This window comes from Bacillus sp. SD088 (assembly GCF_017355205.1).
In the GTDB taxonomy this organism is placed as follows: Bacteria; Bacillota; Bacilli; order Bacillales; family Bacillaceae_C; genus Lederbergia.
In genome coordinates, this window is the sequence record NZ_JADIJK010000005.1 from 1 (window position 1) to 115,343 (window position 115,343).

Consider the following 115,343-nt stretch of genomic DNA (forward strand, 5'->3'; position numbering starts at 1 on the left):
GCAGCGCCCAGCGACTAGCAAACTTTCAGCTTCTGCTTGCGTAAGTCAACATCGGCTCATGCTCCGCCGTGTATCCTTTATCTCGTCAAAAGCTTAAAAAGTTTGTACGTCGCTAAACGGGCGCTTGCGCTTTTGTTCTACTTATAGAATTTCAAGGGTAGATCCGCCGAATTACCAAGAGCTTACTGGAAATCTAGGCTTTATTGAAATTTCGGTATTCGTCTTCAAAAAAGGCACAAATGTCAAATATAAGAGGATATTAAGGGATTACTTCCGTAAAATCGGTAAACAATGTACTTATGACAGAAAGCATGCGAATAGATTGAAAAGCCCTAAAAAAGGCAAATAAAGCAGGGGTAACCACTTTGTTACAACTGTTTTACCATTCTATTACAATTCATGAAAATGTGCGATTGAGGGATAGTTCCTAACGTCTTAAAAGGGTATAGTGTGTTAGAATGACATTAAAAGGATGTTCAAAAAGTCCGGTAAAAATGACACTTCGAATTTCTTCGTTGGCTTGTTTCTCTGCTGTTTGAAACTGCGCCGCCTCGAACTTTCGACGTACAGGATGTACTAGTGTCGGCGTTGCTGACAGGACGTCAGCAACGCCGAATTAGTCCTTTTTATCCTCCTTTTGAACACGCATTTTTAAGAAAGACGATTTGGATGGGAGGATTAGGATGTTAGAACAGAGATTTAGATGGAAAAATAAGCAAATTCGCGAACAAATATCTGTTTTAGATGGTAAAGTATCTCCTTCAATTTTGCTAAAAAATGCCCGTTTTTTACATTCAACTTTACATGAATGGGTAGTTGCCAGTATATGGATTTTACATGATCGCATTGTTTATGTTGGAAAAGAAATACCAAAGCAGCTAAAGGATTGCGAAGTAGTGGATTGTTCTGAATGGACGTTGGTCCCCGGCTATATAGAGCCCCATGTTCATCCGTCCCAATTATATAACCCGCACACTTTATCTCGCTTTGCTGCGCAAACAGGTACAACGACACTAATTAATGATAATCTTCTTTTTTTCTTGCACTTAAGTAAAAAGAAAGCGTTTTCCTTAATAGAGCAATTGAATGAATCCCCTATTACGATGTACTGGTGGGGGCGCTATGATGCGCAAACAGCAATGGGAGAAGAGGAGCGAGTTTTCACAAATAGGGAGGTGAAAGCCTGGCTTGAACATAAGGCTGTTGTTCAAGGGGGCGAATTAACAGGCTGGCCTAAACTGCTTGATGGTGATGATCTAATGCTTTATTGGATTCAGGAGACGAAACGACTTGGAAAAAAGGTGGAAGGTCATTTCCCAGGTGCCTCAGAGAAAACATTGGCGAAAATGAAGCTGTTTGGGGTAGATGGTGATCATGAAGCAATGACAGGTGAAGAGATATATGAACGCTTGCTCCACGGCTATGCGGTATCACTTCGTCATTCGTCGATCCGTCCTGATTTGCCTGTACTATTGCAAGATATGCAACGTCTTGGGCTCACTCAATATAATTCTCTTATGATGACGACAGATGGAGCAACCCCTGCCTTTTACAAGCAAGGGATGGCGGATTATCTTATTCGGCTGGCAATAGAGAATGGTGTCCCTATTATAGACGCGTATCATATGGTTTCCTATAATATTGCTCGCTATTTTAATCTTGCCTCTGAGCATGGGCAAATTGCAACAGGGAGAGTAGCGAATATTAATTTCCTTACTAATGAACACGACCCAACGCCTCACTCTGTTTTAGCAAAAGGACAATGGGTGCGAAAAGAGGGGAAAGAGATCCCTTTTGATGATCATATCCATTGGTCGCTATATGATTTAGACCCGCTTCAGTTAGATTGGGATCTTAAGCGAGACGATTTGCAGTTTTCCATGCCTTTTGGTATAGAGATGGTGAACGATGTGATTACGAAACCATACACCACTCGTATTGATTTAGCGATTGACCCATTACCCAAGAACCAAGATGAAAGTTATTTGATGCTGGTAGATCGCAAGGGAAAATGGCGTATTAATACAATGATCAAAGGCTTTGCCAAATCGCTTTCTGGTTTTGTCTCTTCTTTTTCTTCTACAGGTGATATCATTGTAATAGGAAAAAGAAAAGAAGATATGTTATTGGCATTTAAAAGAATGAAAGAGATTGGTGGAGGCATTGTATTAACAGAAGAAGGAAAGGTTATTTTTGAAATGAAACTTTCTCTTGCTGGATTAATGTCAGATTTACAATTGGAGGATCTAGCACAAGAAACGGAAACATTAAAGGATCTCTTAGTGAAGAGAGGGTATCCATTTACAGATCCGGTTTATTCTTTGTTATTCTTTTCGGCCACTCACTTGCCGTATATCCGTGTTACTCAAAGTGGATTATACGATGTGATGAACAAAAAGGTACTCTTTCCGACATTAATGCGTTAAAATAGTAGATGTAAAAATCGTTATAGATATAGGAGTTGGAATTTTTGTTTTCAAAGAAGAAAAGAACTTGTATACTTTTGCTCGTGATAACTCTTGTCTTGGCGGCATGTGGGAATGCTGAAAAGGATGAGCAGCAGACGGCTCCAGAAACAGAAGATCCAACTCCTGAAGCAGAAAAGGATCAATCACCATTTCTTTCTCCGCTTACCGGTCTGCCGGTAGAAGAAGCGACAGATCAAAGAGCGATTGCTGTTACGATGAACAATCAGCCAGAAGCACGACCACAAAGTGGGCTATCTCAAGTAGATATTGTATATGAATTATTAGCAGAAGGATCGATCACACGATTGTTAGCGATTTTCCAAAGTGAATTACCGGAGCGAATAGGACCTGTTCGGAGTTCTCGTGATTATTTTATTGATATTGCTGAAGGATTCCAGAGCCTTTATATCGCACATGGTTATAGTCCAAGTGCTAAAAAAAGGTTGTTATCTGGTGAAATTGATCAGTTGAATGGTATTCAATACGATGGTACGTTATTTGAGCGGTCTACTGATCGCCAAGCTCCTCATAATTCATATATTTCGCAAGAAAGCATCGCAAAAGGGGCTGAAGATGAAGGGTACGATTTGGATACTCCACCAGCACCATTAGATTTTTTTACGGATAAAGAAGTTGGGAGCCTTCAAGGAGAACAAGTGGGACCTATACAGGTTGCTTATAGTCAAGATGATCTATTTATCTCCAACTATGAATATGATCAAGAAAATGAAAAATATTTACGGACCTCTAACGGGGAACAAACGATTGATGCGGAAACAAACAATCCGATTGTATTAGATAATGTGGTTGTGATGGAAACCGAACATCAAGCAATGGATTCAGAAGGAAGACGGGCAATTGATTTGACATCTGGAGGGAAAGCTTTATTGTTTCAAAAAGGGTTGGTTAGAGAAATAGAATGGAAAGATCTTGATGGCCGCCCTGTACCATATGAGGATGGACTTCCTGCTAAGCTAGTACCAGGCAGAACTTGGATCAATATTGTACCAAGCCTCGAGATTGTTTCTTACTCATAAAGTGAAGCTTCAATCAGTGGACCCTTCATTCCCCAGTGATTGAAGAAGATGAAGGGTAAAATTCGCGGCGGCCTGTTGGCGGGCTCAAGGCACGACATCCTGTCGTTTCGCCTGCACTAGTACATCCTGTACCGTCGCAACGCCTTTGTAACCAACTTCCTGTTGGTATGAACGAATCGGGCTTTTACTGACTGTTGATCCCCCACTTTTAATTCCAGTTTTCCCACGAATTCTTAAAAGTGGAGACCATACAGCTAATTAATGCATGGATAACTAGATCGATGAAAAAAGCGTGTGTTTAAAAGGAGAATACAAACGTATGCAAATTGAAAAATTAAGAGGAAAAGAATTAGATCAACTATTTGATGCGATCCTCACTCTGAAAGATCGGGAGGAATGTTATCGATTCTTTGATGATTTATGTACGATTAATGAAATACAATCCTTATCGCAACGACTTGAAGTAGCAAGAATGCTAAGGGAAGGCAAAACCTATCATAAAATTGAGTCAGAGACAGGAGCAAGCACAGCTACTATTTCAAGGGTAAAACGCTGTTTGAACTTTGGGAATGATACGTATGAAATGGTGCTTGATCGAGTAGAAGAAGAAAAATAAAGCGAGATTGTCCTCAGTGGGAACTCTTTCCCCCGCTAGGATATTTTCATATTCTTGTTAGACTTGGGTACAGCGAGATGATGCCGTACCCTTTTTATATTTTCATTTATAAAATTTCCCCCATCTACTTTAGTCTCCCTATCCCTAAATGCTATAATGATAGATGTTGAATAGAAATGGAGGACCTAATCAATATGTGCGATGTGAAAGAATGGCGTCATGCCTTTAAACTTGATCCTGCTAAGTCGATTTCAGATAAAGACTTGGAAAAAATTTGTGAATCAGGAACGGACGCCATTATCGTTGGTGGTACGGATCATGTAACATTGGAAAATGTGTTACAACTGATGTCTAGGATCAGAAGATATACGGTGCCATGTGTATTAGAAGTAAGTAATCTTGAATCACTTACACCAGGATTTGATTTATATTTTATTCCATCCGTTTTAAATACAGCAGAAATCCAGTGGTTTTCAGGCCTTCATCATAAAGCGGTTAAAGAATATGGAGAGATAATGGACTGGGATGAAGTCCTAGTGGAAGGCTATTGTATTTTAAATTCCGATTGCAAGGTGGCCGAACTAACAAAGGCGGCTACCTCATTAGATGATGATGATGTCATTGCATATGCGAGAATGGCTGAGAAAATGTTTCAAATGCCGATCTTTTATATGGAATATAGTGGGGATTATGGTGACCCGGCATTGGTGGAAAAAGTAAGTGACCAATTGTCAAATACCATTCTATTTTATGGTGGCGGTATTCAAACAGTCCAACAAGCAAAAGAAATGAAGCAATTTGCTGATTGTATCATCGTTGGTAATATTGTATATGAAAATGTAAAAGAAGCGTTGAAAACAGTTCATGTGCTTCCGTGACTTTTGTCTAATATCAAGGTATAATAGAACAAATGTTTTCTGGTTAGGGAGGTAGTAGAGTTGCAAATTTCGGGTATACGTCTCTTGGAAGGATTGAACCCTGAACAAAAAGAAGCGGTCAAAACGACAGAAGGCCCTTTGCTCATTATGGCAGGAGCAGGAAGTGGAAAAACAAGGGTTCTTACACATCGGGTAGCCTATTTAATGGTTGAAAAACAGGTGAATCCTTATAATATTCTTGCGATTACATTCACCAATAAGGCCGCGCGGGAAATGAAGGAACGGATTGGAAACATTATGGGAGGCTCTGCAGAAGCTGTTTGGATCTCTACATTTCACTCCATGTGTGTGCGCATTTTACGTCGTGATATTGATCGTCTAGGCTATAATCGTAATTTCACTATTCTAGATTCAACAGATCAACTCTCTGTGGTAAAAAATGTTATCAAAGATTTAAACATTGATCCAAAGAAATTTGATCCAAGAGCTATACTTGGTGCGATTAGCAGTGCGAAAAATGAGTTAGTAACAACGAAAGAATATGAAAAAACAGCAGCTGGTTTTTATGCTCAAACCGTCAGCAAGATATACACAGAGTATCAAAGGAGATTACGTCGCAATAATGCATTAGATTTTGATGATTTAATTATGGTCACAATTCAATTGTTTGAACGCGTGCCCGAAATATTGGAATTTTATCAAAGGAAATTCCAATATATTCATGTGGATGAATATCAAGATACGAACCGTGCCCAATATATCCTTGTCAAAAGTCTTGCCGCACGCTTGAAAAATATTTGTGTCGTGGGTGACTCGGATCAGTCGATATATAGATGGCGTGGAGCGGATATCGCCAATATTCTATCCTTCGAAAAAGATTATCCCAATGCAAAAGTTATCCTTCTTGAACAAAATTATCGTTCTACAAAGTTTATTCTTAATGCAGCGAACGATGTCATTCAAAATAACCCTAGTCGCAAACCCAAAAATCTATGGACCGAAAACAAAGAAGGGCAAAAGATTCACTATTATCGGGCAGACAGTGAACAAACAGAAGCTCAATATGTTGCGGGGAAAATTAAGGAATTAAGTGCAAAAGGGCAAAGGAAACTTTCTGATTTTGTGATTCTTTATCGGACAAATGCACAATCACGTGCAATGGAGGAAGTATTTTTAAAATCTAATATTGAATATAAGATTGTCGGCGGTACAAAATTCTATGATCGTAAGGAAATTAAAGACTTACTTGCCTATCTAAGATTAATCGCAAATCCAGATGATGATATTAGCTTGCAACGCATTATCAATGTCCCAAAACGTGGAATTGGGGCAACCTCTTTAGATAGAATCGCCGCATATGCAAGAGAACGGGACCTTTCTATGTATCAAGCATTAGCAGAGGTTGATTTTATTGGTTTAACCGGGAAAGCCGCGAATGCAGCCGCTGAATTTTATCTATTAATTCGCAATTACGTCGGAATGCAAGAGTATCTGCCTGTAACAGAGCTAGTAGAAGAAGTAATTGAGAATACAGGATACAGAGATATGCTAAAGGCGGAAAAGTCTATAGAAGCAGAAAGTAGACTAGAAAATATTGAGGAGTTCCTCTCTGTTACGAAAAACTTCGAAGCTGGGAGTGAAGATAAAAGTTTAGTGGCCTTTCTTACGGATTTAGCACTTGTTGCTGACATTGATCGTCTTGATGAGGACGGAGTACCAGAAGAAGGGGTTACACTGATGACCTTGCATTCAGCCAAAGGTCTTGAGTTTCCAGTTGTCTTTTTAATTGGGATGGAAGAGGGCGTTTTTCCACATAATCGTTCCTTGATGGAAGAAGCTGAGATGGAGGAAGAAAGAAGAATCGCTTATGTAGGGATTACACGTGCAGAAGAAGAATTATACTTAACAAATGCGCAAATGAGAACTCTATATGGTCGAACGAATATGAATCCTGTTTCTCGATTTATTGCGGAAATCCCTGCCGACCTTCTGGAAAATGTCAATGAACAGGAAAAAGAGAAAAGAGCGAACTTGGATCGTCAGGTATTCAATCGGGAACAAAGAAAGCCTGTAACAAGACCAATGGCGGCAACTGCAAATTCCAATGATTCCGGATGGAAGGTTGGGGACAAGGCAGAGCATAAAAAATGGGGAATCGGAACCGTTGTGAGTGTCAAAGGGGATGCGGATAATGCGGAACTGGATATTGCCTTTCCAAGTCCAGTGGGGATTAAACGACTGCTTGCTCAGTTTGCCCCCATCCAAAAAGTCTAGGTCAACAGGAAGTTGATCAAACGACGAAGACATGCGAATGGAGGCCCGCGCGATGTGGGGCAGAACGGTGTTGTGACGTATAGGATGTGCGAGTGCAGGCAAAGCGATAGGACGTCGTCACTTGAGCTTGGCGCCAGGACGGCGCGTCCTTAATCGTTCAACCTTAAACAGCCGTTCCTTCCTTGTTCATCCTTTAATCTGTTAAATTGACGTTTGCTCTTTTGTTGTTGAGGCATAATATGAAGACGATAGCTCAGCTTCTATCTTTAAAATATGGAGCAAGACAATGAAAAGTATTGGTTATGGTGGAAAGGTTGATGTGAGGATGAATCAAGAAATTATAGAACAAGTGAAAGAACTTCACCAATTACTAAATAAATATGGATACGAGTACCACGTACTAGATAATCCCTCTGTTCCTGATGCTGAATATGACAGGCTTCTATTACAGCTACAGGAATTAGAAGAAAAATATCCCGAAATAATTACACCGGATTCACCTACACAACGGGTTGGGGGGGCTGCATTATCCCAATTTGAAAAGGTTCGTCATCAAACCCCAATGTTAAGTTTGGCGAATGCTTTTTCTGAAGAAGCTCTTCGCGATTTTGACCGTAGAGTCCGACAAGGCATCGGGGATGACTTTTCATATGTATGTGAATTGAAAATTGATGGATTAGCAGTCTCTTTGCGTTATGAAGATGGTCTTCTTGTTCAAGGATCGACAAGAGGAGATGGGACAGTTGGAGAGGATATAACAGCTAATTTAAAAACCATTCGCTCTATCCCCTTAAGATTAAACGAGCCTTATTCGCTTGAAGTGCGTGGTGAAGCTTATATGCCGAAAAATTCCTTCCTAAAGTTAAATAAGCGAAGAGAAGAGGAAGGACAAATGGTCTTTGCGAATCCTCGTAATGCAGCCGCCGGTTCCCTAAGACAGCTAGATCCGCGAATTGCTGCTTCCCGTAATCTTGATATTTTTCTTTATGGAATTGGCGATTTTGGGACAACAGGTGTCACTTCTCATAACGCTGGTTTAAACTTGCTTGAAACACTAGGCTTAAAAGTAAATAGGGAAAGAAAACAATGTGATTCCATCGAGGAAGTGCTCACATATATTGAAAAATGGACAAATGATCGTTCTCAATTGGACTATGACATAGACGGCATCGTCGTTAAGGTTGATTTACTCGAACAACAAGAACAACTAGGGCAAACAGCTAAAACGCCTCGTTGGGCGATTGCTTTCAAGTTCCCAGCTGAAGAAGTTGTGACAAAATTAACGGAGATTGAACTTAGTGTTGGTAGAACCGGTGTCATTACACCAACGGCCATTCTAGAGGCTGTTCAAGTTGCAGGAACAACGGTACAAAGAGCCTCTCTCCATAATGAAGACTTAATTAAAGAAAAAGACATTCGAATTGGTGACTGGGTTGTGATTAGAAAAGCTGGCGATATTATTCCAGAAGTCGTACATGCTTTGACAGAGAGAAGAAGTGGGTCAGAGTTGCCATTTCAAATGCCTGAACATTGTCCGGAATGTAATAGTGAACTAGTCCGATTAGAAAGTGAGGTCGCACTACGCTGTCTAAACCCGAAATGTCCTGCGCAAAGAAGGGAAGGTCTAATTCATTTTGTCTCTCGGAATGCGATGAATATCGATGGTTTAGGCGAAAAAGTCATTAGCCAGCTTTTTGCTCTTGACCTAGTGAAGGATCCCGCAGACCTTTATTCCTTAACAAAGGAGCAGTTCCTTGCAATGGAACGTATGGGGGAGAAATCAAGCACCAACTTAATTCAGTCGATTGAGAACTCCAAATCCAACTCATTAGAAAAATTATTATTTGGCTTAGGCATTCGACACGTTGGCGCAAAGGCAGCAGCCACACTTGCGGAACATTTTGAAACAATGGACCAATTGGCAATTGCCACAGAAGAAGAATTATTACAAGTGGATGAAGTTGGAGGAAAAATGGCTGATGCGATTATCAACTTCTTTCAAAATCAAGAAGTGGAACAATTAATCGCAAAATTGAAACAAGCTCATGTTAATATGACATACCTTGGTCAAAAAAGAAGTGAAACTGCCGATAAAGATTCTTATTTTTATGATAAAATAATAGTCTTAACAGGTAAAATGGAGCAGTTAACTAGAAATGAGGCCAAAGAAAAAGTTGAATCATTAGGTGGAAAAGTAACTGGAAGTGTCAGCAAAAAAACCGATTTAGTGATTGCTGGTGAAGAAGCTGGCTCTAAATTAATGAAAGCAAAAGAACTTGGCATCGAAACATGGGATGAGCAAAGGTTTCTGGAGGAACTACAGATACAGTGATTTAATGATCAAACAGGCGCTTGCGCATTTTTTATTAAAAGGTGGAAAATCCTATGAAAAAGTGGTTTATTAGCAGTATTGTTATCCTTTTGTTGAGTGGCTGTGCCCCGCAAATAACGAAAGAAAATGAAGTCGTTCAAGAAAAGGATGAGAAAAAAGAGACATCGATTATCCCTAATTATCAAATATCTGATTCACTCTATCGTACGATGATTCCTTTTAAACCGAGTAAGACAAGAGGGATGGTTGTCGATCGATTAAACTCGACATATGACATTCATGAGTTTGAAACAGGGTTAATGCGTGTAGCCAATGAAAACTTTTCGACCGATACTTACTTTTTTCAAGAGGGGCAGAAATTAGATCAAGAAACGGTTCGGGGTTGGTTGAATCGAAAATATACAAAGGGACAATTAAAAGAATTAAAACTAGATGCCGAGGAGAACATCGGACTTAATCCGGTCAATGATGAGAAAGGCTCCGTCGAAGAGCAAAATGAAAAAAATCCAATTTATTTAGCCCATATCCTTGAACATGATTATTTGGTGAAAGATGGAGATACCGTAAAACTAGGCGGTATGGTCATTGGTCTTGCCATGAATTCTGTCCATTATTATCAAAAAGAAGAATATGGCGCGACTTTTGAACAGCCTATCGAACACTCTAAGCTTGAAGCAGAAGGCAAAAAAATAGCAGACGAAGTTCTTAATCGTCTCCGTTCCATGGAAGGGTTGGGAAATATCCCGATTACGATTGCTTTGTTTGAACAAAGCAGCAAAAATGCCGTAGTTCCAGGAAGCTTTTTTACCTATTCTCATGCAGAAAAAGGTAGTGCATCTTTAGGAGATTGGAAAGCGATTGATGAGAAACACTATCTATTTCCGTCATCGGAAGCTGAGGAGGATCATCGGGAAGACGTTGCTTACTTTATGAGATTTAAAGACGATATTGAGGAATTTTTCCCGAATTATAACGGGCTAATCGGACGGGCTTTTTATAAAGATGATCAATTTGTTAATTTAGAAATTGATATTCCTATTCAATTGTATGGTGAAGCAGAGATCATTGGCTTTACTCAATGGGCGACTTCCTTAGTAATGGATCATTTTCCCGATTATTTTAATGTCGATGTCAATATTTCCTCAGTGAACGGAGCAGAAGCATTAATCTCTAAAAAATCAGGTGATAAAGAGCCATTTGTCCATATTTATAAATAGTTGATCCAAACTAATGGAAGAATTTACAATACGTCAGTGAAAAGATCTCGCTTAGCTTGCTTGTTAGGAAGATTATTTGATATTATCAATAGTATTGTAGGTCACGTTTATGAGCTTCGCATGACAACTTAGATCAGTGGGGGGAGCTCCCCTGATTGAAGTTTCACTTTATTTTATTATTCGGAGGTGTAAAAGGATGTCGGAAATTTCTAAAGAACAAGTTCTTCATGTTGCTCATTTAGCTCGACTGGAAATGAGTGAAAAAGAAGCGGAAAATTTTTCAGATCAGCTTGCTGATATTATTGCAATGGCAGATACATTAAATGAACTGAACACAGACAATATTGAGCCAACTTCCCATGTTTTTGCTCAGAAAAATGTGATGCGTGATGATAAGAAAGTCGAAGGGCTGCCACTGGATCAAGTGATGAAAAACGTACCAGATCAAGAGGATGGACAAATAAAGGTACCATCTATTATCGATTAAGGAAGGGGGAAACAATATGTCATTATTCGATCATTCTATTAAAGAATTACATGAACGATTACATAAAAAAGAAATAACTGCTTCTGATCTTGTGGATCAATCTATTAAGAGAATCCATGAGGTTGACGGTCAAGTTAAAGCATTCTTAACAGTAGATGAGGAGAATGCGCGAAAGCAAGCGAAAGCGCTTGATGGTCAAGTAGGTGATTCCATCCTTGCTGGGATACCTGCTGGAATTAAAGATAATATTGTCACAAAAGACCTTAGAACAACTTGTGCTAGTAAAATACTTGAAAATTTTGACCCGATCTATGATGCGACAGTTATGGAGAAATTGAATGAGGCGCAGACGATTACGATTGGAAAAGTGAACATGGATGAATTTGCCATGGGAGCGACAACTGAAACATCCGCTTTTCAAATAACAAAAAATCCATGGAATCTTGATTTTGTGCCGGGGGGATCTTCCGGTGGTTCGGCCGCTGCAGTAGCAGCTGGACAAGTGCCGTTTGCACTAGGTTCTGATACAGGTGGATCGATTCGTCAACCAGCTTCTTTCTGTGGAGTTGTTGGGATGAAACCTACATATGGCCGTGTTTCGCGTTATGGATTGGTTGCTTTTGCCTCTTCCCTTGATCAAATCGGACCGATTACAAGAAATGTTGAAGATAACGCGTATGTACTTCAAGCGATTGCTGGTGTGGATGCACATGATTCCACAACAGTTGATAAAACTGTAGCTAATTATACAGAAGGACTCACTCAGGATATAAAGGGTTTAAAAATTGCCGTTCCAAAAGAATATCTAGGCGAAGGAATTGGCGAAGCATCTCGTGAAGCGGTTCTTTCCGCATTAAAAGTATTGGAAGGTCTAGGGGCTAAGTGGGAAGAAGTATCACTTCCTCATTCTAAATATGGGGTTTCTTCCTATTTCTTACTTGCCTCCTCTGAAGCATCTGCCAATCTTGCGCGCTTTGATGGGGTCCGCTATGGGTATCGGACGCCAAATGCAGATAACCTAATGGAATTATATAAGAAAAGTCGTTCTGAAGGATTTGGTGATGAGGTAAAACGACGGATTATGCTTGGAACATATGCTCTTAGCTCCGGTTTTTACGATGCTTATTATAAAAAGGCGCAACAAGCAAGAACACTAATTAAGCAAGACTTTGATAATATTTTTGAAAAATATGATGTAGTGATTGGCCCGACGACGCCTACTCCAGCTTATAAAATTGGTGAAATGTTGGATGATTTGGTGACCATGTATGCGCGAGATCTTTTAACAATCCCTGTTAACCTTGCTGGTCTACCCGGCATCTCAGTGCCGTGTGGCTTTACAGAAGGGTTACCACTTGGATTGCAAATTATCGGAAAACACTTTGATGAACAAACGATTTATCGTGTGGCTCATGCATTTGAACAATCAACAGATTTCCATAAACACAAACCACAATTGTAAGGGGGGAAAATCATGAATTTTGAAACAGTAATCGGACTTGAAGTCCACGTAGAATTAAAAACAGAATCAAAAATCTTTTCACCTAGTCCTAATCAATTTGGGTCAAAGCCTAATACAAATACGTCTGTCATCGATTTAGGTTATCCAGGTGTGTTACCAGTACTGAATAAACGTGCGGTTGATTATGGAATGAGAGCAGCGATGGCTCTAAACTGTGAAATTGCAACAGAGACTAAATTTGACCGGAAAAATTACTTCTATCCTGATAACCCGAAGGCGTATCAAATCTCGCAATTTGATAAACCAATTGGGGAGCATGGTTGGATTGAGATCGAAGTAGACGGCTATAAAAAGAAAATCGGGATTACACGTGTCCATCTTGAGGAAGACGCTGGTAAACTAACCCATGCGAAAGATGGATCACTTGTCGACTTGAATCGTGCGGGTACGCCTTTGATCGAAATTGTATCTGAACCCGATATCCGTACTCCTGCGGAAGCCTATGCGTATTTAGAAAAATTAAGATCGATTGTTCAATTTACAGGCGTTTCCGATTGTCGTATGGAAGAAGGATCGCTTCGCTGTGATGCCAATATCTCGTTGCGACCGATTGGTCAAGAGAAATTTGGAACAAAGACAGAATTGAAAAATTTGAACTCTTTTAACTTTGTGCGCAAAGGTCTAGAGTTTGAAGAAAAGCGTCAAGAAAAGGTTCTCCTTTCAGGTGGAGAAATTTTACAAGAAACTCGTCGCTTCGATGAAAGCACGGGTGAAACCATCCTTATGCGTGTAAAAGAAGGCGCAGATGATTACCGTTATTTCCCTGAACCTGACCTTGTACAATTATATATCGATGAGGAATGGAAAGAGCGTGTCCGCACGGAAATCCCTGAATTACCTGATGCCCGTAAAAAGCGTTATGTAGAGCAACTAGGCTTACCTGCTTACGACGCAATGGTTTTAACATTGACGAAAGAAATGTCTGATTTTTTTGAGGAAGTTTTAAAAGCGGGGGCAGATGCAAAATTAGCTTCAAACTGGTTAATGGGTGAAGTCTCTGCTTATCTCAATGCAGAACAAAAAGAATTGCATGATACTGCGTTAACTCCAGAAGGGTTAGCGGGTATGATTACACTGATTCAAGATGGAACGATATCCTCGAAGATCGCGAAAAAAGTGTTCCGTGAGCTGATTGAAAATGGTGGAGATCCTGAAAAGATCGTTAAAGAGAAAGGGTTAGTCCAAATTTCGGATGAAAGTGCACTCCTACCGATCATCACAGGAATTTTAGATGCCAATCCTCAATCGATTGAAGACTTTAAAAACGGTAAAGGCCGTGCCCTTGGTTTCCTCGTTGGTCAAGTCATGAAAGAAACAAAAGGACAAGCCAACCCACCAATGGTCAATAAATTGCTAAAGCAAGAAATTGAGAAAAGATAAGCATCTACAGGTGTAAGCTGATTCGAACCAGCTTACACCTTTATTTTCCATGACTTACCTTCAGACGGCCCGATAAGGAGCAAAGTTGGCCCGATTTTAAGAGCTTACCGCCCGTTTTCGGCTACTGTTGTAAAACTTCAAAATACGTTTGTATAATGAAAAGATTTAAATCGAAAAGATTGGCTTGTTTTACCGAAGCAGATATAATGAAAACAAGTTAAAACGGAAGGGGAAGAGGAATGAATCTTTCACAATGGTTTCAAAAAGGAATAACCTCTGAGGAATACATTCAATCAATGCAAAATCATCAAGAAAACTCAAAGTATATTTTGCAACACTTTGAGACTCCTACTCAGGATTCTGAATTTTTTTCCGAGCTGAAGAAAAAGGAATTACGCGTAATTGTCATCACAGAAGACTGGTGTGGGGATGCTATGGTCAATGTGCCAATTCTCCTACGTCTTGCTGAAAAGGCAGATATGGACGTAAGAATGATTTTGCGTGATCAAAACTTGGAGCTGATAGATCAATATTTAACAAACGGGACATCTCGCTCAATTCCTATTTTTATTTTTATAGATCAAGCTGGAGAAGAATATGCGGTATGGGGTCCAAGAGCAGATTCTATTCAATACTTTGTAGAAGAGCAACGTTCCAAACTCCCGCCAAAGGATGAACCACAATTTGCAGAACGGCAAAAGGAAATGTATGAGCAGATGATGAAGAAATATTTAGAAGATCGCTCTGTATGGAAGGATATTTATGAAAGCATTAAATTAGCATTGCAATAATTCATTGAATGGAAGAGGTGTTGAATAGTGAACCAAGCAGTAGATCAATATATACGTTTTTTACGATTGGAACAAGAAATTCCGACGATAAACTATTTACAGCGCCTCATTCAACATCATTTAACATTAGTACCCTATGAATCTTTTAGTAAGTTTCATTATTTTACGCTTGCACCAGATTTCATCCCGCCACTACCTTTGTTTGTTCATAACTTAGTAGAAAAAGGCTGGGGAGGGACTTGTTTTACACTTAATATGAACTTTGCAAGACTTTTAACAGAGTTGGGATTTGCCTGTTCATTTGTGCGAGTAGAACCAGGTCATTTGGCCATTATGGTCGAAATCCGCGAAAAAAAGGTGTATGTGGATGTTGGCTATGGTTCTCCTATAATGAAGCCAGTCGATTTAGAAGCAAGGCCGCAACATAAGATGCACGGCTTTGGCGAAGAAATTACGATCACGCAAACGAAGGATCATTTATATGAGATTGATCGAAAATCAAATGGAAAAACATTTGTAACAAAACAAATCATTTGGGAACCTCTTACAGAGGAAGAAATTTTAGAAGATATAAGGCAATCTTACTTAGATGTCGATGAAAATATCACAATGAGAAGAATAACAGCAGTTCGCTTTAATGGACATCAATGTTTTTATTTACGTAATAATATCATGAAAGTCATGACCTTCCGGAACATACAGGAAATTAAGTTGAATTCGTTGGAAAAGTGGTTAAAACAAATTCAGGATGTCTATCAAATAGAGGAAGAATCTTTGCTAGAATCGATTGATTTTCTGAATAAAAGAAAGATCGTCTTATTCGGAGCATAAAAGATCGTGTTAAACGAGCTTGATAAAGTGAAATTTCAATCATTTGGTTAATGGGATAAAAGTATTTCGGCGACCTAGTCGTCTTAAAAAGAAAATAAAGCGATTTCAATTAGGGAGATGAGAAATTTGAAGCATAAAGAAACTTTAATCGTCATGTCATATAACCTACGAAATAATAGTGATGTACCACCGAATTCATGGGAGGAAAGAAGAGGATTGATTCAGGCGTTAATTCAGCGAGAGAAACCTGATATTATCGGAACACAAGAAGGCCTTTATCCACAAGTGAAAGATATGGAGGCATTGCTTCCTGAATATAATTGGGTTGGTCTTGGAAGAGATGGCGGAAGTCATGGAGAATTTATGACCGTTTATTATCGAAAAGATCGATTCGACATAATGGAATTTGACCATTTTTGGCTTTCTGATACACCTGAACAAATTGGTTCAACTGCTTGGGGGAGTGCTTGTACAAGGATGGCTACATGGGTACGTTTATTTGATAACGAGACAAAGCAAACCTTTTACCATGTGAACACGCATTTAGATCATCGATCTGAAGAAGCGAGAGTGAATGGTGCTAAGCTGATTATTAACAAAACAGAAGCATTTAAATCCAATTTACCAATCATCCTAACAGGAGATTTTAATACATTTGCAGAGTCAGAGACTCATCAAACCTTTCTCGAAGAAGGGCAATATAGCGATACATGGTTCGATGCAAAAGAACGTATCAATGACCATTTAGGGACCTTTAATAATTTTAAAGATTCCTCTGGTGGAAAAGGAAGAATTGATTGGATTTTACATAAAGGAGACATAACTACATCAAGCGTGCAAATTGTGGATGACCAAATCGATGGCCGCTTTCCAAGTGACCATTTTCCTCTTATAGCCAATCTTCAATTTGACAAAAGTGAATAACAAAAAAAGCCTTGCACTTGCATCTTAATGGATGTAACCGCAAGGCTTTTTTGTGGCTTGGAAAATTATAAAATTGTAGCTTGTGGATAATTGTTTATGCTGCAATTATGTCTAGCTCCAGGCGCCATCGGCTCGAGGCTCGCAGGAGCGAGCCCATCGGCGTTGCGACAGGACGGCGCGTTTTTAGCAGTTCATCCTTACTATGAAAGTTTGTACGTCGCTAAACGGGCGCTTACACTTTTCTTGTTAAAATTAGTTTTTTAAGGTGTAGTTTTCTTGTTTTCCTTGGCGTCTATAAACTAGAGGATGTAAAATGGGAGGGGTGCTTTACAATGATAAAGAAAGGCTTTGTTCTCTCGCTCTTGATCACCATAGTCGTTTATTTTGCTTATCATGATAAATATGATATTCAAAGTGCCTATTCAATGAATCCCCTCTGGATAGAGGGAGAGGCAGCAATCGTCCTTGATGAAAAAACAGGGGAGACTCTCTTTGCCAAAAATGAAAATAAGAAACTCTACCCAGCCAGCCTAACGAAGTTATTAACAGCGTTAGTCGTTTTAGAAAAGGCTGATTTAGATGAGCGAGTGACGGTTGGTGATGAAGTTTATTTACAGTCAGATGACGAAGTGCGGGTTGGTTTATTTGAAGGACAAGTCCTTACCGTAGAAGATTTGTTGGGGGCGATGCTCATGCAATCTGGTAATGATGCGGCAAGGACTTTAGCTATTTATACCGCACATAAGGAGAAAGGAACAGATTATTCAGCACTAAAATCGATTCAATACTTCGCTCAGTTAATGAATGTAAAGGCGATTGAATTAGGAGCCGCCCACTCTCATTTTGTGAATCCACATGGGTTGCATGATCCCAATCATTATAGTACAGCTAAAGATTTAGCGGAAATTGCTCTAGCTGTCAAAAAGGAGAAGTCTTTAACTGAATTACTTGCTCAAACAGCCTATTCAAGCAACACACATACCTATCAAAATCGCAATCAATTGTTACATATGAACAGTCCATATTATTATAAATCAGCAACAGGCTTAAAAACAGGATTCACAGATCAAGCTGGCTATTGTCTTGTCTCTTCAGCAGAGGAAAAGGATCAATCTCTTATCACGGTTGTGCTTCAATCTGGGAAAGAACGAGTATGGGAAGATGCGATTGCTTTACTAGATTTTGGATTTGAAAATTTAACCCCCTAACGTGTAGGGGTACGCATATAACAATCGTTTATATACATAGTGGCCACTGGGAAGGGGGGAAAGAGAAGTTGGATGATGTACTCATCGAAAAAATAAAGAATGGAAATGATCACGCTTTTCGAATACTTGTAGAGAAATATCGAAATCTGATCTTCCATACGGTCTATGGCGTACTTCGCAATGAGAAAGATGCGGAAGATGCGAGTCAAGAAGTGTTTTTAAAGATCTATACTTCTCTTCCCCAGTATAAGAATCAAGGGTTTAAAACATGGATGACAAGAATTGCGGTTCATCACGCGATCGATATCAAACGAAAAAAAGTAAGAAGAAAAGAAGATCAGCAAGTTGAATATGAAGAAAGCTATCATACTCCTCCCACAGAAAATGTTGAACTTCTTGTGATCCAAAAGGAACGAAGGCATATATTGAGGGAGCGTTTGAAGGAATTACCAGTGAATTATCGCGATGTTGTAGAAGATTTTTATATAAAAGAAAAGACTTATCAAGAAATTGCTGAAAAGACAGATCTAAAGGTAAAAACAGTTGAGGTTAAATTGTATCGTGCAAGACAATGGATGAAGAAGCACTGGAAGGAGGATGATTTTTCATGAATCACTATAGTGTTGAAAATTGGCTGCAATATGTACGGGATGAACTTGAAGAAGAAACACGTACACAATATGAAAACCATCTTTATCATTGTGATCACTGTCTAGAATTATATTTGCAAGCTGTGGAAACCAATGATGCCCAGGAGCTAGATTTATCTGAAACGGAAAATTTTACAGATTCAATTATGGAGCAAATTGCTGAAATAAAAAATCCAGTACAGTGTGGGCAGAAAAAGAAGCGAATGCTTCATTTGCGAAAACAAACCTTTATTCATTATACCGTTGCGGTGGCAATGACGATGATCTTAATGTCAACAGGTGTCTTTTCTCAACTAATGAGAATGGCGAGTACTGTTGAAAGCAATGAATCTCGCCATACAGAATCCTTTATTCAAAGCTTTCTTGATCAGCAAGGTTCGATTATCAATAAATTTGAAATGGATATCCACATTAAGGAGGGAAAACAAAAATGAATAAAAATCCATTTATTGCCTTTTTACTTGCCTTTTTTCCAGGTGGAGGCTTAATGTATCTTGGAAAAGTACTAAGGGGACTCTTTTATACAGCAACGGTCATCATCATTCCCGTTTTTACCATCACACTTGCCATAATGTTTGGGAATGATGTATTTGTTGTCTTTTCACTTGGGGCCTTATTGTTATATATCATTAATTTTGTGGATACCGTTATCACCGCTTCAAAGCTTCTTAATAATGAGAATCAAATTTCGGAAAATGATTCAGCGAAAAAATCATATGAGTCTGAACGGTTTTTCACGATCATCCTCTCTTTTGTCCCTGGATTAGGGCATTTCCAGTTAGGCTTGGTGTATCGGGGGATGACATTACTAGTTGCTTTCTTTGGAGCGGCGATGATGATCCTTTTTGTCACTTTGATGACAGAAAGAAGTGAGTTTCTCATCTTTCTAGCTTCGCTTCCGATCATTTGGTTCTTCGGTTTTTTTGATGCATTGAAGCAATTGGACAAAAAGCAGAAGGGGGAAGAGCTTGAGGATAAATCTATTTTGGAAGAACTGGAAAATCGCAATTCGGATGGAAAGAAAAGCAAAGCAATCGCAACCTTACTAGCGATTATTCCTGGGGCTGGGCATCTCTATCTAGGCTTACAAAAACGCGGAATCCAATTGATGGCAGCCTTTCTATTTTCTATCTATATTTTAGATGTATTACGACTAGGGATTTTTCTCTTCATCGTCCCAATCATCTGGTTCTTTAGCTTTTTTGATGGTTTGCAAAAAGCGGCAAAATCAGATCAAGAATTAGAGAATGAAGATGTGCCACTGATTTCTTTCTTTTTAAATCATCAAAAATGGGTAGGGATTGGATTAATTATCTTAGGCATCTATTATATTGGGATGAATGTTGTCCTTCCAATTGTGGAACCTTTTATCCATAAATGGTTTTCGCTCGATCTTTATTATCTGTTGCATGAATATATCCAAACCGGGTTTATTTGTCTGTTGCTGATCGGTGGGGGCATCAAATTATTAACTGGTAAAAAAAACAAATCAAAGCAAGAAGAGGGTGAAGCAAAATGAGGACATGGCGTGTAGGTTCCTTTTCAATGGGAGGCGCATTAGTTTTTCTTGGCGTATTTCTACTGTTACAACAATTTTTAGGGTGGGACCCGGCTCTTGTTTTAATGTCTTGGTGGCCAGTACTATTCATTGTTTTAGGCATTGAGATTCTGTTATACCTTTTCTTTGCAAAAGCTGAGGATAGTCGGGTAAAATACGACTTTATTAGTATTATTTTTATTGCGATTATCGGAACAACGGGAATTGGTATGGCGATCTTGCATACTTCTGGGTTGTTTGAATTTGCTCAAAAAGTAGTCTCAGCGGAAGTGCGTGAAATGGATTTACCGAAATATGAGGAAAGTGATATAAAAGGAATCGAGCGTGTGCAGGTTGATACAGGTCCATTTGCTCTTTCGGTTGAAGCCACCGATCAACAGGAAATATCGATGTTTGGCACTTATCAGGACGATGTATTTGCTGGTGAGACGAGAATCAAAGAGCTCTCTGATTACGTGTTGATTGAGAAAAAAGGCGATACAATTTATATTAAAATGAAGGAAATCCCCTATAATCATTTCTACCGGTCGATGGATGGAGTGAAAGCCACTCTCTTGATTCCGCAAGATATTGCCTTAGCGTTGAAAGGCAATTGGCAACCTATCACTGTTGCACCTAGAAATCTTCTTAGTGATTGGGATATTAAAGGAGCAGAATCTGTCCATGTGGACATAGAAAAAACAATGAATTTAACATTAGACCTAGATAATGTGGATTATGTAGATGATCAGGATTGGGATCAAATAAAATTGACAGAAGAAGATTTTGTTGAAACGGCATCACGGAAGTTTGGAAAAGGAGAACATAAGCTCACGATACAGGGGGCGAATGCGGTTCATTTAAATGAACAATGACTTGAGAGGGATGTGCTGCCATTCCTCTTTTTTTCCGTAGACAATCTTGGTCCCTCATTCGTGAATGGATTTTATTCTTTAAAAAAGGTATGATAGATTTGTTAGACTTGATAATACTATAAGTGTTTATTGAAATGAATTGCATTGAAGAACAATGCCTATTTTGTATGAATGGGTGATGAGATTGAAAAGGGCACGAATTATTTATAATCCGACTTCTGGAAGAGAAATTTTTAAACGGAGTCTTGCAGATGTGCTACTGAGATTAGAAAAAGCAGGTTATGAAGCTTCCTGTCATGCGACGACAGAGGAAGGCGATGCCATCGCGGCGGCAAAGATTGCAGTGGATAGAGAATACGATGTCGTGATTGCTGCTGGTGGAGATGGGACTATTAATGAAGTTGTGAATGGATTAGCGGAACAGAAATTCCGTCCAAAGCTAGGTGTTATCCCGACTGGTACAACGAATGATTTTGCCAGAGCTCTACATATCCCACGAGATATTGATGCAGCTGTGGATGTGATCATTCAAAATGAAACCATTCCCGTTGATATTGGTCGAATGAATGACCATTATTTTATTAATATTGCTGGAGGAGGACGGCTGACAGAGCTTACGTATGAAGTTCCTAGTCGCTTGAAGACTGTACTTGGACAATTGGCCTACTATTTGAAGGGAATTGAAATGCTCCCATCTATCCGAGCTGCAGAGGCAACCATTGAATATGATGGAAAATTATTTGAAGGAGAAATCATGCTATTTCTAGTCGGTTTAACCAATTCGATTGGCGGCTTTGAAAAATTAGCACCAGACTCTTCTATAAATGATGGGTTGTTTACATTAATGATTTTGAAAAAGACGAATTTAGCAGAGTTTATAAAAGTGGCGAGTTTGGCTTTACGAGGAGAACATATTCATGATCCTAACTTGATTTATACGAAAGCCAATTATATAAAGGTTAAGTCTCCTGTTAAAATGCAACTAAATATTGATGGAGAATTCGGCGGCTTGTTACCAGCAGAATTTTCTAATTTATATCGCCATTTGGATGTGTTTGCTCCACTTGATCAAATTAGAGAACAAGATAAAGTAACAGGCTAAATTTCATCGCATAAGTAGACTTTGCTCATAGCGCCAATTAAAATGGAAATAGGTTCGAAATAAGAAAAAAAGGAGAGGAAAGCATGAACATTACGATTTGGAATGAAAATAAGCATGAAAAAACCAATCCAAAAGTAGCTGAAGTTTATCCCGAAGGTATTCATGGAGCCTTAGCAAAGTTGTTTGAGGGTACAGAGCATCAAGTGAAAACGGCGACATTAGAGCAACCTGAACATGGATTGACAGAAGAAGTGCTCAATAATACGGATGTGCTTTTTTGGTGGGGGCATATGGCCCATGGTGAAGTATCCGATGATATCGTGAATCGTGTACATAAACGGGTACTAGAAGGAATGGGCTTGATTGTCTTACATTCAGGACATTTCTCAAAAATATTTAAAAAGCTAATGGGTACTTCATGTGATTTAAAATGGCGTGAAGCAGATGATCGGGAACGCCTTTGGGTGGTAGATCCTACTCATCCGATTGCAGAAGGAATTGGAGAATACTTTGAATTAGAAAAAGAAGAAATGTATGGAGAACATTTTGATATCCCAGCTCCTGATGAACTTGTATTTGTTAGCTGGTTTGAAGGAGGAGAAGTTTTCCGCTCAGGTTGCGCGTATAAACGTGGAAACGGCAAAATCTTCTATTTCCGTCCTGGACATGAAACATATCCTACTTACTATAATAAAGATGTCCAACGAGTTTTACTCAATGCAGCCAATTGGGTAAAACCAGTTGATCGCGCTTATCCAAAGTACGGGAATGCAAAACCAATCGAAGAGATCTCTCCTAAAAATTGAGTTTAATTTCTATGCAAGAGAAAATCCATGGAAATACTCCATGAATTTTTTCTTGTTGCCAGGAAACTATATAACTTTCTGATTAAGGCGCTTGCGCTTTTCTTATAAGGTAAGAAAGTATAAATTTTGGCTAATGCTTGATCCAGCTCCAGCGCCCAGCGACTAGCAAACTTTCAGCTTCTGTTTGCGTAAGTCAACATCGGCTCATGCTTTACCGTGTATCCTTTATCTCAGGGCTACAGGATGTAGGTCAGAACAGCGTTGCGACGTACAGGATGTACTAGTGCAGACGAAGCGACAGGACGTCGCGTTTGAGTCTGCCGCTAGGACGGCGCGTTTTTAGCTGTTCATCCTTACTATGAAAGTTTGTACGTCGCTAAACGGGCGCTTGCGCTTTTGTTCAAAGATAAGAAAGTATAAAATTTTGGCTAGTGTTTTGATCTAGCTCCAGCGCCTAGCCCCTCGAGGTCAAATAACCTGAGCCAATAAAAGTCAAAACCGGACTTTTCTTGTCTCAGAACATTTGCTTGTCGGGGCTGAGCAAGGCGCTTGCGCTTTTCTTATTGGATCTAAGATTCATCGGTATTTTGTTGTTGGGACAGAAGGCCAGTGGCAAAAATTCCAGCAGAAGAGATCAGAAAACCAGACGAAAGAAGCATCCAGGAAATCGTAAGATCGATATTATCAAACCTCTTTGCCACTAATACATAGCCCACTGAAAGAATAAAACCAATTGTAAACAAAAAGGCGGCGACACGGTATTTTTTCCATTTCTCCTGATCGCGGTTTTTTCGAATATCAATGAAGCCCCAAATAAAAGACAGTATAACAAATAAAAAAGAACCAATAATAGCCAGAATACCAAGCAAATTCATTTCTTCCCTTCATCCTTTTCTTTATCCCGGTGCAACCGTCCGTAAGACCCCCACTTCAAGACTAGGAAATTTCAAAGAAGTCTAAGTGGGGGATAACGGACGCTAAAACCCCGATAAGTCTCGCTAATCATCAGTGGGGATGAAGAAAACCCCTACTGATGGCAGTCTCCCTTTATTGTAACAATCTTTTTGTAAGAAAGAAAAGCTTTGGGAGAAAAGCACTAATTGAAAAAGAAACTAAAAAATATATTGTAAAAAATGATAGATATGGTATATTACTAATTGAGAATGAATATCATTATCTAAAAGTCATAGAAAGTGGTGAAAGATTTAAATTTTTTGTGTTATAATGATAATGGTTATCAGTTGAACTATATACATAATCTAATAGAAGAGGTGTAGAGATGAGAAAGTTTGGTTTTATTTTTGCTATTCTGTTTGTAACAGCCGTATTGGCTGCTTGTGGTTCTGACACAAATAAAGATGATGAAAAAGAAGCAAATGAAGGAAATGCGAATGAGCAACAAGAAGAGACGACATTGACAATCAAACATGAATTAGGAGAAACACCTGTTGAGAAAAATCCCAAAAAGGTTGTAGTATTCGATTTTGGTGCACTTGATACATTAGATGCCCTAGGCGTTGAAGGAATTGTTGGTGTTCCACAAATGACTATTCCTGACTATTTGTCCAAATATGGGGAAGACGAATATGAGAATGTTGGGAGCCTAAAGGAACCTGATTTTGAAAAAATCCATTCTTTGGAACCTGATTTGATCTTAATCTCAGGCAGACAATCAGATCTTTACGATGATTTTACAGAAATCGCTCCAACAATTTATGTTGGTCTAGATACATCTAGATATATGGAATCTTTTAAAGAAAATGTAAACACACTAGCTGAGATATTTGAAAAGGAAGATCTAGCGAAAACAGAATTAGACAAAATTGATGAGAAAATTGCCACTCTACATGAAAAGGCAAGCAATGACGATGGAAAATCTCTTGTAGTCTTGGCTAATGAAGGTAAGATGAGTGCATACGGACCAAGTTCTCGTTTCGGTATTATTCATGATGTGTTTGGCTTTGCTCCAGTAGATGAAAATATTGAAGTTTCTACTCATGGACAAAATGTATCGTTCGAATACGTTCTTGAACAAAACCCCGACTATTTCTTTGTTATTGACAGAGGAACAGCCATTGGCGGCGAATCAAGTTCTAAACAATTAGTTGAGAATGAGCTAATTCAAAAAACAGATGCTTATAAAAATGATAAAATTGTTTATTTAGATCCTGCAAATTGGTATCTATCTGGCGGAGGATTAGAATCTGTATCTGCCATGGCAGATGAAGTGGAAGTTGTGTTAGAATAGAGGTAAACAAAGACTGCAACTAAAAGCTATTACTAGCTTTAGTTGCAGTCTTTTAAATGATTATATAGAATGACCTTAGGTGCAGTAGACTGATTTGGAAATAAGTTGAGAAAGGAAACGAATTGCTTTGTTATCTCAATGGTTGAAGGAATCTAATTACACTGTTATTTTAACGGGGGCAGGGATGTCTACAGAAAGTGGGCTTCCTGATTTTCGTTCATCTAGTAAAGGATTATGGACCAAAAAAGATCCTAGCCAAATTGCTAGCACGGAAGCATTGAATCATAATGTCGAGGAGTTTTTTCGATTTTATCGTCAGCATGTTTTGGGGTTGAATGAAGCAAAGCATCATCAAGGTCATTCAATTCTAGCTAGTTGGGAAAAAGAAGGACGAATTCAAAGTATTATTACGCAAAATATTGATGGCTTTCATACAGATGCGGGAAGTCAACATGTGATCGAATTGCACGGAACGATGAAAAAGGTGCATTGTCAATCTTGTGGTCGTGAATATGGAAATGAAACATATGCCAATGAGCAATTTATCTGTGAATGTGGAGGCAAACTGCGTCCTTCTGTTGTTTTATTTGGTGAAATGTTGCCAGAGGAAGCCCTTATGCAAGCAATAGAAGAAAGTGAAAAGGCTGATTTATTCATTGTTCTTGGTTCGTCATTAAGTGTGAGACCAGCCAATCAATTTCCCTTGATCGCCAAACAAAATGGGGCCAAGCTTGTGATCATTAATCTTGAGCCAACAGAATTTGATGTTTATGCTGATCTAGTGATTCATGAGCGAAAAATTGGTGAGATTTTGAACGAGGTAGATTTGTGATTTGGTCATGAAGTCTGTATAGTTTAAAAGAGGCCGGGACAAAAATATTTAGTGTTGTCACAGCCTCTTTTTCCTAATAAGTGAGGGTTATTTTACACCCTTTGTCCATTCTTCAATGAGTTCTGGATGATTGTCGATAAATTCTCGTACCACAGTATCTGGATCCTGATCATCATTAAAGATAGGTGCCATTAGTTCATCTTCCACCATTTCTCCGTCTTCCGTATATTGTTCTAATACCTTATAAGCAGCAGGTGCATCTTCTTCTAATCCTTCTCGAGCTACCGTGAAGATTTGATCTCCGTCGCCACCATAAACCTCCTCGGGATCATCTAACATTTTCATATCCATTACACCAAATACCCAGTGTGGTTTCCATAATGTAACGACAATTGGTTCTTCTTTGTCATATGCGGATTTTAGTTCCGCCAACATTGCGGCTTCAGAACTGGAAAGAAGCTCCCAGTCATCTAGACCATAAGTTTCCATCGCTTTCTCGGTATTTTGCATAATACCAGAACCACCATCAATACCAGTAATTTTCCAATCAACTGATTTTCCGAGCTCTTCGTTGTCTTTTAAGTCTTCTATGGAATTGACACCTTCCATATAACTTGGAACGGTAAGTGAATTTGGTGATTGATCAACATTCTTTTTCACTTTTACTACATCATCACCATAAGTTTTCTCATATTCACTGTGAATGACTGGTAATGAAGCACCTGTAAAGAAATCAGCTGAACCGTCCGCTACACTTGACCACATTGGACCAGCCTCTACCTGTTTTAATTCCACATTGTATCCAATGTCTTCAAGCACAGCGGCATATAAATGGCTTACTGCAGTTTCCCTCGCCCATGCGACATAAGGAAGAGTTAAATCTTTCTGGCCTAATTCAATTCTATCATTCTCTTCCGAACCTGTATTAGAATTATCTTCCTCTGCATCGCTTCCACAAGCGGCAAGCAACATGGAAAGAGCAAGAATAAATACTAAACTAATAAATGACCATTTCCTACCCATATAATCAATCCTCCTATTATTTTTAAAACCATCTTTTCATTGCTTATATCATCAACATAGTATGTTGAATAGCAAAATGTATAAAACAAAAATCCCTCTACTAATACATCGGCAGAGGGATTTTTTTATTCTTGTATAAAATTGAGTTTATTTTACGCCTTCAGTCCATTGTTCAACAAGATCTGGATGGTCTTCCATAAATTGTTGTGCAACATCTGCAGGGTCTTTATCTTCAGCGAAGACTGGTGGCATTAGTTCCTCTACCATTTCATAGTCTTCTGTATATTGTTCTAGCACTTTATAAGCTGCAGGAGCGTCTTCCTTTAATCCTTTACGGGCTACGATGTAGATTTGATCTCCATCTCCGCCGTAAATTTCCTCAGGATCTTCCAGCATTTTCATGTCCATCACACCGAATACCCAGTGTGGCTTCCAAAGTGGAACAACAATTGGTTCTTCTTTATCATACGCAGACTGCAATTCGGCGATCATCGCTGCCTCGGAACTTGATACTAGATTCCAATTGTCCAAACCATATTCTTCCATAGCAGTTTCAGTATTTTGCATAATTCCAGCACCAGCATCAATACCAGTAATCGTCCAATCAACTGAATCCCCAAATTCCTCATTGTCTTTCAAGTCTTCAATGGAGTTTATATCTTCCACATAGCTTGGCACGGCAAGGGCTAATGGTGCCTTATCAAGTACCTCATTTACTTTTACAACATCATCTTCATACTGTTCCCAATAACTAGCGTGTGTAGCTGGTAACCAAGCGGATGCCATGAAATCAGCGGATCCATCGGCAACACTAGACCACATTGGCCCTGCTTCAACTTGCTTCACATCTACGCTATAACCAACATCTTCAAGGACAGCGGCTAGCAAATAGCTTGCGGGAGTTTCCCGTGCCCATGCTACGTAAGGAAGGGTTAAATCCTCCTGTCCTAACTCAACTCCGCTTCCTCCGTCCGTGTCAGAACCTGCCGAATCGTTCCCGTTCGATTCATCATCAGCACTGTTCCCACATGCTGCCAAGAGCATGGAAAGTGCAAGTGTAAATGCAAAACCTACAAGATAAAACTTCTTTCTTGTCATGTAAAAAGTCCCCCTAAATATAATGTATATTTGCAACTCCATAAATGGAGATATTGCTTACTTTTTGTTTACTCCTTGAGTAATACGGTCAAGCACCATGGCAATAATTACAAGAGCCAAACCACCTTCAAATCCTAACCCAATTTTAATTTGAGTGACCGAGCGATAGACAATTTCTCCAAGCCCAGGTGCTCCAACAAGTGAGGCGGTGACAACCATTGATAGTGATAACATGATCGTCTGGTTCACTCCTGCCATCATAGTAGGCATGGCAAGTGGAATTTGTACTTTTCCAAGTCTTTGCGCTGTTGTTGAACCAAATGCATTCGCGGCTTCTATTAACTCTCCGTCTACCTGACGAATACCCAGATTGGTCATTCTAACTGTTGGTGGCATGGAAAAGATAATCGTTGCAATGACTCCTGGAACCATACCAATACCAAAGAAGACAACAGATGGAATCAAATAAACGAATGCAGGCATAGTCTGCATAAAGTCTAGAATCGGTGTAATTGTGGACTGTACTGAAGCTTTTTGAGACATCCAAATACCAATCGGTATCCCAATGATCATGGAAAAGATAACCGAGATAATGATAAGCGATAATGTATCAAGCGTCTCAGACCAATAACCGAGATTATCGATTAAAGCAAGCCCAATAAGTGAGAAGAGCCCTGTTTTCCAACCTGCAACTCGCCAAGCAATTAATGAGATAATCACGATAAGGATGTAAGCTGAACCAGGAATATTACCAATCGATAATAGCCATACAAGCCCATCCGTTACACTTTTAATCCCGCTAGAGATCCCATCAAAGATGACTCCGAGATTATCCGTTAAAAATTTTACGAATGTTTCAATCCACTCTTTTAATGGAAGTTTAGGGAAAAGTTGATCTGTCATTATGAGATCACCCCATTTCCATTAATGACTTCATCGTTCCCAGCCATTGCGCCCATGATCGCACCTTTAACAACAATACCTAGCAAGCGTTGTTGATCATCGACAACAGCTAAGGGTACATCTGCTGAAGCCATTGATTCAAACAAATCGGTTAGGAATGTATCTTTACTTACGGTGGGGACATCTTTAGTCATAACATTTTCAATCGACTGCTTTGCTTTAATCGCATCAGATGCTTGACTGGCTGTCACATAACCTAACAGCTTTCTTTTTTTGTCCATCACATATATTGTGGAAATACCTTGATCACGCATCATTTGTAAAGCGACACGCGGCCCTTTATCTGGTGTTATACTTTCAGCTCTTTTCATTACATGACTGGCTGTCAATACTTTAGAAAGATCGACATCCTCAACAAATCGCTCTACATAATCGTTAGCTGGATTCATTAATATTTCTTCAGCTGTACCAATTTGTACGATTACTCCATCTTTCATTAGTGCGATTCTGTCACCGATGCGTAAAGCCTCGTTTAAGTCATGGGTGATAAAAATAATAGTTTTTCCAACAGATTCATGTAAATCTAATAATTCATCCTGCATGTCTTTACGAATCAGGGGATCAAGCGCGCTGAAAGCTTCATCCATTAATAAAATATCGGGGTCATTGGTGAGGGCCCGTGCTAATCCTACACGTTGTTGCATTCCACCTGAAAGTTCATTTGGATATTTATCCGTATAGCCACCAAGGCCGACTAAATCTAGTGATTCACGCGCTTTTTGGGCACGTTCTTCCTTATCGACACCTTGTATTTCTAGACCATATTCGGTATTTTGTTGGATTGTTTTGTGAGGAAGTAAAGCGAATTTCTGGAAAACCATACTCATTTTCTTGCGACGAATTTCACGTAACTGTTCTTTATTCATCGTGGTAATATCTACTCCATCAATCCAAACATTACCAGATGTTGGCTCAATCAAACGGTTCAACAATCGGATGAGTGTGGATTTTCCGCTCCCAGAAAGACCCATGATTACAAAAACTTCTCCTGCGGCCACTTCGAACGAGGCTTGGTTGACTCCAACGGTCATTCCTGTTTCACGCAGAATCTCATCTTTCGATTTATTTTCCTTTAACAGTTGAACGGCTCGTTTTGGATGTTTGCCAAACACCTTTGTTAATTTTTCTACCTTAATCTCTATAGTTTTGTTTCCCATAGTGTTCCCCCTTTGGTTACCTATACAATGTTAAGGAAAGATCACAGAAATAACAAAGAGCATATACCTCTTCATTCTGGTGGTTTTGTACGTACAGAATAAACTGTACAAAGCAAACAGGTGGTTTTCTTAAACATCCTCCTGTTTCCTGCTGTTTCCTTGTCTACGTGAATCTTTACTTTCTTACTATGATTATAATAAAGTAGAGACATTAAAGTAGTTTTGCTAAAATAGAAAAGGCTTAATTATTTTTATCCCGTATTAACTGATCCATGGAAAAACCTAGAATTGTAGGAGGGATCAACGGCCAGTAAAAGCCTGATTAAGGACAACAGGATGTTGTTCACAAAGGTTACGACTAGTGCATGCGAAACGACAGGACGTCGCGAATTTAGCCTTTGATCTTCTGAAATCAGTTGGGATGAAGAAAAACCTCCACTGATTGAAGTATCACTTTATTCTTCAATATTAAAATGAAAAATTCTTATAAATTATCATGCACTTAGGATGTGAATAAGATGGAAGGTATGGAACAGCTTGATAAAGCACGAGAGAGAATTATTGAGACCATTGCCCAAAACATCCATTTATATGGACTAACCTCCTCGGCAGGTAGACTTTATGGTATGATGTTTTTTCAGCGTAAGCCCATCACCCTTGATGAAATGAAGGAAGAATTAGGGATGAGTAAGACAAGTATGAGTACATCTGTAAGAGCGTTATCAGACTTGAAAATGGTTGAGAGGGTTTGGAAAAAAGGTGTAAGAAAAGATTTATATCAAGTAGAAGAAGATTGGTATCAAGGTTTTATTGATCTGTTTTCAACGAAATGGAAAGGATCCATCTCTGTCCACAAAATTTCAATCAAAAAGTCCATTACTGAATTAAAAACTTTGCTTGAGGACGAACAAACAAGTGAAGATGTGTTAGAATTAGCAAGGGAAGATCTGGAGAAATTGGAATATATTTTTGAATACTTTGAATGGTTAGAACGAGTCGTGGAAACATTTGAAGAACATCAAATTTTTGATTTCGTGCCGAAGAAAAAAGAGTAATGGGTTGGTGGACTGATATGTATAGCAAGGCCTTGGTCGATGATGTGAGAAGTCAGGCAATGTATATTGATTATTCAGGAGGAATTCCTGAGGGTTTATTGCAATGGTTATATGAAGAAAGATTATTTAAATTATTTATTCCGAAAGAACTAGGCGGAAGAATGCTGGATTTACCAGTTGCTTTGCAGGTATTCCAAAAAGTATCGGAAATGGAAGGGAATTTAGGCTGGCTTACAGCGATTGGCTCAGGCGGCGGCATGTTTATTCCCACTATTGAAAAGTCGTTGGCTGCGCAATTATTTAAAAATGAGCAGGCAGTTATTGCAGGCAGCGGGTATCCCAATGGAAAAGCGAGGAAAATAGATGGAGGCTATATCGTAAGTGGAGAGTGGAAATATTGCAGTGGTTCCCCTTTTGCTTCTTTCTATACAGCCAATAGTCTGACAGAAGCAGGCGAAATGCTTAGCTTTATATTCATGCCGCATCAAGTAGAGATCATCGAGGATTGGAATGCTTTAGGTTTACGAGGAACAGGCAGTCATACTATGAGAGTAAAGAATGCATTAGTTTCAGAGGAATATACCTTTAAATTGGATGTCCCGCAAAATGAATATTCGGGACCTGTTCATTCCTTCCCATTTATTCCTTTTTCGCAATCATCATTTATGGCGGTTTGTCTCGGGATTACGGAGCATTTTTATCAAGAGGCTAGAAAGATTGTGAAAAGGCGAATAAAGAATGGAGATACAAAATTTGAGCCTGTAGATCTTCTATTGACTGAGCAGGAAACCATTTTTCAGCAAAAGGTCGATATATTTTATAGAGAAATCGAGAAATTATGGAATCTCCATGTAAAAGGGAACAGTCTCTCTGAAAAGGAGATAAACCAATTTAGTAAAATGTGTAAAGAGGATCTACAAATGATGATGCAAGGGGTTGATAGCCTGTTGCGATATTTAGGAATGGATGCCGTTATGGAAACGTCCTCCTTGAATAAAATTTGGCGAGATTTACATACGGCTAGTCAACATGGATTTATTACGCCACTATAATAGTTTTTGCTATCAATTTTCTACTATTTCTTATAAGATGGAAGGGTAAACATTTATAAAAAAAGGAGTGTCAACTTTGATTAAAGTCGCTTTACTAAGTAGATGGCATGTACATGCAAATGATTATGCAAACAGTGCAAAGGAAAATCCAGATGTATCAATCGAATTGATATGGGATGAGGAAAGAGAAAGAGGAGAGGAATGGGCAAAAGAATTAAATGTTCCTTTTGAAGCGGATATTGATAAAGTGTTGGCTAATCCTCATATAGATGCAGTGATTATCAGCACACCTACAAATTTACATAAAGACATTATTGTAGCAGCCGCTAAAAATAAGAAACATATTTTCACTGAAAAAGTACTCGCTTTCAATGTGAAAGATTGTGAAGACATCTATCAAGCAGTGGAAGAAAATAATGTGAAATTAATGTTGTCGCTTCCACGTTTAACAGAAAACTATTATCTGTATGCACAGGAAGCTTTGGATTCTGGTAAACTAGGAACACTGACAACTATTCGTTGCCGTCTTGCGCATAATGGCGGTGTTGGACAAAATGGTGCAAAAACAGGGTGGTTACCTGAGCGATTCTTTAATAAAGAACAAGCTGGTGGTGGATCCCTAATGGATCTTGGTGCTCATCCGATTTATTTAACCAATCGCCTAGCTGGTCCTGCAAAAGCTGTACAAGCTCAATTGCAACAATCAAAAGTATTTGATGTGGATGATAATGCCGCTGTTTTAGTTGAATATGAGTCTGGCGCAATGGGGATTATTGAATCTGGATTTACTTCCTTTGGAAGTCCCTTCCAATTAGAGTTATACGGGACAGAAGGAGTTTTACTGATTGAGGAAGGAAATGTTCGTATTCAAAGCAGTCATTTGGATGAAAGGGGTTGGCAAACACCAGAGTTACCAGAAGCCTTACCAATGCCAATGCAACAGTGGACCTCATCGATTCTAGAGGGCACAACACCTTCCATTACAAAAGAGGATGTACTTGCTCTAACTGCTATCAATGAAAAAGCTGCTCAATCACAAGCCGAAGGTAAAAAAATAAATCTGTAAATCTCCCTTAAAATGTGGGAACAATTGAAAGTGAAACGACTCTGTCATTCAAAATGTGAAGGCAGGGTCGTTTTTTCTATGCTAATTTCTTTAACAGCAAGAAATAAGAAATATTTTGAAAAACTAGTTGACAAGAAAAATAATTGATGATAATTTTATGATAATCGTTCTTTATGAAGAACGAAGATGTGCTTTTTACTAGAACAATCATAAACTTATAAAATAGGATATCCGGTTTTTTCTAATGTTTCAACCTAAACATACGGTACAAGGAGGGAAAAAGATGAGTGCCATTGCTGGAATTTTTCGTCAATCGCAGGGACCATTATTAAATGATGATGGCAATCGGATCATGCAGGAATTAGAGCGGTTTCCAGCAGACGATGTCCAGACATGGCAAAAGGATTCTATCTTTCTTGGGTGTCATGCTCAGTGGATAACACCTGAATCGATAGAAGAGTCGTTACCCTTTTATGATGCTCATCGGCAACTGGCTATTACAGCAGATGTGATTATTGATAACCGCCAAGAATTGTTTGAACGATTACAAATCCATTATAGAGACCGTCAACAGATTACAGATAGTCAATTAATTTTATTGGCTTATCATGAGTGGGGCGAGGATGCCCCGAAATTTTTGGTAGGGGATTTTGCTTTTGTCATTTGGGATGAAAAACAAAGAAAACTGTTTGGGGCGAGGGACTACTCAGGAAAAAGAACGCTCTACTATGCTTATCAACATCATCAATTTATTTTCTGTACAATCGTTAAGCCATTATTTACTGTACCTTTCATACAAAAGAAGCTAAATGAACAATGGATCGCAGAATTTCTGGCAAATCCAGGTTTGGTCGATTCAGTTGATTCGGCCTCAACAGTGTATAAGGATATATTTCAAATCCCACCATCACATTCCATTACTGTGACTGATGATCGGCTTACACTTAACCGCTATTGCACATTACCAGAAGATACAAAATTAAGATTAAAGTCAGATTATGAATATGAAGAGGCTTTTCGCGATGTTTTCTCAAGTGCAGTTGATGGAGGTTTACGCACTTTTCGTCAAGTAGGTGCTCATCTAAGCGGAGGATTGGATTCTAGTTCTGTTGCAAGTATGGCGGCAAAGACTTTAAAGGCGAAAAATAAAAGGCTGCATACTTTTAGCTATGTTCCAGTAAAGGATTTTAAAGATTGGACACCAAGGAGTAGAGTTGCGAATGAACGTCCGCAAATAGAATCAATTGTCCAGCATATTGGCAATATTTCTCCTAACTATGTAAGTTTTCAAGATCGACACCCTTATTCAGAAATTGATGATTGGCTTGATCTATTAGAAATGCCTTATAAATTCTTTGAAAATACCTATTGGTTAAAAGGGATTTATGAAGAAGCTAATCGAAGGGAAATTGGTGTACTTTTAACAGGACAAAGGGGAAACTGGTCCATTTCCTGGGGGCCGATTTGGGATTACTATGCTCGATTATTTAAAAAAATGAAATGGTGGAGGCTGTACAATGAAATTCAGTTGTTTAGTCACAAGTCAGGCATAGGTAGAAAGAGCATGATCCAGAGAATTGGAAATAAAGCTTTTCCTACGATTTATCCAAGTCAGCTTAATCATGTATCGGCCTTTCCAGTGTTTATCAATAAAGATTTTGCTAAGAAAACCCAGGTGCACGAAAAGCTTCAAGCTCAAAATATTGATCCGCACGGGAAGTTGGAGACAGATATTTACAAGATTCGAACCGAACAATATCAACAATTATTTTACTGGAATACGACAGGTACATATGGAACAAAGTTATCCTTAAAATACGGGGTCGTTGATCGTGATCCAACCAATGATTTACGGGTTGTTCGTTTTTGTTTGTCATTGCCTGAAAGTCAATATGTTCAAAAAGGAATGGATCGATCATTAATTAGAAGAGCCATGAAGGGGTACTTGCCTGATGATATTCGTCTAAATCGGACAACAAAAGGGATCCAAGGAGCAGATGGTGTCCATCGAATGAAAGACATTTGGAGGGATTTTATTAGAGATATAGAGCAATTACAAAAAAATCCCATCCTGCAAGAGATGGTTGATCAAGATGTCATTCAGTCTTGTTTAGCCATTATGAAAGAAAAACCAAAAGATGCATGGATATTTCAATTTGAATTTAAAGTACTGATGCGGACATTAATTCTCCACCGTTTTATTCAGACAATTTAATACTTGCTTAGGAATTATAAATTTGAAATAAGTTCCAACAGGAAGGCATGGCGTCTTTACTGTTCATCCTTATTAAGAAAGTTTGTACGTCGCAAAACGGTCGCTTGCGCTTTTGTTCTAGCATAGGAAATTATAAAATTGTTGCTTGTGTATAAGTTGAAATTTTGAGTTTTGTCGTCTAGCTCCAGCGCCCAGCGACTAGCAAACTTTCAGCTTCTTCCTACGATAAGTCAACATCGGCTCATGCTTCGCCGTGTATCCTTTATCTCGTCAGAAGCTTAGAAAGTTTGTACGTCGCAAAACGGTCGCTTGCGCTTTTGTTCAAAGGAGGTGAGGATGATGAAGAAATGGCAAGAGCCTAAATTAGAAGTTCTAACAATTGGAATGACGATGGCGGGTCCCGGATTATCCATTCCAGATGCAGTTCAACCGGATCCAGATCCAGAAGACACGGTTCATTATGATAGTTAAGTGTCTTTTAGCTTCTAATTGCAACCTTCTAACCCCTTAAGGGGTGTGATAAACACGCACTTAAGGGAAAAAGGGCTTTACTAAGGAGCCCTTATAACTTGAAAAAGGGATAAGGGCTACAACACAAAATTTAAGTAGCATGGAGGAAAAATGGTTACTACATTTAATCCAGTTGTCTATAAAGCATTTGGGATGCATGTACGAAGTGAGTTCCCATTGCCAGAGTTACCTCAAATTGAGGAGAAAAGTGAGGAAATGACGATCTCCATTGAAATCCGAGATTTGACAGAAATGTGGAATAAAGCTAAGGGGGACACTCGCTATTTCAAAGTTGTGGAAAATAAAGTACTATTTCACATCCCTCATACAGCCATTTATTGTATTCAAGATGGAAATAAAATTACCGTATCACCGCTGCAACATGCCCATGAAGACCAAGTCCGCTTGTATATTCTTGGCTCATGTATGGGGGCACTACTTTTGCAAAGAAGGGTTTTACCATTACACGGAAGTGCACTTGCCATTAATGGGAAGGCCTATGCAATTATCGGCGATTCCGGGGCAGGTAAATCAACGCTTGCTTCAGCTTTTTTGCACCAAGGGTTTCAGTTATTAACAGATGATGTTATTCCAATCACTTTTACCCAGCAAAATATTCCTGTGGTTTCACCCACATATCCACAGCAAAAACTTTGGCAAGAAAGTTTGGAAGCTTTCGGAATGGGAACGGAGGGATATCGTCCTATCTTCCAAAGAGAAAGCAAATTTGCAATTCCTGTTTCTACTCAATTTGCTACGGCGCCTTTGCCATTGGCCGGCATATTTGAATTAGTAAAAACAAATCGTCAGCAAGTAGTTATGGAACCTATTCTAACTTTGCAACGATTACAAATTTTGTTTCAGCATACGTACCGGAATTTTTTATTATCTCATCTTGGTTTAAAAGAATGGCATTTTCATCTGATGACAAGAATCGCGAGTTGTACTCAGCTATACCAAATCCAGCGACCAACTCATTCATTTACAGCCGATAAATTAACAACATTGATATTAAAGACTATTCATAAGGAGGGTGAAGAGAAATGGTAACGACAAAATGGTCCCTTGATCAAGCAGTTGTTCAAGTTGAAGGAAATATTGTTAGTAATATGGGTGATGAGAAAGTGATGCTAAGTATTCATAATGGAAAATATTATAATCTAGGTGAAATTGGCGGAGAAATTTGGGAACTCATGAAAGAACCAATTTCTATTAAGCAAATCATTACATCTCTGCTTACTCGTTATCAAGTGGAAACGAAAGAATGTGAAGAACAGGTTCAAGCTTTTATAAGCCATTTATTAGAGGAAGATCTGGTTAAAAGGATTCCCGAAAAATAGGAGAATGTCGAATGAGAGTCTTTGCGAAACTGATGACGTTTTTGCGTTTACATCCAAAAACAGGATTTCTTTTGATTGAAGCGTATATTTATTTGGGATGGGCAAGAATGCTGAAAAACCTCCCATTCTCGAAGGTCGCTTCTACATTGGGAAATCATATGGGTGAAACGACCTATCATCCAACCAAATCAAACACCCAAATCTTGAAAAACATCTCCAATGCTATCCAGATTATGAGCAAATATACGCTGTGGGAAAGCCAATGTCTTGTGAAAGCGATAGCTGGGATGAAAATGCTTGAGAAACGGGGCATCGATAGCACGCTATATTTGGGGACTGCTAGAGATGAAGTCGGAAAGTTGATTGCCCATGCATGGTTAAGGAGCGGTTCTATTTATATTTCTGGCTCAGAAGGAATGGAGAAATTTACGGTTGTTAGTAGGTTCGCGAAAAACATAAGCAATCAATTAGTTGAGAGGGAAAGTTATGAATAAGCTTCAGGAACTTGATTTAGGAAATATTCCTCAAGAATTAAAATTAATGTTGGAATGGGTTAATGAACAAAATAAAGAGGAGATAGAATGGGAAAAGTTTCAAGATATTGACTGGGATCTTTTCGTTCAGTTAGCAATCCATCATCGTCTCTATCCATTATTAGCTACGAAGATAAAGAATGACCCAAGGGTTTCAGAAAACGTACAAAAAACACTTACAAACTTATTTAAAAAGAACACTTTTCGAATGCTCCATTTATGTGCCGAAATTGAGGGACTTAGCCAATTATTTAAAGAAAAAGGAATCCGCTCTCTGTTTTTAAAAGGGCCCCTATTGGCAGAAGATTTATATGGGGATATATCAAAACGTACATCCGGAGATTTGGATATTCTTATTCCCATTCATCAGCTTGAACAGACAGAGAACTTGCTGATTGCACAAGGCTATCAAAAGGATGAATATATTCAAACCTTACTAAATGACTGGAAATGGCGACATCATCACTTTACTTATTATCACCCTATCCAGGGGATAAAAATCGAAATTCATTGGAGGTTGAACCCAGCTCCTAGTAAAGAGCCAAGCTTTGCTGAATTATGGGACAGAAAAAGAAAAAGTTTGCTGACAAATAGTGTTGTATACATGTTAAGTAAAGAAGACTTATTCTTTTTTCTTGTCACACATGGTGCCCGCCATGGTTGGTCACGTTTGCGCTGGCTTGTGGATATCCATAAACTTACACAACAAGGACTAGATTGGAGAAGAATTCTTAAACAGTTTCGAAAATATCAAGTCTGTTCAGTTGGAGGTCAATCATTGATTCTTTCGCAACAGTTGCTGAAGACAAATATTACCGAGGAGATGAAGTCATTTTTTAAGGGAAGACGACCACTAAAATTAGCTGAAGGAGCCGTTTATTATGTAGAAAAAATGGTTCATTTACATTCAGATCCAGTGCCAAAAGAGGTGGCTGAATATCACGCAAAACATTTATTTTCTTTAATGTCCAACAGGCAAAAGGTTTTTTATCTATTAAGCACACTATATCCTTACTATACGGATGCTGAGACATTGGCTTTACCAACTAGATTCCATTTTCTCTATTTTCCATTACGTCCCTTTTTATGGCTATGGCGAAAAACAAAAAAGAAGCCATCTCCTAGGGTTGAACTTTGAAGTCACAAAGAACAACTAGCAAAATATATCCATTTTATTATAATTATCTATTGACTTGTTCGTTATAAAGAACTATCATGGGTGTAGAATGGTAAAAGGGATCCATTCATATAAATCTGTAGGAAAGATTATTTTTTTAACTTGTTATGTTCTTTATTAGGAACGATTGTTGTAAAGGTGGTGGTCTTTATGGATAAATTCAGTCAAATGCACAGTGCGGACAGGAGAGTAGCAAAAGAAATCAATATAAAAGAATTGATCAGAGTGATCAAACGGCGTTTTTGGATCATCTTGATCATTACATTTTTTACGACAATGGCTGGTTGGTTTTATAGTAGTCAAAATAAGACAGCGCCATTATATGAAACCTCTACCAATATTATTATTGATGCTAATAGTGAATATCGGAATACCCTCCAAGTGATTATTAAGGATACGATTGTTTTAGAGAGTGTCATCAATGAACTAGGGCTGGATAGATCAGCAAAGACCTTGGCTGGACAAATCGAGGTAACAAATATCGAAGGTTCCCAGGTTGTGGAAATTAGTGTGACAGATGCAAATCCGCAAACAGCAGCGGATATTGCGAATACAACGGCAAAAGTGTTTAAAAAGGAGATACCAAGCATTATTGAGTTTGAAGATATCAGGATTCTTTCGGAAGCAAAAGCTAATCCTGTTCCAGTTAGCCAAGATAATCAAAATAAGCTGTTAGTGGTTGCTTTTATTTCTGGAATTATTGTTGGGGTAGGGCTGATCTTTTTGCTTGATTCCTTAGATGATTCCATTAAGTCAGAGCATGATGTCGAGTCCATCCTTGGTATTCAAGTCCTGGGGAGTATTTCCAAAATGAGTAAGAAGAATGTGAGAAGGAAGAAAAATATGCAAATGGTACTAAAAATAAGAGGTGACTCGATTGGTTCTAAATAAAAGCAAAGAGTTGGAAAAGCGAGTTAATTTAATCACATACACGAATCCTGAGTCAGTTATTTCGGAACAATTTCGTACCATACGCACCAATATTCAATTTATAAATGGAGAGATGGGGAGCACGACCCTTTTAATTACCTCTCCTGATAAGCAAGAAGGAAAAACAACGACTGCAGCTAATATTGCCGTGTCGATGGCACAAAAGAAAGAAAGGATTCTTTTGATTGATAGTAATTTAAGAAATCCAAGTATTCATCATATTTTTAGAGTGGCGAATAATGTTGGTTTAACAGATGTCCTTTTAGGAAATTCAACGTTTGAAGAAGCTGTGAATTATTCGCAAATTACGAATTTAGATATCTTAACAAGTGGTGCAGTTCTCTATAATCCTGCGGAATTATTCGCCTCTGAAAGAATGCAGCACTTATTGAAAAAAGTGAAATCGCTATATGATATTGTGTTACTGGATTCTACAAGTGTTTTGGACGTAACCGACACAAAAATTATTGCACATCTAAGCGATGGGGTTGTTTTAGTTATTCGGCAAGATAAAACAAAGATCGAAACAGCGGTTGAGACAAAGAAAGTGCTAGATTTTGCGAATGCGAGAATTATCGGCGTTATTTTTAATGAAAAAACGGGTTAATTAACGACAAATGATAAAATGAACAAATTTTCGTGAGGTTCCTCCTCATGATTACTTTTTGAACAAAACGTTCGTTATTAAGAATTTTGACTGGGGATGTCTCTTTCCCACTATCAATGGAGGCACTCGATCATACTGTGGGTTGAAAGACCTTAGACACAAGTTGTCGGTAGTGTGATGTGAGGGCGGGTTAGATGCCCAAGTCAATTTAAAGATTTTAATGATGTGGTTTTTAGAGGATGTTCAAAAAGTCCGGTAAAAATGACGCTGCAAGATAAAAGACCTTCGACTAAGTACCGACACGTCCCGTGTCGAACGTCGAAGTCACCACATCCTGTGGTAGCTCGTTGGCTTGCTTCTCTGCGCCGCCTCGAACTTTCGACGTACAGGATGTACTAGTGTCGGTGTTGCTGACAGGACATCAGTGTCTTTAACCGACTTGGTCCTTTTTATCCTCCTTTTTGAACACGTACTTTTAAGAAAACCATGTCATTAAGATTTTTAAAAATACCCAAAAGTATACAGCAGACGAGGAGGGATTGGATGAGTTATGTTCAACGTTTATCGATGTTTATGGTTATAGATACTGTCATTATTTTGACAGCTATTTTATTAGGTGGTTTCTTAGTAAGTCCTACGTTTTCTGTGTTTGCATTTCCCATTATGATCAGCTCCCTTTCTATATTATTAAGCCATTATCTATATTCGTATATCTTTAAGTTTTATAGAAAATCGTGGGAATATGCGAGTATTGGTGAATTAATCATTATTTTTAAAGTAGCGCTATTTACCTTATTAACGGCGGGGGGAGTCCAACAAATCTTCTTTCAGCAAATACACTTCCGCTTTCTCGCTGTCACTTGCTTACTTCATCTATTGTTGATAGGTGGATCTAGATTTTGTTGGCGAATCTATCGGGATCGTTATTTGAACAGGGTGGATAAGCAAAAAAGAACGCTTATTATTGGTGCTGGTTCAGCGGGAGCGATGGTGGCGAGGCAATTATTGAAAAGCAAGGATGCTGAGCTGCTTCCCGTTGCTTTTATTGATGATGATGTAAAAAAGCAACAGCTTGATATATTAGGTGTTCCGGTATTCGGTGGGATCTATCAATTCTTGAAGGTGATCGAAGATTTAAACATTGAACATGTCATTATTGCGATTCCCTCACTAAATAAACGGAGATTAAATACGATCTTCCAAGAATGTGCCAAAACGAATGTCAAAACACAAATTTTGCCTAAATTGGAGGATATTGTGAGCGGAAAAATATCGGTAAATCAATTTCGTGATGTACAAGTGGAGGATTTATTGGGAAGGGAACCCGTTGACTTAGATCTCAAGAGTATTTCAAAGGATATAACGAATAAAGTTGTCCTAGTTACTGGTGCTGGCGGCTCGATTGGTTCTGAGATTTGTCGGCAAATTTCCCAATTTAATCCTAAACAGCTTGTGTTATTAGGGCATGGGGAAAACAGTATTTATTCGATTGAATTGGAATTAAAAGAAAGATTCAGGCATGAACCGATTGAATTTCTAACGGAAATTGCTGATTTACAAGATGAAAAAAAGATGATGTTGGTCATGAGTACATACCAACCTAATGTTGTGTACCATGCTGCCGCCCACAAGCATGTGCCCTTGATGGAAAGAAATCCGGAGGAAGCTGTGAAAAACAACATAATTGGTACAGGAAATGTGGCAGAAGCAGCAAGCTGGCATGGTGTCGAAACATTCGTGATGATTTCAACGGATAAGGCGGTGAATCCCACAAGTGTGATGGGAGCAAGCAAAAGGCTAGCTGAAATGGTGATTCAAGATCTGAATCAAAAAAGCAAAACCAAGTTTGTAACCGTTCGTTTCGGAAATGTTCTCGGAAGTCGTGGCAGTGTGATTCCATTATTTAAACAGCAAATCCGAAAAGGGGGGCCGATTACCATTACCCACCCAGATATGATTCGGTATTTCATGACCATCCCGGAAGCTTCTCGACTTGTCATTCAAGCAAGCGCATTGGCAAATGGGGGAGAAATTTTTGTTTTAGATATGGGAGAACCCGTAAAGATTGTAGATTTAGCAACAAACTTAATTCAACTCTCAGGTTATTCTTCGGAGGAAATAGAGATTGCATTTACCGGTATTAGACCCGGGGAAAAGTTATTTGAAGAATTATTAAAAGCAGATGAAATCCACGAGCAACAGGTATACCCGAATATTTATGTTGGGAAGACGGCGAAACTTTATAGTGCAGAAATTGAGGAACTAATTGCAACGTATTCTGGGATGGATCGAGTGGTATTAAAAGAACGTTTAATTGACTTGGCTAATAATAATTTAATTCCAGAAGCTCTGCCATTGATGTCCTATTCAGGTTAAAAAATGGTTGGCATTGATTTATCCCGAATTAACTGGCAGTAATACCCGCACTGAATGAAGTTTCACTTTATAAAATAAAAACTATTGGGTGAGAAATGTGAATAAAAAACTTTGTGTTGTCACAACGACCTCGATTACTGTAAGAAGTTTTTTGATCAGCCAACTAATGTTCCTAAGCCGAAATGGTTATCATATCACGGTTATTTGCGATCCTGATTCAAATTTGGCGAAGGAATTACCAAAATGTATTCAATATCGACCAGTAGCGATGAATCGTGGATTTGAGGGAATTGGGATGATCAAAAGTATTTGGCATTTGTATAAAATTTTCAAAGTGGAGAAATATGATATTGTCCAATATTCAACACCGAACGCCGCATTTTATTCATCCATTGCCGCCAGAATGGCTAATATACCTGTTCGCCTTTATTGTCAATGGGGAATTCGGTATGTCGGGTACCAAGGATGGATGAGGCAATTGTTAAAGAGGATAGAAAAAGTAATCTGTCAGTTTTCAACAGAGATTGAACCAGATAGTCATGGGAACTTACTGTTTGGAAGGAAAGAGGGGTTATATTCATCAACAAAAAGTAGAGTCATTTGGAACGGAAGTGCAAACGGTGTTGATACAAGGAGATTTGATATCCATCAAAAGGAAGTTTGGAAAGCTGAGATTAGAGAGCGCTATGGAATCCTTGAGAATGATTTCGTTTATGGATTTATTGGCAGAATAAATAAAGATAAGGGGATAAATGAGCTTCTTCATGCCTTTAAGAAGATGGATGAAAAAGCTAACAATGTAAAATTACTTATTGCCGGACCGGATGATCAAATAAACTCGATAGAAGCAGATATTTATGAATGGTCAAAGCAATGTAAAAATGTGATTTACTGTGGATATATCCATGAAATTGAAAAATATTATGCGGCAATGGATGTTTTTATTTTACCAAGTTATCGGGAAGGTTTTGGCAGTGTTGTCATTGAAGCTGAAATCATGGGAGTGCCTGTGATCGTGACTAATATACCTGGTCCCACGAATGCCATGAAACAGGATGTGACAGGGTTGGTGGTGACAAAGGGAAAAATTAAACCACTTCAGGAAGCAATGGAAAAGTTATTTTTTGATCAAAAATTATGCGATGAAATGGGAAGGAATGCCCACCTATTCTCTCGCAATCATTTTAATCAAACGAGCTTATGGCACTATATATTATTAGATCGGGATAAGTTAACGAACAGGAGGAGGAACATTCGTAATGCCCAATGATCATCCAAAGGTTTCTGTCATCATGGGGATATACAATTGTGCGGAAACCTTACCACAAAGTATTGAATCCATTCTTCATCAAACCTATACAGATTGGGAATTTATTATTTGCGATGATGGCTCAACAGACCAATCTTATGAAATCGCAGAGCGGTATGCAACATTATATCCGAACAGGATTAAATTACTAAAAAATGAAAAGAATTTAAAACTTGCTGCTACTTTAAACCATTGTCTTAAGGTTGTGCAGGGGGAATATATCGCGAGACAAGATGGTGATGATCTATCAGTGCCTGAAAGATTAGAGAAGCAGGTTGCTTTTCTGGATCAGCATCCTGACTATATGCTCGTTGGTACGGGAATGATTCCTTTTGATGAACATGGAGAAAGAGTGGTTCGAATTGGAAAATTAGAACCTAAGAAGGAAGATCTCCCGATGAATCAGAGCTTTATGCATGCGACGATCATGATGCGGAAAGAGGGCTATGAACAATTAAATGGATATAGCGTAACAAAACGAACGAGAAGAGCAGAGGATTATGAGTTGTGGATCCGATTTTTTGCTGCTGGTTATAGAGGGTACAATTTACAGGAAGCTTTATATAAAGTGAAGGAAGATCGAAACGCATTAAAAAGAAGGAAATTCAACTATTCTTTGGATCACGCTTTTCTCATATTGAGAGGGTGTTATCAATTGAAGCTCCCGCTGAAATATTATGTATATATCTTTAAGCCGATTATTGTAGGGGCTGCCCCAAGGTTTATAGTGAAGAGGTATTATCAGCATCGAGATGAGAAGTATATACGAAGCAGGAATATAAAGGAGCAATTATGACGGTACTTTGGATTAACTTTGCCTTAGTATATTTTTTTTCGCTTTTTTCCAGATATTTTGCAAAACCAGTGCTCGGAACATTATCATCCGTTCCAATTCAATTAAATAAATCATTAATGCTTGGTAGCTTATTTTTATTAGTCATTGTTTCAGGCTTAAGAAGCAATATTGGCGATACGTACGTATATAAATCGATCTATGAAACGAATGAATTTACATGGGAGTATATTTTATCTCAAAAGGATATCGGATTTGGCATTCTACAAATGGTTTTAAAGAAGATTTCAGATGATCCGCAAATGATGATTTTTACAACAGCCCTGTTGACGAATGTTTTAATTGTAGGTGTCTTAGCTAAATATTCGAGATTGTTTGAGATTAGTACGTATGTTTATATTACTGGTGGATTATTTCTTGTGTCCATGAATGGCATCAGACAACTTTTAGCTGCGGCGATCATTTTTACAGGAACAAAATATTTAATGAAAGGAAAGTGGTTAAGGTATTTTCTTATTGTCCTGATTGCTTCCACATTCCATCAGAGTGCACTCATACTAATTCCCATTTACTTTATTGTCAGATATAAGGCATGGTCAAAAGCGACCTATATTTTATTAGTTTTCTCTATCATTATTGTCGTAGGCTATGAACAATTTTCAGCTCTATTATTTACAGCCATTGAAGATAGTCAATATGGACATTATTCGGAGTTTCATGAAGGTGGAGCGAATACTGTTCGTGTTGTGGTTGATGCAGTACCATTATTGATTGCTTTTCTTGGTAGAGATAAGCTTCGGGAAATCTTTCCAAGCAGTGATTATATAGTCAATATGGCCTTAATTGGCTTTGTTTTTATGATTATTTCAACACAAAATTGGATTTTCGCAAGGTTTTCAATTTACTTTTCATTGTATCAACTAATCTTAATTTCCTGGATTGTAAAGCTATTTAGAAAAGAAGACCAAAGAGTTATCTACTTTTCCCTTATTGTTTGCTACTTTTTATATTATTTCTATGAAAATGTCATTAATTTACAAACCCTATATAAAAGTAATTTTTTAAACTTTTTTTAAGGAATTCAAAGTTTTTGAGTATCCCCTAAATTGGAAGGGAGTAGGAGAATGGAAAAGAAAGAGCCAAAAAGAATCCTGCACGTTGTCAGTGCCATGGGGCGCGGAGGGACTGAATCGTTGGTTATGAATATTTATAGAAACATCGATCATGCAAACATTCAATTTGATTTTATTACTCATCGTCAGGCTGACTATGATGAAGAGATTCGTTCCTTGGGAGGTGAATTATTTTATATTCCAAGCCTAGGAGAAATTGGTCCAGTTAAATATATCCAAAAGTTGAAAGAGGTCATGTCCTGCAATCCATATATTGCGATTCATGCACATACAGATTACCAAAGTGGGATCCCAGCACTTGCAGCAAAAATTTGTGGAATCAAAGAAAGGATATGTCACTCACATAGTAATAATTGGCCTAAACAAGGTGGATTAAAGGAGAAACTGATGTTAAAAGTTCTCCAACTACTCATTAAGTTTTTTGCTACAAATTTATGTAGTTGTAGTGAAGAGGCAGCCGCATTTTTATTTGGTCCAAGGAATCATAACAAAGTGAAAATATTAAAGAATGGAATTAACCTGTGGGAATATATAAATAAAGATGGATGGAATAAGAAGAGTGTATTGAAGGAACTTAATTTGGCCAACGATGCCATTCTGCTAGGCCATGTTGGTCGTTTTTCAGAATCAAAGAATCATCTTTTCCTGTTGAAAGTATTGAAAACGTTAGTAGAAGAGGATGATCGTTTTGTTGCTATTTTGGTAGGGGATGGTCCTTTGAAGGCTAGCGTTGAACATGAGGCACAAAGGCAAGGATTGGTCGAACATATTCGCTTTTTAGGTGTAAGAGCTGATATTCCTCGACTTATGGATGCTTTTGATGTCTTTTTCTTTCCCTCCATCTTTGAAGGGTTTGGAATTGTGATGATCGAGGCCCAGAGTGCAGGAACGCCTTGTGTTGCCTCAGCTTCTGTTCCCGAAGAAACCGATATGGGGCTTGGCTTAGTGAAGTATATTCAGCTCGACGAATCCATCGAAATCTGGACGAAAGAGATTCAGTCATCCCTGCTTATGCCTAGATTGAGTAACCTTGAGATTATAGAAAATATAAAGAAATTAGGGTTTCATATTCAAGACAATATTCAAGATTGGTTAGCATTATATGGGATCGAGGTCCAACAAGATGAAGAAAAAAATCTTAATCACTTCGTTTGACCTCGCAATTGGGGGAGTGGAACGAAGCTTAATTGGTTTGCTGCAGCAAATTGACTATGAACAATATGATGTGGACCTGCTTCTATTTCGACATGAAGGGGAGCTTCTCGCCTTTTTGCCAGAGGGGCCCCAGCTTTTGCAAGAGGTTCCAAGCTATGCAACTTTTCGGAAGTCGATTAAGCAGATTGCCCAAGAAGGCTATATTCCGATTGCCATCGCTAGGTTGTTAGCCAAATCCTTTAGCACCCTGTATGGAAAATTGAAAAAAATGGATGAACCAGGCTATTTAACGATTCAGTATGGTTGGGAATGGACGAATGCGTTTTTACCTTGGGTTGAGCACACGTATGATGTGGCGCTCAGTTTTCTTTGGCCCCATCATTTTATTGGGCAAAAGGTGAAAGCGAAGAAAAAGATTGGTTGGATTCATACGGACTACTCTCATATTCATATAAATAAAACATTAGAGAAACGCATGTGGAATCGACTGGACGATATTGTGGCTGTTTCGGAGGAATGTGCGAATACATTTTTACAGCAATATCCTGACTATAAAGCCAACATAACTGTCATCGAAAACATTCTATCACCAGTCATGATTAAGGCCAAAGCTCTGGCGGCGATCCCTGATGAGATTAAGGGAGTTCCAGGGAAAACGATACTCCTAACAGTAGCGCGCCTTTCCCATGCGAAAGGGATCGATCAAGCAATCTATGCCTGCAGGAAATTAATAAATCAGGGATATAAGCTGGAATGGTATGCAGTCGGATACGGACCACTTGCAGAAGAATTACAACAACTGATTCATACATTGGGACTCGAAAAACACTTTTTCTTATTAGGGAAGAAGGTCAATCCATATCCATATATACGAGCATGCGATCTATACGTTCAGCCTTCGCGATATGAAGGAAAGGCGGTCACCATTCGTGAGGCACAAATATTAGAAAAACCGGTTGTGCTAACCGATTTCCCGACAGCAAAAAGTCAAGCTCAGCATGGTATTGATGGATGGGTGACACCACTTTCAATTGAGGGCATTGTTGATGGAATTAAGCGATTGATTGATGATCAGGATCTTAGAGAGCGATTGATCGATAACACCATCCAAACAGATTATGGGAATGAAACAGAAATTGAAAAGCTCTATCAATTGATCGAAGAGTAGGTTAAGAGTGTATTTAAATGGGAGGATAAAAGGGCCAGTTGACTAAAGATGCTGGCATCACATCCTCTCAAAGGAGGTAGGAAAATAAAGTGGCCATACTTGTGACAGGTGGTGCGGGTTATATTGGATGTCATACATGTATTGAATTATTACAAGCAGGCTATGAAGTGGTGGTGCTGGATAACTTCAGTAATAGTCATCCTGAATCATTAAGAAGGGTAATGGACATTACAGGGAAAACCTTTAAGGTCTATCCAGTCGATTTGCTGGATGAAAAAGCCTTAGAAGCTGTGTTTCGGCAAAATGACATTGAGGCTGTGATTCATTTTGCTGGATTAAAAGCTGTAGGAGAGTCTGTTTCATCTCCTTTATCCTACTATCAAACGAATATCATCAGTACAGTCTATTTATGTGAAATGATGAAGACATATGATGTAAAAAATCTAGTTTTTAGCTCTTCGGCAACGGTCTATGGCATGCCTGAGCAAGTCCCAGTTTGTGAGAGTGCTAATTTGTGGGCAATGAATCCCTATGGACGGACAAAATTGCTCATTGAAGGAATGTTAAGGGACGTTTATCAATCAGATTCAAACTGGAGCATCGCCCTTTTACGCTATTTTAACCCAATTGGCGCCCATGAAAGTGGAGAGATTGGGGATAACCCAAAAGGAGTTCCGAACAATCTTATGCCGTATATCACTCAAGTGGCAATTGGAAAACGAAAGGATCTCTCTATTTTTGGTGCTGACTATCCCACTCATGATGGAACAGGAATTCGCGATTATATCCATGTTGTCGATCTTGCTAAAGGTCATGTCAAAGCATTAGAAAAAATGCTGCTAACAACAGGAGTGGAGGCTTATAATCTGGGAACTGGCAAGGGGTATAGTGTATTGGAATTAGTTACAGCATTTGAAAAAGCTTCAGGGGTAAAAATACCGTATAAAATCGTAGAGCGCAGACCAGGTGATGCTGCGGTTTGTTTTGCAGATGTTTCAAAAGCGAAACGTGAACTCGGCTGGATTGCTCAAAAAGACATTCAAGACATGTGTAGAGATGCTTGGCATTGGCAAATACGAAATCCGAATGGTTATGAGAAAAAAGCCATTGATATGAAGTGAATTTTTGAAGGAGAAGTGGAGGAAATGGAAAGTCTTTCATCACAGCAATTTAAACAATTATTAAAGGAGATCTATCGAGCAGGAGAAGAGTGTGAAACCATTAAATTAGAGGATATTATTAAGCTAATTCAATTAAAATGGCTACTCATAACGGTTAAAGAAAAAGGAGAATTAGGTGTGAAAACCAAATGAAAAGACTGATTGATTTCATTTGTGCTCTGCTCTTATTTCTCTTTTTTTTACCCCTTATGTTGCTGATTGGTCTAGCCATTAAGCTAACAGAAGGCGGTTCTATTTTTTTCATTCAAATCAGACCAGGATTAAATGGGGAACCATTTTGTCTATACAAATTTCGTACTATGGCAGATAAAAGGGATGAGCAGGGAAGCTTATTAGCTGATGAAGATAGGCTTACTCGTTTCGGCTTACTTTTGCGCCAATTTAGCTTAGATGAATTGCCACAATTATGGAATGTATTAAAAGGAGAATTAAGTTTGGTCGGCCCACGTCCGTTATTAATGGAATATTTACCTTTATACACAAAAGAGCAAGCCCAGCGGCATCTTGTGCGGCCAGGAATGACAGGGTGGGCGCAAATCAATGGGAGAAATGCCATTAGCTGGGAAGAGAAATTTAAATTAGATGTTTGGTATGTTCAGAATCAATCCTTCTTACTAGATATCAAGATTCTTATGTTGACTTTAAAGAAGGTGATCCAATCAGAGGGGGTCAGACAACCGGGGAATGTCACAGTGGAGACATTTAAAGGTTCAAAGTCTACTTTGAAAGAGGGACATGGATGAAAATAGTGATGATTGGTCAAGGTGGTCATAGTAAGGTGATTTATGATCTCGTAGCTTCTCAGCCAGATCATGAAATCATTGCTTCGTTAGATGATAAAAATCAAGTATTGGAGCGAAAACATAGTCAATACATTGGCCCCATTTTTGCCTTTAAAAGAATGCTAGAGATGTACCCTGAAGCTCAACTTCTTATTGCAATTGGCAATAACAAGATTAGACAATTAATCACAAATAGACTGCAATTACCACAAAACAAATATGTCACACTGATCCACTCTACAGCAACGGTGAGTTCAACAGCCAGAATAGGATATGGATCTGTTATTATGGCACATGCTGTTGTGCAAGCTGATGCACGCATCGGCAATCATACGATTATTAATACAAATGCAGTGATCGAGCATGATAGTCAGGTGGGTGACTATGTTCATATTTCTCCATCTTCAACCCTAACAGGAAATGTCACAGTAGGAGAAGGGGCACAAGTAGGGGCTGGCGCTACGATTATTCCTGCGATTAAAATCGGTGAATGGTCTGTGATTGGTGCAGGAGCGACTGTCATCCACGCTATTCCTTCCTTTAGTAAAGCAGTGGGAGTACCAGCAATGATTAAAAAGGATGTTAAAAAAGTCCGGTAAAAATGACACTACGAGATGGATGAGCTTCGACTAAGTAGCGACATGTTCTGTGTCGAACGTCGAAGTCAGTACATCCTGTACAAGTCCGCTACTCAAGCTACGCCGCCTCGAACTTTCGACGTATAGGATGTACTAATGTCGGACGTTTGCGATTGACGTCAGCGTCTTTAACCGACTTGGCCCTTTTTTAACACATATTAATAGTGAATGGAGGTGCGTAAATGATTCAATCGAAAGTGAGTGAAAGAATTTTCCTTTCTCCTCCCCATTTATCTGGTAAGGAGTTAGGGTATATTCAGGAGGCGATTACATCTAATTGGATAGCGCCGCTTGGACCAAATGTCGATGCTTTTGAAAAGGAAATGGCTCAATATCTAGATGTAAAAGGGGCAGTTGCCGTCAGTTCAGGAACAGCGGCAATTCATCTAGCGCTAGCCTTGTTAGAAGTGGAAAGAGGAGATACGGTGTTTTGTTCTTCTCTCACCTTTGTTGCCAGTGCGAATCCCATTCTATATCAAGGCGCACAGCCAATCTTTATCGATTCTGAACCGGAATCCTGGAATATGTCACCACATGCCCTTCGAGTCGCGTTTGAACAGGCTTCTCATACTGGAAAGCTTCCAAAAGCTGTGATTGTCGTCAATCTGTACGGGCAAAACGCAAAAATGGATGAAATCACCTCAATCTGTCAGGAATATGAGGTGCCGATGATTGAGGATGCAGCTGAATCACTTGGTTCAAGTTATCGAGGGAAACCTAGTGGCACCTTTGGGAAATTCGGGATTTTTTCGTTTAATGGGAATAAGATTATTACGACATCGGGTGGAGGGATGCTTGTATCCAATGATTTGGCAGCTCTAAAAAAGGCTCGCTATTTAGCCGCACAAGCACGAGACCCTGCTCTTCATTATCAACACAGTAAGGTTGGTTATAATTATCGAATGAGTAATATTTTAGCTGGAATCGGCCTAGCGCAAATGGAAGTCTTAGAGGAAAGGATTCAAGCCAAAAGATGGGTTTTCTCACGATATGAACAGGAATTATCGAAGATGCCAGGGATTCAATTGATGCCTGAATTGGCCTATTCTCGTTCCAATCGTTGGCTTACAACCTTTACAGTAAACGAAAAAGAAACAGGTATTGCTTCAAAGGCTCTCCTTTTATCACTTGCTAGAGAAAATATTGAGGCACGTCCAGTATGGAAACCCCTTCACCTCCAACCATTATTTGAAGGAGTCCCTTACTATCCACATCAAAATCTGAGCGTATCTGAACAGTTATTTTTGACAGGTATTTGCTTACCTTCAGGGACCAATTTATCTGAAGAAGAAATACGAAGAGTGGTAAATTGTCTTAATTATACATTGAAACATGCCTAGAATCATTCAGGTAAATGGGGTACGAATATGATAGGGAAAAAGATCAAGCAGATTCGCAGACAAAAGGGACTCACACTAACGGAGCTAGCAGAACGCGCTGGAATAGCCAAATCAAATTTGAGTAATATTGAAAGAAATGTTAATCAGAACCCCTCCATTCAAGTGATGGAAAAAATTGCAGAAGTATTGGGGGTGGATGTACGTACGTTATTATCATCTTCAAAAAGAGTAAAATCACAAGAATTGGATGAAGAATGGGTCAAATTTATTTACGAGTTGCAAGAAACCGGCATTGAAAAGGAAGAAATTAAAAAATATAAAACCTTGATCGAATTTATAAAATGGAAGAACGAACAATCAGAGGAATGAAGGCTTCAGGAAATTCAATGAATAAATTAAAAATGAAATAGAGGAGTCGATATGTCAGCAAAAGTAAGTGTGGTTGTCCCGATTTATAAGGTAGAAGAATATCTTCATCGCTGTATTGATAGTATTTGCGAGCAAACCTATCCAAACTTAGAAATCATTTTAGTCAATGATGGCTCCCCAGATCGATCCGGAAAAATTATTGATGAATATGCTGCGAAGGACCCACGCATTATCTCTATTCATAAAGAAAATGGCGGGTTATCAGATGCAAGAAATGCTGGGATGGAATATGTTAGCGGGGAATTTATCCTCTTTGTCGATAGTGATGATTGGTTGCAAAGACATATGATTCGTACACTAGTCAATACTGCTTCCTTGTATAAAGCTGATATTGTTCAATCGGCTTTTTATTATGCCTATAAAGACCATTTATTGTCTGACTCTCGCTTTTATTCAAAGGATGACGCTCCAACCATACTAACGAATAAACAATTAATGGCGGAGTTAGTTAGAAACGACAAGGTCAAAAACTTCGCTTGGGGAAAGCTTTATAAGCGGCAACTGATTCAGAATATCCCATTCAAAAAAGGCGTACTATTTGAAGATGTATTCTGGGCCCATCACGTCATGCAACAAGTCGAGACCTATGTGATGGTTCACGAACCTCTATGTTATTACTACCAAAGAGAAAATAGCATTGTTTCCAATTATACGCCAAAAAATCTTGATATCTTGGACGGTTTGAAAGAAAGGCATCAATTTGTTGAACAATATTATCCGGAACTACAAGCAGAATCGTATAAACTGATCTTACAAACAGCTCTCATTCACTATAATCTATTAGTGATGAAGGGGAGAAAAGACAAAGCAGATATACGAAAGAAAGAAATTTACGCTTATATTAAGGAAAACATTCCTCAGTTTAAAAAGGCGGTAAATTTGGATGTTGCCTTAAAAAGGCAATTAACTTTATTCACCATTCATCCTTATCTAAATATCTGTTTTCTCGTTATAAGGAAGATTTTAGGGAAAGTAAGAATATTACAGCAGCCACCTAGGATGGAACGAATGAACACACGCTCTCACTTTAAAGAAGGGGATGAAGTCAATGAGTCAATTGGTTGAGAGTGTAAAAAAACACATCATTCTTGCGATTCAATATTTTTTCCAGTTCCTTCCTATTAAAAAGAATAAACTCTTCTTTTTTAGTTATTATGGAAATCAATATGGGTGTAATCCTAAATATATTACGGAATATATAATCGAACATATTCCCAAAGACAAGTTTGACATTGTCTGGGCCTTTTCGGAACCAACGAAAATAAAGGATACAAAGGGGATAAGAAAGGTTAAGATGATGTCCATTTCTTACTTTTATGAAATATGTACATCCAAAGTGATCATTACGAATTTCCGTACAACAGATTTATTTAGGAAGAGAAAAGGTCAGTACTACATCCAAACATGGCATAGCTCCCTGCGTTTAAAGCAAATTGAGAAGGATGCAATCGCAAGCTTACCTGCCCATTATGTGAAAATGGCAAAAAAGGATTCACAAAAATGTGATCTCTTATTATCGGGTTGCCAGTACAGCACCGCGATTTTAAAGAGATCTTTTTGGTATAGGGGAGAAATCTTCGAACAAGGAACACCAAGAAATGATGTACTGTTTAAAGAGGACCCTATCAAACAAGTGAACGTACGATCTGTTTTGGGAATCCCTACAAATTATAAAATTGTATTATATGCCCCAACCTTTCGAAAAAACCAGGATTTGCCAATTTATGATTTAAATTATGCTAGTGTATTACAATCACTTCGTAGAAAATTTGGAGGCGAGTGGATGGCTCTAGTGAAACTACATCCTCATTTACTTTTGGAATCCTCCAAACTTGAGTCTCATGAAAATGTGCTGAATGTAACCCAATATGATGACACCCAGGAATTGTTAAGTATTGTGGATGTTTTAATTACAGACTATTCATCCTTAATGTTTGATTACGCAATAACTCAGAAACCTTGCTTTTTATATGTTCCGGATTTGGAAGAGTATATCCGACACGATCGTTCACTATATTTCAATCTAAAAGCACTACCATTCCGAATTGCCAAGAACCAAGAACAATTACTGAAAGCAATCGCTTCATTTGACGGAGAAAATTATCATGTTGATCTTCATACCTTTTTTAAGAAAGTGGGCTCATTTGAGGAAGGAAAAGCAAGTGAAAGAGTAGTAGCGCGAATCACTGAAATTTGTTTTGCAGGGGGGAGGAAGAGAAATGAAGCCGTATAAAATTGGCTATACGACTGGGGTATTTGATCTATTTCATGTCGGACACTTAAATATTCTCAGAAAGGCAAAGGATCAGTGTGACTACCTAATTGTTGGGGTCAGTACAGATGAGCTTGTTAAGGAATATAAACAGAAATCACCGGTAATCCCCTATCATGAAAGGTTGGAGATTATTGAAGGTATTAAATATGTTGACAAAGTTGTTCCGCAATTGGATCGGAATAAGCTTTCAGCATGGGAACAGATCCAATTTGATATCATGTTTGTTGGCGATGACTGGAAGGGGAGCCCTCTTTTTAGTGAAGTCGAAAGGAAACTTTCTCAAGTAGGGGTGGAAATTGTCTATTTTCCCTATACGAAAGGAGTGTCGTCGACATTAGTGAAGGAAAAAATGAAAGTGTAAAGGGCCCATTCTTAAAAAGAAGAGGAATAAGCAGATGCTGAAGCTAAAATATTATTTTTCATTAATCGTATGGAATTTGTTCGTCAATACGCTTGGAAAATCAATGTTCATTCCTCAATCCATCCGGTTTTTATTATATAAAATGGCTGGGATGAGAACTGCTTCGGCTAATATTAGATCTGGCTGCAGTTTCAGAGGGAAAAATCTCGTCATTGAACAAGGTGTTTTTCTAAATCATAATGTCTTCATAGATAGTTGGGAGAAGGTATTGATCCAAGAAAATACAGCGATCGCCTTTGATGTGTTAATCTGCACATCAAGTCATAAAATTGGAGGGCCGTTCAAGAGAGCGGGGGATTCGGACAGGAAACCAGTTGTGATTGGCCAAGGATGTTGGATTGGAGCAAGGGCAACCATCCTCCCAGGGGTGATGATCGGAGATGGGTGTATTATTGCAGCTGGTTCAGTGGTAAACAAGGATTGTAAGGCCCATACCTTATACGCCGGGGTACCAGCAAAAGAAATTCGTCCACTAGAAAGTAGGGAAGTCAATGCAAACATAAAGTAACCGATTGGGAAATTAAGATGGTTTATCCCGCATTAACTGGCTGTAAAACCCCCACTTCAAGAATTCGTGGAAAAACCTAGAATTGTAAGTGGGGGATCAAGGAAAACCCCCACTGATTGAAGTTTCACTTTATTAGAAAATGAATATATGATAAAGGAAAGTATAAAAATGAAAAAAAGCCTTTTATTTGTGATCGATTCCCTCGAATGTGCTGGAGCGGAGAAAAGCTTAGTTACTTTACTATCACTATTGGATTATTCCAGATACTCTGTTGACCTTTTATTATTTAGCCAAGGGGGAGCATTAGAGGAAATAGTACCAAAGGATGTCAATCTCCTCCCACCCTTAAAATATACGCTTTTTTCAAAGACTCCTTTAAAGAGGGCATTCATTCAATCAATGAAACATTCAAATGGAAGGATGCTCGTTTCCAGGATCAAGTATTCAGTTAGAATTCGTGGAAAGAAATATACGAACCCACAAAAGGCAAGGATATTCTGGCAAGCTATCTCCAAAGTCATTGAAGATCAACCAAAAAAATATGATATTGCAATTAGTTATGCACAAGGGATTCCAACCTTTTATGTGGCAGAGAAAGTAGCAGCAAAGAAAAAATATGCTTGGGTTAATGCCAGTTATTCCTTGGAAGCAACAGACAAGGAATTCCAAAAAAAACGTTATCAACAATTTAATAATATTGTGGCTGTTTCTGATTATGCTAGGGACATTCTAGCTGAAACCTTTCCTGAATTTAGAAACCAAATGAAGGTCATTTATGATATAATCGATCCTTTATTTATTTCGAATATGATAAAAATTGGAGATAGCTATAATGATGATTTTACAGGAATTAAAATCTTAACAATTGGTCGTTTTTCGGCACAGAAGGGCTATGAATTAGCGATCGAGGCATGTGCAAGACTGAGAGATACAGGCGTTCATTTTAAGTGGTATGCCCTTGGGAAGGGGCCATTAGAAAAAGAGATAAGGCAGATGATAATCGAAAAGGGATTATCGGAGCATTTTATTTTACTTGGGGTGAAAGCCAATCCCTATCCATATATAAAGGATGCAGATATCTATGTACAAACATCAAGAGTAGAAGGATTTGGTTTAGCGATTACAGAAGCGAGGATACTCAATATCCCGGTTGTGACCACAAGGTTTGCCGCTGCTTCCAACCAAATGATTGACAGGAAAAATGGATTGGTAGTCGATATCGATGCGAAAGCGATATGTCAAGGAATCTTGAACCTGATAACAGATAAATCATTGCAAAAGGATATCATTGCATATCTTGAAACGGAGAAAAAAGGAAATATAGAAGAAATAGAGAAGTTCTACCAATTGATTAATGGAGATTAAATATGAAGAAAAAAGTCCTTTTTATGTTGATTAATATGAATGTAGGCGGTACCGAAAAAGCTTGGCTCAATATGGTGACGCAAATGCCTAGGGAGCAATACGAGATTACGGTTTTACTGTTGGAGGAATATGGAGGGTTTCTTAAATCAATACCAAAGGATATCAAGGTGACATATATAGCAGACTATCAACAAATCAAACAGATCGTCCATCATCCATTACATGTAACTGCATGGCATTCTCTTAAAAAGGGAAAAATCATCCAATCCCTCATCTTGGCAGGCTTTTCTATCATAAGTAAACTGACAAAGGATACCACTTTATTATATCAATATCTTTTAAGGAATGAACCATTAGCTGAAAAAGAGTATGATATTGCGATCGCTTATGCAGGTCCTATGGACTTGATAAGCTTTTTTATTGCCCGAAAGATCGAAGCGAAAAGGAAATTACAATGGATTCATTTTGATGTAACAAAAATTGGATTTAATCGCTTTTTTGCAGCAAAGGTATATAAAGAATTTGAAAGAATTTATGTTGTTTCACATGAAGGAAAAGCTCGATTAGGTCAACTAATGCCTACACTCCGATACAAAACAGAGGTATTTCCCAATGTTGTTTCACAAGAAGTAGTAAGAGAGATGGCGATTCAAGGAACTGGTTTTGTCGATCCATATGATGGGTTGAGGATCTTGACTGTTGGACGGCTTAGTAAAGAAAAGGGTCAAGATTTAGCGATTCGAGTGTTGACGCAATTAAAAATGGCTGGTTTTAAAGTCAGATGGTATTGCATCGGGGATGGTAAGGAAAGACATGAATACGAAAAGCTAATTGAAGCCCGCCAGCTTGAGGATGACTTTATTTTATTAGGTACAAAGATTAATCCTTACCCATTTATGAAGCAATGTGACATCTATGTTCAGCCATCCAGACATGAAGGCTCTTGTATTACCTTGACGGAAGCACGGTGTTTGTCAAAACCAATTATTAGTACGAAGTTTACCGGGGCATGTGAACAAATAAAACAGGAAGAAACAGGACTCTTAACGGATTTTGATGAGGATCAGATCTACCAGGCGATTATCCGCTTAATTACAGATGAAGGATTACAAAGAAAGCTGATTAAGAATTTACAGCTAGAATGCGTTGGATGCTCGATTAAACGTAATATAGAGGTGTGAATAGCTTGAGAACGACAATTGATAAGTTGCTAATGCTGTTTAATAAAAGGGCAAAGAAGAAATTGGTTATCTTATTTTTTATGATGATAATGGCTGCGGTCTTTGAAACAGTCGGAATTGGTTTGATTGTGCCTTTTGTAGGAATGATGACCAATCCGTCTGTTATTCAGGAAAATGCTTTGTTATCTTTCCTTTACCATATGCTTCACTTTCAATCGACGAGTGCTTTTATGATCTTTGCCACTGTGGTACTGTTATCGATTTTTATGCTTAAAAATAGCTATCTTTTATTCTTTCATTATATTCAGTATCGAATTGTTCTCAATGAACAGGTACGACTTTCACAAAGACTGCTGCAGAGATATTTGACAAAACCCTATACGTTCCATTTGCAACGTAATTCAGCGGAATTGCTGAGAAATGTAAATGAGGAAGTGCCGCGAGTATTTCAAGGGATCGTATTATCGACCTTCCAGTTATTGGCAGAAGCTCTTGTGATTATTTGTATTTTTGTTTTACTTTTAGTGACAGCTTTTCAAGCAACAGTGATAGCTTCTATTCTATTAGGCGGAAGTGTGTGTTTGTTTTTTAAAGTCTTTCGTAAGAAGATCAGTACTCTCGGTAAAGAACAACAAGTCGTGAGTGGATCGGTGATTAAATGGGTGAATCAAGGATTGGGAGCTAGTAAAGAAGTGAAGGTCTCTGGCAAAGAAGCATTTTTTGTGCAATCCTATACGAAACAAAGCCAAATAAAGGCCAATAATAGTCGTTATATGAAAGTGTTGGAACAGATTCCAAGACTATTTATTGAGACATTACTCGTATCAGTTATTTTGATCACGATGTTAATGATTATTTTTCAAGGAACAGACACATCACAACTAGTCTCCACAATGGCTTTATTTTCAATGGCTGCCTTCCGCTTAATGCCTTCGATTAATCGTGTTGTTGCGATGATTACAACCATTAAGTATAGTCAACCTGCTTTAAACGTTATCTATGAAGATTTATTAAAAGAAGAGAATTCTTTCCAAGAAACTAATCTTAATCAAGTGTCAAGATCATCATTTAAGGGCAAAGGATATTTTCAAGACAGTATTGATTTAAAAGAAGTATTTTTCCGTTACCCAAATCAAAAGGAATTTTCTATTGAAAATGTCTCACTTACGATCCCTATTGGTGAATCGGTTGCCTTTATTGGCGAATCAGGAGCTGGAAAAACAACGATCGTTGATATTATTCTAGGATTATTTCAGCCAGAAAAAGGAGAGGTATTAGTGGATGGAAAGCCGCTTTTTCAACAAATCGAAAGATGGCAACAAAAAATTGGCTATGTTCCGCAATCGATCTTTCTATCGGATGATTCAATTCGTAATAATGTGGCATTTGGGATAGATCCTGCATGTATCGATGATACAGAAGTATGGAGAGCCATTGAACAAGCACAATTAAGAGAATATGTGGAAAATCTGACTGATGGAATTAATACAACCGTTGGAGAGCGAGGGATTCAGCTATCTGGAGGGCAAAGACAAAGAATTGGCATTGCACGTGCTCTATATCATAATCCTGAAATTCTCTTTATGGATGAGGCAACCTCGGCATTAGACAATCAAACGGAACAGGAAATGATGAAAGCGATCGATTGTTTGAAAGGAGAAAAAACAATCATCATCATTGCTCATCGATTAAGTACCATTGAAAATTGTGATCGGATTTTTAAAGTAAAGCGTGGCCGTATTGAGGCCATTCAATACGGAATCGAAAGGTCTGTAATTTAAAAAGAGGGTACGGATGACCAGTGAGAAGCAATATGAGTATAGCAAAACTAATGGTCTATACGTTCATTTGGAGTAAAATAACAGGAAAGGAGAGAACTCTCCTTTCGGCAAAATCAGTGGTTAGGCCAGATCACGGTTGAAGTTTTGTATTGTTCATATTCCCGGCAGAGATGTGATTACTATTTAAATTGGCGGGTGCATTTTTTAATATATTTTCTTTGAAAAATAAAGGGATATTTGGTGATTTATCGGCACTTACACTTGTCATACCTTGCCTTGACTGAAAAATATTATCTGTAAAATAGATGGTTTCCGCAACCGCGGACGGACGAATATCGATCATGTAGCGAGTGTCTCCCTCTGGAAAATAGAAGGTATTTTGTGAAAAACGGAGAGTTCCCCATTTTCCATCAATAAAAAAGGCGGGATTTACGTCTTTTGGATTAAGAAAATAGCAGTTATGGACTTGGAAAAAATCAATAGATTGTTCTGGTCTCATATAGAATAACTGGGTGGATTCCCACTCAAAATAACAGTGATTAAATTCGTATTTACTTACATCGTCATAACTGGCATTTTCTCGTAGTCTTCCACTATTAATAAACCGACATCCATGATAAGTGCCAGGGGGCAAGGGGGTAATTCGATTTTCTTTGTGTTTAATATTGAGAAACGAGACATTCGTTAAAACCCAATCATGTGATCGATTGGATACTACTGTGAAGGCTTGCTGACCACTTCCCTCAAAGGTAGAATTCGTGATGCTTTGAGGTTCTGTACTAAAGATCAAAGGAGCACCTGAGTTACTCGATTCCGTGGCAAAATCTTGATCGAATAAAAACCGACTATTATTAACTTGAGCAATATAGGCTTCCTGTTTATCAAAATTCAATGGACTATTATGAAAGAAACAACTGTCAACCAACACTTTCCCATTTCCATTTAAAAGTGTTCGAGTGTGATAGAGGTGATTATTGGCAAATATAATTTCTCCTGTAAGACGGGTACTGCAATGCAGAAAGTGATTATCTACAACAATTGCTTTGTCAACTCCATTATTAAGTGTAAAAATTTGGTCGCGAATTTTATTGTTTGTAATATTGATATGCTTTCCTGCAACGACGATAATATTGTAACTCTTATTATTGTAAATATTGTTGCCATCTATATAGATAAATTGGTTGATATCATAGCCATCTTCAATATCGATTGCCCCTTGGGGAGAAGTTCCACTGATATGATGAATTTCACACCCACGTACATAGCAATGTTTCATGCCACAAATGGCAATCCCTAATCTACGACAATGGTGGAGATTACACTTTTCAATGTAAATATGTTTTGGAAATTGGGGTGTCCGGATGGTAATGGTGTTCCCAGTAGTGGAAGGGACTGTGGATTGATGGAGCACGATCTTAGCATAGTTAGCATCTGTAGGGATTTCGACTTCATCAAAGAAATGAAGATCTTGAATAGAGGTTAAGAACGTATCATCACTCTTGTAAAAGATTACATCATAGGTGTTGGTGGTAATGTCTTTGCCGATCCCGCCATAACTGTCACCATAAAGGCCAAAGTAACCGGCATTCACAATTTGTGAGATCATAGGAATACTTACTTTTGAACGAATTCGATTTGTGTCTGCAGTTAAGGCCCCAGTTGAGGTATTGATTCCACCACTTTCCATATTCCCAGCTAGTTTCGGAAAGTTTCCACCAATGCCACCGAAAGAGGTTATCCCCAAAATGGCATCACCTGTTGTATCGGAAATCTCGAGATTATCAATTGTAATATATTCAACATCATGTCTTAGCTCGATACCAACACCAAACTCATGAGTTCCACCACTTGAGAAGTCATGGTTATGGCGGTCACCGACGATTTTTCCATTTGTGATCCGCGTGTATCGATTATTTTGAAACAACACGATCGAATACTTCGATTGGTTATTATTTGTTATTCTTAATGTTGCTCCTCCAAGGTTGAAAGTCATATAGCTTTGTGGCTGAATCGGGATATTTTCATCAATTAAATAGGTACCCTTTGGTAAAATAACTTCCGTATTTCCCTGCTTGGCTGCCCATAGTAATGCTTCATTAATGCCTTTTGCAGTTTGGCTAGCTTCGGTTCCATCATTCTTTATTTTCCAACGATCTAACTCAATTAAATACAGCCCCTCAGGCATATTGGTTCACATTCCATATGTTCATCTTATAACCTCCGTTTGGTTTGCGAGGGACTCAAAATAACTCCCTCTTTAGTAAGGTATTCGGAGACGGCATGAATGTAACGGCTTGTGCAAAGTAGAAAAATTCACTAAATAACTGTTGACTACTGCAGCGGGAGGGGATATAGTAATGATATAGTGTTCACTATTAAGAACAAAAAATAAGAGATATGGTATTTATATAGAAAAAAAATAGGTTAATGTTCTTTATATGGAATTTTTGATAGGAAATAAGAAGGGAGGAAAGAAGTATATATGAGCGATCTATTGTATTTTTTAAAGCAAATTCATCTGTTTTCAGGAAAGATTCTCTATATAAATTTAATTGCGATGTCTGTCATTGGATTATTGGATGGTATTGGCATCTTATTACTTATTCCCATGATTCGCTTGAGTGGCCTGATCGAACTTGATATAGGGGACTCTTCCATTGGAAATTTATTTCAGTTTTTTCAAAATGACTCGATTATTATCGGTTTACCACTTATTTTAGGAATCTATCTATTCATTGTGATTGTACATAATTTAATAGAGAAACAAATTATGATTCGAAATGCGATTATTCAAAATCGATTTCTCCGCCATATGCGAATCCAGACATACACAGCTGTAATCCAATCGAATTGGAATTTTTTTATTCAAAAGAGAAAATCAGATCTCGTGAATCTTTTGCTGACAGAAGTTACTCGTACGAGTGGAGGCACATATGCCTTTTTACAATTTATGGCTTCCCTGATTTTTACGATCGTTCAAATCATTCTTGCTTTTTTCTTATCTGCAAAAATTACGACCTTTGTTTTATTATCAGGGGTTCTGATTGTTTTTTTGAATCGAAAGTTTCTCAAAAGATCCATGGCATTAGGACAGAAAAATTATGAGCTTGGGAAAACCTTTCTTGCTGGGATGACGGACCAAATCAATGGTATTAAAGATATTAAAAGTAATACATTGGAGAAATCTCGATTGCAATGGTTTTTATCTGTAACCAAACAAATGGAGCAAGAACAGGTAGAATATACGAAATTAAGAATGACCTCTCAGCAATATTATAAAATTGCTGCGGCCGTATTTATGGTCTTGTTTCTCTTTTTCACTGTGCAAATGTTCCACTCCCAGGTTGGTCAGTTAATGCTTATTATCATTATCTTTTCGCGACTATGGCCAAGGGTAGCAGGTATTCAATCATCTTTAGAACAAATTGCAAAAACGATACCATCCTTTAAGGCAGTAAAATCCTTACAGTTGGAGTGTTTACAATCCGTAGAATGTGTAGAAGGGGAAAGGGGAACTCCTCTTAGATTAGAAAAGGGAATTGAGCTAAAGGGGATTGACTTTCGCTATAACCAAGCGTGCTTTGCCTTAAAAAATATTTCTCTGTTTCTTCCTGCCAAACAGATGACTGCTTTTGTAGGAAAATCAGGTGCAGGGAAAAGCACTTTAATTGACATCGTTATGGGACTTAATCAACCAGAACGGGGTGAATTTTTTATAGATGACAAACCCTTAATGACTGAAAATATATCGTCGCTGCGGCAAATGATTGGCTATGTGCCGCAAGATCCATTTTTGTTTAATACGAGCATTCGTGAAAATTTACAAATGGTTATGCCTGAGGCAAGTGAGCGGGAGATTTGGCAGGCATTAGAATTTGCCTCTGCTGCTGCATTTGTACAAAAACTACCGGAAGGCTTAGATACGTTAATAGGAGATCGAGGGATTAAGCTTTCGGGTGGGGAAAGGCAACGGATTGTGTTGGCGCGAGCGATTTTAAAGAAACCTTCTATCCTTGTGTTAGATGAGGCGACAAGTGCCCTTGATACTGAAAGTGAAAGGGAAATTCAAGTAGCTTTAGAAAAATTGCAGGGGAAAATGACGATTCTGGTGATTGCCCATCGACTTTCCACCATCCGGAACGCGGATCAAGTTATTGTCCTAGAACATGGAGAAATGATTCAACAAGGTGGGTTCAGACAACTATCACAAGAAAAAAACAATGTGTTTCACAAACTATTAGTAGGACAGATGGAGGTTATTTCATAGTGTGAGGTTTTCCAGAAAAAGCATTTAAGGGGGTGAGTCATTTCAAATATTAGGATTTCCCATAGAGAGCTAGTAATAGTCCTATATAAGAAAAAGAAAGGGTGAAAAGAATGAAGAAAACATGGCAGAAACCAGATCTAGAAATTCTAGATGTAAGCATGACGATGAAGTGGCATAATCCTCCAGAAGGCGGAGGGAAAGATCCTGATCCGGGTGATCCAACAGATCCATCGACTCCAGGTCTTGATAGTTAAATAGCACAGGAAAATATATACTCCCATACACTTATCTATCAATAGCTTAGTATAGGGAAAGAGTATGGGAGGCTTATTTTAAAAAAATAAAGTAGGTGAAATGAATGTTTGAGATCGTCAAAACCGCCCGTCAGCAAAGACGATTTGCTGAGACATGGGAATATTTTTGTGCATTATATGGCTGGTATAATGACCCCTATGCTAAAAATGGCATCCGTTATAATTTATTAAATCCCAACAAAAGGAAAATTGTTATTGGGACAGTCGAATTTATACCATATGATCCGAAAAACCCTAATAGCACTGTGGAAGGACGATGGGCATTTTCACAATACGCAGATATTCGTGACGATCAAGAGCGTGTATGGGAGATTGACAAGCTTTGTCTACATAAGGATTATCAACGGAAAGGATATTTTAAGCATTTTTGGCCCGTGTTTTATCATCATATGAGTCAACATCAGCCCAAATATTATATTGGGTTAATGGAAAAACGCTTTTTTCGCATGATGCGTATTTGCTTTGGATTAGCCGTGGAACAAAGGGGAAAATCATTGCCTGGCAAAAGTACAGAACTTGTTCCTGTTATTTTTGATATTGAGCAAATTATGCAGAATCAGGAAGCCGTAAATCGATTTTTTGGAATGTCTCCCTATAAGTCTCCCCGTCTCAATCGAATCTTTCTTATCCTACAACCCGTATTAAAAAAAATCGCCCGTCGCTAAGGTGAATGTTCAATTGGAATTGGATGATTCATCTTTCTTCTTTTCATGTAACTCATATAAAATTTCGATGAGTAACACAATCATCGTAGCTCCCGTTGCAATTGCAAAGTTGTTTAGTTGATTTAAACCGATGAAGAGGCCAATAGTATAAGCTGCAAAAATCCGTATGCACAGTAGCAGTATATAATAGAAGGGATTTTTGCCGACTATATGCTTCACTATTATTTCGATTAAACTATCAAGTGAGAACCAATAGATAATGAAGGAAATTACAAGTATAATCAGCTGTTTTGTGCTTATTTGTAGTGAAAATAGCATATTAACAGCACTTGTTGAGCTGAGCAAAACAAAGAGAACAAGTGCAATTACGGCTGTAGGTGCTAATGCAAGTAAGCATGCTACGAACAGGAGGCCAAATCCATTCAGCTTTTTCTCTCTATCCTCTTTTTTATTTTCTTTATAAACAATTGTATAGATCAGCAAAAATGAAATGCTGAATACAATCATCAGTAATACTAATATTTTCAAAAAAACACATCCAGTGTATCGAGAGTTTCATCCTCCGTATGTTACCCGTTTTAACACTTTGTTGGACCCACTTCCGCATGCAAATAATATCAGAGCCGCAAGGATGAACTTTACAATTATTTTCATAGATGGAATGCAATAAAATTGGCCAGCCAATTCACACCATAATAACGATGTCGATCACCACAAGAAGTCCATGACACTCCTTTTGTCTTTATTAATACATACGATTTATATGAGGAAAAGTTCCATCCAGTAGGAACCAAGTGTTTCGTAATTGAATCATCGGATTAAATAGGATAAGCTTTTTAAAAAGATACAGGAGGGGATGTTGAAATGAAAGTCGCGTTTCTTTCCGATATACATGGGAATGCAACCGCTCTAGAAGCCGTGATAGAGGATATAAAGGATAAAAGAGTAGACCAAATTTTTGTATTAGGAGATATATGCTTTCGTGGACCAGAGCCAAAGCGCTCGCTGGAACTTGTTCAATCACTCGGATGTGATGTGATTAAGGGCAATGCCGATGAATGGGTTGTGAGAGGAGTCCAAGAAGGGGAAGTTCCTAGTCAAGCTTTGGAAATCATGCAACAAGAACGGGAATGGACGCATGCTCAACTGGGTGAAGCAGATGTGGCTTATTTACAGAATTTACCAACTGAGATTAACACAACGTTAAAAGGCATAAATATCCATGCTTTTCATGCAACACCGAATAGTTTGTTTGACGTTGTGCCAGCCTTTGCAAGTAATGAGCAATTACAGGATCGTTTAATGATCCAGGAAGCTGATGTCTATCTTTATGGTCATATCCATACAGCTTATATTCGCTTTATTAATGGAAAAACAGTTGTGAATTTAGGGAGTGTGGGCTTACCATTTGATGGAGTCAATAAAGCATCCTATTGTCTCATCGATTTGGAAGATGGGCGTGCGCAATCGTCGATAGTACGAGTGAATTATAATATTGATGAAACCATTCATAAATTGCAGCAATCGGATTATCCTAATAAAGATTTTCTTATAAATATTTGGAGTAGTGGCAGAGTTTAATTGACTGGAACAGGGGGACAAGCAGTTGACGCAAAAAAGCTATGTGAACAAAATCAAATTTGTTATCTTTATTGCTTTGTTTAGCTTGCCCCTTGTTATTATGACAAGCCAATTGCTTCCTATCCAAGCTCAAACCACAGTGGTTGGGAAGTTACCGCTGTTAAGAACGATCATCTTAGAAAAGGAATATGTTTATCCTGCGTTTAGTCAACAACAAATAGAGCCTGTTTACGAATCCACCTCCTTAGCCGAAAAAATCAATTCGATTTTACAAAAACCGCTACTTAATGGAGTCGTGACAGGTGTTAGTGTGCGAAAAGCAGAGGACGGGGAATTGATCTATTCCCATCATGGAGATACACAATTGCGTCCAGCATCTAATCTAAAATTACTGACCGCCGCAGTAGCGATGGAAGTGTTGGGACCAGAGTATCGTTTTTCTACAGAACTTTTAACAGATGGGAAAATAAAAAAAGGTGTACTGCAAGGGAACTTGTATATGAAGGGGAAAGGCGATCCAACCCTTTTGCAAAAGGACCTAGATACATTGGCTCTCCTATTAAAGAAAAAGGGGATTAAAAAAATTCAAGGCGATATGATTGGGGACGACAGCTGGTATGATAATGCCCGCTACTCCCAAGATTTAATCTGGTCTGATGAACAACAGTTCTATGGTGGGCAAATTTCTGCCCTTACGATTTCCCCTGATGAGGATTATGATGCAGGCAGTATACTACTGGATATACAGCCTGGGAAAAAGTCAGGATCTCCTGTCATAATTAAAATGAAGTCGAAGACAAACTATGTAAAGATTGTGAACAAGGCAAAAACAGCCGAAAATGCAAAGCCTGATAAGCTGTCGGTTGAAAGAGAACATGGCAGCAATCGAATTATTATTCAAGGAGAAGTCTCACTTGAAACAGACCATACAAGAGTAAAGATTGCGCTTTGGGAACCGACTGATTTTGCTGTCGATTTAATGGGGGGAGCTTTGAAAAAGAATGGCATCACTTGGAATGGAGAAGCGAAGACAGGAGTCACACCAGAGTCTGCCACTGTTTTAGTGACGATCAAATCGATGCCATTGAAAGAGTTACTCATCCCCTTTATGAAACTGAGCAATAATATTCATGCTGAAACATTGGTAAAAGAAATGGGGAAAGTGATCCATGATGATGGAAGTTGGCCGAGTGGACTGGATGTTATGAAGGTAACGCTTGCTGACTTCGGATTGAATCAAAAGCATATTTTAATACGGGACGGCTCCGGGATTTCTGACAAAAATCTAATCCCGCCAAATGAATTAACAAAATTACTGTTTGAAGTCCAGAAAAAAAGCTGGTATCCTGCTTTTGAACAAGCACAACCTGTTGCAGGTGAACCAGATCGGATGATCGGAGGAACTTTGCGCTCCCGTATGACTGCGGAAGACTTAAAAGGCAAGGTAAAAGCGAAGACAGGTACTCTCACGGGGGTAAGCACCCTTTCTGGTTATGTAACAAATGCAAACGGGGAAAAGCTAATTTTTTCCATTATGATGAATAATTACATACAAGGATCGATGAGGAAAATACAGGATGAAATCTGTCAGGTGCTGATAGAGGATGGTTAGTGCAATCTAGACGCTACCGCTACTTATCCATAGCCGGAAAATTGTCTATAATATTATGTCCGTTTTTCAAACATATTTGAAGAGCGGGCTTTTTGTATTATACAATTATATTGAAATTACCTTATAAATAATATAAAATATAATATATATAGTTTATATATATTGTGAGTAGGTGGGACTTTAATGGATATGGATGAGTTTAAACAATGTCTGTGGAATTATTCACGGGAAATAAACGAAAATACAAATAGAATTTTTAATCCGATCATTGAACAATTTGGCTTGACAACACTTCAGTTTCGCATCCTTATGGGGATTCGCCAGAGTGGTTCCCACACTATCGGAAGTTTGGCGAATGAAATCAAAATGGCTGGCACCAATATCTCAACAATGTGTAAAAAGTTGGAAAAAATGGCGCTATTAGAGCGTATTAGAAAACCTGAGGATGAACGAGTTGTCTTGGTTATCCTTACTCAAAAAGGACAAGATATTGTCTCAGAAATTGATCAGATTATTATTAAAAAAATAACTTTATATACAAAAGCAGAATCTGAGCAAACTATGCATGAGATTATTATTGGCTTAAAACAATTAAATAAGCTATTGCAAAAGATGGGGCAAACTGAAAAGTATTAATCAGAATGAGGAGTAAACATTTATGAAAATACAAAAAAATCCAAAGAAACCACTCATCTATTATATTTTAATCTCCGTGATGGTGGTATTAGTCCTAAATGCTTTTGTCTTTCCTTCTCTTATTCAGCAAAAAGTATCAGAAGTGGATTATGGGACCTTCTTAAACCAAATTGAACAAGGGAATATTAGTACAGTTGAAATCCAAGATAACCAAATTGGTTATACCACTGTAGATGGAAGTGGCAGGGAAAAGGTCTATGTGACTGGAAGAATGGATGACCCAGAGCTCGTAAATCGCCTTTATGACGCAAATGTAGAGTTTACAAAGGTTGCCCCTAAGGAAGTCTCTCCGTTTTTGAAGTTTATCATAGCCTGGATTTTACCATTAGTCATTTTTATTGCAGTCGGACAATTTCTTATGCGTAAATTGTCTGGAAAAATGGGTGGCGGCGGAAATGCAATGACTTTTGGAAAAAGCAAAGCAAAGGTCTATGTAGAAGCACAAACTGGCAAAACATTTGCAGATGTAGCAGGACAAGAGGAAGCGAAGGAAGCTTTACAAGAAATTGTCGATTTTCTTCATAATCCTAAAAGATACCAAGAAATTGGCGCCATTATCCCTAAAGGCGCGTTACTAGTAGGACCTCCTGGTACAGGAAAAACCTTATTAGCCAAGGCTGTAGCTGGAGAATCAAAAGTTCCGTTTTTCTCAATTTCCGGTTCAGAGTTTGTAGAAATGTTTGTTGGGATGGGAGCTGCAAGAGTAAGAGACCTATTTAAACAAGCTCAAGAAAAGGCGCCTTGTATTGTGTTTATTGATGAAATCGACACAATCGGAAAAAGCAGGACCTCAGGTGGACCGAGCGGAAATGATGAAAGAGAGCAAACTCTGAATCAGCTATTAACTGAGATGGATGGCTTTGATGCTGACAAAGGAGTCGTCATCTTGGCAGCAACAAACAGACCGGAAACATTAGATAAAGCATTGCTGCGGCCTGGAAGATTTGACCGGCGTGTACCTGTCGAATTACCTGATCTTTTAGGCAGGGAAGAAGTTTTAAAAGTCCATGCACACAAAGTGAAAATGGCGGAAGATGTTGACTTTAATGCAATTGCAAGAGCGACATCAGGAGCCTCTGGTGCTGACTTAGCCAATATGGTAAATGAAGGCGCGCTTCGTGCAGTGAAAATGGACCGAAAAGAAGTGAACCAAAGTGATCTAGAGGAATCGGTTGAAGTGGTATTAGCTGGATATCAAAGGAAAAATTCCGTTATTTCCATGAAGGATAAATTAACGATTTCTTACCATGAAATTGGTCATGCACTTGTAGCTGCAAAACAAAGTCATTCTGCTCCTGTTCATAAGATCACGATTATCCCAAGGACATCTGGTGCTTTAGGGTATACGATGCAAGTAGAAGAAGGTGAGAAGGTCCTTATGAGCAAGGAAGAGGCCTTGGATAAAATTACTACCTTTATGGGCGGACGTGCGGCAGAAGAAGTTATTTTTAATCGAGTCACTTCAGGAGCCTCCAATGATATTGAACAAGCGACAAAAATTGCGCGGTCAATGGTAACGCGATTTGGAATGAGTGAAGAATTTGATATGATGGCCCTCGAAACTGTCAATAATCCTTATCTAGGTGGAGACACATCACTCTTAGTTTCATCCGAAACAGCTGCCAAAATTGATAAAGAAGTTTTAAATATCATCAAAAGCTGCCATCAAAAGGCCATTCAAATTCTGGAAGACAATAAGCCAAAACTACATGAACTGACGAAGTATTTATTAGAAAGAGAAACGATTACCGGTGAAGAGTTTATGACCATCCTAGAAACAAAAGAATCAAATCTATAAGCAAAGAAGATCCAACTGGCCGTTGGATCTTCTTTTCGGCATGGGAAATGGGAAAGACATTGCCGTGACGCCGTCCCTATTTTTGAGGAAGTAGATGCAAAGGGGAAGGGCGAGAGGGTTGGTCGTTCCCGTTTTGGAGAAAGTAGAGGAAAAAGGGAAGGGCGAGAAGGTTGGCCGTCCCCGTTTTGGCGAAAGTAGAAGAAAAAGGGAAGGGCGAGAGGGTTTGCCGTCCCCGTTTTGGAGAAAGTAGAAGAAAAGGGGAAGGGCGAGAGGGTTTGCCGTTCCCGTTTTGGCGAAAGTAGAAGAAAAGGGGAAGGGCGAGAGGGTTTGCCGTCCCCGTTTTGGAGAAAGTAGGAGAAAAGGGGAAGGACGAGAGGGTTTGCCGTCCCCGTTTTGGCGAAAGTAGGAGAAAAGGGGAAGAGCGAGAGGGTTTGCCGTCCCCGTTTTGGCGAAAGTAGAGGAAAAAGGGAAGGGCGAGAAGGTTGGCCGTTCCCGTTTTGGAGAAAGTAGAAGAAAAAGGGAAGGGCGAGAGGGTTTGCCGTTCCCGTTTTGGCGAAAGTAGGAGAAAAAGGGAAGGGCAAGTAAGTGTCACCCTCCATGGAAGAAGCTGAAGTATCGTAGTTATGTAAGGAAGTCATTCTGTGGTAATATCTAACTAATGCAACCAGTGAAATGAAGGGAGAAATGAGAAATGGCCGAGATTAAATTTGAAATAACTGAGCAAATTGCCGTTCTTTCAGAATCACCAAAGGGTTGGACAAAGGAGCTAAATTTAATTAGTTGGAACGGACGAGAACCGAAATACGATATTCGTGATTGGGCTCCTAACTATGAAAAAATGGGAAAAGGTGTCACATTAACGGAGGAAGAACTTGAAAAGATAAAAGCTGCATTAAAATAGGATAAGGTCTCTAAAATATATTATTCGGGGAATGTGTAGAGACAACGAAGACAACTTGAAAAGGACGACAATAATGGGGAAAGTACAATTACCAGTTCAAAAAAATCAAATCATCGATGTGACCTTTGAGGATCTAACCCATGATGGCAATGGTGTAGCAAAAGTGGAAGGATATCCACTTTTTATCGCCAATGGGCTGCCAGGCGAAAAGGCAAAAGTGAAGGTAACTAAGCTGAATAAAGGCTACGGTTTTGCAAAAGTTATTGATATTTATGAAAAAAGTCGCTATCGAGTGATTCCTGAATGCCCGATTTATGAGGAATGTGGAGGTTGCCAGCTTCAGCATTTAAGCTATGAAGGACAATTAATTGCCAAGGAAAAGCAAGTTCGTGATGTGATGCAGCGGATTGGAAAAATAGAAGATGTTCCCATCCACCCAGTTCTAGGAATGGAGAATCCTTGGCGCTATCGAAATAAATCGCAAGTCCCGATCGGTGAACGAGAAGGCGGCTTAATTGGTGGATTTTATCGACAACGAACCCATGACATTATTGATATGAAGGAATGTTTGATTCAGGTCGAGGAAAATGATCTTGTTTTGAAAAAAGTAAAAGAGATATGTGGAAAGTATGGAATCAAGCCTTATGAAGAAAAAACACATAAAGGTTTGCTTCGCCATGTGATGGCACGCTATGGAAAAGTTTTTGGTGAAACGATGATTGTTTTGATCACAAGAACAGCCGAATTGCCGAATCGGAAAAAGCTTGTCGCAGAATTGGTAGAAACTATTCCAAATCTCAAATCAATCGTGCAAAACGTCAATTCAAAACGAACGAACGTCATTTTCGGAAATGAGACAAAGGTTTTATGGGGAAGGGAAACAATCACAGACTATATCGGGAATATCCAATTCGCAATTTCAGCTCGCTCTTTTTACCAAGTAAATCCAGAGCAAACGGAGGTCCTCTATGATCAAGCCCTTCAGTATGCAGAATTAACAGGCGAAGAGACTGTAATTGATGCCTATTGCGGAATTGGTACCATTTCGTTATTTTTAGCCCAAAAGGCAAAAAAAGTATACGGAGTCGAGATCGTTCCAGAAGCCATTGAAGACGCCAAGAGAAATGCTCAACTTAATCGATTGGAAAATGTAGAATTTGCTGTTGGGGAAGCAGAAACAGTTATCCCAAACTGGTACAAGCAAGGAATCGAAGCCGATGTTCTAGTTGTGGATCCGCCTCGCAAAGGCTGTGATCAAGCACTGCTGGATACGATTATTCAAATGAATCCGAAGAAGGTTGTGTATGTCTCTTGCAATCCTGCCACCTTAGCCCGAGATTTACGCATTCTGGAGGATGGCGGGTATAAAGCAATTGAAGTGCAGCCAGTGGATATGTTTTCGATGACTGCACATGTGGAGTCCGTTGCAAAGCTGGAATTAAGAAAATAAACTCTCCGATTTCTGTCTATTTCATAATAAAAATCTCAGAACAATATTTTTCTGAGATTTTTACTATATTACGTACCATAATGGCGGACGGTCGATGAATCAGAAAGCCCCAATCATGTGAGCTGAAAGTTTGGTAAATGACGCCTCCATTCGTGAATGAAAGTTGAGTTTTTGTGGATACTAGAACATACATTTTATACTTTTATTGAACGATTATTAGAACGAGGAATTAAATAATAAGGAGACGTTTTATGAGTTGGTATAATAAATTAAACGACTACTTTCCTGCAGAGGAAATGAAATCAAAAAAGCATATGGATAAATTATTAAGTGAAAAAGGGGATATTTATTATAAGGATGAGGGTCCATATCATGTGATGATGTACGCAGAGTTCGATTCATTTATTTTTATTGATTATATATGGGTATCCTCGAAATCTAGAGGGCAAGGAATTGGGCATACATTAATTGAAAAAATGAAAAAGAAAAATAAGCCCATTTTATTAGAGGTGGAGCCGATTGATTACGATGATTCTGATACGGAAAAAAGATTGCGTTTTTATAATCGTGAGGGATTTATTCATGCCCAATCGATTGGCTATCAAGCCCGTTCTTTAGTGACGGATGAACCGTTCGCTTTAGAAATTTTATATTGGTCACCAAATAAAAACGAGACAGAAGAAGATATTTTTAAACAAGTTCAAATGATGTATGAAACTATTCATTCTTATAAAGCGAAAGAAATTTACGGAAAGCCTGAACAAAAGGTGGAAGAAGTGCTAACATTTGATGAACAACGTGGCGGCGATCTAATGGAGAAGAAAGAGAGTTAAGCGAAAATCTTTCGAAAAAGGTTAAACATTGAATTTTTTGATGCTATCATATAGGTATAAACGATTTAGAGTTAGGTGTACAACAGGAGAAAAGATATATATCCGGCACCTAGCTCTTTAAAGATTTTGATTGAACCATACTCCCACTCCCTTCAAAAAGAAGGATAGAATCATAAAAAATAAATATAACTATAAAGGAAGGGGGAAACACATGTATGATCCAAGCAAAAATAGATCCCACCTCAATCACTAGGATAAAAGAAAAAGACGTGGAATCCATCTTTGATTGGTTTGAGCAGCATCAACGATTGTTCTATACACTTGGTCGGTGCTATCATAGACATCGGCAGCAATTGGAAGAGGGTTTTTACCGGTCGATTATAAAAGTACATAAGGAATTACCTCGTTTTAACGGGGAAACATCATTCGAAATGTGGGTAACATCAATTTTCATACATATATGCAGGGAACTTTCTGATAATAGTAGTTTACAAGTTTCTGAGGAAGGGGAATCGAGTCAGGATTTATTTAGAGCACTCGATCGGTTGAAAGCGGATGAGAAAGAAGCGGTGGTCCTTACATATGTAAAAGGAATCCCGCGGGAGGAATTGGCACATCTTCTCCACACATCAGTTGAAAAGGTGAAAGAGCCTTTGTTTTCCGGAATACAGTCACTTCGAAAAGAAATGGGGTTTGGCTTATCCTTTAATGGCTGTAAGGAGTATCATAAGTATTACATCGATTACTTGGAAAGAGACCTGGATCGGCCTAAAAAGATTGAGTTCGAGATGCATCTTTATCATTGTCAAAATTGTCAAGAGGATTTGGGGACCTTTCAGGATGTCCTGGTAAGTCTTGCTGGAAAAATTGAGGATTTCCATATGCCGGCTGGTTTCATGGAGAACGTCAAAGATAGGTTGAAAGCAAAGGAGAAGCACAGACAAAAGAAGAGCAAGAAGCGCAAAAAAATGGTGCTTATTTTTGCAAGCGTTTGCGCATTGTTAATAGCTATAGAAGTGTTTACAGGGTCATTTACGAACCTATACTATACATGGACAGAAGAAGACGAGCAATTACGCACCTTTCTACAACAGGGACTGGGTAAAAGGTTGAACCTGGAAGCGGAAAGCAATGGGGTGAAAATTAAGATTAAAAGTGTGATTGCTGATGATATTCAAACACTTGTTTTTTATGAAATAGAAGATACAGCTAGAGACAACCAATATATAATGAATGATAGTGGGGGCTTTTATGTGGAGAATGAACATGAAATCATGAGTCGTAAAGCATACCCTAGGTACTATCCCCCTGACCTTACATCGGATATAAATAATAAAGAAAAGAACGTGTATCAAGGAAAGATTAGTCTACTGCCACTAACAAAGGATGAAGGAACCGTTAAGCTTAAAATCAAAACACTTCAGAGATTGATTCGTGATTCCTCTGACCAGAATAATATTACAGTTTACGAGCATGGGGCACCTGAAACAGGAGAGTGGAACTTTGAGATTCCTGTAACAAAACAGCCCTCTATTGAATATGAATTGGATCAAGAAACAGAAGTTGAAGGGATACCGATTCGATTTGATAAATTAATGATTGCTCCAACAGCGACGATTTTGAATTCTTCTATTCATAACGAACTGCCAGTGAAGCGGATAGAATTTCTGAATCTTGATCATATAACAATAAATAATAAAATGTTGAAAACGGATCCATATAGCAGTTATCTTCTTTCATTTCAAAAAAATAATGGGTTTACTTTTCAAACATCCTTTGCTCCATTTTTTGGAGAAAAACCAAAAGATATTAATGTGCAATTCCAATCTATTCAATTAACAGTTGAAGACCATAAAATGATCGAACTGGATGATACTAAAGAATATCCTCAGACCTTTGAATATGCAGGCAGTACAATCTCAATTGACAATGTTGAAGTGGGCGATCCTACCGAAGTCGTCATAAGCAATCACGAAATTGAGAACCGGGGATATGAGTGGATTCAATTCAATATTATGGATAAGGATGAAAAAGAAATTAATTCAATGGAGATGAATGCTGAAGGTGTACTAGTTGATATAAATGGTATCGAATATGATATGGATAAGGATCCTGTCCCATATGAAGAAATCGAGCAGCCTCGTTATTTCTTTACCGTTCAAACCTTAAAGTTACACAGTAACAGTGCTGATAAGAATGTGATTCCTAAAAAGCTTGAAATTTATGAATATAGTACAACAAAATATTTGGATAAGAATGTGGAGATTTCGTTGGAGTAATATTTATCGCTTACATAATGTGGGAAGATGAATAGATAAGAAATACGGAAAATGAAAAACAATCTATCATGCAATGAAATAGTTGCTTATTTCATTGCATGTAGGAAGAAGTAGGCAATCATATTAGGAAGTGCCAATTTTTAAATTTGCCATTTACATTCCTCCCAAAATGTATTATAATGTTTTTAATTATTAAAGTTGAGTAAATTTATAGGAATTAGAGGGGATTAGAATGGCACAAGTTGCGAGAACCTTACATGTACGAAATCTTGAGCAACCAACTACGATCGTGACGAAGCTTAATCCTATTCAAAAGCCGTTTGTATGGATTGGGGCGATTGCGGCTGCTATATTATTTGTAATGATCTTGGTTACTTCAGGTTCCATACAGGCGATTTTATATTTATTGGGTATTGCTTTAGGTGTAACGTTGCTACATGCACGCTTTGGGTTTACATCTGCATTCAGACGATTGGTATCGGTTGGGAATGTGCAAGGAATACAGGCCCACATGATTATGTTAGCTGTTGCGACAACGCTATTTGCCATTATATTGGGTACTGGCTTCAGTTTTACAGGAACAACGCCATCAGCATCTGTTGCTCCGGTGGGTATCAGTATTCTTGTTGGTTCATTTGTATTCGGTATTGGCATGCAAATGGGAAATGGCTGTGCGTCCGGTACACTGTATAATTTAGGGGGCGGTAAATCCTCGATGATTTTAACCTTACTTGCATTCATTGTAGGGTCTGTCATAGGTGCTTATCATCTTGGATTTTGGTTGGATCTGCCATCACTTCCGCCAATTTCTTTAGCAGAATCAACAGGTTTCGGTTATTTTGGTGGATGGATTGTGCAGCTGCTTATTTTCTTTGGCATCTATGGTGTGACTGTAAAAATTGCTAAAAAGAAAAAACCCCCACAAATGAAGCCACTCGCTACAACAAATGGTTTCAAGAAAATATGGCGAGGAGCATGGCCATTAGTGACGGCTGGTGTTGTGCTTGCTGTCCTCAATGCACTGGTACTGTCAGTGAGAGGTACACCTTGGGGCGTTACATCAGCTTTTGTACTTTGGGGATCTAAATTTCTACAATTTTTTGGAATGGATGTAGCAAGCTGGTCGTATTGGCAAGGAAATGCACAAGCATTACAACAAACAGTGTTGGCAGATTCTACAAGTGTATTGAACTTTGGTATTATCCTTGGTGCGTTTATTGCTGCTGCGTTTCAAGGTAATTTCAAACCGGGAAAAATTAAGCCAGGTGTAGCTGCTTCATCGATTATTGGTGGGCTTCTAATGGGTTATGGTGCTAGACTTGCATTTGGCTGTAATATTGGTGCATATTTTAGTGGAATTGCTTCATTTAGTTTACATGGATGGGTCTGGATGGTCATGGCACTTGCTGGCTCTTTCTTCGGCCTATATTGCAGGAAAATCTTTGGTTTGAGTAATCCAAGTAAGAATGATTCTTTCTGTTGATTAAATTTTGCTTCTTTTTAAATCATGCGACAGTGCTCTGATTAGAGCACTGTCGTATTTTTTAGAAGATAAGAAAGTATAAAGTTTTTCTTAAGATTGCTTCAAGGCTGGTCAGTTGTTGTCCAGCTCTAGCGCCTAGCCCCTCGAGGTCAAATAACCCTGATCTATGAAGGGAAAAAGCCCCTTCCTAGGTTCAGGAACATTTGCTTGTCGGGGCTGATCAAGGCGCTTGCGCTTTTCTTATTTGAAGAAAACAACAGAAGCTTTGAATGTTGAATAGTGTTAGAAAATAAATAACATTCTTGTAAAATCATTCAGATTGACATGCGATCATGCTTATCTTTAAAATACCGATGATAGTAAAAATAGATGAAATGGAGTTTGAAAATGAAGAAATTAATAATAATGCTAAGTATGTTGTTGCTATTGACTGCATGTGCTAATAATACTAATGAATCTACAACGGAGCAAAAACAAGCCGTAAGTACAGAAACAGAAGAAAATCAAACAGTTTCCGATGCAGAAGAGGCAAAAGAAGACTCTAAAGAAGAGTTAACTAGCTTTTTAGAGTATGACACATTAGTAGTTGAAATTAATATCAAAGATCTGAAGGCTGATGTTAAAACAGATAATGCGAATAAGCGGGTCATAATTTTTAAGGACGAGAGCGGAGAAAAGAAATATAAAAGCATATATATCAAAAAGGAAGAACGATTAAAAATAATTAGTTTAGACGACGAAGGACAGATTTATAATGAAATTATTTAACAATGAAGTTTCGCTTTATCTTCAATTCAGCTTGGTGACAGAGAAATAAGGCAACCGCAATAGTGTTGAATTTTGTAGTATAATGGATTGGGAAATTTTCAAAATTAAAAATGCATAATGGGAAGAAATGTCATTCGGAAGGTTCGGGTATTTTTAACGCCCGAACCTTGCTTTCACACAGATTCCTCAAATTATTCGTCCGCTATTAGTCTTCAATGAGATCTAATTGTTATGCTAATCCCAAAAATCTCAGTTTTATTTATCCCAACGCCACATCCAGAATCATCATTAAAACGAATCCAACCATTAAACTTATTGAAGCCAAATCTTTATTTCCTTTTTCTTGTGAACTTGGAATTACTTCTTCAGCTACAACAAAAATCATGGCCCCAGCCGCAAAGCTCAGAGCGTAGGGCAATATAGGTTCAATAAATGCGACAGCGATTGCACCGAAAATCGCAGCAATTGGCTCGACCATACCTGAAAATTGCCCATAGAAGAAGCTTTTCCTTCGAGACATTCCCTCTCCTCTTAAGGGCATGGAAACCGCAACACCTTCGGGAAAATTCTGAATACCAATTCCAACTGCTAGCGTCAAGGCACCTGCTAGGGACGCCTCTGTTCCTCCATTTGCAAGGGCACCAAAAGCAATTCCGACTGCTAAGCCTTCAGGGATATTATGTAGTGTGATGGCGAGTACTAATAATGTACTTCTTTTTCTTTGTTTTGGATAATATCCTTCCGCTTTTCCAATGGGGGTATTTGGGTGTAGATGGGGTAAAATTTTATCAATTCCCCATAGAAAAACTCCACCTAATAAAAACCCCGATGCTGCTGGAAACCAACTCCCAATTGCATGGTCATCTGACATTTCGATAGCTGGTGCTAGTAAGGACCAATAACTAGCCGCAATCATCACACCACCAGCAAAGCCTAACATACTATCCAATAGGCGTTGGTTTAAAGTTTTTGTGGCAAAAACGACACTAGCACCAAGAGCCGTCATTCCCCATGTAAATAAAGTAGCGATCAACGCTTGCGTAATGGGATCAAAATTTTGAAAAAACTCAACCATATGAGACGAACTCCTCTAAAAATAATGGTAAAAATCAAGTGGAGTTGACTTACACAAGCAGGCCCTGAAAGCTTGCTAGCCACTGGCTGCTGAACCTAATAACATCAACACTCAGTTTTAAATCAATTCCAAGGGAATTTCATACTTTCTCATCTTTTTGAAATTCCTCCCTCTGCTATATTGACAAGGATTCATAAGCCAATTGCAAGGCAGAGGAGGTGCATCCATAATAGATACATTCAAGTTTATCATATGCAAAATGGAATTGCATGCACCGCCTTTTCAGATCTTTCTTTAGTTGGAAATTTATAGTTGATGAAGGCATTTTAAGTTTCATTTTTTTAGAGGATAATATCTTTATTTGTCGAATAGACACATATAGAATAAAAATAGCAGAGCCATTTTATTACCAAATGACCGAAAGAATAGGACTGATTGCCTTGCTAAAAATGAAGAGGGAGTGATTTTCATGAAAGTGGAAGATGGTCTTTGGGATCGTATTCTAAGTTCAATTAGTAAGCAAATAAATGAAGTATCCTTTGAAACATGGTTTAAACATACAGGAGCATTTCGAGATGGAAATAAATGGATCATTACAACGAATAATGATTTTGCACAACTTTGGCTTGAAGAAAATTATCGCTCAATTATTGAAGATACGATCGAAAACATTACGAACGAAAAAACCGAACTTACTTTTGAAAATAATGAAAAACCTCAACCTCCTTTTGCAAATACTAAAAATAAGGTTTTGGACATTTGGCTCCAAATTGCCCCCTTGAATATGGCAGAAAAAAGGAAACTTTATGGTTTACTCAAAAACCATTTGTTTGACGAAACCACCTCAGTAGACGACATTGACCTTATCTCAAATATCAATCCCTCTTTCACCTTTGAAAATTTCACAATAGATTCCAGTAATCAATTCACAGTTGCGGCGGCCGAAGCTGTAATCAGCGATCTGGGAAAAGCATATAATCCACTGTTTATCTACGGTCCAACGGGATCGGGAAAAACACATCTATTGCATGCAATCGGCAATAAGATATTAGAAAACAAGAAAAATGCTAAGATTATTTGTTTCAATTCTACACAATTCACGAATGCCTTTATGGATAGTATTACAAGAAATAAGCATAAGGAATTTAAGGGTCAAATTCATCAAGCAGATGTTTTGTTGTTGGATGATGCCGATCTATTAGCTGGAAAAGACCAATCACAGGAAGAATTCTTTCATCTTTTTAATAATTTTTATGAAGAATCAAAACAGATTATTATGACTTCTACACGATCCCCAAAAGAAATTCCTGCTATATCAGAGCGATTGACAAGCAGGTTTGAATGGGGATTAGTTACGAGTATCGATAAAGTGAAAGCACAACAAGCAGAGAGATCAGCCGATGTTGATCCAAGTATATCTGATATATTGAGGCGGGTTAGACATCTAGAATTAGAAATGGAAAAATTAAGTAGTCTTATTGAATCGTCAATCGATACGGTTTGAGTAACATCTGATTATATTTTGAGTGATATTTCCGTCAGTAGTCCATACTATATATGGGTGATGATGATGCCATGTCAATCGAATGATGAATTATTCGAATTAGTAAGAGAAGCTAAAAAATATACAAAGGACGGTAAAGTGGCGGATTATATTCCTGCTCTAGGAAAAGCTAATCCGCACGATTTATCGATTGCGATTCAATATCCAGATGGACAATGTACATCTGCCGGTGATATTGAACGAAAAATATCCCTTCAAAGTATATCAAAGGTCATTAGCTTGGCCTTAGTTTTAATGGATAGAGGAACAGATTATGTGTTTGAACGTGTTGGGATGGAACCGACGGGGGATCCATTCAATTCTATTGCCAAGCTAGAAAATTTAACGCCTGCAAAACCATTGAATCCAATGATTAATGCGGGAGCACTTGTTGTTACAAGTATGATAAAAGGAAGCAGTATGGAGGAGCGATTTGACAGGCTTTTATTGTTAGTAAGAGAAATGGCCAATGATCCGATCCTTGATTATTGCGAGGAAGTAGCAAAATCCGAATTTGAAACCGCCTTTTTAAATAGGGCGCTTTGTTATTTTTTAAAACAACATCAGATGATTCAGGAAGATGTTGATGTGTTAATGGATTTATATACGAAACAATGTGCGATTGAAATGAACTGTTTAGAACTAGCACGCATTGGCATGATATTTGCGATGGATGGGGTAGACCCCGATAGCGGTAAGCAAATTATCCCCACCGATATTGCTCGTATCTGTAAAACGTTCATGGTGACTTGTGGAATGTATAATGCCTCTGGTGAATTTGCGATAAAAATTGGTATACCGGCAAAAAGCGGTGTGTCTGGAGGAATTATGGGGGCCGTTCCGGGGAAATTCGGCATTGGCATTTTCGGTCCTGCCTTAGATGAGAAAGGGAATAGTATAGCGGGAATCAAATTATTGGAGTTACTTTCTAAACGGTATGAGTTGAGTATGTTTTAATTTTTATTTCAAATAAAAGACAAAGACACCATTGAAAAAGGGAGCAATATGATAAAATTTTTGCTTTTTTTTAAAAGCCAAGCTTAACATGAGTATTAAAAGAGGGTTGAAAAATGGAGGGAAAGATTAAAGAGCTTACTTTGTTATTGCTATACTTAACATCATGGAAAGAGGACGAACTGCCTCAGGAAATGAGCAGAAGCTGGAAAGGCTATCCATTTGATATTTTAAATGAACTTACTGATGAGGATTTAATCCGTGGGAGTATTCGCTCTAAATCTGTTTATTTAACAAGTTACGGATTAAAGAGGCCGAAGAATTAATGAAAAAGCACTTTGGTGCAAGTTAATGGGAATGCCCAAAAAAGAACGCCGAATGAAAGCGAAGGAATGGATTGAAAGATTTGATGGAGATCATATCGTAAAGGCTATTCAAAAAGTTCCGGGCTCAATTTGAAAAACGCCATGAATGAACTTAAACGATTAGGCGTGAAGATTACTCCTGAAGAAAAACAAAAAGTGGAACGATGGGTTGAACAAAAAAAGGAAAAAAGCATGAGACGAAAAGAAAAAAGGAAAACATGGAATTCATGATGGAATATGATTCAGATGAAACATTTGCCTTTATTGCAGGATATACAAGTGGTGGTGCTCCTTTTGGAATTACTCATGAGGAGATGGAGGAAATAGAAAGAAGGGAAAGTTTGGAAAAGGGATGAAGAGGGTGCAATTCATTTTAAAGAATAGAGTTTCCTAATTGTAAAGACGATTTTTTCTATTTGTCTAAAATAGGTTTTCTCTCTACTAAGGAATAAACGAAAATCTTTACTTTTCATTTTCACCTTTCAGGTTTATACTTTACGTATACTTTTTTACTTTAATATGCTAACAAGGTAGTAAATAAACGTACAGATTTTTATTTTTAGAGAGGGGAAAGCACCCGTGAAAAATATAGCGATTTTAGGGAGTAGTGGAGGAAACTTATACAATTTAGGTGGGAAGGATCCCGAGAAGCTTCTATCGGAAATATTCATTCAGTGTGATTCGGCTGGTATTCATATAAGAGCAATCCAATTTATTGGAGCCGAGGTTTCGATGGATGCAGCGAAGAAACACTCAAAAGCCGGCCTATATACCCTTCAAGCAACAAAACCAACTAAAATATTCGAAGGGACCCTGAAAGAGGTAAATGACAAGGCCGCTTCAATCGATAGTGGGATTGCCAAAGACATTCGAAATGGAAAAATTGATGGGTTGATTACGATGAGTATTGATCCTGAAGGGAGCAATAAGGAGGCGATTTTAGCCGCTGCCGAAAAAAGGATTCCTGTTGTTGGGACGGGTGGTACGTCGATGGCTATCACGGCATCAAAAGGGGCAAATGTAATCTCAACATCTGGTACAACGGGAACAACAAGTCGCACAAGGGCGGTCTCTTTTGTATCTTCTTTAAGTAAATTTTGGGGAAACAAATACCAACCGGTCATCGGGGGCCCTTTAGAGGAAAAGTCGGGGAATCCATTCAAAAGAATCAATATTAGAGGGATTATGATGGCTTCTTTGCCAGCCTTTATCGCATTAGCACTGATTCTTGCATTAAGTAAAATTCCTGGATTGTCAGGCTTAGGCGAAATTTTTGATCTACTATTGCAAGCATTGCCTGTTGTGATTGCGGCAATTGCAGCAAAGCAAGTTTCTGATTTGGATGAAGTGTCCATCGTTGCGGGGATTATTGCCGGAGTATTATCGATTGATGGAGGCATTATCGGTGGAATGATTGGTGGAATTGGAGCGGGATTACTCGTACAATTCTTATTTCTTAAATGTGTGCAATGGCGCTTTCCAATGACGACCGTTAATATTGTTGCAGGGGGATTTTCTGGAATATTATCAGGACTACTTGTATTCTATTTAATCGGACCATTAGCCTTAATGCTCGGCGATTACATAAAATTCATGATTGAACAGGCTGTAGCCTTTAGTTCCATTCTTGCTGGTGCAGTAGCAGGATTATTAATTTGGCCGGCGATCCTTGGCGGAATCTATCATGCTGCGATTTTACCCATCGTATTACTTGAAATGGAAAAGAGCGGAAATAGCTTCTTAGGTGCTGTCGATATGGTTTCATTAGTCATTGTTGCTGCAGGGATTAACCTTGCGAACATTATCGCTCCCCGTGATAAGGGAGAGGCTGCCATCGCAGCTCCTGGCTTTATGATCAATCTAGGTTTCGGAACTTTCGTAGAGTCTGCCTATCCTTTTATGTTTTCCAATAAACTCGTTTTTGGTGGAGCTCTATTTTCTGCCGGAATTGGCGGAGCACTAGTTGGCCTCTTTAATGTAAGAGGAACAGCTTATCTCCCTTCCTTTGTTGCCCCATTTGCATCTGATAATGTGGTAGGCTTTATCATTTCCATGCTCGTCACTTTTTCTTGTTCGTTACTGATTACCCTGTTTGCGAATAAAGTGGTGAGGAGAAAGAAGCAGGAGATTGTAGACAATAGTGGGATTGTTGAGGTAGAGTAAGAGTGTGTTAGATTGATCATTTTTTAGTGAAAAGTTAAAGAGATTGGCTACTGCCCCAATTGAAAAAGTTTATGTTTTAGTATGCTAATGTAGAAAGGTATAGTATTAGATAAAAAGGATTGAGCAAAAAGAACTCAATTTTGATAGACCAGTGCGAACCCCAAGTGCACATGAATATCCCGGGAGACTCGCACCAGATTTTTTCACTTTTTTATTCTTTTTATCACTTTTGCCGTAAAGTTTTCTCTAAAACTTTATAAAATAAGTATATTTTGGGTAAAAAACTCATTTTAAGAGCTATATTTTGCCTAAAATCGCAGTCGCACTCTTCATGAGTGCGTGGATTGAAATGCCTTTGAAAGATAAAATATATTTTGTCCTAGTGTCGCACTCTTCATGAGTGCGTGGATTGAAATTGATATTCACAGCAGATACAAAAATCGGCTAGATGTCGCACTCTTCATGAGTGCGTGGATTGAAATATCTTTGATCTGCTCAACTAAAGGCTTGGCGGTTAAGTCGCACTCTTCATGAGTGCGTGGATTGAAATCTCTGTTTTGTATTCAAGTAGCATGACCGTTGACGTCGCACTCTTCATGAGTGCGTGGATTGAAATCTCTTAATCTAGTAACATATTCAATACCAAAAGGTGTCGCACTCTTCATGAGTGCGTGGATTGAAATCATGCAAGTTATGGATAGAATCTTATACAACATTGTCGCACTCTTCATGAGTGCGTGGATTGAAATTTTTAGACCTAACTCTTCATTGAGAAAAATCCAAAAGTCGCACTCTTCATGAGTGCGTGGATTGAAATTCGTAAAATCTCAATCTCTTACTTTGACTGTATTGTCGCACTCTTCATGAGTGCGTGGATTGAAATCCCTACACTCATGGTTCTCACCTCCCTAAAACAAGTGTCGCACTCTTCATGAGTGCGTGGATTGAAATAGCTATAGGGATTTCAGGTCTTTCAGTCAATGAAGTCGCACTCTTCATGAGTGTGTGGATTGAAATTATGTGTCCGCAGCATCGAAAAGATATTTTAGATGTCGCACTCTTCATGAGTGCGACGGATTGAAATAAAGCTAACGGCTCATTTAGACCAGTATGCATCGTTGTACCTCCTTTCTTAGGGAAATAGCCTGAAATAATCGATGATCCCTCGGACATGCGTCGAATCTTCCCTTCCCTAATAAAAATACATAAGCTTTTACTTTCTCGCGAGTATGCAAATTGAAAAAAATTCCGTTCCCACATTTCTGTAAAAAGTTTGAAATTAATCCTGAGAGAAACTAGCTTGCTAGCTAGTAACTTAGGATCTATTTGTTTTGTTTTTATAATCGAGTTAATTTCATAATTACGGATTAAAAGATAAAACACGAACATTGTGGTAATTCAAATATTTATCGTAGCCTTCACACCGGTTGATTGGAGCGGAAATCAACATTGTTCAGATTTTTAACATAAAATTTGTATTATGAAATTGACTCAATCGTTTAAAGAATCGATATTAGGTCTTGTTATGTAGAAAAACTTCCAATTATTTGAAGGATTTTGCAGAAAAATACAGAAGTATAACTATAGGAGTGGTATAATATTCCTATATATATTGGTGAGGTGAGGAAGTAAATGAGTTATATTGCACATATTCGGGAGTTTGATAAGCACATACAAACTGTTGAAGAGCATCTATTAGGTGTAAAAAAATTATCGGAAGATTATGGAGAAAAAATAGGTGTGAAACATCTTGCGGGTCTTGCGGGTATGCTCCATGATCTAGGTAAATATACGGATGAATTTCGAGACTATATTTTGAAAGCGGTTTACGATCCGGTAAATGCTCCAAAGCGAGGGAGTGTCGATCATTCGACAGCAGGTGGAAAATTGCTATATAAGTTACTTCATACAAATGAAAAGATTACTCCAACTAAGGGACTTGTGGCGGAGATTGTCGGGAATGCAATAATTTCACACCATTCTTATTTACAGGATTTTTTAAATTCAGATTTAGAGTCCCCTTATCTAAAGAGAGTACGAGACAAGGAATTGGGGGATTTTGGTAAAACTAAAAAGATTTTCTTTGGAGAAGTTATCTCTGAAAAGGATTTTCATGCTTATGTTGATCAGGCGGCTATGGAATTAGAAAAATTTATTTCTAAAGATTTACCAGAAAATAGTGAGAAACAATTAATGTTCTTAACAAAGTTTATTTTTAGTATGTTGATTGATGCAGATCGAACGAATACAAGATTATTTGAAGAAAATCAATCAACAGAATCTTTTCAGCATGATCAGTTATTTGAAACCTATTATAAAAGACTAATGAATAAGCTTTCAGCATTCAAAGACGATGGAAGTGCAAACAACCCTATCAATCGTCTAAGAACAGAAATGTCGGAACAATGTGATGCTTTTGCCGAGAAGCCATCCGGGATTTATACGCTATCAATTCCAACTGGCGGAGGAAAAACGTTGGCTAGTCTTCGTTATGCTTTAAAGCACGCCATGCTTCATAAGAAGAAAAGAATTATTTATGTAATTCCTTATACCTCGATTATTGAACAAAATGCCGCTGAAGTAAGAAGGATTTTAAAGGATTCAGAAAACATCTTAGAACATCACTCTAATGTTATAGAAGATGTAAATGATAATGATGAATTTCAAGATGGACTTATAAACGAACAGCAAAAACTAAAACTGGCAAAAGATAATTGGGATGCTCCCATCATTTTTACTACAATGGTCCAATTTTTAAATGTATTTTATGCGAAGGGCAGTCGGAATATTCGAAGGCTCCATAATATTAGTGATTCTGTCATTATTTTTGACGAAGTACAAAAAGTTCCTACAAAATGTGTTTCTTTATTTAATTATGCTGTAAACTTTTTGAAAATTTATGGGAATAGCAGCATGTTGCTTTGCACAGCGACTCAACCAGCATTAGATTATGTTGAGAAAAAATTAGAAATAAATTCTGACGCAGAAATGATCAATCAATTGGATCAGGTTATCGATGCATTTAAAAGGATCGAAATAATAGATCAAGCTACGACTAAAACGTATAACAACGAATCTCTTGTCCAGTTTGTAAATGAAAAAATGAACGAGGTTCAAAGCATTCTGATTATCTTAAATACGAAAACGGTTGTAAAAAATTTATATACAAAATTAAAAGAAGAGATATCAGGTGTGCCGATTTATCATTTAAGTACTTCTATGTGTTCCGCCCATCGTAGTCAAATTTTAGAAGAAGTAAAACAACATTTAAAAGCCAAAAAACCTGTTATTTGTGTCAGCACTCAATTAATTGAAGCTGGGGTTGACGTGAGTTTTCAGTGTGTCATACGTTCTTTAGCTGGACTTGATTCAATAGCGCAAGCTGCTGGAAGATGCAATCGTCATGGGGAAACAGGACTGCAAAATGTGTATGTGATCGATCACGAGGAAGAAGCATTGCAGCATCTAAAAGAAATTGAAGTTGGCAAAAGAATTTCTAAACGGCTTCTTATTGATATTAATAAGGATAAAAGAAATCATGGAGGAAATGTCCTCTCCAATCAAGCGATGGAAAGATATTTTCAAGAATTTTATACAGATCTAAGAACTGATTTAGATTATTTAATTCCGAAATTCAATAAGAATATGACAGAAATTCTGACCGCTTCCAGAGAAAATTGTAGTTTTCATCGAGCATATATTAGTAAAAATAGAGAACCTGTTCCACTTTTTCTTGTTAATGGATATCTTACTGCAGCAGAGAATTTCCATGTGATTGAAAATAACACTACGTCCGTATTGGTCCCATTTGGAAAAGGAAAAGAAATCATTGCTGAGCTGGCCGGTGCGCAAAAAATAGATGACCTAACGCAATTACTAAGAAAGGCGCAACAATATACAATTAATCTTTATACCTATGAAAAAGAGCTAATCAATAAAAATGCAGGACTGGTTTCCTTATTTGATGGAAAAATAATGGCTCTAAAGGAGGGAGCATACAATGAAGAATTCGGTTTGGAAATACAAAATGATAGTCAGTTTGACTTTATGGCATGGTAAAAACCTATCTGAAAGTTAGATAGGTTTCCATATAATGTATAATACTATACTTTTCAATCCACGCTATAAAGCGACACCTTAGCTTAGAACTTGAAGGGAGGTGAGCATGTGAGAAATTCAATAGAATTTGAAGTGTATGGAGATTATGCTCTTTTCACGGATCCATTAACAAAATTAGGTGGAGAAAAGTTATCTTATCAGGTGCCAACCTATCAAGCATTAAAGGGGATTGTTGAGAGCGTATACTGGAAACCCACGTTAGTGATGGTTGTGGATAAAATACGAGTGATGAATCCAATTAAAATGGAATCCAAAGGAATCCGTCCCATTGAATATGGGGGTGGGAACACACTTGCGAATTATACGTATTTGCGGGATGTTCGGTATCAAGTCCTGGCTCATTTTGAATTTAATTATCACCGACCAGATATGGCTTTTGATCGTAATGAACATAAGCACCACAACATAATGAAGCGCGCATTAAAAGCGGGCGGACGGAGAGATATTTTTCTAGGAACCCGCGAATGCCAAGCCTATGTAGAGCCTTGTGTTTTTGGGGAAGGAGATGGCTTTTATGATAAGTATGATGGAGAAATTCATTTAGGGACGATGGTTCATGGTATTAATTACCCCGATGAAACAGGGAGAAATCAAATGGAAGTGCGCTTATGGAAACCAATCATGAGGAATGGTTTGATTGAATTTATAAGACCAGATGAGTGTACACACATACGAGAAATTCGGGAAATGAAACCCAAACAGTTCGATCAAGCAAATGTGGAATCAGTTGACGCTCTATTAAAAAGTTTAGATTAAGGGGGTGAACAAGTGAGTTGGTTATTAAATTTATATGAAACATACCAGGCAAGTATTGATCATGTCGGGGAGATAAAAAAGAGAAAGAATGGTCAAGAATATACTCTTCTTCCGATCTCCCATACAACACAGAATGCTCATATAGAAGTTACTATCACTGGGGATGGAGAATATCATTCTGCAGTAGTGGTAGAAAAAGATAATGCGAGTACTCTTATCCCCTGCACAGATGAATCTGCAAGTCGAGCGGGTTCAAAGATAGCCCCTTATCCATTACATGATAAGTTAAGTTATGTAGCCGGGGACTTTGTTACTTACGGTGGAAAAATAAAGAAAGAAGAACCCTTTACTTTCTATATTGCCCAATTAAAAGAATGGGCAAATTCTTTATATGCAAACGATAAAGTAAAGACAATTTATCAATATTTAAGCAAAGGCAAGTTAATTCAAGACTTGGTGAGAGATAAAGTTTTGTATTTGGATGAGAATGACCAATTAATTAAAAAGTGGGATAAAAAGTATGAAGATCTTCATGGAGAAAAACCTAAAATATTCACAGTCATTGCTGGGGAGCAGGAAAGTGCGTTTGTCAGATTTAATATACATTCCCCCAACCAAATTTTAACCAAAGTTTGGGAAGATAAAGAGATGTTTGATTCGTTTATCCGCTTCTATCAAGATATGTTAGGTGAGAAAGATCTTTGTTTTGTCACGGGTGAGAGTCGGCCGAGTACAGAAAGGCATGCGAATAAAATTAGAAATGCGGCAGATAAAGCTAAATTGATTTCAGCTAATGATGTGAGCGGTTTTACATTTAGAGGTCGTTTTAGTAGAGGGAGCGAAGCCGCAAGCATCAGTTACGAAGTATCGCAAAAAGCACATAATGCATTAAAATGGCTGATTAATAAGCAAGGGAAAGTGGTTGATCAACGAGTTTTTCTTGTTTGGGGAAATGATGCTTCCATTGTCCCTGATCTAACTGCTGATAGCTTTTCGATTCATCCGAATATTCAACGAAATAAAAAAGAATCCAATACACTTGAAGAATATGCTAATGAAATTGCAAAGGCAATTGATGGCTATAAAAATGATCTTAAACAGCTCTCCAAGGTCAATATATTGGTACTAGATTCAGCAACGACTGGTCGGATGGCTGTGCTTTATTACAGAGATATAGATAAAGAACTTTATTTAGATCGTTTAAAAGAGTGGCATTCCACTTGTGCATGGCTCCATCGTTATAGGAAAAATGATCTAAATGAATTTGTTCAATTTTATGGGGCCCCGGCAACTAAAGATATAGCATTTGCTGCGTATGGACCTAGGGGTAATGATAAAGTGATCAAAGGCTTGATGGAAAGAATGTTGCCCTGCATCGTGGACGGCCAAAAAGTTCCTAAGGATATTATTAGAAGTGCTTATCAAAGAGCTTCTAATCCGATTTCAATGGAGAATTGGGAGTGGGAAAAGACGTTAAGCATTGCTTGTGCATTAATCAATAAATCTCTAATTGAGAAAAAGGAGGGATATCCCATGGCATTGGATATTGAGAATGAGGATCGTGATTATTTATTTGGCCGCCTTCTTGCTGTCGCGGATGTACTAGAAAGAAACGCACTAGATTCAAGTGATAAACGGGCCACAAATGCAAGAAGATATATGAACTCTTTTTCACAACATCCGGAAAGAACGTGGAAGACAATTCAAACAGCTTTACAACCATATCAGGCACGTTTAGGAGAGCGAGTTTGGTTTTATAATAGATTAATTGATGAAGTGGGAGCAAAAATTAAAATGGAGGATTTTAACAATAGACCTCTATCTGGAAAGTATTTATTAGGTTTTTATAGTCAAAGAGAAGCGTTGTATCAGAAAAGGGATAAGAATGGAACAGCAACAGAAGAAGTGAAAAATGGGGAGGAGAACTAAATATGGCAGTTTTAGATCATAAAATCGATTTTTCAGTTGTTTTATCTGTAACAAAGGCAAATGCAAATGGAGACCCTTTGAATGGGAATCGACCACGTCAAAATTATGATGGGTATGGAGAAATTTCCGACGTAGCTCTTAAAAGAAAAATTAGAAATCGTTTGCTTGATATGGGAGAACCTATTTTTGTTCAGTCCAATGACAAGAGAGCCGATCAATTTAGTAGCCTAAGAGAACGGGCCGAGGCAAAGGAAGAGCTGATAAAAGCACTAAAATCAAAAGATAATGCTGCGGAACAGTATGCAACAATTGCTTGTAACGAATGGATTGATGTAAGAAGCTTCGGACAAGTATTTGCATTTAAAGGTGGAGCAGGCAAAGGTGTTTCCGTTGGTGTGCGTGGCCCTGTTTCTATACAAACAGCTACGAGTGTTGATCCTATTGACATTACAAGTATGCAAATAACGAAAAGCGTTAATTCAGAGCCAGGAAAGGATCGAGGATCAGACACAATGGGAATGAAGCATCGGGTAGATTTTGGTGTATATGTCTTTCATGGTAGCATCAATACACAATTAGCTGAAAAAACTGGATTTACGAATTTGGATGCAGACAAAATTAAGCAGGCACTTGTTACATTATTTGAAAACGATTCATCTTCAGCACGCCCAGAAGGGAGTATGGAAGTCAATAAGGTATATTGGTGGGAGCACTCTTCCAAATTGGGCCAATATTCATCAGCTAAAGTTCACCGTTCACTTAATGTAAAGGCGAATGTTGATGAACCGAAGAAATTTGAGGATTACACTGTTACTTTAAGTGATTTAGAAGGTTTAAAAGTTGAGGTAATAGATGGTCTATAATAATGAAGATCAGTACCTTATGTTATCAGGTATTCAACACTTTGAATTTTGTAGGAGGCAATGGGCTCTTATTCATATTGAACAACAATGGGAAGAAAATGTAAAAACAGTAGAGGGCCAACACTTACATAAAAAAGCGGATCAACCTTTTATTAGAGAGAAACGGGGGAATCTATTAATTGTTAGGGCGATGCCGGTAAAATCAAAGGAGCTTGGAATAACGGGTATTTGTGATATAGTCGAGTTTATAAAAGACCAAAATGGGATAGAGCTCAATGGCGTTGAGGGGAAGTTTTCCCCTTATCCCGTTGAATATAAGCGAGGTAAGCCCAAAAAGAATGAATCAGATATTTTCCAACTGACCGCCCAGGCGATGTGTTTGGAAGAAATGCTACTTTGTGAAATAAACACTGGGTACCTCTACTATAATGAAATCAAGCATCGGGTAGAAATTTCTTTAACAAGGGAAACAAAGGATAAAGTTAAAAGAATAACAGCGGAAATGCATGATTATTATAAACGAAGACATACACCAAAAGTGAAAACAGGAGTGTTTTGTAAAAGTTGTTCTCTTCAAAATATATGTTTGCCAAATCTAATGAATAAGCGCTCTGTAAGAAGCTATATTGAAGGGAAAATAAAAGAATGAGAAAACTGCTTAATACATTATTTGTGATGCAACCAGATATTTATTTATCTTTGGATGGAGATAATATTGTTCTTTTAAAAGAGAATGATCGACTAGGTAGATTACCCCTTCATAATTTAGAATCGATTGTCTCGTTTGGCTATACTGGGGCTAGCCCAGCATTAATGGGGTATTGTGCCGATAGAAATATTTCATTAGTTTTTATGACAATGAATGGTCGGTTTCTTGCTCGAGTGATAGGGGAAAGTCGAGGGAATGTGGTATTAAGAAAGAAACAATATCGCATTTCAGATGATGAAACGTCATCTGCGTTGATCGCCCGTAATTTTATTATAGGAAAAATATATAATAATAAATGGATATTGGAAAGAATGACTAGGGACTATCCTATGAGAGTGGATGTAGCTCAATTTAAGCAAACCTCCCAATCACTATCATCTATTATTCAGTCTGTCAGGGAATGTGAAGACCTTGAAAGTTTAAGAGGATGGGAAGGACAGGCAGCGATTAGTTACAATAAAATGTTTGATCAGATGATATTGCAACAAAAAGATGATTTTTATTTTAAATTTCGTTCCCGTCGACCTCCCTTAGATAACGTCAACGCTATGCTGTCTTTTGCCTATACTCTCTTAGCGAATGATGTAGCCTCCGCTTTAGAAGGGGTGGGGTTGGATGCTTATGTTGGTTTTTTGCATAGGGATCGGCCTGGAAGAGTATCTTTAGCCTTGGACGTCATGGAGGAGCTCCGTGGCGTCTATGCGGATCGGTTCGTATTATCATTAATTAATAAAAAAGTGATCAATAAAAGTGATTTTATAAAGAAGGAAAATGGAGCTATGATTATGACGGATGATGGGAGAAAGAAATTTTTAGCATCATGGCAAAATAAAAAACAGGAAAAGATTACCCATCCTTATTTAGGTGAAAAAATTACATGGGGTTTAGTCCCCCATGCACAGGCTATATTATTATCACGATTTTTACGCAATGATTTGGACGAGTATCCTCCATTTCTATGGAAGTAGGTGAAAGAGATCTTAGTATTAATTACATATGATGTGAGCACAACAAGTGGTGAAGGAAGAAAGAGATTGCGCAAAGTCTCGAAGATTTGTCAAAATTATGGGCAAAGAGTCCAAAATTCAGTGTTTGAATGTGTCGTCGATGCAACACAATATACAACTTTAAAATTTGAACTAGTCAATATTATTGATGAAAATCAGGATAGTCTTCGCTTTTATCGGTTAGGACATAATTATAAGACGAAAGTTGAACATATTGGAATCAAGGAATCAATTGATATAGAAGGACCTTTGTTTTTTTAGTGCGAATGCCATGTGCCCATGAATTCCTTGGAGGATTCGCACCTGTTTTTAAAACTTTAGAGGTGCATTATTACATGTTTTGATTGAATTGTACTTAATTCATATTTAAATACAATGAGATTTCGACGAAATTAGACTTTTTTAGGACCGTTTTCTAAAAAAATCGCTGTCGCACCTTACTTAGGTGCGTGGATTGAAATAGTAATTCTTTAAAATCTCCATTCCCGCGCACAGTGTCGCACCTTACTTAGGTGCGTGGATTGAAATAATTAGATTTTTTACTCTTTTTAAACTAATGCCGGTCGCACCTTACTTAGGTGCGTGGATTGAAATATCAAAACCAAATGTTAATACAAACCAATAGGGGATGTCGCACCTTACTTAGGTGCGTGGATTGAAATCTCTAAGCACTACTGTATACTTTTGACCAACAAGTCGCACCTTACTTAGGTGCGTGGATTGAAATACCATAATCTATCATCCTTTCAGTTTTTTAAAATGTCGCACCTTACTTGGGTGCGTGGATTGAAATTCTAACGTCATCTGCACGTCAAGGTGAAATAGCTGGTCGCACCTTACTTAGGTGCGTGGATTGAAATAAAGCTAATGGGTCTTTTAGACCGGTATGCACCGTCGCACCTTTTTTAGGTGCGTGGATTGAAATTTTATCATATGCTCAATATATGGGATTAGAGGATGATATCCAATATGAGGTGATTGATGGACAAATTTATAATATGTCCCCTTCCCCGAATGTAAAACATCAAGCAATTGCGATGGAGCTTGCTACTGAATTTAGAAATCAAAAATGTATGGTTCTTGGAGAAATGGATGTTTGTCTCTGTGGAAAAAGGGATGTAACGCAAGAAAATGAATGGGTCAAACCAGATATTATGATTGTATGTGATAAAACTAAGATACAAGAAAATTACATTTCAGGTGCTCCAGATTTAATTGTTGAAATCCTATCAAAGTCCACTGCTAAAATAGATAAAATGATTAAATTTAACCGATATCAAAGAGCGGGTGTGAAAGAATATTGGATTGTTGATCCCGCACATGAAATAATTGATATTTATAAACTCGAGAATAACCTTTATAAACATGGTGGTACATATGCCAATAATGAGGTTATTAACGTAGGGATCGTTGATGATTTATCAATAAATCTGAAAGATGTTTTTAGAGATAATGGAATCTAGAATATTTCATAAATTTCCGCATATTTTGGAACCTTATATAGAAAATTGTAAGCCTATAAAATTCCCCCGAGTGCGATATATTATCACTCGGTTTTTTTGTAAAATCGATTGAGTAGACCTAGCTAACAAATTACTTTAGAAAAAATTACCCCGCAGTGTAGAGAGAGCGTGGAAATCATTAAATATCGAGTTAACCAGTGCTGCTATAAGATGAGATAGCTATGGCCATCAAGTGGCAAGAGTAAGTTTGAGGTGGAATGAATGGTCACAACTACGGAGTACAGCGTAATCGTTTATTGGCTATTGTCTACTTTATTTTGTTAAAATTAAAGTGGAGGAATGGTTTGAAATATAGAGGGAGAGCATATAGAAAAAGCCTGTTTAAAAAATTCCGATCACTCCTCATGAAAAATAAGATTTATTGAAAGTGGCCTGCAATTTAGTTCTATTAAACCACCCCTTACACTATTTATTGCTTGCGGACATATCTTATTCACTGTCATACTCGATCTATTTAAAGGAGGAGAGTTCGTTGGTCTCGAAGATCATTCTAAATCATACCATCATTAATGTAGATCAATATAAAGAGAATTGGCAAGATGGTTTGTTAAACATTAAAATTAATTTTAAAGTCACAAGTGAAAATTATCACGATATCGCTACGCTACTATATGAAAGGATTTTTGATATAGAAGTTCCTGAAAAAGGGATTACATTTAGAGGAGCCATTCAAGAATATTATACTTCAATGGATAATTTATATAAAGAAGGAGAAGTTGGCGACTATTATGTAAGCTTGTTTGAAGTGAAAAATGAAGAGAGGAGGAGGCAGTGATGAGAATCAGCATATTAGATCAGTCCCCGATTTCATCCAATCAATCTGCAAAGGATGCGTTGTATGAATCGATGAATTTAGCGAAGGCTGGAGAGAAATTCGGTTATACCCGATATTGGATGGCTGAACATCACGATCTTCCTGGGCTTGCTTGTCCTGTACCTGAAGTGATGCTAAGTTTCATTGGAGCTCATACTAGCAAGATTCGAATTGGTTCAGGTGCAACCTTATTACCTCATTATAAACCTTATAAAGTAGCGGAGACTTTTAATTTATTGGCTACCTTATTTCCGAATCGAATTGACATTGGCATTGGCCGTGCACCAGGTGGATCAGCTGAGGCAACGAATGCTTTATCTGATAATTTTTTACAACAGGTCTATAAAATGCCAGATCTCCTTGATGATTTACTTCATTTTCTCCATCATGATTTCCCAAAAGACCATGAATTTTCAAAAGTGACGGCAACACCTGTGCCACAAGTTCCACCAGAGACTTGGCTGCTTGGAACAAGTCAAAAGAGTGCGGTTCTTGCAGCCAAAAATGGTTTGGCTTATGCATTTGGTCAATTTATGAGTGAGGAAGATGGCAGCAAGATTATCGAGCAATACATAAATTTATTTAAACCTAAGGAGAGCGGTTCGTTACCAGAAGTTCTGCTAACTATTTCGGTGGTTTGCGCAGAAACGACCGAAAAGGCAGAGGAAGTGGCTATGAGTTGGTTGATTTGGCAAATACAAGCAGATAGTGGAAAGCGTCAATTGATCCCATCTATTGAGGAAGCCAAAAATTACGAATTAACGGAGACGGAAAAGGAAAAACTGAATAGCATGAAGCAAAATATGATCATTGGAAATCCGCAAGAGGTTGCAGAATCCCTTCGTCAGTTAGAAACAGCCTATAAAACAAATGAAATGATGATTTTAACGATCACTCACTCCCCAGAAGATCGGATTCATTCTTATCGATTAATAGCAGAAGAAGTTCTATGAAATCAGTTTGAAAGATGAAATTAAATCTCATCTTTTGTCTGCCTATCAACCTTGATTTCCAAAAAATTCTAGACTGTTTCATATGTTTTCCCTAAAACGAGGTGGAAGAAATTCAAAACTCTGTTAAAATAACAGGATAGTCATTTGTTAGTGACGCGAAATATATTTATTAGGTTATTTTATGAAAGAAGGGAAACTATGACATCTGAACAACCAGTGCAGATAAAAAAGACACCGATTATGATTGTCCTCATTTCCGGTGCGTTTGTCGCTATCTTAAATCAGACATTGTTGGCGACGGCATTGCCACATATTATGGCGGATTTACAAATTGAATATAGTACGGTTCAATGGTTGCAGTCCGCGTTTATGCTAGTGAACGGGATTATGATTCCGATCACAGCTTTTTTAATTGGTCGGTTTACGACCCGAAAATTGTTTCTTATTGCTATGGGGTTATTTGCATTAGGGACCGCCGTATGTGCGGTGGCAACCAATTTTCCTATATTGTTAACAGGGAGGATTTTGCAGGCATCTGGAGCAGGGATTATTATGCCTTTAATGCAGACGATTTTATTTCTAATTTTTCCTAAAGAAAAACGAGGTACTGCGATGGGCATGTTCGGAATGGTGATCGCGTTTGCTCCAGCGATTGGTCCAACCTTGTCAGGCTGGATGGTGGAACAATTCCCGTGGAGAAGTCTTTTCTATGTCGTGCTACCGATTGCTTTGATTGACATTTTGATTGCTTTTATGGTACTAAAAAATGTAACGAAACGAACCTTCCCAAAAGTGGATATTATTTCGATTATCTTATCTACTCTTGGTTTTGGTGGATTATTATATGGGTTTAGTTCCGCAGGTAGCGGAGGATGGACAAGTATGCATGTGATCGTTGCTATGATCATTGGTGCTATCGCCTTAGTATGGTTTATTTTGAGACAATTGAAGTTAGAACAGCCGATGCTGGAATTCCGCGTTTTTAAAAATAAAACGTTCGCGCTCACGACAGCACTTGGAATGGTGACATTTCTTTCCATGATTGGTGCAGCTGTAGTTCTTCCACTTTTTATGCAAGATATGCTTGGCTTTGATGCGCTTCATTCCGGTTTAATGCTTCTACCTGGAGCCATTATTATGGGGATTGCTAATCCCATAACGGGAAGGTTATTTGATAAATTTGGTGCACGATACTTAGCGATTACGGGTCTCTCGATTCTTATTATCACGACCTTTATGTTCACCATTTTTAATGACCAGACAACCTTTGCGTACCTGGCGATTGTAAATGCCTTTCGGATGGCTGGTATTGCGATGGTGATGATGCCTGTGACAACAGCGGGACTGAATCAGCTCCCCAAAGATCTAATCCCCCACGGTACAGCGATGAATAATACGATGCGCCAGGTCGCCGGTGCAGTAGGCACGGCCCTATTAGTTACAATTATGTCGACAGCAGCCCGCCCTGATGAAGGTATAAATGGTGTTATTCATGGGGTAAATATGTCCTTTGTAGTAGCTGGGATTTTCGCCGTTGTGGGCTTTGTACTTGCATTCTTTATTAAAAAGCCGCAGCAAAATCTTGATACGCAAACAAGGCAGCATTAGGGAAAAGCTTGATAAAATCTATAGAATTTTTAGTATAATGAAATTGTCTAACGACAGATAAAGTGAGACGGTTGTATAGGTACAAACGTTTAAAGTCGGGGGAGAAAATCAGATGGATATTAGAGAGAAGATGCACAATGGCAAGATATATTGCTGCAATGATGAAGGTTTATTAAAAGAACAAACGGAATGTATGGAGGTGCTCTATGATTTTAATCAAACGAGACCTTCAGAAGTTGAAAAAAGAAAAGAGTTCTTACAGAAAGTCTTCGCTGAAGTAGGAGACAATGTGCATATCGAGCCACCCCTTCATGCAAACTGGGAACGATTCACACATGTCGGCAATGATGTTTATGCAAATTTCAATTTAACCTTGGTAGACGATACAGACATCCATATCGGTAACAGTGTTTTAATCGGTCCGAATGTGATAATTGATGCTGGAACCCATCCGGTTCATCCGGAATTGCGACGGAAGGCGGCACAATACAATTTGCCAGTCGCCATCGAGGATAATGTCTGGATTGGTGCAGGTGCTATTATCCTCCCTGGAGTTCGAATTGGGGAGAATACAGTAATCGGTGCTGGGAGTGTCGTCACAAAAGATATTCCAGCTAATGTCATTGCAGTAGGAAGTCCTTGCAGGGTAGTGCGAGAAATCAATGAGCATGATCTGAAATTTTATCACAGGAATATGAAAATTGAGGCTGAAGAGCTCTAAATTAAAAAATAAAGATAGAGAAAGGGAAGGGTAAAAAACATCCTTTCTCTCTTCTTTTTTATTTTATTGTGTGTAAGTTTGCCTATATTGAGGGAGCAAACCAAAGTACTATTGTTCTGTTTTCTGATTGCTTATACAATTAATACTAACTTATACTTTTGAAATATTTTAAAAATTTGACAAAAAGAATTTGCATTAAATAATATTTCATACTCTCCTATTATAAACACAAGTGTAAAAGTCAGTTTTTCAAAAACCGGGGAGATAGTATAACTAATGTGCGAAACAGAAATTGTTGTGATTGCGTTATTAGTTCTGCAATTAGATTCTTATTTTATAAAGCGTTTTCATTGAACTAGTAGAGGATGCAGGTGTTGTGCCAAAAGATATGGCCAATGAACGAGGAATCCAAATTGGCGATTCTCTACCATTGATTGTCGATGAGCAATCTACTTCTGTTACAATCGTTGAAATTATTGACGAGATGGATCAATTCCAACTGAACCATTTATTAATTACTGAAAGCCATCCTGATATTCAACCTGGTAATTTAGAGCGAATTTTAGTGGAGATTCAGGATGGGTATGAAAAACAAATGATTGAACAGCTTCAGCTTTTGCAACGAGAATATCCGGAGATGGGCTGGATCCAGGCGACAGACTCGCTTCGGACGTTTGATACTACACATCAACAGGCCCTAGCTATGCTACAAGGAATTACGTTTATCATAACAGTTGCTGGTATAGGTGGTGTACTGAACGCACTTAATGCAGGAATCCATGCAAGGAGACGTGAATATGCCGTTTTGCGTTCCATTTATTTAACCCCCTTGCAAATGATGAAGTTGATTGCCTGGCAAGGGGTTACCCTGTCACTTCTATCTTTATTCATCGGTACGATAACGGCAACTATTTTACTCTTTTCTATCTATATTAGTTCAAGTGGATTTAAGGGGATCTTTGAACATATCCCTCTTGGAAACGTGGGTGTGTTGTACATCATATTGTTTGGATTGTCTGTGTTATCAACAATACCTACGGCAGGGAAAATAGCGCGAATGCATATTATGGATGTATTTAAAACAGCTGATTAGCACGTTTTGTAGTATGGGGTTGCACTATGAAGTCTATGAGGCAGGGAGGTTTTTATATTGACAGAAGCATTCTTAGAAATTAGTAATCTTTCCAAAACGTTTGAGCTAGGGAAGAATCGTGTTGTGGCGTTGCATTCCGTCGATTTCCAAGTTGAAAAAGGGGAGTTTGTCGCCATCATGGGCCCGAGCGGGTCTGGTAAATCGACACTGATGCATATATTAGGGGGGATGGAACGCTCTTCCGAAGGGGATATCTATTTTGAAGGAAAAAATGTCAACCACTTACTATTCAATGAACCACACTCCACTCGATTTCGCAGAGAAAAAATGGGGTTTATTTTTCAATCCTTTAATTTGTTACATGGGATTACGGCATGGGATAATGTTTCCCTTTCTCTTGTCCTTGCTGGTTTGAAAAAGCAAGAGATTTTGCAACGAACAAAACAATTACTAGAGTTTGTTGGTCTATTTGAGCGACGGAAGCATTTTCCCAGCCAGCTTTCCGGCGGGCAACAGCAAAGAGTAGCCATTGCTCGGGCTCTGATTCATCGTCCCGCTCTTCTCATTGCAGATGAGCCCACAGGGAATTTAGATTCGACTACGACAGAGGAAGTCTTACAGCTTTTCAAGCAAATGAGGGAGAGTTATGGGCAAACGATTCTGTTTGTTACGCACGAACCAACTGTAGCAGCACATGCGGATCGCATTATTTATATAAAAGATGGAAGTATTGAGCAGGAATGGCGTCAGCATGCCCAGTTCGAGGATGAACAGGAACGACTCAAATGTGTACTCGATCAGCTTGCAGTAAAGTGATAGTAAGGTAAAATTATTGAAGGGCGAAGAATTTAGCCTAAGCTCATCTGTACCAGTGGGTTCACTGATTAAGTTTCACTTTGAGGAGAGAGGGGATGTATATGTTTGTAAAAGAGGCGGGGGATCAAACAGGGCCCTTACTTGTTTTCATACATGGCGGTGGGGTGAGCGGTTGGATGTGGAATCAACAATTAGACTATTTTAATGAATACCATCTGCTTATTCCTGATTTACCAGGACATGGTGGAAGCAGAGAAGAGAGTGTTTTTTCGATTAAGGATTCTGCTGAAGAATTGATTAGATGGATAGAAATGAGAGGATCGGATAAAAAAGTGATCGTCGTGGGTTTTTCACTAGGGGCACAAATACTAGTGGAAATGTTGCATCAAGAGCCAGAACTGATTGATTATGCTGTTATAAATAGTGCGCTCGTTCGACCGAATTCACTATTACGTGGTTTTATTCGGCCAATGGTTAAATTTACTGCATTTCTGGTGAAAAACCGCGCCTTTGCGCAGCTTCAGTCCAAAGAGTTATATATCGATGAGGAGAATTTTGAGACATATTTTCAAGAAAGTAAGGAAATGAAAACGGAAATGCTGATCCAGGTATTGCAAGAAAATATGAACTATGCAATTCCACAGAATTATCCCCAAGCAAGAGTAGAAATTTTAGTGACCATCGGGGAAAAAGAAAAGAACATGATGCGAAAATCTGCTGAAGACCTTGTGTCTGCTCATCCTAAAAGCAAAGGAATTATCTTTCCACAAGTAGGCCATGGCATCCCTCTAGCGAATCCTGATTTATTTAATCAAACATTGACTGCATGGATAAATCAACAACCACTCCCAAAAGAATTACAAAGGCTTCATTTGCATGAAATTAATTAGGGAATGACAAAACGGTGGGAGTGCCTAGGAGCACTCTCACCAAATTATAATTTTTCAACCTAATGGGATGGTTGTTTCCACACTTATTCCTTGATAGCTGTTAAAAGTTTAAATCCCCTTTTCAACACAATACTCCTCTACAAGCTCCTCAATTTGGCTAAGTTCCGGATATTTCCCAGAAAAGGAAAATTTAATTTCTTCCACAAATTCTCCATCTTTATAAACATGAACGGCGCCATTTTGAGCGATCACACTGTGTTCTGGTTCAAAAAAATACCCACCTCGTTCAATTGCTCCCATAAAAAGACACACTCCCTTAAAACCTTGTCTTACATACTATCCCCTAAATCTCTTTGTTCAAACAAATCGCGACACAGTGTTAATCTATTTCCAATTTATACAAAACAATTAGTAAAACAAGCACCGTAATATCGAGTCGTGCTTCAAAAAGGAATTTCATAAAGTCTGTTGAGAGGATCGGGATTTTCGTGATGACAATGGCCGTGAGCATAATTGCCATTAATGGAATGGTCGCAAGCTTTGGAACGATCTTTAATAAGAGACAAACACCTGCAATTATTTCGATAAATGCAACGATATACAATGTGATTTCGGGAAAAGGCAATCCTAATTGAACAAAATAGCTCCCAAGCTCCGAACTTACTATTTTCATTAAACCTGAGACGATAAAAATATAGGCAACCACATAACGAAGATATTTTAACGGTAAATGAGTCATTTCCGCTCCCCTTTTTTACATATTTCTTTCGTATATCTCCATTATATGCAGCCGTTTGGACAAACAGGACCTGAAAATTTGTAACCCCATTTATAAACCTGAATTTCAGCGAGCTAGGTTTTATTGTAAATTTCTCCTCTTTTTATGCGTAAATTCCCTGATATTGTAAATAATACTTTTTAACATTCACTGAAAGGAGTATGCAAATGAGTGATCAACAAGATAAAAAGGGCATGACAAGGCGAGAGTTTATTCGTAAAGGTGGATATGTTGCTGGAGGTGTTGTTGGAGGGGGCGTCCTAGGGGGTCTCATTACCCAACAAACGCTTAAAACAAATCAAAAAGGACAAACTTCACCAGAGCAAGATTCAGGTAAAGGTCCTGAGGTAAGTTATCAACGTGCCATGATGTATTTTTCAAATCCAGAAGAATTTACCGTTCTTTCACAAGCGGCGGAGCGTATTTTCCCGGAAGATGATCTTGGCCCAGGGGCGATTGATCTAGATGTACCTTACTATATTGATCACCAATTAGCGGGAACATGGGGAAATAATGCACGCGATTACATGATGGGTCCATTCTATCCAGGAATCGAAACACAAGGATTCCAATCCCATTTAAGAAGAAATGAGATTTTTAGCCAAGGAATTTCAAAAATCCAATCCCATAGTCAAGAAAAGTATAAGAAAAAGTTCACAGAATTAAGTGACGACGAACAAGATAAGATTTTAACCGATTTTGAAGAAGGCAAGGTCAAAATGAAGGGAGTAACTTCAAATGATTTCTTTACCTTATTTCGAATGGCTGTGTTAGAAGGTGTATATGCGGATCCTCTTTATGGTGGCAACCGTGATATGGCAGGGTGGAAAATGAAAGGTTTCCCAGGAAATCAAATGAGTTATTTAGATAAAATCGAAGCGACTGATTTTTTAGAAATAGAACCAGTTAGTTTAACGTCTCATATGCCGGCTCCGAAAAAGAAAGAATCGAATGGCTAAGAAAGGATGATCGATATGGCAAAAACTTTACCGAAAACAGATGTAGTAACCGTTGGAGTAGGCTGGACAGGCGGAATTATCGCCGCTGAATGTGCCAAAGAAGGCTTAAATGTGATTGGGCTAGAAAGGGGTGGCGATAAGCGGAACGCTGAAGACTTCTCTATGGTCCATGATGAATTACGGTATGCTATGCGCTATGACCTGATGCAGGATATGTCAAAGGAAACCATTACCTTTCGAAATAAACAGGATCAGCGGGCATTGCCAATGCGTCAATTAGGGTCGTTCCTCCTTGGTGAAGGTGTGGGAGGATCAGGAATTCATTGGAATGGACATACCTTTCGCTTTTTGCCTTATGATTTTGAAATAAAATCGAAAACAATCGAAAAATACGGGAAAAATAAGATTAAAAAGGATTACCTCATTCAAGATTGGGGGATCACGTATGATGAATTAGAACCCTATTATGATAAATTTGAAAAAACATGTGGTTTATCTGGTGAGCCGAATCCTTTAGGCGGGAAACGAAGTGCAGATTATCCTACTCCGCCAATGAAAAAGACCGTTATCACGAAGAAATTTAAAGATACAGCGGAAAAAATGGGACTTCATCCTTTTTCCATGCCTTCTGCCAATTTGTCGGAGGATTACACGAATCCGGATGGTGAAAAAATAAATGCTTGTCAATATTGTGCATTCTGTGAACGATTTGGCTGTGAGTATGGGGCCAAGACAAGTCCGAATATCACTGTTATTCCGACAGCGAAAAAGACGGGGAACTTTGAACTAAGAACATATGCCAATGTATTGGAGATTATTCATGAAGGCGGCAAAGCAACAGGGGTTAGATATATCGATGTTTTAAAAGGAGAGGAATATATTCAGCCTGCTGATGTTGTCGTTCTAACAAGTTATGTAATGAATAATAATAAACTTTTACTCGTATCCAATCTCGGCCAACCATATGATCCTGATACAGGAAAAGGGGTAATTGGAAGAAATTATTGTTACCAAATGGTGCCAGGCACAACCGGATTTTTTGAGAAAGAACGCTTTAATTCTTATATGGGTGCTGGGTCCCTTGGTGAAGTGGTCGATGATTTTAATGGTGATAATTTTGATCATAGTGATCTTGATTTTATCCATGGTGGTTCTCTTGCGGTCACTCAAGCTGGTTATCGACCAATTGGAAATAATCCTGTCCCACCCGGAACGCCTTTATGGGGGAAGGAATTTAAACAAAAATCGATTAAGTATTACACAAGAACGATTTCGGCGAGCTATGAGGGAGCATCCATGCCATATCGTTATAATTATTTGGATTTAGATCCTACCTATAAAGATGTGTATGGGGTGCCGCTACTCCGAATGACATATAATTTCACAGACCAGGATCGAAATCTATATGAGTATCTCAATAAACAAAGTGATAAAGTGATGAAAGAAATGGGGGCAGATACGATTCAGAGCTCCGGAAAATTGGCAGATTATGATATTGTTCCTTATCAGACTACACACAACGTTGGGGGCGTTGTCATGGGGGATGACCCATCGATTTCCGCGGTGAATAATTATTCGCAAATGTGGGACGCTGATAATGTATTTGTTGTTGGAGCATCTTCCTTTGCTCACAATAGTGGATACAATCCAACTGGTACTGTTGGGGCCTTAGCCTACCGTGCTGCAGAAGGGATTATCGAATATAGTAAAAAAGGTGGTCAATTAGCCTAGAAAGGAGTGCGACTATGTTTTTTCAACAGATAGGGATCCCAGGATTAATTCTCATCCTCATCATTACCTTAATTGTATTTGGACCGAAAAAGTTGCCTGAAATCGGTGCGGCCTTTGGCAAAACCTTATCAGAATTTAAAAAATCAGCGAATGAAATTATGGGCTCGGAAGGAACAGAAAAACAGGAGAAACTTCCTTCAGTAGAACAGGCGGCATCTGAGCCAACGAAAGAATAGAGGTTTCTTATATGGATGAAGAAAGAGCATTAACAGATCACCTTGGCGAACTACGCAAGGTGATTATATACTCCCTTCTTTTTATTACTGTTTGTTTTATTGCCTTTTTGATTTTTACACAGAAAATGATTCCCATCATTACTAGAGAACAAAAACTAACGATGTTGGGGCCATTAGATGTGATTCGATTTTACACAGGGATAGCAGGCAGTCTGAGTTTAGGGGTGTCTGCTCCCTTTATTGGCCTGTTACTATGGAAATTTATTCGTCCTGCTTTAACAGATGTAGAGAGTGCAAAGGCATTAAAGTTTATTCCGGCAATGCTTTTAAGTTTTGTTGGTGGGTTGTTATTCGGTTTCTATGTGGTTTTCCCTTTTTCGTATCAATTTTTACTGAACCTAGGGACAACCAATTTTGAGATGATGATTACGACTCAGAGTTATTTTTCCTTTTTGCTAATGACGACGATCCCGATGGGTTTTTTGTTTGAGGTTCCCTTTGTGTTAATGTTTTTAACTGCTGTTGAAATTTTAACACCGGAACAATTAGCAAAATCTCGGAAATATGCTTATGTTGTCTTAGCGATCGTATCCGCAATCATTACACCACCGGATTTCGTATCCCAATTGATTGTCTTAATCCCCCTGTTTATCTTATATGAACTTGGAATAGGTTTATCGAAAATCGTCTTTCAAAAGCAACAAAAAGCGATACATGCGGATCGATTGCCACAAACATAAAAGAAGAATCCCTCGTGCTCTGTATGAGGGATTCTTTGAATACAAAACCATAAGTTCAATTTTACAAACCCTTCTTTTGGGGAATAGAGGAAATAATAATGTAGTTAGGGTGAGTAGAATGTTGAAGGTAATTAAAAGGAATTTTAAACAGCCCAAAGGTTTGATTGGAAAGTTTATTGGAAAAGTAATGGCGACAGAAAATAAGACATTGAACGAATGGACAATTGAACAATTAAAAGTTCGCCAAGGGGATCGTATTCTTGAAATAGGCTATGGACCCGGATATAGCATGGAGTATTTAGTGAATCAATATCGAAACATTCAAATTGATGGTATCGATATTTCGAAAGCGATGAAGGATGAGGCGACCCGTCGACTGAAAACTCAGGTGGATAAAGGGCAGATTAGATTGGTTATAAGTGATATTTCAGAAGCAGACCTTCAACGAAATAGCTATCAAAGGGTATTGGCAGTGAATACCTATACGTTATGGCAAGATAAACAGGCAAGTCTTGAAAACATCTATCGAGCATTGCAGCCAGGTGGAAAAATAGCGATTACGATGCAACCACGCCAAGAAGATGCACGACTCCATAAAACGAAACAGTTCGGAAGACAGATTCGAACGAATATGAGAATGAGTGGATTCCGTCAAATTAAGGTTCGATATAAAGAGATCTCACCAGCCCTAGTAGTTTGTGTCACTGCTACAAAACCAAAATAGGAATGATCATGGTGTCAAGTACTGGTGGGTAATTAGCCATTGAGCATTATTACTTGGTTATAAAAATGCCGCACAACGACTCCTGGAAGATAAAAATATTTTGTCATTTTTCTTCACATCTTGACCAATTAAAAAGTAATATAGTATGATAGATTTTGTTTTCTACTTAAGGATTGAGAGGAGCGTAGGGGTTTCCAAAAATAAAGCGCCAGAACTAATCACGATCGAAATCTAAAGTGTGTGTTCAAAAGGAGGATAGGACCAAGTCGGCTAAAAGGCGCCGACATCCTGTCAGTAACATCGACACTGTAAAAGTTTGAGACGGCGAAGCCTTCGAGCATTAGTGTCATTTTCTCCGGACTTTTTGAACATCATCTTAAAGGATTAGTTGACGAGGTGGAGGTTATCGAATCTTCGGCGGATGCCTCCCGGCTGGGACACACAGTCGAATGATCTTTCTTAAAACATCGAGGTGACTCAGGTGGACAAAGGAAGGATTATGTGCACATACAGATAAACATCAGAGAGAAGGGGGTAAGTATGCCCCCCATGCTGCTTGCCTCCTTCTATGAGGAGGAACTGAAAATGTGCGGAATTACCGGCTATATTGGAAGTAAACAGGCGAAAGAAATTTTATTAAAAGGATTGGAAAAACTTGAATATCGCGGTTATGATTCTGCAGGAATCGCTGTAATGAATGAGACGGGTGTTCAAGTTGTTAAAGAAAAGGGACGAATCGCGAAATTACGTGAAATTGTGGATGAAAGTATCGAAGCCCAAGTGGGAATCGGTCATACACGGTGGGCGACACATGGAGTACCAAGCCAGGAGAATGCTCATCCTCACCAAAGTGCTTCAGGACGATTCACCTTGGTCCATAATGGTGTGATTGAAAATGATACAGAGCTTCAGGAGAATTACCTTTCAGGAGGGACTTTTAAAAGTGATACAGATACAGAAGTGATTGTTCAGCTTGTGGATAAATTTTCAGCAGAAGGACTTACAACAATCGAGGCTTTTCGTAAAACCTTATCTTTATTAAAAGGATCTTATGCGATTGCCATGCTTGATCAAGAGACACCGGATACTGTCTTTGTCGCGAAAAACAAAAGCCCACTTTTATTAGGTGTCGGGGAAGGTTTTCACGTTGTAGCAAGTGATGCGATGGCGATGCTTCATGTCACCGATTCTTTTATTGAATTAATGGATCAAGAGATTGTCATGGTGAAAGAAGATCAGCGAATTATCCAGACATTTGATGGGACAACAGTGACACGCCAGCCATATCAAGCAGCCTTCGATGCAAATGATATTGAAAAGGGAACCTATCCGCATTATATGCTAAAAGAAATCGATGAACAGCCAGCTGTTATTAGAAAGATCATTCAATCATATCAAAATGAACAAGGCGATTTGTCCATCGCGAGCGGTATCGTCTCAGCACTCCATGAAGCGGATCGATTGTATATCATTGCTTCAGGCACAAGTTATCACGCTGGATTAGTAGGAAAACAATTAATAGAGAAAATGGCGAAAATCCCTGTGGAAGTTCATATTGGTAGTGAATTTGCCTACAATCCACCTCTTCTTTCTGAAAGACCATTCTTTATCTTTATCTCGCAAAGTGGTGAGACAGCTGATAGTCGTGCAGTGCTCGTGAAAATAAAGGAATGGAATTATCCTTCTTTGGCAATTACAAACGTAGCAGGCTCTACACTCTCTCGAGAATCGGATTACACATTGCTTTTACATGCGGGTCCAGAAATCGCTGTTGCCTCTACAAAGGCCTATACAGCTCAGCTTGCTGTTTTATCCATTCTCTCTTATGTAATAGCACAAACAAACCTGCTTCAAGTCGAGTTTGATTTGGTAGAGGAACTTGCACTTGTCGCTACCGCGATGGAAACTTTATGTGACGCAAAAGAAGAATTTGAAAAAATCACCACGGAATTTCTTTATGCAACAAGAAATGCCTTTTTCATTGGCCGTGGGCTTGATTATTTCGTCTGTCTTGAAGGTGCCCTTAAATTAAAGGAAATCTCCTATATTCAGGCAGAAGGCTTTGCCGGTGGAGAACTCAAGCACGGAACCATTGCCCTTATTGAAGAAGGGACACCAGTCATCGCTCTTGACACACAGAAAAACGTCAGCGGAAGCATTCGTGGCAATGTAAAAGAAGTGGCTTCCCGTGGCGCCAACACCTGCCTAATTGCAATGGAGGGACTTCATAACGCTGGAGACCATCATGTCCTTCCGGAAGTACATCAATGGCTAACACCATTTATATCTGTGATCCCACTTCAACTTATTGCTTATTACGCCTCCCTTCACAGAGGCTGTGACATCGACAAACCACGGAATTTGGCGAAGAGTGTGACAGTGGAGTAGGGTGTGGTTGTTTGTAGATTGTGTTGTGGCTTTGAAATAAGGTTTGATAATTTATATTAAAGATTGATCATTTGAAATAAAGTTTGATAATTTATAATAAAGTTTGATAAAAACAATCCTTTAAGATAATATGTTCTTGAAGGGTTGTTTTTTTATTCTGATATTTGGGAGTGTATTCTTTATGAAACTTAAAATGCCGTTTCGTGATTTCTATTATTTAGATTCTGAATATGTAGATAATTTACTGGGAATTGTAGAAGGATTTATTCAAGAAGAGTATTCGGAGGTAAAGCGTGAGGAAAGAACTAATCAGGGTAAAGGAAAATTCGCACTTGCTGATATTGGAAGAGAAAGTAGGAAAGGGGAAGAAACCGTTAGAACAGGTCGGGTAAGCGCAGAACTAAAGTATAATAAGCTTTTTGATTACTTGGTAGATAAGGGTTTAGAACAAATAGATGCTTTTGATGAAACCCTTTGGGATATGATATTAGATGAGGAAGAAATACTAGAACTTAGAGGCGCTTTACATTTTACCCAAATATATAACTTAGAAAAAACTACACAGTATTTGGGTGGGTTTATGAGAGGGCTAGATATGGTTCAAGACTCAGAGATTGATATGGTTGCAGGACAAGCATCTAAGATACGGCATTTACAAGAGAAGAATGGAATACCAATTAGGCTTGTAACTTCTGACGGCCAATATACATTTATAGCATATTTAAATGAGAGGTACTTACAAAAACAGCAGAATGAGATTATGGGAAATGATTACAAAATGCTTTGCAAAGTTGAAAGAGTCATTGAAAGAGGGGAGGATTATAATATCTTTGATCCTAAAGAAATAGAACATACTATCTTAAATAGAGAGCAGAGAAGACAAAATAAAAAATTACCGGATGAATTTATGGAAAAAGTTAAGGGTCCGGCAGCTGTGGTTCTACCAATTGCAATTTATAGGTAAGTATATATTGATGACTTATTGGGGTGAATTGAGTGGCAAAGCGTAAGCGAGTTAATTCAGATGATAAGAAGCTTAAAAACGGAAGAGGTCAAGGAATTGGAATTAATTATAAACCATGGCTAAACATTCAAGAAGTATCCTCACTTGGACGATCTACTCGTTTGAAGGGAAATAAAATTCCAAGGCAATATGAGTTTCTTTCAGATTTAGAACGAAATTACTTTTATTTATTGGAATATTCCGATTCAGTTGTTGATATCCGTGAACAATTTCCACTTCTTCCAATTGAAGAAACGTTATTAATTTCTGATGAGCTAGGTATTAAGCACCCTAGAGACCCTAAAACACAAGAACCTATTGTTATGACAACTGATTTCGTTGTTACAACCAAAGGACAGAAGAATACCGATGTAGCACGGACAATCAAGTATAAAAATGATTTAGCAGATGAACGCGTACTAGAAAAATTTGAGATTGAGCGTGTTTATTGGGAACGTAAGGGAATTGACTGGGGGATTGTAACAGAAAATGAAATTTCCAAAACAATGGCAACTAATATAGCATTTGTTCACGGTTATGCTGATTTAGGATATATTGATGGTTTTCAAGAAATAGAGCAATCTGAACTAGATGAGTTCAGTATATTTCTAATAAATAAGCTTTTACGTGAAGAATTTTCATTAAGAGAAATTACGCAGCATCTAGAAGAAAGCTATGGGTTAACAGCAGGGGGTGGGATTACGCTATTCAAGCATCTTGTCATTACTAAAGCAATAGAAATAGACTTATCCGAGAGACTCGATGTCGGTCAAATTATCCCAATAAAGACAGTTAGGACAGACTTTTCGGAAAAGGTGAAGGCAATATGATTTATTACAACCAAGTGTATCAATATATTAATAAAGAAGCTAAGAATCGCTTACGAGTGATAGATATTGATGATCCAATTGCTTACTATGTAGAACTACATGGAGATACATCAATGCCGAAAAAAATAGATATTGCTATACTCGATGCCGAAGTACAAGCCGAGGTTTTGTTGGCTATTCCAGATCCCTATGCTAAAAGCTACTCGGATAGTGATTTAACTGATAACCAACTGCGGAAACGTGATGAAGATTGGCATGTTGTTTCAGATGCGTGGAATGTATATAAAGAAAGATTATTAGAAAAGAAAACCAGAGAAGCAGCATTGGCAGAAATTGCTTCAAAATCAGGAATGAGTAAATTAAAGATAAAACGTGCATTTACCCGCTTTTGGCAACGAGGATTAAATAAGAATGCGCTTTTACCTGACTATATGTATTCAGGAGGAAAGGGAAAAGAGAGAGATCTTTCGGAATCAAAAGTAGGTAGACCAAGAAAGTATGCTCTATCTGATGACGGTCAGCAAGGGATTAATATTACAGAAGAGGTGAAAAGGCAATTTGCCTTTGTTATCAAGAAATACTACCGAAAGAAAGAACAGATTTCCTTAGCAGAAACATATGATTATCTTCTACGGGAATTTTATTCAGATGAATATGTTGAGAATACCATAGTGAAATACAAAGTGTGGGATGCCTCGAGAATACCCACATACAATCAATTTTATTATTGGTTTAAGAAATACGAAGATCCACAACTGGACATTGCTTTACGTATAAGTGAAAAAGAGTTTAATTTGAAACATCGCCCAATTTTAAATAACTCTACTATGGAGACAGATGGACCTGGTACACGTTTCCAAATAGATGCTACGATTGGAGATATTTATTTAGTTAGTTCTTTTGATAGATCCTTGGTTATTGGTCGTCCAGTTATATATGGAATAATTGACGTCTATTCACGGATGGTTACGGGTATATACGTTGGACTTGAAGGCCCTTCGTGGATTGGAGCTATGATGGCTTTAGATAATATGGTGACTGATAAAGTTGAGTACTGTCAGCAATTCAACATTAATATTGATGAAAGTCAGTGGCCAGCAAAGCATTTACCCGAGATCATTATTGCTGACCGAGGTGAATTCGAAGGCTATTCGGTAGAGAATCTTATTAATAATTTAAATATCAAAATTGAAAATACATCTGCATATCGTGGGGATTTAAAAGGAATTATTGAGCGCCAATTCCGAACGATTAATGGAAGAATTAAGCATAAAACACCAGGCGCCATTCAAAAAGAATTTCGAGAACGGGGAGATCGTGATTATCGTCTAGATGCTAGTTTGAATCTGGAGGAATTCATCAAGATAGTTATTCATTTAGTGTTGAAGCATAATCAGAAAATCATAGAAAAATATCCACTTGAAAAAGGGATGATTACAAGTGGATTAACAGCAACACCGGTTAATTTATGGAATTGGGGTATTGCGAATAAAAAAGGACGTTTACAAACTGTAATGGATAAAAATGTACTCAGAATGAACTTATTACCGAAAGGCAGAGCACGAATTAGCCGAGCTGGACTTAAATTTAAAGGTTTATTTTATGGGGCAGAAAAAGCGATTAATGAGCAGTGGTATGTAAAACTTAAAAATACAAGTATTGAAGTTTTATATGATCCCCGAGAAATGAATCAAATTTATATACCTTACCCTGACGGGAGAGATTTCGATACTTGTTATTTATTAGACACTAGCTTGGAGTACAAAGGCAATACGCTAGAAGAAGTTGAATTTTACCAGAATCTTTTGCAAGAAGCGAAAGCCGAAGAACAAGTTAGGCAAAGAGAAAACACAATCAATGCAGATCTAGCGATTGAAAAAATTGTTAAAGAGGCAATGAACGATAAAAAGCAATCTGTACCACAGTCAAACAACAAGTCTGAAAAATTGCGAGATATAAGAGTAAACCGACAAGTAGAAAAAGGATTAAATCGGGAAGATGAAAAGTTTAATTTAATTGATAAACCAGATGAAGTACAAGTAGATATCATAGATTTTGAAACAAAAGAAAAGATAAATAACTCTTCACCTAAGAAATCACCCTCACGTCTGATGCAAAAATTAAAGAAGAAACGAGATGAGGAATTTGGGAAAAACAAATGACATGGTTGTCTTAAAAGGAGAATTTGAGAAAGGCGGATATAAGGAACAACCTTTAAGTGAGTATACCAATAATCCCTTCATCGAAGCCCTTCCACCAATTTTCAGTGAGGATGATGTGTTGGAAAGATTTATGGTGACTCCACGAATTAGTAAACAAGATAAATTAAGTGCAACGAATATTCGATATCACGTGTTAAAGCGTGTGAGAAACTTTATTCAGCCATTACCGATTCACTTCGAGGTAGAACGTCGTTTGTCCACATTGATTAGAAGAAGTTATTTGGCCCGCAATCCACTAGATCCAACATTTTTAGAGCGTATTCGTGTATTGCATGAATTACGTGAAGAAGAGACGACGCATAAATATATCGATGAAAGACTAAATTATATTCGCTCGACCGCCGATAGTTTATCCATTATCGGCATTTCTGGGATTGGCAAAACCACTGCAATTGAACGTCTTTTGCTTATGTACCCACAGGTAATCAAGCATGAAGAATATAAGGGACAACCTTTTAACCGTACACAAATTGTATGGCTCAAAATTGACTGCCCTTATGATGGAAGCCTATCCACCCTTTGTAAAAGTTTCTTTAAAGCAATTGATGATTTACTAGGCACTCGATATTTAGAAAAGTACGGTTATTTGAACCGTGTGACATCAACCA

The 115,343-nt window shown here is 38.3% G+C and carries 105 protein-coding genes and 2 CRISPR repeat arrays (1 of these 107 running past the window's edge); of the genes, 95 read left to right on the forward strand and 10 right to left on the reverse strand.

The window, feature by feature from the left end; all coding sequences use genetic code 11:
• Positions 1-683: 683 nt before the first annotated feature.
• The 20 genes from IPU53_RS05585 (at position 684) to IPU53_RS05680 (ending at position 22,935) form a co-directional block, all read left to right on the forward strand.
• Positions 684-2,426, forward strand: a complete 1,743-nt coding sequence (locus IPU53_RS05585; protein WP_207448724.1) for an adenine deaminase C-terminal domain-containing protein — start codon at positions 684-686, stop codon at positions 2,424-2,426.
• Positions 2,427-2,470: 44 nt separating this feature from the next.
• A complete protein-coding gene (locus IPU53_RS05590; RefSeq protein ID WP_207448726.1) occupies positions 2,471-3,505 on the forward strand; it encodes a DUF3048 domain-containing protein in 1,035 nt (344 codons plus the stop codon).
• Positions 3,506-3,824: 319 nt separating this feature from the next.
• The gene (locus IPU53_RS05595) at positions 3,825-4,121 is read left to right on the forward strand and encodes a YerC/YecD family TrpR-related protein (protein WP_207448728.1); all 297 of its coding nucleotides are present in this window, start codon (positions 3,825-3,827) and stop codon (positions 4,119-4,121) included.
• Between the two features lie 194 nt (positions 4,122-4,315).
• Entirely contained in the window at positions 4,316-4,999 is a 684-nt protein-coding gene (locus tag IPU53_RS05600; protein ID WP_207448730.1) for a heptaprenylglyceryl phosphate synthase, read from the forward strand.
• Between the two features lie 60 nt (positions 5,000-5,059).
• The gene (pcrA, locus tag IPU53_RS05605) at positions 5,060-7,273 is read left to right on the forward strand and encodes a DNA helicase PcrA (protein WP_207448732.1); all 2,214 of its coding nucleotides are present in this window, start codon (positions 5,060-5,062) and stop codon (positions 7,271-7,273) included.
• Positions 7,274-7,598: 325 nt separating this feature from the next.
• The gene (gene ligA / locus IPU53_RS05610; protein WP_207449146.1) at positions 7,599-9,605 is read left to right on the forward strand and encodes an NAD-dependent DNA ligase LigA; all 2,007 of its coding nucleotides are present in this window, start codon (positions 7,599-7,601) and stop codon (positions 9,603-9,605) included.
• Between the two features lie 53 nt (positions 9,606-9,658).
• Positions 9,659-10,822 (forward strand): CamS family sex pheromone protein, encoded by a 1,164-nt coding sequence (locus IPU53_RS05615; protein WP_207448734.1) that lies wholly within the window; start codon positions 9,659-9,661, stop codon positions 10,820-10,822.
• 196 nt (positions 10,823-11,018) lie between these two features.
• On the forward strand, positions 11,019-11,309 hold the full coding sequence (gene gatC / locus IPU53_RS05620) for an Asp-tRNA(Asn)/Glu-tRNA(Gln) amidotransferase subunit GatC (protein ID WP_207448736.1): 291 nt from the start codon (positions 11,019-11,021) through the stop codon (positions 11,307-11,309).
• 16 nt (positions 11,310-11,325) lie between these two features.
• On the forward strand, positions 11,326-12,771 hold the full coding sequence (gene gatA, locus IPU53_RS05625) for an Asp-tRNA(Asn)/Glu-tRNA(Gln) amidotransferase subunit GatA (RefSeq protein ID WP_207448738.1): 1,446 nt from the start codon (positions 11,326-11,328) through the stop codon (positions 12,769-12,771).
• Between the two features lie 12 nt (positions 12,772-12,783).
• Positions 12,784-14,211 (forward strand): Asp-tRNA(Asn)/Glu-tRNA(Gln) amidotransferase subunit GatB, encoded by a 1,428-nt coding sequence (gatB, locus tag IPU53_RS05630; protein ID WP_207448740.1) that lies wholly within the window; start codon positions 12,784-12,786, stop codon positions 14,209-14,211.
• Positions 14,212-14,450: 239 nt separating this feature from the next.
• The gene (locus IPU53_RS05635) at positions 14,451-15,002 is read left to right on the forward strand and encodes a thioredoxin family protein (protein ID WP_207448742.1); all 552 of its coding nucleotides are present in this window, start codon (positions 14,451-14,453) and stop codon (positions 15,000-15,002) included.
• A 27-nt stretch (positions 15,003-15,029) separates the two neighbouring features.
• A complete protein-coding gene (locus IPU53_RS05640) occupies positions 15,030-15,833 on the forward strand; it encodes an arylamine N-acetyltransferase (RefSeq protein ID WP_207448744.1) in 804 nt (267 codons plus the stop codon).
• Between the two features lie 126 nt (positions 15,834-15,959).
• Complete coding sequence (locus tag IPU53_RS05645; protein WP_207448746.1) at positions 15,960-16,757, forward strand: endonuclease/exonuclease/phosphatase family protein; 798 nt, start codon at positions 15,960-15,962, stop codon at positions 16,755-16,757.
• 332 nt (positions 16,758-17,089) lie between these two features.
• Positions 17,090-17,965 (forward strand): D-alanyl-D-alanine carboxypeptidase family protein, encoded by an 876-nt coding sequence (locus IPU53_RS05650; RefSeq protein WP_207448748.1) that lies wholly within the window; start codon positions 17,090-17,092, stop codon positions 17,963-17,965.
• 68 nt (positions 17,966-18,033) lie between these two features.
• The gene (locus IPU53_RS05655; protein WP_207448750.1) at positions 18,034-18,576 is read left to right on the forward strand and encodes an RNA polymerase sigma factor; all 543 of its coding nucleotides are present in this window, start codon (positions 18,034-18,036) and stop codon (positions 18,574-18,576) included.
• Positions 18,573-19,049, forward strand: coding sequence for an anti-sigma factor family protein (locus IPU53_RS05660; RefSeq protein WP_207448752.1), 477 nt, complete (start codon positions 18,573-18,575; stop codon positions 19,047-19,049). The genes IPU53_RS05655 and IPU53_RS05660 overlap by 4 nt, the downstream gene beginning before the upstream one ends.
• Positions 19,046-20,134, forward strand: coding sequence for a hypothetical protein (locus IPU53_RS05665; RefSeq protein WP_207448754.1), 1,089 nt, complete (start codon positions 19,046-19,048; stop codon positions 20,132-20,134). Before IPU53_RS05660 ends, IPU53_RS05665 begins: the two co-directional genes overlap by 4 nt.
• Positions 20,131-21,027 (forward strand): hypothetical protein, encoded by an 897-nt coding sequence (locus IPU53_RS05670; RefSeq protein WP_207448756.1) that lies wholly within the window; start codon positions 20,131-20,133, stop codon positions 21,025-21,027. The genes IPU53_RS05665 and IPU53_RS05670 overlap by 4 nt, the downstream gene beginning before the upstream one ends.
• A gap of 184 nt (positions 21,028-21,211) precedes the next feature.
• Complete coding sequence (locus tag IPU53_RS05675; protein ID WP_207448758.1) at positions 21,212-22,129, forward strand: diacylglycerol kinase; 918 nt, start codon at positions 21,212-21,214, stop codon at positions 22,127-22,129.
• Positions 22,130-22,212: 83 nt separating this feature from the next.
• A complete protein-coding gene (locus IPU53_RS05680) occupies positions 22,213-22,935 on the forward strand; it encodes a ThuA domain-containing protein (RefSeq protein ID WP_207448760.1) in 723 nt (240 codons plus the stop codon).
• Positions 22,936-23,504: 569 nt separating this feature from the next.
• On the opposite strand, the gene IPU53_RS05685 is transcribed toward IPU53_RS05680, so the two are convergent.
• Positions 23,505-23,810, reverse strand: a complete 306-nt coding sequence (locus IPU53_RS05685; protein ID WP_207448762.1) for a hypothetical protein — start codon at positions 23,808-23,810, stop codon at positions 23,505-23,507.
• Positions 23,811-24,214: 404 nt separating this feature from the next.
• Between IPU53_RS05685 and IPU53_RS05690 the strand changes: the two genes are divergently transcribed.
• Both IPU53_RS05690 and IPU53_RS05695 read left to right on the forward strand, forming a co-directional pair.
• The gene (locus IPU53_RS05690) at positions 24,215-25,183 is read left to right on the forward strand and encodes a siderophore ABC transporter substrate-binding protein (RefSeq protein WP_207448764.1); all 969 of its coding nucleotides are present in this window, start codon (positions 24,215-24,217) and stop codon (positions 25,181-25,183) included.
• A 127-nt stretch (positions 25,184-25,310) separates the two neighbouring features.
• Positions 25,311-26,015: an NAD-dependent protein deacylase gene (locus IPU53_RS05695; protein WP_207448766.1), complete on the forward strand. Its 705-nt coding sequence runs from the start codon at positions 25,311-25,313 to the stop codon at positions 26,013-26,015.
• Between the two features lie 87 nt (positions 26,016-26,102).
• Here IPU53_RS05695 and IPU53_RS05700 read toward each other — a convergent pair whose 3' ends face one another.
• The 4 genes from IPU53_RS05700 to IPU53_RS05715 form a co-directional block, all read right to left on the reverse strand.
• The gene (locus IPU53_RS05700) at positions 26,103-27,038 is read right to left on the reverse strand and encodes a glycine betaine ABC transporter substrate-binding protein (protein WP_207448768.1); all 936 of its coding nucleotides are present in this window, start codon (positions 27,036-27,038) and stop codon (positions 26,103-26,105) included.
• Between the two features lie 147 nt (positions 27,039-27,185).
• Complete coding sequence (locus IPU53_RS05705; RefSeq protein ID WP_207448770.1) at positions 27,186-28,136, reverse strand: glycine betaine ABC transporter substrate-binding protein; 951 nt, start codon at positions 28,134-28,136, stop codon at positions 27,186-27,188.
• Positions 28,137-28,193: 57 nt separating this feature from the next.
• Positions 28,194-29,039 carry an ABC transporter permease gene (locus IPU53_RS05710; RefSeq protein WP_207448772.1) on the reverse strand — a complete coding sequence of 282 codons (846 nt, stop codon included), beginning with the start codon at positions 29,037-29,039 and terminating at the stop codon, positions 28,194-28,196.
• Positions 29,039-30,256: a quaternary amine ABC transporter ATP-binding protein gene (locus IPU53_RS05715; protein WP_207448774.1), complete on the reverse strand. Its 1,218-nt coding sequence runs from the start codon at positions 30,254-30,256 to the stop codon at positions 29,039-29,041. The genes IPU53_RS05710 and IPU53_RS05715 overlap by 1 nt, the downstream gene beginning before the upstream one ends.
• Before the next feature lie 518 nt (positions 30,257-30,774).
• Here IPU53_RS05715 and IPU53_RS05720 point away from each other — a divergent pair.
• The 30 genes from IPU53_RS05720 to IPU53_RS05865 all read left to right on the forward strand — a co-directional run bounded on the left by IPU53_RS05720 (position 30,775) and on the right by IPU53_RS05865 (position 60,576).
• Positions 30,775-31,311 (forward strand): GbsR/MarR family transcriptional regulator, encoded by a 537-nt coding sequence (locus tag IPU53_RS05720; protein WP_207448776.1) that lies wholly within the window; start codon positions 30,775-30,777, stop codon positions 31,309-31,311.
• Positions 31,311-32,363, forward strand: coding sequence for an acyl-CoA dehydrogenase (locus IPU53_RS05725; protein WP_207448778.1), 1,053 nt, complete (start codon positions 31,311-31,313; stop codon positions 32,361-32,363). Before IPU53_RS05720 ends, IPU53_RS05725 begins: the two co-directional genes overlap by 1 nt.
• 76 nt (positions 32,364-32,439) lie before the next feature.
• Positions 32,440-33,429: a Gfo/Idh/MocA family protein gene (locus IPU53_RS05730; RefSeq protein ID WP_207448780.1), complete on the forward strand. Its 990-nt coding sequence runs from the start codon at positions 32,440-32,442 to the stop codon at positions 33,427-33,429.
• Between the two features lie 283 nt (positions 33,430-33,712).
• The gene (locus IPU53_RS05735; RefSeq protein WP_207448782.1) at positions 33,713-35,644 is read left to right on the forward strand and encodes an asparagine synthase-related protein; all 1,932 of its coding nucleotides are present in this window, start codon (positions 33,713-33,715) and stop codon (positions 35,642-35,644) included.
• Between the two features lie 336 nt (positions 35,645-35,980).
• Positions 35,981-36,115 (forward strand): paeninodin family lasso peptide, encoded by a 135-nt coding sequence (locus tag IPU53_RS05740; RefSeq protein ID WP_207448784.1) that lies wholly within the window; start codon positions 35,981-35,983, stop codon positions 36,113-36,115.
• Positions 36,116-36,265: 150 nt separating this feature from the next.
• Positions 36,266-37,204 carry an aldolase gene (locus IPU53_RS05745; RefSeq protein ID WP_207448786.1) on the forward strand — a complete coding sequence of 313 codons (939 nt, stop codon included), beginning with the start codon at positions 36,266-36,268 and terminating at the stop codon, positions 37,202-37,204.
• A complete protein-coding gene (locus IPU53_RS05750) occupies positions 37,198-37,494 on the forward strand; it encodes a lasso peptide biosynthesis PqqD family chaperone (RefSeq protein WP_207448788.1) in 297 nt (98 codons plus the stop codon). The genes IPU53_RS05745 and IPU53_RS05750 overlap by 7 nt, the downstream gene beginning before the upstream one ends.
• 11 nt (positions 37,495-37,505) lie before the next feature.
• Positions 37,506-37,988, forward strand: a complete 483-nt coding sequence (locus IPU53_RS05755) for a lasso peptide biosynthesis B2 protein (RefSeq protein ID WP_207448790.1) — start codon at positions 37,506-37,508, stop codon at positions 37,986-37,988.
• Positions 37,981-39,165, forward strand: a complete 1,185-nt coding sequence (locus tag IPU53_RS05760) for a nucleotidyltransferase domain-containing protein (RefSeq protein WP_207448792.1) — start codon at positions 37,981-37,983, stop codon at positions 39,163-39,165. Before IPU53_RS05755 ends, IPU53_RS05760 begins: the two co-directional genes overlap by 8 nt.
• A 189-nt stretch (positions 39,166-39,354) precedes the next feature.
• Positions 39,355-40,095 (forward strand): YveK family protein, encoded by a 741-nt coding sequence (locus tag IPU53_RS05765; RefSeq protein WP_207448794.1) that lies wholly within the window; start codon positions 39,355-39,357, stop codon positions 40,093-40,095.
• Positions 40,082-40,741, forward strand: a complete 660-nt coding sequence (locus tag IPU53_RS05770; RefSeq protein WP_207448795.1) for a CpsD/CapB family tyrosine-protein kinase — start codon at positions 40,082-40,084, stop codon at positions 40,739-40,741. Before IPU53_RS05765 ends, IPU53_RS05770 begins: the two co-directional genes overlap by 14 nt.
• Before the next feature lie 543 nt (positions 40,742-41,284).
• The gene (locus IPU53_RS05775; RefSeq protein ID WP_207448797.1) at positions 41,285-43,117 is read left to right on the forward strand and encodes a polysaccharide biosynthesis protein; all 1,833 of its coding nucleotides are present in this window, start codon (positions 41,285-41,287) and stop codon (positions 43,115-43,117) included.
• A 97-nt stretch (positions 43,118-43,214) separates the two neighbouring features.
• On the forward strand, positions 43,215-44,387 hold the full coding sequence (locus IPU53_RS05780) for a glycosyltransferase (RefSeq protein WP_207448799.1): 1,173 nt from the start codon (positions 43,215-43,217) through the stop codon (positions 44,385-44,387).
• Entirely contained in the window at positions 44,377-45,222 is an 846-nt protein-coding gene (locus IPU53_RS05785; RefSeq protein ID WP_207448801.1) for a glycosyltransferase, read from the forward strand. The genes IPU53_RS05780 and IPU53_RS05785 overlap by 11 nt, the downstream gene beginning before the upstream one ends.
• Positions 45,219-46,295 (forward strand): EpsG family protein, encoded by a 1,077-nt coding sequence (locus IPU53_RS05790; RefSeq protein WP_207448803.1) that lies wholly within the window; start codon positions 45,219-45,221, stop codon positions 46,293-46,295. Before IPU53_RS05785 ends, IPU53_RS05790 begins: the two co-directional genes overlap by 4 nt.
• A 48-nt stretch (positions 46,296-46,343) precedes the next feature.
• A complete protein-coding gene (locus IPU53_RS05795) occupies positions 46,344-47,507 on the forward strand; it encodes a glycosyltransferase family 1 protein (RefSeq protein ID WP_207448805.1) in 1,164 nt (387 codons plus the stop codon).
• A complete protein-coding gene (locus tag IPU53_RS05800) occupies positions 47,476-48,675 on the forward strand; it encodes a glycosyltransferase (RefSeq protein ID WP_207448807.1) in 1,200 nt (399 codons plus the stop codon). The genes IPU53_RS05795 and IPU53_RS05800 overlap by 32 nt, the downstream gene beginning before the upstream one ends.
• Before the next feature lie 89 nt (positions 48,676-48,764).
• Positions 48,765-49,796 (forward strand): UDP-glucose 4-epimerase GalE, encoded by a 1,032-nt coding sequence (gene galE / locus IPU53_RS05805; protein ID WP_207448809.1) that lies wholly within the window; start codon positions 48,765-48,767, stop codon positions 49,794-49,796.
• Between the two features lie 24 nt (positions 49,797-49,820).
• A complete protein-coding gene (locus IPU53_RS05810) occupies positions 49,821-49,988 on the forward strand; it encodes a hypothetical protein (protein WP_207448811.1) in 168 nt (55 codons plus the stop codon).
• The gene (locus tag IPU53_RS05815; RefSeq protein ID WP_207448813.1) at positions 49,985-50,599 is read left to right on the forward strand and encodes a sugar transferase; all 615 of its coding nucleotides are present in this window, start codon (positions 49,985-49,987) and stop codon (positions 50,597-50,599) included. The genes IPU53_RS05810 and IPU53_RS05815 overlap by 4 nt, the downstream gene beginning before the upstream one ends.
• Positions 50,596-51,237 carry an acetyltransferase gene (locus tag IPU53_RS05820; protein ID WP_207448815.1) on the forward strand — a complete coding sequence of 214 codons (642 nt, stop codon included), beginning with the start codon at positions 50,596-50,598 and terminating at the stop codon, positions 51,235-51,237. The genes IPU53_RS05815 and IPU53_RS05820 overlap by 4 nt, the downstream gene beginning before the upstream one ends.
• Positions 51,238-51,458: 221 nt before the next feature.
• Positions 51,459-52,616: an aminotransferase class I/II-fold pyridoxal phosphate-dependent enzyme gene (locus IPU53_RS05825; RefSeq protein WP_242698096.1), complete on the forward strand. Its 1,158-nt coding sequence runs from the start codon at positions 51,459-51,461 to the stop codon at positions 52,614-52,616.
• A 27-nt stretch (positions 52,617-52,643) separates the two neighbouring features.
• Entirely contained in the window at positions 52,644-52,985 is a 342-nt protein-coding gene (locus IPU53_RS05830) for a helix-turn-helix domain-containing protein (RefSeq protein WP_207448817.1), read from the forward strand.
• Positions 52,986-53,036: 51 nt separating this feature from the next.
• Positions 53,037-54,110 (forward strand): glycosyltransferase family 2 protein, encoded by a 1,074-nt coding sequence (locus IPU53_RS05835; RefSeq protein WP_207448819.1) that lies wholly within the window; start codon positions 53,037-53,039, stop codon positions 54,108-54,110.
• The gene (locus IPU53_RS05840; RefSeq protein ID WP_207448822.1) at positions 54,094-55,278 is read left to right on the forward strand and encodes a CDP-glycerol glycerophosphotransferase family protein; all 1,185 of its coding nucleotides are present in this window, start codon (positions 54,094-54,096) and stop codon (positions 55,276-55,278) included. Before IPU53_RS05835 ends, IPU53_RS05840 begins: the two co-directional genes overlap by 17 nt.
• Entirely contained in the window at positions 55,265-55,681 is a 417-nt protein-coding gene (locus IPU53_RS05845; protein WP_207448824.1) for an adenylyltransferase/cytidyltransferase family protein, read from the forward strand. Before IPU53_RS05840 ends, IPU53_RS05845 begins: the two co-directional genes overlap by 14 nt.
• Positions 55,682-55,715: 34 nt before the next feature.
• Positions 55,716-56,249, forward strand: coding sequence for an acyltransferase (locus tag IPU53_RS05850; protein ID WP_207448826.1), 534 nt, complete (start codon positions 55,716-55,718; stop codon positions 56,247-56,249).
• 168 nt (positions 56,250-56,417) lie between these two features.
• Positions 56,418-57,614: a glycosyltransferase gene (locus IPU53_RS05855; protein WP_207448828.1), complete on the forward strand. Its 1,197-nt coding sequence runs from the start codon at positions 56,418-56,420 to the stop codon at positions 57,612-57,614.
• A gap of 2 nt (positions 57,615-57,616) precedes the next feature.
• Positions 57,617-58,795 carry a glycosyltransferase gene (locus tag IPU53_RS05860; RefSeq protein WP_207448830.1) on the forward strand — a complete coding sequence of 393 codons (1,179 nt, stop codon included), beginning with the start codon at positions 57,617-57,619 and terminating at the stop codon, positions 58,793-58,795.
• Positions 58,792-60,576: an ABC transporter ATP-binding protein gene (locus tag IPU53_RS05865; protein WP_313886452.1), complete on the forward strand. Its 1,785-nt coding sequence runs from the start codon at positions 58,792-58,794 to the stop codon at positions 60,574-60,576. Before IPU53_RS05860 ends, IPU53_RS05865 begins: the two co-directional genes overlap by 4 nt.
• Before the next feature lie 130 nt (positions 60,577-60,706).
• Here IPU53_RS05865 and IPU53_RS05870 read toward each other — a convergent pair whose 3' ends face one another.
• Positions 60,707-62,761 carry a right-handed parallel beta-helix repeat-containing protein gene (locus tag IPU53_RS05870; RefSeq protein ID WP_207448834.1) on the reverse strand — a complete coding sequence of 685 codons (2,055 nt, stop codon included), beginning with the start codon at positions 62,759-62,761 and terminating at the stop codon, positions 60,707-60,709.
• 297 nt (positions 62,762-63,058) lie between these two features.
• Here IPU53_RS05870 and IPU53_RS05875 point away from each other — a divergent pair, with 297 nt between their 5' ends.
• From IPU53_RS05875 to IPU53_RS05885, 3 genes are all read left to right on the forward strand, one after another.
• Positions 63,059-64,843, forward strand: coding sequence for an ABC transporter ATP-binding protein (locus tag IPU53_RS05875; protein ID WP_207448836.1), 1,785 nt, complete (start codon positions 63,059-63,061; stop codon positions 64,841-64,843).
• Positions 64,844-64,953: 110 nt separating this feature from the next.
• The gene (locus IPU53_RS05880) at positions 64,954-65,097 is read left to right on the forward strand and encodes a paeninodin family lasso peptide (RefSeq protein WP_207448838.1); all 144 of its coding nucleotides are present in this window, start codon (positions 64,954-64,956) and stop codon (positions 65,095-65,097) included.
• Between the two features lie 104 nt (positions 65,098-65,201).
• Positions 65,202-65,822 (forward strand): hypothetical protein, encoded by a 621-nt coding sequence (locus tag IPU53_RS05885; protein ID WP_207448839.1) that lies wholly within the window; start codon positions 65,202-65,204, stop codon positions 65,820-65,822.
• Positions 65,823-65,831: 9 nt separating this feature from the next.
• Here the strand turns inward: IPU53_RS05885 and IPU53_RS05890 are convergent, their stop codons facing one another.
• Positions 65,832-66,350 carry a hypothetical protein gene (locus tag IPU53_RS05890; protein ID WP_207448841.1) on the reverse strand — a complete coding sequence of 173 codons (519 nt, stop codon included), beginning with the start codon at positions 66,348-66,350 and terminating at the stop codon, positions 65,832-65,834.
• Between the two features lie 336 nt (positions 66,351-66,686).
• Here IPU53_RS05890 and IPU53_RS05895 point away from each other — a divergent pair, with 336 nt between their 5' ends.
• The 10 genes from IPU53_RS05895 to IPU53_RS05940 all read left to right on the forward strand — a co-directional run bounded on the left by IPU53_RS05895 (position 66,687) and on the right by IPU53_RS05940 (position 79,223).
• Positions 66,687-67,403 carry a metallophosphoesterase family protein gene (locus tag IPU53_RS05895; protein WP_207448843.1) on the forward strand — a complete coding sequence of 239 codons (717 nt, stop codon included), beginning with the start codon at positions 66,687-66,689 and terminating at the stop codon, positions 67,401-67,403.
• 25 nt (positions 67,404-67,428) lie between these two features.
• Complete coding sequence (gene dacB, locus IPU53_RS05900) at positions 67,429-69,015, forward strand: D-alanyl-D-alanine carboxypeptidase/D-alanyl-D-alanine endopeptidase (protein WP_207448845.1); 1,587 nt, start codon at positions 67,429-67,431, stop codon at positions 69,013-69,015.
• Between the two features lie 183 nt (positions 69,016-69,198).
• Complete coding sequence (locus IPU53_RS05905) at positions 69,199-69,651, forward strand: MarR family winged helix-turn-helix transcriptional regulator (RefSeq protein ID WP_207448848.1); 453 nt, start codon at positions 69,199-69,201, stop codon at positions 69,649-69,651.
• Positions 69,652-69,673: 22 nt separating this feature from the next.
• Positions 69,674-71,509 carry an ATP-dependent zinc metalloprotease FtsH gene (gene ftsH, locus IPU53_RS05910; RefSeq protein WP_207448851.1) on the forward strand — a complete coding sequence of 612 codons (1,836 nt, stop codon included), beginning with the start codon at positions 69,674-69,676 and terminating at the stop codon, positions 71,507-71,509.
• Between the two features lie 691 nt (positions 71,510-72,200).
• Positions 72,201-72,410: a YdbC family protein gene (locus IPU53_RS05915; protein WP_207448853.1), complete on the forward strand. Its 210-nt coding sequence runs from the start codon at positions 72,201-72,203 to the stop codon at positions 72,408-72,410.
• A gap of 73 nt (positions 72,411-72,483) precedes the next feature.
• The gene (gene rlmD / locus IPU53_RS05920) at positions 72,484-73,860 is read left to right on the forward strand and encodes a 23S rRNA (uracil(1939)-C(5))-methyltransferase RlmD (protein ID WP_207448855.1); all 1,377 of its coding nucleotides are present in this window, start codon (positions 72,484-72,486) and stop codon (positions 73,858-73,860) included.
• 251 nt (positions 73,861-74,111) lie between these two features.
• On the forward strand, positions 74,112-74,693 hold the full coding sequence (locus IPU53_RS05925; protein ID WP_207448857.1) for a GNAT family N-acetyltransferase: 582 nt from the start codon (positions 74,112-74,114) through the stop codon (positions 74,691-74,693).
• A 215-nt stretch (positions 74,694-74,908) separates the two neighbouring features.
• Complete coding sequence (locus IPU53_RS05930; RefSeq protein WP_207448859.1) at positions 74,909-76,972, forward strand: sigma-70 family RNA polymerase sigma factor; 2,064 nt, start codon at positions 74,909-74,911, stop codon at positions 76,970-76,972.
• Between the two features lie 232 nt (positions 76,973-77,204).
• Positions 77,205-78,455, forward strand: a complete 1,251-nt coding sequence (locus IPU53_RS05935) for a YeeE/YedE family protein (protein WP_207448861.1) — start codon at positions 77,205-77,207, stop codon at positions 78,453-78,455.
• A 387-nt stretch (positions 78,456-78,842) separates the two neighbouring features.
• Positions 78,843-79,223, forward strand: coding sequence for a hypothetical protein (locus tag IPU53_RS05940; protein ID WP_207448863.1), 381 nt, complete (start codon positions 78,843-78,845; stop codon positions 79,221-79,223).
• A 259-nt stretch (positions 79,224-79,482) separates the two neighbouring features.
• Here IPU53_RS05940 and IPU53_RS05945 read toward each other — a convergent pair whose 3' ends face one another.
• The gene (locus IPU53_RS05945; protein ID WP_207448865.1) at positions 79,483-80,298 is read right to left on the reverse strand and encodes a ZIP family metal transporter; all 816 of its coding nucleotides are present in this window, start codon (positions 80,296-80,298) and stop codon (positions 79,483-79,485) included.
• Between the two features lie 469 nt (positions 80,299-80,767).
• Between IPU53_RS05945 and IPU53_RS05950 the strand changes: the two genes are divergently transcribed.
• The 20 genes from IPU53_RS05950 (at position 80,768) to IPU53_RS06045 (ending at position 103,124) form a co-directional block, all read left to right on the forward strand.
• Positions 80,768-81,802, forward strand: a complete 1,035-nt coding sequence (locus IPU53_RS05950) for a DnaA ATPase domain-containing protein (RefSeq protein ID WP_207448867.1) — start codon at positions 80,768-80,770, stop codon at positions 81,800-81,802.
• 66 nt (positions 81,803-81,868) lie between these two features.
• A complete protein-coding gene (glsA, locus tag IPU53_RS05955) occupies positions 81,869-82,798 on the forward strand; it encodes a glutaminase A (protein WP_207449150.1) in 930 nt (309 codons plus the stop codon).
• A gap of 113 nt (positions 82,799-82,911) precedes the next feature.
• Positions 82,912-83,121 (forward strand): DUF6429 family protein, encoded by a 210-nt coding sequence (locus IPU53_RS05960; protein ID WP_207448869.1) that lies wholly within the window; start codon positions 82,912-82,914, stop codon positions 83,119-83,121.
• 257 nt (positions 83,122-83,378) lie between these two features.
• Positions 83,379-83,516: a hypothetical protein gene (locus IPU53_RS05965; RefSeq protein ID WP_207448871.1), complete on the forward strand. Its 138-nt coding sequence runs from the start codon at positions 83,379-83,381 to the stop codon at positions 83,514-83,516.
• 223 nt (positions 83,517-83,739) lie between these two features.
• Positions 83,740-85,323 carry a PTS sugar transporter gene (locus IPU53_RS05970; RefSeq protein WP_207448873.1) on the forward strand — a complete coding sequence of 528 codons (1,584 nt, stop codon included), beginning with the start codon at positions 83,740-83,742 and terminating at the stop codon, positions 85,321-85,323.
• A 319-nt stretch (positions 85,324-85,642) separates the two neighbouring features.
• Positions 85,643-86,340: a CRISPR direct-repeat array (repeat unit 32 nt; unit sequence GTCGCACTCTTCATGAGTGCGTGGATTGAAAT).
• 615 nt (positions 86,341-86,955) lie between these two features.
• The gene (gene cas3 / locus IPU53_RS05975) at positions 86,956-89,382 is read left to right on the forward strand and encodes a CRISPR-associated helicase Cas3' (protein WP_207448875.1); all 2,427 of its coding nucleotides are present in this window, start codon (positions 86,956-86,958) and stop codon (positions 89,380-89,382) included.
• A gap of 108 nt (positions 89,383-89,490) precedes the next feature.
• Positions 89,491-90,198 (forward strand): type I-C CRISPR-associated protein Cas5c, encoded by a 708-nt coding sequence (gene cas5c / locus IPU53_RS05980; protein ID WP_207448877.1) that lies wholly within the window; start codon positions 89,491-89,493, stop codon positions 90,196-90,198.
• Between the two features lie 12 nt (positions 90,199-90,210).
• A complete protein-coding gene (cas8c, locus tag IPU53_RS05985) occupies positions 90,211-92,127 on the forward strand; it encodes a type I-C CRISPR-associated protein Cas8c/Csd1 (protein WP_207448879.1) in 1,917 nt (638 codons plus the stop codon).
• Positions 92,128-92,129: 2 nt separating this feature from the next.
• The gene (cas7c, locus tag IPU53_RS05990) at positions 92,130-92,990 is read left to right on the forward strand and encodes a type I-C CRISPR-associated protein Cas7/Csd2 (RefSeq protein WP_207448881.1); all 861 of its coding nucleotides are present in this window, start codon (positions 92,130-92,132) and stop codon (positions 92,988-92,990) included.
• Positions 92,980-93,639, forward strand: a complete 660-nt coding sequence (cas4, locus tag IPU53_RS05995; RefSeq protein WP_207448883.1) for a CRISPR-associated protein Cas4 — start codon at positions 92,980-92,982, stop codon at positions 93,637-93,639. The genes cas7c and cas4 overlap by 11 nt, the downstream gene beginning before the upstream one ends.
• Positions 93,636-94,667, forward strand: coding sequence for a type I-C CRISPR-associated endonuclease Cas1c (gene cas1c, locus IPU53_RS06000; protein WP_207448885.1), 1,032 nt, complete (start codon positions 93,636-93,638; stop codon positions 94,665-94,667). Before cas4 ends, cas1c begins: the two co-directional genes overlap by 4 nt.
• Positions 94,668-94,676: 9 nt before the next feature.
• On the forward strand, positions 94,677-94,967 hold the full coding sequence (gene cas2, locus IPU53_RS06005) for a CRISPR-associated endonuclease Cas2 (RefSeq protein ID WP_207449152.1): 291 nt from the start codon (positions 94,677-94,679) through the stop codon (positions 94,965-94,967).
• A gap of 168 nt (positions 94,968-95,135) precedes the next feature.
• Positions 95,136-95,631: a CRISPR direct-repeat array (repeat unit 32 nt; unit sequence GTCGCACCTTACTTAGGTGCGTGGATTGAAAT).
• Between the two features lie 19 nt (positions 95,632-95,650).
• Positions 95,651-96,169: a Uma2 family endonuclease gene (locus IPU53_RS06010; RefSeq protein ID WP_207448887.1), complete on the forward strand. Its 519-nt coding sequence runs from the start codon at positions 95,651-95,653 to the stop codon at positions 96,167-96,169.
• Between the two features lie 532 nt (positions 96,170-96,701).
• The gene (locus IPU53_RS06015) at positions 96,702-97,004 is read left to right on the forward strand and encodes a DUF3219 family protein (RefSeq protein ID WP_207448889.1); all 303 of its coding nucleotides are present in this window, start codon (positions 96,702-96,704) and stop codon (positions 97,002-97,004) included.
• Positions 97,004-97,996: an LLM class flavin-dependent oxidoreductase gene (locus IPU53_RS06020; protein ID WP_207448891.1), complete on the forward strand. Its 993-nt coding sequence runs from the start codon at positions 97,004-97,006 to the stop codon at positions 97,994-97,996. The genes IPU53_RS06015 and IPU53_RS06020 overlap by 1 nt, the downstream gene beginning before the upstream one ends.
• A 198-nt stretch (positions 97,997-98,194) precedes the next feature.
• On the forward strand, positions 98,195-99,604 hold the full coding sequence (locus IPU53_RS06025; RefSeq protein ID WP_207448893.1) for a DHA2 family efflux MFS transporter permease subunit: 1,410 nt from the start codon (positions 98,195-98,197) through the stop codon (positions 99,602-99,604).
• Positions 99,605-99,716: 112 nt separating this feature from the next.
• Complete coding sequence (locus IPU53_RS06030; RefSeq protein WP_207448895.1) at positions 99,717-100,325, forward strand: sugar O-acetyltransferase; 609 nt, start codon at positions 99,717-99,719, stop codon at positions 100,323-100,325.
• Between the two features lie 376 nt (positions 100,326-100,701).
• On the forward strand, positions 100,702-101,418 hold the full coding sequence (locus IPU53_RS06035) for an ABC transporter permease (protein ID WP_207448897.1): 717 nt from the start codon (positions 100,702-100,704) through the stop codon (positions 101,416-101,418).
• 57 nt (positions 101,419-101,475) lie between these two features.
• The gene (locus IPU53_RS06040) at positions 101,476-102,234 is read left to right on the forward strand and encodes an ABC transporter ATP-binding protein (RefSeq protein ID WP_207448899.1); all 759 of its coding nucleotides are present in this window, start codon (positions 101,476-101,478) and stop codon (positions 102,232-102,234) included.
• 95 nt (positions 102,235-102,329) lie between these two features.
• The gene (locus IPU53_RS06045; RefSeq protein WP_207448901.1) at positions 102,330-103,124 is read left to right on the forward strand and encodes an alpha/beta fold hydrolase; all 795 of its coding nucleotides are present in this window, start codon (positions 102,330-102,332) and stop codon (positions 103,122-103,124) included.
• A 108-nt stretch (positions 103,125-103,232) separates the two neighbouring features.
• Here the strand turns inward: IPU53_RS06045 and IPU53_RS06050 are convergent, their stop codons facing one another.
• Together IPU53_RS06050 and IPU53_RS06055 are read right to left on the reverse strand one after the other, a co-directional pair.
• Positions 103,233-103,424, reverse strand: a complete 192-nt coding sequence (locus tag IPU53_RS06050) for a YbxH family protein (protein WP_207448903.1) — start codon at positions 103,422-103,424, stop codon at positions 103,233-103,235.
• A gap of 79 nt (positions 103,425-103,503) precedes the next feature.
• The gene (locus tag IPU53_RS06055; RefSeq protein ID WP_207448905.1) at positions 103,504-103,863 is read right to left on the reverse strand and encodes a DoxX family protein; all 360 of its coding nucleotides are present in this window, start codon (positions 103,861-103,863) and stop codon (positions 103,504-103,506) included.
• A 206-nt stretch (positions 103,864-104,069) separates the two neighbouring features.
• On the opposite strand from IPU53_RS06055, the gene IPU53_RS06060 reads away from it, so the two are divergent.
• From IPU53_RS06060 to IPU53_RS06105, 10 genes are all read left to right on the forward strand, one after another.
• The gene (locus IPU53_RS06060; protein ID WP_207448907.1) at positions 104,070-104,861 is read left to right on the forward strand and encodes a gluconate 2-dehydrogenase subunit 3 family protein; all 792 of its coding nucleotides are present in this window, start codon (positions 104,070-104,072) and stop codon (positions 104,859-104,861) included.
• Positions 104,862-104,876: 15 nt separating this feature from the next.
• The gene (locus IPU53_RS06065; protein ID WP_207448909.1) at positions 104,877-106,592 is read left to right on the forward strand and encodes a GMC family oxidoreductase; all 1,716 of its coding nucleotides are present in this window, start codon (positions 104,877-104,879) and stop codon (positions 106,590-106,592) included.
• 14 nt (positions 106,593-106,606) lie between these two features.
• A complete protein-coding gene (tatA, locus tag IPU53_RS06070) occupies positions 106,607-106,828 on the forward strand; it encodes a twin-arginine translocase TatA/TatE family subunit (RefSeq protein ID WP_207448911.1) in 222 nt (73 codons plus the stop codon).
• Between the two features lie 11 nt (positions 106,829-106,839).
• Positions 106,840-107,568, forward strand: a complete 729-nt coding sequence (tatC, locus tag IPU53_RS06075) for a twin-arginine translocase subunit TatC (RefSeq protein ID WP_207448913.1) — start codon at positions 106,840-106,842, stop codon at positions 107,566-107,568.
• Between the two features lie 118 nt (positions 107,569-107,686).
• Complete coding sequence (locus IPU53_RS06080; RefSeq protein WP_207448915.1) at positions 107,687-108,292, forward strand: class I SAM-dependent methyltransferase; 606 nt, start codon at positions 107,687-107,689, stop codon at positions 108,290-108,292.
• 585 nt (positions 108,293-108,877) lie between these two features.
• Positions 108,878-110,680, forward strand: a complete 1,803-nt coding sequence (gene glmS, locus IPU53_RS06085) for a glutamine--fructose-6-phosphate transaminase (isomerizing) (RefSeq protein ID WP_207448917.1) — start codon at positions 108,878-108,880, stop codon at positions 110,678-110,680.
• A gap of 181 nt (positions 110,681-110,861) precedes the next feature.
• Positions 110,862-111,644 carry a DUF6414 family protein gene (locus IPU53_RS06090; RefSeq protein ID WP_207448919.1) on the forward strand — a complete coding sequence of 261 codons (783 nt, stop codon included), beginning with the start codon at positions 110,862-110,864 and terminating at the stop codon, positions 111,642-111,644.
• A gap of 32 nt (positions 111,645-111,676) precedes the next feature.
• A complete protein-coding gene (locus tag IPU53_RS06095) occupies positions 111,677-112,513 on the forward strand; it encodes a TnsA endonuclease N-terminal domain-containing protein (RefSeq protein ID WP_207448921.1) in 837 nt (278 codons plus the stop codon).
• Positions 112,510-114,675, forward strand: coding sequence for a Mu transposase C-terminal domain-containing protein (locus IPU53_RS06100; protein ID WP_207448923.1), 2,166 nt, complete (start codon positions 112,510-112,512; stop codon positions 114,673-114,675). Before IPU53_RS06095 ends, IPU53_RS06100 begins: the two co-directional genes overlap by 4 nt.
• Positions 114,650-115,343: the beginning of an ATP-binding protein gene (locus IPU53_RS06105; RefSeq protein ID WP_242698098.1), read on the forward strand. The gene runs 998 nt beyond the window's last position; the window shows 694 of its 1,692 coding nt (coding positions 1-694); the start codon lies at positions 114,650-114,652; its stop codon lies off the right edge, out of view. The genes IPU53_RS06100 and IPU53_RS06105 overlap by 26 nt, the downstream gene beginning before the upstream one ends.

Bases quoted from the DNA above. Each gene is read 5' to 3' on its own strand.
- ligA (WP_207449146.1), top strand. From the start codon at position 7,599: ATGAATCAAGAAATTATAGAACAAGTGAAAGAACTTCACCAATTACTA.
- IPU53_RS06020 (WP_207448891.1), top strand. From the start codon at position 97,004: ATGAGAATCAGCATATTAGATCAGTCCCCGATTTCATCCAATCAATCT.
- cas4 (WP_207448883.1), top strand. From the start codon at position 92,980: ATGGTCTATAATAATGAAGATCAGTACCTTATGTTATCAGGTATTCAA.
- IPU53_RS05850 (WP_207448826.1), top strand. From the start codon at position 55,716: ATGCTGAAGCTAAAATATTATTTTTCATTAATCGTATGGAATTTGTTC.
- gatB (WP_207448740.1), top strand. From the start codon at position 12,784: ATGAATTTTGAAACAGTAATCGGACTTGAAGTCCACGTAGAATTAAAA.
- IPU53_RS05725 (WP_207448778.1), top strand. From the start codon at position 31,311: ATGGGTTGGTGGACTGATATGTATAGCAAGGCCTTGGTCGATGATGTG.
- IPU53_RS06100 (WP_207448923.1), top strand. From the start codon at position 112,510: ATGATTTATTACAACCAAGTGTATCAATATATTAATAAAGAAGCTAAG.
- IPU53_RS05965 (WP_207448871.1), top strand. From the start codon at position 83,379: ATGGAATTCATGATGGAATATGATTCAGATGAAACATTTGCCTTTATT.
- cas3 (WP_207448875.1), top strand. From the start codon at position 86,956: ATGAGTTATATTGCACATATTCGGGAGTTTGATAAGCACATACAAACT.
- IPU53_RS06055 (WP_207448905.1), bottom strand. From the start codon at position 103,863: ATGACTCATTTACCGTTAAAATATCTTCGTTATGTGGTTGCCTATATT.
- IPU53_RS05750 (WP_207448788.1), top strand. From the start codon at position 37,198: ATGGTAACGACAAAATGGTCCCTTGATCAAGCAGTTGTTCAAGTTGAA.
- IPU53_RS05860 (WP_207448830.1), top strand. From the start codon at position 57,617: ATGAAGAAAAAAGTCCTTTTTATGTTGATTAATATGAATGTAGGCGGT.
- IPU53_RS05595 (WP_207448728.1), top strand. From the start codon at position 3,825: ATGCAAATTGAAAAATTAAGAGGAAAAGAATTAGATCAACTATTTGAT.
- IPU53_RS05825 (WP_242698096.1), top strand. From the start codon at position 51,459: ATGATTCAATCGAAAGTGAGTGAAAGAATTTTCCTTTCTCCTCCCCAT.
- IPU53_RS05835 (WP_207448819.1), top strand. From the start codon at position 53,037: ATGTCAGCAAAAGTAAGTGTGGTTGTCCCGATTTATAAGGTAGAAGAA.
- IPU53_RS05635 (WP_207448742.1), top strand. From the start codon at position 14,451: ATGAATCTTTCACAATGGTTTCAAAAAGGAATAACCTCTGAGGAATAC.
- IPU53_RS05950 (WP_207448867.1), top strand. From the start codon at position 80,768: ATGAAAGTGGAAGATGGTCTTTGGGATCGTATTCTAAGTTCAATTAGT.
- glsA (WP_207449150.1), top strand. From the start codon at position 81,869: ATGCCATGTCAATCGAATGATGAATTATTCGAATTAGTAAGAGAAGCT.
- IPU53_RS05745 (WP_207448786.1), top strand. From the start codon at position 36,266: ATGGTTACTACATTTAATCCAGTTGTCTATAAAGCATTTGGGATGCAT.
- IPU53_RS06045 (WP_207448901.1), top strand. From the start codon at position 102,330: ATGTATATGTTTGTAAAAGAGGCGGGGGATCAAACAGGGCCCTTACTT.
- IPU53_RS05670 (WP_207448756.1), top strand. From the start codon at position 20,131: ATGAGGACATGGCGTGTAGGTTCCTTTTCAATGGGAGGCGCATTAGTT.
- IPU53_RS05585 (WP_207448724.1), top strand. From the start codon at position 684: ATGTTAGAACAGAGATTTAGATGGAAAAATAAGCAAATTCGCGAACAA.
- IPU53_RS05755 (WP_207448790.1), top strand. From the start codon at position 37,506: ATGAGAGTCTTTGCGAAACTGATGACGTTTTTGCGTTTACATCCAAAA.
- IPU53_RS06080 (WP_207448915.1), top strand. From the start codon at position 107,687: ATGTTGAAGGTAATTAAAAGGAATTTTAAACAGCCCAAAGGTTTGATT.
- IPU53_RS05840 (WP_207448822.1), top strand. From the start codon at position 54,094: ATGAGTCAATTGGTTGAGAGTGTAAAAAAACACATCATTCTTGCGATT.
- cas1c (WP_207448885.1), top strand. From the start codon at position 93,636: ATGAGAAAACTGCTTAATACATTATTTGTGATGCAACCAGATATTTAT.
- IPU53_RS05800 (WP_207448807.1), top strand. From the start codon at position 47,476: ATGAAGAAAAAAATCTTAATCACTTCGTTTGACCTCGCAATTGGGGGA.
- IPU53_RS05700 (WP_207448768.1), bottom strand. From the start codon at position 27,038: ATGGGTAGGAAATGGTCATTTATTAGTTTAGTATTTATTCTTGCTCTT.
- rlmD (WP_207448855.1), top strand. From the start codon at position 72,484: ATGGGGAAAGTACAATTACCAGTTCAAAAAAATCAAATCATCGATGTG.
- IPU53_RS05790 (WP_207448803.1), top strand. From the start codon at position 45,219: ATGACGGTACTTTGGATTAACTTTGCCTTAGTATATTTTTTTTCGCTT.
- IPU53_RS05735 (WP_207448782.1), top strand. From the start codon at position 33,713: ATGAGTGCCATTGCTGGAATTTTTCGTCAATCGCAGGGACCATTATTA.
- IPU53_RS05785 (WP_207448801.1), top strand. From the start codon at position 44,377: ATGCCCAATGATCATCCAAAGGTTTCTGTCATCATGGGGATATACAAT.
- IPU53_RS05615 (WP_207448734.1), top strand. From the start codon at position 9,659: ATGAAAAAGTGGTTTATTAGCAGTATTGTTATCCTTTTGTTGAGTGGC.
- IPU53_RS05945 (WP_207448865.1), bottom strand. From the start codon at position 80,298: ATGGTTGAGTTTTTTCAAAATTTTGATCCCATTACGCAAGCGTTGATC.
- IPU53_RS06065 (WP_207448909.1), top strand. From the start codon at position 104,877: ATGGCAAAAACTTTACCGAAAACAGATGTAGTAACCGTTGGAGTAGGC.
- IPU53_RS05685 (WP_207448762.1), bottom strand. From the start codon at position 23,810: ATGAATTTGCTTGGTATTCTGGCTATTATTGGTTCTTTTTTATTTGTT.
- IPU53_RS05930 (WP_207448859.1), top strand. From the start codon at position 74,909: ATGATCCAAGCAAAAATAGATCCCACCTCAATCACTAGGATAAAAGAA.
- IPU53_RS05830 (WP_207448817.1), top strand. From the start codon at position 52,644: ATGATAGGGAAAAAGATCAAGCAGATTCGCAGACAAAAGGGACTCACA.
- IPU53_RS05905 (WP_207448848.1), top strand. From the start codon at position 69,199: ATGGATATGGATGAGTTTAAACAATGTCTGTGGAATTATTCACGGGAA.
- IPU53_RS05680 (WP_207448760.1), top strand. From the start codon at position 22,213: ATGAACATTACGATTTGGAATGAAAATAAGCATGAAAAAACCAATCCA.
- IPU53_RS05855 (WP_207448828.1), top strand. From the start codon at position 56,418: ATGAAAAAAAGCCTTTTATTTGTGATCGATTCCCTCGAATGTGCTGGA.
- IPU53_RS05845 (WP_207448824.1), top strand. From the start codon at position 55,265: ATGAAGCCGTATAAAATTGGCTATACGACTGGGGTATTTGATCTATTT.
- IPU53_RS05600 (WP_207448730.1), top strand. From the start codon at position 4,316: ATGTGCGATGTGAAAGAATGGCGTCATGCCTTTAAACTTGATCCTGCT.
- IPU53_RS05815 (WP_207448813.1), top strand. From the start codon at position 49,985: ATGAAAAGACTGATTGATTTCATTTGTGCTCTGCTCTTATTTCTCTTT.
- IPU53_RS05935 (WP_207448861.1), top strand. From the start codon at position 77,205: ATGGCACAAGTTGCGAGAACCTTACATGTACGAAATCTTGAGCAACCA.
- tatC (WP_207448913.1), top strand. From the start codon at position 106,840: ATGGATGAAGAAAGAGCATTAACAGATCACCTTGGCGAACTACGCAAG.
- IPU53_RS05875 (WP_207448836.1), top strand. From the start codon at position 63,059: ATGAGCGATCTATTGTATTTTTTAAAGCAAATTCATCTGTTTTCAGGA.
- IPU53_RS05820 (WP_207448815.1), top strand. From the start codon at position 50,596: ATGAAAATAGTGATGATTGGTCAAGGTGGTCATAGTAAGGTGATTTAT.
- IPU53_RS05710 (WP_207448772.1), bottom strand. From the start codon at position 29,039: ATGACAGATCAACTTTTCCCTAAACTTCCATTAAAAGAGTGGATTGAA.
- IPU53_RS05810 (WP_207448811.1), top strand. From the start codon at position 49,821: ATGGAAAGTCTTTCATCACAGCAATTTAAACAATTATTAAAGGAGATC.
- IPU53_RS05740 (WP_207448784.1), top strand. From the start codon at position 35,981: ATGATGAAGAAATGGCAAGAGCCTAAATTAGAAGTTCTAACAATTGGA.
- IPU53_RS05765 (WP_207448794.1), top strand. From the start codon at position 39,355: ATGGATAAATTCAGTCAAATGCACAGTGCGGACAGGAGAGTAGCAAAA.
- IPU53_RS05775 (WP_207448797.1), top strand. From the start codon at position 41,285: ATGAGTTATGTTCAACGTTTATCGATGTTTATGGTTATAGATACTGTC.
- IPU53_RS05795 (WP_207448805.1), top strand. From the start codon at position 46,344: ATGGAAAAGAAAGAGCCAAAAAGAATCCTGCACGTTGTCAGTGCCATG.
- gatA (WP_207448738.1), top strand. From the start codon at position 11,326: ATGTCATTATTCGATCATTCTATTAAAGAATTACATGAACGATTACAT.
- IPU53_RS05870 (WP_207448834.1), bottom strand. From the start codon at position 62,761: ATGCCTGAGGGGCTGTATTTAATTGAGTTAGATCGTTGGAAAATAAAG.
- IPU53_RS05760 (WP_207448792.1), top strand. From the start codon at position 37,981: ATGAATAAGCTTCAGGAACTTGATTTAGGAAATATTCCTCAAGAATTA.
- IPU53_RS06060 (WP_207448907.1), top strand. From the start codon at position 104,070: ATGAGTGATCAACAAGATAAAAAGGGCATGACAAGGCGAGAGTTTATT.
- IPU53_RS05665 (WP_207448754.1), top strand. From the start codon at position 19,046: ATGAATAAAAATCCATTTATTGCCTTTTTACTTGCCTTTTTTCCAGGT.
- IPU53_RS05960 (WP_207448869.1), top strand. From the start codon at position 82,912: ATGGAGGGAAAGATTAAAGAGCTTACTTTGTTATTGCTATACTTAACA.
- IPU53_RS05650 (WP_207448748.1), top strand. From the start codon at position 17,090: ATGATAAAGAAAGGCTTTGTTCTCTCGCTCTTGATCACCATAGTCGTT.
- IPU53_RS06090 (WP_207448919.1), top strand. From the start codon at position 110,862: ATGAAACTTAAAATGCCGTTTCGTGATTTCTATTATTTAGATTCTGAA.
- IPU53_RS05880 (WP_207448838.1), top strand. From the start codon at position 64,954: ATGAAGAAAACATGGCAGAAACCAGATCTAGAAATTCTAGATGTAAGC.
- glmS (WP_207448917.1), top strand. From the start codon at position 108,878: ATGTGCGGAATTACCGGCTATATTGGAAGTAAACAGGCGAAAGAAATT.
- IPU53_RS05720 (WP_207448776.1), top strand. From the start codon at position 30,775: ATGGAAGGTATGGAACAGCTTGATAAAGCACGAGAGAGAATTATTGAG.
- IPU53_RS05895 (WP_207448843.1), top strand. From the start codon at position 66,687: ATGAAAGTCGCGTTTCTTTCCGATATACATGGGAATGCAACCGCTCTA.
- IPU53_RS05705 (WP_207448770.1), bottom strand. From the start codon at position 28,136: ATGACAAGAAAGAAGTTTTATCTTGTAGGTTTTGCATTTACACTTGCA.
- IPU53_RS06050 (WP_207448903.1), bottom strand. From the start codon at position 103,424: ATGGGAGCAATTGAACGAGGTGGGTATTTTTTTGAACCAGAACACAGT.
- cas7c (WP_207448881.1), top strand. From the start codon at position 92,130: ATGGCAGTTTTAGATCATAAAATCGATTTTTCAGTTGTTTTATCTGTA.
- IPU53_RS06025 (WP_207448893.1), top strand. From the start codon at position 98,195: ATGACATCTGAACAACCAGTGCAGATAAAAAAGACACCGATTATGATT.
- IPU53_RS05715 (WP_207448774.1), bottom strand. From the start codon at position 30,256: ATGGGAAACAAAACTATAGAGATTAAGGTAGAAAAATTAACAAAGGTG.
- gatC (WP_207448736.1), top strand. From the start codon at position 11,019: ATGTCGGAAATTTCTAAAGAACAAGTTCTTCATGTTGCTCATTTAGCT.
- IPU53_RS05940 (WP_207448863.1), top strand. From the start codon at position 78,843: ATGAAGAAATTAATAATAATGCTAAGTATGTTGTTGCTATTGACTGCA.
- ftsH (WP_207448851.1), top strand. From the start codon at position 69,674: ATGAAAATACAAAAAAATCCAAAGAAACCACTCATCTATTATATTTTA.
- IPU53_RS05925 (WP_207448857.1), top strand. From the start codon at position 74,112: ATGAGTTGGTATAATAAATTAAACGACTACTTTCCTGCAGAGGAAATG.
- IPU53_RS06010 (WP_207448887.1), top strand. From the start codon at position 95,651: ATGGGATTAGAGGATGATATCCAATATGAGGTGATTGATGGACAAATT.
- IPU53_RS05660 (WP_207448752.1), top strand. From the start codon at position 18,573: ATGAATCACTATAGTGTTGAAAATTGGCTGCAATATGTACGGGATGAA.
- IPU53_RS05885 (WP_207448839.1), top strand. From the start codon at position 65,202: ATGTTTGAGATCGTCAAAACCGCCCGTCAGCAAAGACGATTTGCTGAG.
- tatA (WP_207448911.1), top strand. From the start codon at position 106,607: ATGTTTTTTCAACAGATAGGGATCCCAGGATTAATTCTCATCCTCATC.
- IPU53_RS05915 (WP_207448853.1), top strand. From the start codon at position 72,201: ATGGCCGAGATTAAATTTGAAATAACTGAGCAAATTGCCGTTCTTTCA.
- IPU53_RS06030 (WP_207448895.1), top strand. From the start codon at position 99,717: ATGGATATTAGAGAGAAGATGCACAATGGCAAGATATATTGCTGCAAT.
- IPU53_RS05690 (WP_207448764.1), top strand. From the start codon at position 24,215: ATGAGAAAGTTTGGTTTTATTTTTGCTATTCTGTTTGTAACAGCCGTA.